Genomic DNA, 111,336 nt, shown 5'->3' with positions numbered 1-111,336 from the left:
GACCGGGTCCATGACGATCTACCCGGGCGGCGGTGCCTGACCTTGCGGACCTCCCTCCACACCCCCTACGCGGACGCGCGCGCCGACGCGCTCTCGTTCGCGCTCGGGCTGCCGCCCCTGGACGCCCTCGCCGTCCTGCCCGTCGAGCAGGCGGGCGTGACCGTGGAGTTCCGTCTGCTCGGCGCGTCCCACCAGGTCATCGCCGGGCCGCTCAGCGAAACGGTGGCGTGCCTGCCCGGCGACGCCGACCCGCTGCCGGGACGCGCGAGCACCAGCGTGCCCGGCTGGTCCTACGAGTTCGCCGCGACGACGGCCGCCCACAGCGACGACACGGCGTTCGGCCGTGCCGTCGAGGCGGTCTGCGCACGGCTTGCCGACCGCGGTGACGCGCTGACCGGTGCCTTCCCCGGCTCGCGGCACGCCGTCACCGCCCTCGCACTGGAAAACCACGCATTGGAGGACGGCGGGATCGGCTGGCGGACGTGGCATGCCTACCCGCAGACCCGGGAGATCGTGATGACACGGAGCCGGCTGGTGAGACCATCGTGAACAGTAGACACCGGATGATCGGCGGCGTCCTCGCCGCCGTGCTGATCGTCCCGGCGCTGGGGGGCTGCGGCACCTCGAACCGGGAGTGGATCGCCGACAAGTACACCAGGACCGGGTCGGACACCTACCGGTCCTCGAAGGCTCCGCAGGCGGTCGCCTCGGAGATCAGCCGCAAGTTCAAGCCGATCGACAGGGTCAGCGACCTGTCGACGAGGGGCTCGGCGGGCGGCATATTCCTGCAGTATCCGAAGCTGGTCGTCGGCGTCCTGCCCAGCGGGTCGGGCAGCCGGATCACCGTCGACAGTCCCCGCCGCGGCTACAGCCGCTACCACTCGCACGTCGGCGGCATCTGGCGGAGCCCGGGCAGCAACGGATGGACGAGCAGCGGCGTCGCGTCGTTCCGCGGCGGCGGACCAGGGTCGGGTAAATGAGGAGCGATAGATGAACGACGACATCCTGCAAGAGATCGGCGCCACCTTCGCCTACGGTGCCATCGGCATCGCGCTGATGGCGCTCGGCTACCTGGTGGTGGAGGTGACCACCCCCGGAAGGCTCGGCAGGCAGATCTGGACCGAGGCGAACAAAGGCGCCGCGCTGCTGCTGGCGGTCAAGCTGTTCAGCGTCGGCGTGATCGTCACCACCGCGATCGTCACCAGTGACAACGACCTGAGCGCCGGCCTGATCGACACCGCGGTCTTCGGCGGCATCGGCATCGTGCTGATGGTCGTCGCGTTCCTGCTGCTGGACGTGATGACGCCCGGCAAGCTCGGCGCGACGCTCGTGGACGCGGACGGCACCGGGAAGCAGATCCACCCGGCCGGCTGGGTCGTCGCCGCCGCCGACCTCGGCGTCGCCGCGATCGTGGCCGGAGCGGTCTCCTGACCACGGGACGCCGCAGCATGAAGGGACCGCTCACCTGGGCGGGGCTGCTCGCCTCGCTCGGCGTGATGATCTTGCTGATCGCGACGTTCGCGGGGAAGACCTCTCCCCGCGGCGACATCCCCGACGACTACCGGAAAGTGGCGGACGGCACGTACTCGTCGCCGAAGAAGCCGCTGGCGGTCGCCCAGGAGATCATCGAGAAGCACAAGACGGACGAACGCGTCTACACCCCCAACGGCATCTACCTGCGTTACCACAACGCCGTCGTCGGCATCCTGCCCGCCGCCGGCGGCTCCCGGATCACCCTCGACACCCCCGCACGCGGATACGCCCGCTACCACTCCGCCGTCGGCGGAACCTGGGGCGGGCCCGGCGGCAAGGCCGCGTCCTTCCGCGGCGGCGGTCCCGGAGGAGGAGGCAAATGACCCAGGGTGACGGCAAAGGAGGTCGGCCGCAGAGCCCCGCCGGGAGCGGCACGAGCCGGAAACCGGACCCCGCCGCCCAGCGTCAGGCGAAGATACAGGGGTGGGGCTGCGTCACCCTTTTCGGTCTCCTCATCGCCGGCGGAGTCCTGTGGGGCCTCTACGACGAGGGCGTCTTCGAGAAGAAGGCGGCGAAGGACGCGCCCGTCTTCGGCCCCGAGCAGGCGGGACGGCTCGTCGAGCAGCTCTCCGCGGCGGCCGACGCGCAGGGCGTCTGCTACGGCTGGGTGATCGACTCCGGTCGGAGCCGCGAGATCAAGCAGGTGACGCCGTCCTATTCCGGGACGTTCCGCCCCCACCCCCCGAAGCAGGCCCCCCAGCAGGCCCCCCGGCAGGTCCCGGGGCAGGCGACGCCGTCCCCGGCGGTGCAGGCCGGGGCGGGGAGCGGATCGGCCGCCTCCCCGGCGCCGCGTCCCACCGCGACCGGCACCCGCCCGCCCGCCTCCGCGCCCACCTCCGTGCCCACTCCCACGCCCACCCCCACGCGGGATGGGCATTTCTCCATGAGTGAGGAGATCGAGTACGACCTGGAGCAGCTGGACGAGTTCGGCGTCGAGTTCGGGTCCAACCTCGGCCTGGGCAAGGACCCGCGCCAGGTGCCCGGCCAATGCCCGAAGTGGGTGATCCTCGAAGCCCGCTTCAGCTACTCGGAGTCGTACAGCGAGTATTCGCTCGGCCGGTTCGAGATCAAGAACAGTTTCGACGAGCGCTTCCGGGAGACCACGTTCGAGCGCCGGCTCGGGCAGGTCGGTGAGGACGACATCGACGGCGAGAGCGGGACCGCCAGGCTCCGGGACGCCATCGGCGCGCTGCCGATGCTGGTCGCGTCGGAGGGGCTGGCCCCGCCCGTCCCCGCGGAGACTCGGCAGGCCGCGCAGGTCCCCCCGAACGACAAGCTGTCGGAGTCGTCGGTCACCGCGCGCACCGTCTGGTCGGTGATAGGGATCGGGCTGGTCGCCGTCGCGCTCGTGGTGATCGTGATCGGCGCCGTGCGCAGTCTCCGGAGAAGCGGTTCATGACGGAGGACACGGCCGTGAAGGCGGAGCCGGAGCACGCCACCGAGGCGACCCCGGCTCCGCTGAGCATCCCGGCGCGTATCGCGCGCGCCATGGTGCTGGCGGCCGTGTTCACCTGCGCCGCGTGCGGGCTGGTGTACGAGCTGGCGCTGGTGGCCCTCGGCAGCTACCTGATGGGCAACTCGGTCACCCAGGCGTCGATCGTGCTGTCGGTGATGGTCTTCGCGATGGGCGTCGGGTCGCTGCTCGCCAAGCCGCTGCGGCGCTGGCCGGTGGCGGCGTTCGCGATCGTGGAGGGCGCGCTGGCGCTGATCGGCGGGCTGTCGGTGCTGGCGCTGTACGCGGCGTTCGCGTGGCTCAGCCTGTACAACCCGGCGCTGATCGTGGTGGCGTTCCTGGTCGGGGCGCTGATCGGCGCGGAGCTGCCGCTGCTGATGACGCTGCTGCAGCGGATCCGGCGGCAGGAGGCGGGGGCCGCGGTCGCCGACCTGTTCGCCGCCGACTACGTGGGCGCGCTGATCGGCGGGCTCGCCTTCCCGTTCTTCCTGCTGCCGTTCTTCGGGCACATCAGGGGCGCGCTGCTGGTCGGCGCGGTCAACGTGGTGGCCGGGATGGCGGTGGTGCTGTGGCTGTTCCGCCGGGAGGTCGGCCGCGGCATGAAGGCCGCGCTGTGGACGGGCATGGCGGTCGTGCTGCTGGTGCTCGGCGGCACCTACGTCCTGGCCGACGAGTTCGAGATCTCCGCCCGCCAGGTCCTGTACCGGGACCCGATCGTGCTGACCGAGCGGACCCCGTACCAGGAGATCGTCATCACGAGGCAGGTCTCGCTGTCGGGCCATCCCGACGTGCGGCTGTTCCTGAACGGCGACCTCCAGTTCTCCTCCGTGGACGAGTACCGGTACCACGAGTCGCTCGTCCACCCGATCATGTCCGGCCCGCACGGCCGGGTCCTCATCCTCGGCGGCGGTGACGGTCTCGCGCTGCGCGAGGTGCTGCGCTACAAGAGCGTCCGGAGCGCGACCCTCGTCGAACTGGACCCGGCGGTGCTGCACCTGGCCCGCACCTACGCGCCCCTCGCGTCCCTCAACGAGCGCTCGTTCGAGGACCCGCGCGTCACGGCCGTCGAGGCCGACGCGTTCTCGTGGCTGCGCGGCCTGAAGGAGCAGTTCGACGCGATCATCGTCGACATGCCCGACCCGGACGACGTCGCCACCGCGAAGCTGTACTCCGTCGAGTTCTACGGCATGGTGAAGCGGATCCTCGCGCCGGGCGGCCGGATGGTCGTCCAGTCGGGTTCGCCGTACTTCGCGCCGAAGTCGTTCTGGAGCATCGAGAAGTCCATCGCCGCCGCCGGTCTCGCGACGGTCCCGTACCACGTGGACGTGCCGAGCTTCGGCGACTGGGGCTACGTCATGGCGTCCCCGACGCAGAAGCCGCCGGCGCTGGAGCTGGCACCGGACGTCCCGGACCTCCGCTTCCTCGACGAGGCGCTCCTCCAGGCGTCGACGGTCTTCCCCAAGGACCGCCGGAGCCGCGACGTGGAGGTCAACACGCTCGTCCACCCCCGCCTGGTCGAGTACCAGAAGCAGGAGTGGAAGGACGCCTGAGCGTTCAGTCTGGAACCGACTGCCGGATGGCCTTGTCGACCGCCCGCTGGAACGACGTGACCAGCGACTGGATCATGAGGGGTTTCAGTTTCCCGGTCATCTCCATCAGCCGCTCCCGCTCGTGGGGCGCACGGCCGCCTTCCCGGTACGGCCGGACGACGGTGTCCTGGAAGACCCGCTGAAGCTCGGCGGCCAGCGCGGTCGTGTGGCGGTCGACCGCCTCGTGCGAGGCGATCAGCGTGTCCAGCGGCATCGGCAGCGCGGCCAGTTCGGCGCTGATGCCGAGCAGCGCCGGGCTGACGACCCGCACGACGTCGTCGGAGACGAGTTCGACGACGCCCAGCGCCTCCAGCCGCTTCAGCACGTCGTCGTCGAGGTGCCGTCCGGCCCGCCGGTCCAGTTCGTGCCGGCCGAGGTCTTCGGGACGTTCCGGCGCCCACGGGGACAGCAGGGCGCGCTGCAGCGCGAGGTCCTCGGCCGGGGCGTCCAGCGGGATCTTCTGCAGGTGCTTCTCGATCGAGGCGAGCGTGAGCCCGAGCGACTGCAGCTCCCGGACGAGCTCCAGCCGCGCCAGATGGTCGGCGCCGTACAGGCCCGTCCTGCCGCGCAGCTTCGGGGGTGGGAGCAGGCCGCGCCCGGCGTAGAACCGCACGGTCCGGACGGTGACCCCGGCGCGTGAGGCCAGCTCGTCGACGGTGAGTTCCATCCCGCCCCCCTCTATGTGACAGTGCCAGTGTTACATTAATCCTGTATCAGTGGACACTTATCGAGGGAGACCGCCGGGATGGGACGGGATATCTACACCGACGAGCACGAGGCGTTCCGCGACATGGTGCGCTCCTTCATCGAGAAGGAGGCGGCCCCGCACCACGAGCAGTGGGAGAAGGACGGGATCGTCTCGCGCGAGGTGTGGCTGGCCGCCGGGCGGGCGGGCCTGCTCGGCATCGACATGCCCGAGGAGTACGGCGGCGGCGGCAACGCCGACTACCGCTACTACGTGATCTTCAACGAGGAACTGGCGAAGGCCGGCGTGCACGGCCCCGGCTTCGCCGTCCACAACGACATCAACGGCGGCTACCTGCGCCAGCTCTGCAACGACGAGCAGAAGGCCCGCTGGTTCCCCGGCTACTGCTCCGGCGAGATCATCACCGGCATCGCGATGACGGAGCCCGCCGCAGGCTCCGACCTGCAGGGCATCAAGACCACCGCGGTCAAGGACGGCGACCACTACGTCCTGAACGGCTCGAAGACCTTCATCTCCAACGGCATCCTCGCCGACCTCGTCATCGTCGTCGCCAAGACCGACCCGTCCGCCGGCGCCAGGGGAGTCAGCCTCCTCGCCGTCGAGCGCGGCATGGACGGCTTCGAACGGGGCCGCAACCTCGACAAGGTCGGCATGCACGCCCAGGACACCGCCGAGCTGTTCTTCGACAACGTCCGCGTCCCCAAGGAGAACCTCCTCGGCGAGGAGGGCATGGGCTTCATCTACCTGATGCAGAACCTCGCCCGCGAGCGCCTGTCCATCGGCGCCACCGCCCAGGCCGCCGCCGAGGCCGCGTTCGAGCAGACCCTCGAGTACTGCAAGACCCGCGAGGCGTTCGGCCGCCCGATCGGCAAGTTCCAGCACAACCGCTTCACCCTCGCCGAGATGAAGACGGAGCTGACCGTCACCCGCGCCTTCACCGACGACTGCATCGTCAAGGAGGGCGAGGGCGAGCTGTCCGCCGAAGAGGCGGCGATGCTGAAGTACTGGAACACCGAGCTGCTCAAGCGGGTCGTGGACCGCTGCGTCCAGCTCCACGGCGGCTACGGCTACATGACCGAGTACCCCATCGCCAAGGCCTACCAGGACGTCCGCATCCAGACCATCTTCGGCGGCACCACCGAGATCATGAAGGAGATCATCGGCCGCTCCCTCGGCGTCTGACGCGCCACGGCCGGCGGCTCGCCCGCCGCCCCGGCCAATGGTCCGCAAGCCCGGCCCGCGCCTGCCCGGCGGTCCGATCGTGGACGGTTCCGGGCATGGCCGCCGAGGTCGGCCGCGCTTTACGATCTTGGGATGGGACGGTCCTGGCCGTGAGGGTGAAGGGGGAGAGGACGCAGGAGGACGACCCCAGGAAGCTCGGGTTCACCGAGGCGTTCGCCCGCGTGGGCGCACTGGTCGTCCGCCTGGCCGGCGTGGACGGCACCGATCCCCGGCCGCTGCTCCCGGCGGCCCTCACCGAAGCCCGGACGGCCCTGAAACCCTGACCGCCGAGCCGGCCGCATGGGCGGCCTGGGCGGTCAGGGTCGACCGGCCGTCCGGATGAGCGGCTCGATTCGTTCGGCGATGGCCGGAACGTCATCGAGGACGTGCGTCGCGATGTCCAAGACGGTCGTGAACAGTTCGTCCTCGGCCGCCGGATCGAATCGCGCTCCATTGAGTTTGAGGAAGACATCGGTCGCGGCGAAGGCGACTCGCTTGTTCCCGTCGGTGAACGGATGGGACGTGGTGAGCGAATGCAGAAGCGCCGCGGCCTTCTCCAGCAGTGTCGGGTAAGGGTCCACGCCGAAGGCCGTGGTCGATGGTCGGGCGGCGGCGGACGCGACCAGCCCGAAGTCCCGCACGTTGAGGTTGTCGTCCACGATCCGGCGCCCGATGGAGATGATCTCTTCGGTTGTCAGGTAGCGCACGCTCAGGCGTCGCCCAGCCGGTCCAGGAGACTCCGGTGATCTTCGCCGGTCTCGTCGGCGAGTCTCAGAACGTGGGCGAGTTCGCGGCGCTGCCGGTACTCCTCCAACGCGGTGATCAGAATCGCGTTCTTGGACTGGTGTTCTGCCGAGGCCACCTCGTCGAGCCAAGCGTCCAGATCGGCGGGAAGACGTGCTGCGAAGGCCACCTGGATATTCCTCTACGGTGTGACGAGTGGTACCACCGATGATACCAGTCAAGAAATCGCCGATGTCCCTGGCGCAGGCAACGTCATCTGCACCTTTCCGCGGCGCGCGGGGGTTCAGGTGCGTTCGGCTAGGCGTTCGACCTTGTCGATGGGGCCGGCGACCAGGATGACGTCGCCGTACTGCAGGACGGTGTCGGGCGTGGCGTAGGTGAACTGCTCGCCGACCGCCTTCACGCACACGACCGTCACGCCGTGCTTGGCGCGCAGGCGTGTCTCGCCCAGGGGGATGCCGACGAGTTCCTTCGGCGGGTGGGCCTTGACCAGGGCGAAGTCCTTGTCCACCTCGATGTAGTCGAGCATGCGGCCGCTGACCATGTGGGCGACGCGTTCGCCCATGTCGTGCTCCGGGAGCACGATGTGGTGGGCGCCGATCCGCTCCAGGATGCGTTTGTGCTGGTGGGTGACGGCCTTGGCCCAGATGTCGTCGATCTCCAGCTCCGCGAGGAGCGAGGTCGTCAGGATGCTGGCCTCCAGGTCGCCGCCGATGGCGACCACGGCCCGGTAGAACTCGTCGACCCCGAGTTCGCGGAGCGCGTCGATGTCGGTGGCGTCGGCGGTGATGACGTGGGTCAGCCGCCCGGACAGCGCCTGGACGATCTTCGGGCGGTTGTCGATGGCGAGCACCTCGGTGCCGCGCCGGGCCAGTTCCAGGGCGAGCGCGGAGCCGAACCGGCCCATGCCGATCACCACGACGGGGAGCTTCTCAGCCAACGATGGGTCTCTCCTCGGGCAGTTCGTACCGGCGGGTGCGCTCGCGCAGCGCGAGCGCGGTGGCGAAGGTGAGGGGGCCGATGCGGCCGACGAACATCAGCGCGACCAGGAGCAGGTGCCCGGAGGACGGCAGCTCGGCGGTGATCCCCGTGGACAGGCCCACCGTACCGAACGCCGACACGACCTCGAACAGCACGCGGTCCAGCGTATGGGACGTCATCACGAGCAGGACGAACGTCCCGGCGGTGACCATGCCGATGCCCAGCAGCACGATCGAGATCGCCTGACGCTGGGTGCCGTCCGGCAGCCTGCGGTGGCCCACGTTCACGCGGGCCTCGCCGCGCATCTCGGCCCACAGCACGAAACCCAGCAGCCCGAACGTGGTGACCTTAATGCCCCCGGCGGTTCCGGCGCTGCCGCCGCCGATGAACATCAGCACGTCGGTGACCAGCCAGCTCTCGGGGTGCATCTGGGAGGTGTCGACGCTGCTGAGTCCGCCGCTGCGGGGCATGACCGCCATCATGAAGCCCCCCTGCATCCGGTCGGATCTGGGCAGCGCGCCCAGGGTGCCGGGATTGTTCCATTCGGCCGCCGACAGGACCAGCGTTCCGCCCGCCAGCAGCACCACCGTGGCGGCCAGCGTGACGCGCGTGAGGATCGACCAGCCCCGCGGGTGCCGCCACTGCCGGGCCAGCTCGAACACCACCGGGAAGCCGAGCCCGCCGACGATGACCGCCGCGCAGATCGTCAGGATGATCCACGGATCGGCCGCGAAACCGATCAGGCTGTCGGGCCACAGGGTGAAACCGGCGTTGTTGAACGCCGAGACCGAGTGGAACACGCCCAGGTAGGCGGCGCGGCCGGGCGACTCGTCGTAGCCGATCAGCAGCCGCCCGGTGAGCACCGCCGCCACCGCCGCCTCGCACGCCAGGCTGAACAGGACCACCCGCCGGACGACACGTCGCACATCGGCCATCCGCAGTGTCTTGGTCTCCACCTGGGCCGCCATCCGGGCCCTGAGCCCCAGCCGTCCCGACAGCAGGATCGCGAACAGGGTCGCCAGGGTCATCAGCCCCAGCCCGCCCACCTGGACCAGCCCCAGCATGACGAGTTCGCCGAACGTCGACCAGTGCGCACCGACGTCCTCGACGACCAGACCGGTCACGCACACCGCCGACGTGGCGGTGAACAGCGCCTCAGTGAAGGAGGCCGAACCGGGGTCCGTCGTGGCCACGGGCAGCAAGAGCAGCAGCGTTCCCGTGAGGATCGTGACGACGAACCCGGTGACCACGACCTGCGCCGGATGTTGGAAGCGCTCCAGAAGCGCCGTCCCCCACGGCTTCGACCACCGCCCCAGCTCCCGCCGAAACAGCGTGCACACCCCCGCCTCGATTAGCCACCTTGGGACATATCACCACACCCCAGCGATTCGTAATGCCCGAATGGGATGTTATGACGTCCGCGCAGTGTCCCGGCGACCTTTCAGGGGTGGCGCCGCCGATCGGTGGTCCAGCCGCCGTACGGGACGGTCAGGACCTCCATGGCGTGCCCGCCGGGATCGGTGAAGTAGACGCCGCGGCCGCCGTCCCGGGTGTTGATCTGCCCGGCGCCGGAGCCGTCCGGGTTGGCGTAGTAGTGGGCGCCGGACTCCTTGATCCTGGCGAAGATGCCGTCGAACTCCTCGTCCGGCACCAGGAAGGCGCAGTGGTGCGGGCGGAACGCCTCAGCGTCCATGAAGTCGAGCGTGACGCCGTTGCCGGTCGTCACCGGAATGAACGGACCGGTCGGAGCGCCCGCCTCAAGCCCGAGGACGCGCGCGAGGAACTCGGCGGAGGCCCGTCTGTCCTTCGCGGGGACGATGATGTGATCGAGCTGGATGGACATGCCCCCTCCTTCGGACCCGGCCGATCCAGGCCCCTCAACCCCAGCCTGCTCCCTCAACCGCGGTCGAGGTCAACCACGACGTGCGCCGGGAGCGACCGGTAATTTGGCCGGGAATGCACATGAGCACGGTCGGAGGCGCCGGTGATGAGGGTCGTGGTCGATGATCTCTCTGGTCCCCGGATCGCCGAGTTCCTGGACGAGCACGTCCGGCAGATGCGGGCCATCACGCCGCTGGAGAGCAAGCACGCCCTCGACCTCGACGGTCTCCGCAGGCCGGAGGTCACGTTCTGGTCGGTCATGGACGGCGAGGCCGTGGTGGGCTGCGGCGCGATCCAGCGGCTGGACGAGGCCCACGCCGAGCTGAAGTCCATGCGCACGGCGACCACGCGAAAGCGCAGCGGTATCGCGTCGCTCCTCCTGGAGCACATCCTGACGGAGGCGGCCCGCATGGGCTTCACCCGGCTGAGCCTGGAAACCGGGTCGGCGGAATTCTTCGCTCCGGCCAGGAAGCTCTACGAGAAGTTCGGATTCGAGTACTGCGAGCCGTTCGGCGACTACAAGCCCGACCCCCACAGCGTCTTCATGACGAGGGAACTCCCCGAGAATCGCCACGAAACGCCGATCATGATCGATAACGTTCCGGGATGAGTGAAGTGACCCCTCGCCATGTCCTGTGCGTCCTCGGCTCCGGTCTCCGCCTCGCGGACATGGAACGGATCGCCGCCGGCTTCGGCGGATTCGTCCTCGACCGCGAGTACTCCGAGGCCGCGCCGGACCCACGCATGTCGGGCGCGTTCGAGGCCTGCATGGCGGCGGCGTCGTTCGACGAGGCGGACTGGGAGGCGGTGGAGTCCCACGACACCGTCGGCTACCTGCTGTCCGCGCCGATGATGCGGGACCTCGCGGCCGACACGTCGCGGCGGCTGCTGGCGGCGACGGCCGCCCTGCTCCGGGCCGGCGCCGCCGCGGTGAAGAACGAGAGCAGCGGGATCACGCACGGCCGGGACCGCTGGCTGACCCTGAACGACCAGGCCTCCGACGCCAAGGACGAGGACCTCGCCGCCGCGCTCACGGCCGCCTGGGTTAAGCGTCCCATCTCCGATGGCGGGGTCCTCTACAGCTGCGGCATGCACCTGCTCGGCGCGCCCGAGGTGGAGATCGAGGTCGCCGAGGAGCAGCTGACGCGGGACGGCGTTTCCGAACTGGTCACGCACCTGGACGCACTGGCGATCTACCTGCTGACCGATCCCCGCGCCCAGGAGATCGAGGACGGCGCCGGCTTCCGCCTGACCGAGGACGCCCCCCGCCACATCCTCCGCACCGGCCCCTGCACCCGCTACGACGAAGACGACCTGTTCTTCAACCCCTACGGCTACATCCGCCTGACCCAACCGGATTTGGGCCCCGCCTAATCGATGACGACGCCATGGTCCCGCGCCAGGCCGGCCAGGCCGTCCGCGTAGCCCTGGCCCACGGATCGCAGCCGCCAGCCGCCTTGGCGACGGTAGAGCTCGGCGCAGACCATGACGGTCTCCGTGGTGGAATCCGCCGCGAGGGCATGCGCGGTGCCGTTCTCCTCTGTCACCGTGAGCCGGACAGCACCCGGTGATCCGCTCGTCACCAGCAGGACGCTCGACACGTCGGTGGCCAGCCGCGCCAGGTCCGCCCGGATCCGGTTGGTTGCGGAGTCCAGATCAACGGCGCCGCCCGGGGAGACCGGCTGGTTGTAGAAGACGAAGTCGGCGTCGGACCGGACCTTACGGTCGTCTCCGAGGAGCAGTGCGCACACATCGTGGTCGGTGGAGGGAAGCGCGAAGGCGCACACGAGCGCCGACGAGGAGAGCTTGACGTTCCCTCCCGCGGGAAGCGGGCTCGGCGGGGCTGCGGAGTCGGCCCCGCCGGGGGCCTGGTCGTGGGCCGGGTCGCGCCAGCCGTCCGGCGCCTCGATCCGGGCGTCCACCCCCGCATGCTCTTTGAGCAGGTACAGCAGGTTCGCGCCGTCGAGGAGTTCGATCGGCTTGTTCTTCGCGAAGTCGAAGGAAGCCTGCCCGTACCCGCTGGTCGTCACGAGGATGCCCTTGGACGCGCCCTCGTTCTGCAGCGTCCCGTAGAGGTCGCGGACGGCCGAGACCCCGACGGTGTTTCGGTAGCGCTTCGCCTGGATCACGACCTTGCCGCCCATGATCGGCCGCGGGTCGTAGGCGACGCAGTCGACGCCGCCGTCCCGGGACGGCCTCGTCTGCCGGGACTCCAGCCCCATCCGGGTGAACAGGTTCTGGATCAGTCCCTCGAACTCGGTCGGGCTCATGTCGAGCAGGTTCGGCCGGTCGTCGAGGTCGCCGAGGACGTCGGTCTCCTCGACGAACCGCGGATCGACCATGCTGAACTCCAGCACCGGGCGCACGGGCGCCAGTTCGGCGGTGTTCCGGGACACGCCCGCGCCGAGGTGCTTCAGGCAGGCGCCGGGGTCGACCTGGGCGAGGTCGAGCTCGGCGAACGTCTCCTTCGTCGTCCGCAACGTCAGCAGGCACGGGCGGACGGGACGGCCCGTCGCCGCATCGACGGTGCTGACCATGCCGTTGAAGACGACGGTCGAGACGTGGCCGGCGGCATCGGCCTCGAAGAGGTCCCGGACCACCCGCAGCGCCACCTGACTGACGACGGAGGTGTACTGGCCCTTGACCTGCGTCGCGGGACGTTTGGTCTCGGTCACGGAGTCGGAGGTCTTGACGTACCTGTGGGCCTTGACCGTCGGGACGACGTCGAAGGCCGGCATCTCGTACTCCACGACGAGCTGGGCGGACTCGGGGACGTACGCCATGCGCCACTGCGCCGGGAAGCCGTCCGGGTAGGAGACGGTGTTCAAGACCAGGTCGAGGTAGGCGACGACGGCGCCGGGCCGTCCCTCGGCGAGTTCCCGTTTGAACGTCTCCACCTCGGCGTGCTGTTGCCGGATCCGTTCCTCTGCCACGTTCGTCCGCTGCGCATGCTCGTGCTGGAGATGGGCCAACGCGGCTTGACGGGCCTGCTCCCGCTGGGCGTGCTCGGCGCAGGCGCGCTGATAGTTCACCTGCCCCTGGCGGACCTGCTCCTCGTGCCGCGCCCCGCTCACCAGCCGGGACAGGCCCGACGGCGGGGGAGGCGCGAACGCCTCAGGGCGCGGCGGCGGCTCCGGCCGGCCCGCCGGGCCGGGGTCGAAGGGCGGCACGTCCGGCCTCTCCTTGAGCCGGTTGAGGTTGAACCTGGTGTCGGTGCGTAGCCCCGAGACCAGGATCGAGTCCAGTTCCTCCAGCCGCTGGGCGAGGCTCTCGTTCATCGCGGCCACTTCGGCGACCCGGGATTCGGCGTAGAGGCGTTTGCGCTCCTTCTCGTCGGCGGCCCGCGCGCGCTGGTAAGCCGCCTGGGCCCGCGCCGCCTCCCGCTGCGCGGCCGCCGTCTCCCGCTGCCGCGCCGCCGCCGCGCGCTCGGCCTCCCGCTGCATCCGCGCGACCGTAGCCATGAACCCCTGACGCCTCGCCATGTGCCCACCCCGTAAATCGCGCCCCAGTTCCCGCCGCCAACGTTAAGCACGTACCGGTGTGGACGACGAAGCTTTGCCTGATCAGGCCACCGCTAACCCGGACCGGTATCGGCCACGGACGAGGAGCTCCCCAACGAGTTGCGCGGCACCCTGCCCCGCTTGCCCGAAGGAAGCGAGGACATTGCGGCCACCGTCAACGTGTCCGAGCTGATCTGCGGCGGCCTCGTCCAGGTCGAGGGCGGACGCCCGATCTCCACCACCGATCAGCTCGACACGGACTTCCTGCTCGGTTTCCTCGAGAGTGCGGCGCTCGCCGCCGCCGAAGAGCACATCCGGAAGACGAACGAGAACGCGCACATCAACCTGCCAGGGCAGGAACTCAACGTCGAGTCCTACGCGATCTGCCGCGCTTCCAACTTTTTCTGGCAGGCATTGCTCTTTGAGTCCTGAATAGGAGTTTTGGGCGCTTTGGGTTGTCTGTTTGGGTGACATTAATCTAACCCTCGCAGGGCTTATCGTGGTGGCTGCTCCGGGGGCGGTGCGATAGCATTCGAACATGTGTTTGACGGGGAGTCGGGTTGATCGGGCCTCCACCTCAGAATTGGTGGACGTCCTGTCGGAGGTCGCCGCCGAACTCGCCCGGCGTACGGCACCCGAGTCCCCGGCCGCGTGCCTGGATCTCGCCGAGACCCTGTCGGCCGCCGGTGACATGACCGAGGCCGCCTTGGCCGGATTCATCTCCGTCGTGGACGCCGGCCGTGAGGCGCAGCGGTGGGGTTTCCCCTCAACCCAGTCATGGCTGCGCAACCGGCTCGGCATGCGCGATGGCCGCGCCAAGGAGCGACTCACCCTGGCCCGGCAGCGGCACCGCCTCACCGACGTCACCGGACGGTGGAGCACCGGCGCCCTGTCCTTCGGGTATGCCGCCACCATCGCGGGCGCGGTCGCCAGGCTGGATGATGACGATTGCCGGGCGGCGGAAGAGATTCTGCTCGGCATGGTCGACCAGGACTTATCTGCCGGAAAAGTGGCCTCCTTCGGGAAGCGGATCCGCGACGTGATCATCGAACGCGACGGCACCGAGACTCCCGATGGCGACTCCCGGCGCGGCTACGAGCGGTCCTGGGTCGACTCGACGCGTTCTCTGGACGGCGGTCGGTACATCAAGGGATGGCTGAACGCAGAGGACGCCGCAGTCTGGGAGGGGACGCTCGGGCCGCTGGCCAAGCCCGCCGGGACCGGCGACCGCCGCGACCTGTCCGAGCGGACGGCGGCGGCACTGATGGGCGTCCTGGCCGATGGGCACCGGGCCACCAAGGTCACCGTCATCTGCGACCTGGACACCCTCACCGGCGGCACCACACCCGGTCGCCTCACCGACGGCACCCCCGTCCCCGCCGCACATGCCCGCCGCATCGCCCTCAACGCCGGTGTATCCCCGCTGCTGCTGGGACGCGGAAGCATCCCGCTCTACTTGGGAAGACGAGTCCGCTTCGCCACCGGCCCCCAGCGGCAGGTGCTGGAGACGCTCTATCCGACCTGTGCGGTCGAGGGCTGCGAAGTTCCGGGCACCTCGTGCGAGGTTGACCACGTCCGGGGCTGGGCGCTGGGCTCGTCCACGGACATCGACCAACTGGCCCTGGCCTGTCGCTGGCACAACCAGTTCAAGCACACCCACCCCGATCGGTTGGACATCGAAAAGGGGCGGGACGGACGCTACGTCTATCGCCTCCCTCCGTCCGGGACGAGAATGCCTGCAATGATCAGCCGACCGCCACCTTGGGCCCAGGCCGCGTGATCCTCGCGTCGCGGCTCCCGAAGTCACCAGCCAAGATCCAAATGGCTGCCGACACGGGGTTATCAGGCTAACGGCTTTGCGTCACGGCCGATTGAGTGTCGACGATCACGTTATTGAGCACGCGATCACGTAATTGAGCACGCGATCACGTAATTGAGCACGGTGTCGTGAGCCGCGGTCAGGGTTTTGAGCATGGCGTGGGGGCCGCGATCACGTTATTGAGCACGCTCACGACGTGCGCGTGTCGGGTGGACCTGGTCATCGGTGACCCAAGATCCTCTGGGGGTCTTTCAACGGGTGTCGGGGGAACCGTGGCGAGGAGAACCTTAGATGGTCGATATCGCGGAGATTTTGACGCACCGGTATGCGGACCGGTCGATCAAGGACGTTTCGGCCAGTTTGGGTGTGGCGCGTAACACGATCAGCAAGTACGTGACGCCGGCGGTTCGGGCGGGGGTTGGCGCCGGGCGGGCCGCCGATCAGCGAGGCCGAGTGGGCCGAGCGGATCCGGGAGTGGTTCCCGCAGTTGCGGGATGGGCGGCTTCGGCAGGTGATTTGGCCGGCTATCGAGGTGCACCGTGATTACATCGTCGACCAGCTCAAACGGAACGTGACGATGTCGACGATTCATCAGCGGCTGGCCGATGAGCAGGGGTTGGCGTGCTCGGTGGCCTCGCTGCGCCGGTGGGTGCGCGCCAACCTGCCCGAGGACCTGCGGCGGGAGCGGGTGGCGGTGCTGCGGCTGAGTCCGCCGGAGCCGGGTGAGGAGGCTCAGGTCGATTACGGCAAGCTGGGGCGGTGGGTCGATCCGGCGACCGGTAAGAAGCACACGGTGTGGGCGTTGGTGATCGTGTTGTGCGCGAGCCGGCACATGTTCGTCCGCCCGGTCATCACGATGGACCAGCAGGCCTGGACCGCCGCGCATGTGGAGGCGTTTGAGTTCTTCGGCGGCGTGCCGCGGCGGATCGTGCCGGACAATCTCAAGACCGGGGTGGACAAGCCGGATCTGTATGACCCGAAGATCAACCGGTCCTATGCCGAGCTCGGCGCGCACTACGGGGTGCTGATCGATCCGGCCCGCGCCGGGAAGCCCAAGGATAAGCCGCAGGTGGAGCGGCCGATGCCGTATATCCGCGACTCGTTTTGGCGGGGCCGGGAGGAGACGTTCACCAGCCTGGCGCAGATGCGGGCCGAGGCGGTGCGCTGGTGCCTGCAGGTCGCCGGGCAGCGTCACCGTCGGCCGCTGGATGGCGCGGCGCCGTTGTCGGTGTTCCGCAGCGTTGAGCAGCCGGCGCTGATGGGCCTGCCGGGTCAGCCGTTCGAGCTGGCCACTTGGTCGCGGGGTAAGGTCGGCCCGGACATCCACGTCAAGGTCGGCAAGACCCTGTACTCGGTGCCGTGGAAGTACATCGGCAAGACCGTCGACGCCCGCTCCACGCAGAATGCGGTGCAGTTGTTCGTCGAGGGTGAGTCGATCAAGACCCACGTGCGCAAGCCGAAAGGCAAGCAGACCGACCTGAACGACTACCCACCGGAGCGGATCGCGTTCTTCCAGCGCACCCCGGTCTGGTGCCGCATACGCGCCGCCGAGGTCGGCCCGGCCTGCGCCGCGGTGATCGAGGAACTGCTGGCCGGTAACGCGCTGCATCACCTGCGCAGCGCCCAGGGCGTCCTGGGTCTGGCCGACCGGCACGATACCGACCGGCTGGAGGCGGCCTGCGCCAAGGCGCTGGCCGCCGATGACCCGTCCTACCGGACGGTCAAAGGGATCCTGGCCGCCGCACCCGAGCAGGCAGCCCATACCGGCGAGCAGCAGGCGAGGACGCCGGTGACGGTGGAGCGGACGCGTTCCTGCGCGGCCCGCAAGGCCTGTTCGCCGACAACGTCGTCCCGCTGACGGCGGCACGGTCAGCCGAAGCGTCCTGACGCCTGCGGGCACCACGCCCGCAGCAAGAGAACACGGGTGCCCGGCGTGGGGGCCGGGCACCCGAAACAACATCAGACAACCGATAAGGATACGGACTCATGACCAGCCAGCTCGAGACCGGCGCGCTGGACAAGGCGCTGCGGAAGCTGAAGCTGTCGGGGATGCTGGAGACCCTGGACGCCCGCCTGAGCCAGGCCCGAGCCGGGGACCTGGGACACGTGGAGTTCCTGTTGGCGCTGTGTGAGGATGAGATCAGCCGCCGCGAAGCCACCGCCATACTCCGGCGCCAGCGGCGCGCCAGGTTCGACGAGCAAGTCACCCTGGAAGAGTTCGACTTCAAGGCCTCTAGCAAGATCCCCGCCGCGGTGATCCGGGACCTGGCCACCTTGCACTGGCTGTACGAGGGCAGCTCGATCATCCTCTACGGGCCCGTCGGAGTCGGAAAGACGCACGTCGCCCAGTCGCTGGGCCAGCTCGTCATCCGCGCTGGACACGACGTCCGGTTCATCAAGGCCTCCCGCGCCCTGGCGCACCTGTCCGGCGGCCACGCCGACGGGTCCTGGCCCAAACGGCCGGCCGAACTCGCCCGCCCCGCCGTGCTCATCCTCGACGACTGGGCGATGCGCGAGCTCAAGGCCACCCAGGCCGACGACCTGTATGAGCTGGTCAGCGAACGTGCCGTCGCCCGCAAGCCGCTGATTCTAACCTCCAACCGGGCCCCAAGGACTGGTATCCGCTGTTCCCGAACAAGGTCGTCGGCGAGTCCCTGCTGGACCGGCTGATCAACAACTCCTACCAGGTGTTCATGGACGGCCCCAGTTACCGGCCGAACAAACGCCCCGGACGCCCCACAACCTCCGCCGACACCGACAAAGCACCGAGGTAGTGCTGTGACACTCCCTAACCTCATGCGGCATAGGTGATGACCGGCGATCACGCCGAACGGGGCAAGGCGCCCTCGGATAATCCTTTGCACGCCGAACCGATGCCCGCCTAGGCTCGCCCGGGTGCAGCGCACCATCATCATCGGCGACATCCACGGCTGCTTCGACGAGTTGCTCGAACTACTCGACAGTGTCGACCTCCACCCGGACGACTTGCTGGTAAGCGTCGGCGATCTGGTCGACCGCGGTCCAGCGCCCGGTGAGGTGGTCAGGTTTTTCCGTGAGCGCCCGAACTCGGTCGTGGTCATGGGCAACCACGAGCGCAAGCACGTGCGCGGAATCTTCTCCTACGCGCAAGAGATCACGCGCTTGCAGCTGGGCGACCGCTATGCCGAAACGGTCGAGTGGATGCGGACACTGCCGTACTACTTCGAGAACGACCATGTCCGCGTTGTCCACGCCGCGATGCTGCCCGGAATGCCGCTGGCCGACCAGAAAGAAGAAATCCTCTGCGGCTCGACCAGCGGCGAACGAGAGCTCACCGCGCTGTTCCCCGACAGCCACTGGCACGACCACTACACCGACACCAAGCCGGTCGTGTTCGGCCATCACGTAACCGGGCATGAGCCGATGATCCGCGACCGCAGGATCTTCGGCCTGGACACCGGTGCCTGCCATGGCTGGAACCTGACCGCGCTGTGCGTGCCGGGATTCACGGTGCACTCCGTGGAGGCGCACGCGGATCATTGGGCGATCGCCAAGCGCCAATGGCAGTTGCCCGTCCTAAAGACCAAGCCCTGGCGTGACTTCACCTGGCGAGAGCTGGCTGAAGCGATCGCGAGGTTCTCCTCGGCACCCGACGCCGCCACGCGCAGTTGGCTAGAAAAGCTCGAAACTTGGGCAGCGGACCTGCAGTCGTCCTTTCCTGCCCTGATTGCCACCGCGCATCGCATCGCCGACGAGCTCACCACAGACGAACTGCGGCAGCATCCCGCCGCACGCTTCCTGTTCCAAGCCCGTAACGGCCGGCTCGACCAGACCGGCCTGGCCAGGCAGTGCTCAACACCCCACAAAACAATCGACCTGGCGACCGCGCTCGGCCTGGTCATGCGCGAACTGCCCGACTGACGCGCAGAAGCCGACAGCGACCAATCGGACTCCGTACTCCTGGTCACACCTGCCCAAAGGATCTACATCCCCAAGCCGAACCATCCCCACCCTGGCGACAGATCAAGACAAATGCGGCTATCCCCGACGCGCATGTCGTGAGCATGCTCAATAGCGTGATCGCGGCACCCCTCGCACCACTGCTCAATAACGTGATTGCCGACCGCGCTCAATTAGCTGATCACCTACAATTGAGAATGGACCCGGAGCGGCTGCCGGCCCAGGGGAGGGAACCGTTCGGCGTCCTGCGCATGATTGGGGGCACGCAGGCGCCGTGCGCGGCGGCCGCTCCGGGAGATCAGCGGTGTTTGCCGACGTAGCCGGAGTCGGCGAGGGCCATGCTGATGAAAAGGATCAGCATCCACACCGAGAAGACGGCCACGAGCGAGGCGCCGGTGATCGCCAGCACAAAGATCACAAGGTTTCCTCGATCTTGCGCTGGCCGGCGAGGGCCTCGCCGAGCAACTCGTAACTGTCCTCGACGATGGTCGCGCAGAGGCCGTAATAGATTTCCCGCTGCGTGAGCGGACGGCCGAGGCGCGTGGCTACGAGACATTCCATCGTCGGCGGCCGGCGAATGTGCCAGCTCGGGTACTGATCCTGCAGACGTTCGCGTTCTTGATCGTTCACGGGCGGGGTCCCTGCGAATCGGTTCGGCTTTTCGAGGACGAGCCTGGCAGGGGAGAGTTACTCTGAGCTACGAACCGCTCACCCCCCGACGAGCACCCGAACAAGACAGGTGACACCCCCGAACAAGCGGGCCGACACCCGGGAGACACCCGATGGCACCCTCGCGTGACAACAGCCCCTCCGCCTACCAGGAGATGTTCGTCAACGAACTGCGGGCGCGACGTGAGGCGTCCGGGCTGTCCCGGAACAAACTCGCGGCCGCGTTGGGCTGCACACCGCAGTGGATCGCCAAGGTCGAGACCTTTGAAAAGCCTCCGTCCGAGGGCCTCTCCGACGACCTGGACACCTACTTTCAGCTGGGCGGTGCGTTCCGTCGTATGTGGGAGAAACACATGGAGGCCCGAAAGCGCGGCTTGATCCCCAGCGGCTTCCGCCCGCTGGCCGAGGCACAGCCCGAAGCGTCGCAGTTCAGCATCTTCGCGCCGCTACTCATCCCCGGGCTCCTCCAGACGGAAGAACACGCACGCCTGGTCTTTGAGGCAGAGCAGCGAGCGGACAAAGCAGAAGAACTTCTCGCTCTGCGGATGGAGCGGCAAGCGCTTTTGGCAAAAACGGATCCGCCTCTGTTGTTCCTCCTCATCCGCGAGGCCGTTCTGAGGGATCTTCACGGCGAGATCAAGGAAGGCCAGTGCAAGCGGCTGCTCGACATGTTCGGGGAAGCCGAATTTCTTCATCCAGGTCATCCCCTCCCAGGCCCGCGTCTTCCAAGGCGGAGGGTTCCAAGTGCTCTCGTTCAACGAGGGCTCAGACGTGGTGTACGTGGATGGTGCGGGTGGCAACGGACAAATGATCACGCATCACGCGGGAGTGCGCAGACTCACCGTACTCTTCAATAAGATCAGGGCTGCCGCGTTGTCGGCGGAAGAGTCCGAAGGCCTGGTCCGTACGATCATGGAGAGCACGTGAGCACATTGGACCTGTCATACGCACGTTGGCGCAAGAGCTCTCGGAGTGACTCCTCTGGAGGAGACTGCGTCGAGGTGGCAGGGGTGTCCGCAGTCGTGGCCGTCCGGGACTCGAAGGACCCGGAGGGGCCGAAGTTGGCGTTCGGGCGGGCGGCGTTCGGTGCGCTGGCGCGTGACATTCGCGCCGGACGGTACGACCGTTAGCCAGAGCTGGCCGGCGTTCCGGCGGCCCGGCTTTGGGGCATGCTGAAGGTCGCTGGAGAGGAGCGGTGATGACCCTGGCGATGAGCGCGTCCGAGCGCGAGGCATTTCTGGCCGAGGCCCATGTGGGCATCCTGAGCGTCGCGGACGGCACGGACCGGGCCCCGCTGGCGCTACCGGTCTGGTACCTGTACGAGCCGGGCGGCGAGGTGGCGTTCATCACCGGCCGGGACAGCCGCAAGATGGCACTCGTCCGCCAGGCGGGCCGGGTGAGCCTGGTCGCGCAGGAATCGGCACCGCCCTACAGGTACGCCTCGGTCGAGGGCCCGGTCGTCTCGATCGAGGACCCGGCGAAGCAGGACGATCGCAGGACCATGGCCGAGCGATACTTGGGCGCCGAGGGCGGCGCCCAATACCTGGAGTCGACGAAGGCCGTCGCCGACACCATGGTCATGGTCCGCGTACGCCCCGAACGGTGGTACACCCGCGACTACCGCAAGCAGTGAGACCCGGAACCGTCCCGAGGCCGCCCGCTTGAGCGAGCGTCGGCGGGCAGGGCGGTTCGTGATGCCGCTCCCGCCCGCCGACATGATCAGCGTTGGACGGCGTGGACGATGATGTCGTCCCGGTGGCTCCCGCAGGTCCGATCGAAGGCACCGCCGCAGGTGACCAGCCGGAATTCCCGGGCCGGACGCCGGCCGGTAGACCGAGTCGGGGATCCCGCTCTTGCTGTGCCGGACCGTCCGCGTCACCGAGGACCGGGCCGAGTCGCCGTCCACCCGGACGATCTCCACCCGGCCACCGGAGCGCAGCTCGCGAAGCCGGTGGAGCACCGCCGGGCGCGGCGCGCGTCGACATGCCAGGCGATGACGGATGTGCCGCGCTCGCCGGGTTCGGGCCACGCCTTGTTCCGGCTCGCCACGGGGTACTCCTTCGGCGCGGCCAGCCTGCCCGCCGGGCGATCGGCAGCGCGATAATCGCGGCGGACACGCCGATCGAGGGGATGCGGACCCGCATTTCCGCCATCTGGAACGCGCCTTCTCGTTCGTCGCCCGGAGGGGCTCCGAGGAGGACGGCGCGGACAGGCGATGGCCCCTCTGCGGGACGGGTTGACGCTATGGAGCTCGGGTCAATTCGGCTGCGGTGGCCGGCCAGCCTTCCCGGGCGCTCGGGTAGCGGGGGGCCCAGCCGGTCGCGGTACGGAACCGGGCGTTGCTCACGCGCAGGGAACGCGTCAGGGAGGTGAGCCGGTGGCCGAAGGCGAGACCGGCCCGTCCTGGTAGGCGCACCCATGGAGTGGTCTGCGCGGCCTGGGCGAGCGCGTCGGCGTAGCCGCGTTTGGTGAGGGGCTCGTCATCGACGATGTTGTACGTTCCCGCCGGGGCCCGCAGGGCGGCCGCGACGGCGGTGGCGGCGTCGGCCACGTGGATCGAGGACAGGTAGTTCTGAGGAGGCCCCAGTACCAGGCCGACGTGTCGGCGTGCCTGGGCGAGCATCTGCTTGCTGTGCGCGGCGCCGGGGCCGTAGAACAGCCCGAAACGCAGCACGATGGCGGTGCCGCCGGCCGCGGCGAACCGCTGCGCGCTGGCCTCGGCCGCGTGGTTGCCGGTCGCGGCCGGGTAGCGGTCGACCGGGGCGTCCTCGTCGATCCAGTCGGCGCCGTTGTCGCGGTAGAGCATGGCCACCGACTCCTGGACCAGCCGGTCGACGCCCGCGTTCAGTGCGGCCTCGGCGACCGCGGCCGAGCCCTCGGTCCGTACCCGCTCGGTGGCGCGCCAGGCCCGCCGGACCATGAACAGGGCGGTCGACGGCATCGCGGTGGCCAGATTGACGACCGCGTCATGGCCGGAGAACGCTTCGGCCAGTGCTGAAGGGTCGAACAGCGACACGGTGACCGGGATCGCGCCTTGCGCGGCCAGAGTGGCCGCCTTATCCGGGGTGCGAGCCAGGGCCGACACAGAGTGCCCGGCCCCTACGAGTTCCGGGACGGTGTGGCCGCCGAGTGCTCCGGTCCCGCCGGTGACGAAAACCTTCATGTCGGTCCATGCAACCCACTCCAAGCCCCGCTCGGCAAGGGAGGCTGGGCTTCCGGAGTTCTCGCGATGGGCTGGTTCGGGTGTCGTCGGGGGCCGTTGTCTAGGTGAGGCGATCCAGCAGGGCGCCGTCCGGGCCGAAGAGTTCGGTGCGCCAGTGGGTGAGGATGCCGGTGGCATCGAAGTCGTCGGGGTGGAAGCCGGGGCGCTGGTAGGCGCGGATGCGGGCGCGGACCTTCTCGTTCAGGAACGGCGAGTGGCGCAGGGCGCGCAGGCTGGCGGCGAGGCGCCGCGGGTTGTAGGTGGCCGGGTCGTTGAGCATCGACACGATCGTGAAGAAGATCGTCACGCCGAGCAGGCCGACGGTCGCCTCGATCATGGTGCGGCGGCGCAGGCGCTCCGAGCCGCCGGCGGCACGGTAGACGTCGAAGGCGACCGACTTGTGCTCCGACTCCTCCAAGGCGTGCCACAGCAGGACGTTGCGGACCTCGGTGTCGCCCAGGAGCGCCTGGGCGCGCGGGTCGGTGAGCAGGCATTCGGCGAGCGTCGCGGTGTAGTGCTCCAGGGCGGCGGTGTGGCCGAGCGCGGCGCGCGGCGGCATGAGCCGAAGGCCGAGCCGGGTGCTGCGCTTGACGAAGGCGTCCACCCAATGGGTGGGGTAGCCCATTCTGCGCAGCTGCCCGTTGAGGGTGTCGTGCTCGCGGCCGTGCACCACCTCTTGGCCGATGAACGCCTTTACCTGCCGCTTCAGTTCGGGGTCGGTGATCTGTCCGGAGCAGGCGCGGACGGAGCGGATGAAGAAGTCCTCACCCCTCGGGAACGTCGCTGAGAGCACGGCCACGACGTGGCTCAAGATCAGATCGTCGTCGGCGTAGTGGCGGCGCATCACCCCTTTCGGGTAGGTGAACCGCAGACGGCGCACCTTCATGGTCCTGGCGGGCACGGGCCGCGCGGGGGCGGGGTGTTCAGGAGCGGTCATGCGGACCTCGCCTCGGGTCGGTGGCCGTCCACTGCCGTTGCTGGATGGTCAGTCCAATAATCACCCGGGCGCTCACCTCGCCGCAACCCGGCGCTGGCGCCGCCGAACGAGTCCGGGAAGCCGCCCGGGAGCAGGCCGAGGACTTCGGCTTCCGCCGTTTCACCGCGGCCGACGTCGCCCGCCGCTGCCGGACTGTCCCGCGTGACGATCTACCGCTACGCTCCGTAAAGGACGCGTTGCTGGACGACTTGTTCACCGCGGCAACGTTTTTCAAGATCTAATTGTGCTGGATCCCAAATCCAGGGCTTTTCGACCCGGCTATAGGGGGCTGGGAAAAGGGCCGGAATAGGGCCCGTTGTTTTGGGTCGTCACATTGGGTCCGGGGGCCCTCGTGTCGCGGTGGGGGTGCGGCCACGCTTCCCTCATGCTGCAGCGCACCAGGGGTTTCCGCCGCGTCGCCGATCGTGGGGCGAGCGCCGCGGAGTACGGTGCCGTGCTGTTGGTGGCGGCCGTGGTCGTCGGGGTTCTGGCCAGTTCGCCGGTCATGGGCACGGTGGCGAGCGAAACGAGTGACGCTCTCTGCAGGCTGTTCGGTGGAGAGTGCGAGTCCGGCACGCCTTCCGGGCCTCCGGCGCTGAGCGCCTGCACCGTCCACCAGGGCATCGACCAGTCGACCACGGGCCGGAAGGTCATCCTCTTCGGCGACCAGGAATCACATTCCGCGCAGGTGGACAACAACGCGGACGGGTCGATCGTGGTCACCACCAGCGACTCCTCGGGCTCGGGCATCGACATCGAGGCCGGGCTGGGCGGCCGGATCGGCGGGACCGGCTGGGGGGTCAGCGTCGGCGGGGGCGTGCTGTGGACGGGAGAGAACCAGCGGCAGGTCACCGTCCAGAACGAGGACCAGCTTGAGGAGTACCAGGGACGGCTCCGCAGCAGGGCGACCGATCTGATCGACGAGCACGGCGGGCTCTGGGAGATGCTGGACGACGAGGAGGCCATGGCCGAATTCGAGGACATGCCGCTCCAGATCGCCGAGGAGATGGACCTCCCCGCGATGATCATCAATGCGGACGGCACCAACGCGTTCGTCGAGGTCGACGGGTCGGTGGGCAGCGAAGCCGCCGACACGGGACTGAGCGGCTCGCTCCGGCACGAGGAGAGCCGGCTGCTCGGCACCTCGGAGGCGATCGAACCCGGCGGGGAGCGCGTCCACGGCGAGTACTACGCGGCCACCAACACCGACACCGCGCGGCTCGGCGTGGAGGTGAGGCCCAGTCCCGTGTTGGGCGCGGGCCGGGAGGTCTCCTACGAACGGGTCGGCGGCAACGTGATCCATGTCGAGTACGACGACAACGGCGACCCGATGAAGGTCACCGCGGTCAACACCAGCGAGTGGCGCATCGGGGCGGGCGGATCGCTGGAGCTGGGGTTCGAGTCGGACCGCGGAAGCGGCGGAGGGGGCGGCGGCGTGCTGGTCGAGAACGGCGACGTCACCGTCAACACCACGACCATCGAGATCCCGCCGGATCAGCGCGGCGAGGTCGCCGATGATCTGCGCGCCATCTTCGACGGCGGTTTGGACGACCGCCTGCAGGGACGCCTCACCATCGCCGAACTCGCGGACGGCCCGAACGCCACGACCACGCGGCAGCACTACAACGCGACGGGGCAGACCGCGGAGGGCGGCGCGGAACTGGACCTGCTGATCGAATGGTTCGACTTCGGCTCCACCCACAGCGAGCGGAACATGAGCCTGGACGAGGCGCACTACCGTGACCCGGCCACCGGTGAGTGGCGGCGATGGTACTCATGCGAGCAGAGCGGAGACTGAGGCTCATGCCGCGACTGATCACGGCTGTGGCCGCCGTCCTGCTGGTCGTCGTCGCCGCCGGCTGCGGTGGGGAAGGCGAGGCTCCTCCGGTCGATCCCGGCCTGACCGTCTTCACCGGCAAGGGCTTCACCGTCGGGTATCCGAAGGGCTGGAAGCAGGACCCGGGCAACCGGATCTTCCCCGGTGCCGACTTCGAGGTCCTGCGGCCCGAGCCGCTGCAGCGTCCGCCGCAGGCCTCGTGGTCGGTCTTCACCGAGGAACGGAACCGTTCGCTGGGCCGCATGGTGGACGCGTTCGTCGCGCAGAGCAAGACCGCGCACGACTTCCGCCTTCTGGAGCGCCGGAGGCTCAAGGTGCAGGACGCCCCCGCGCAGGTGGTCCGCAAGTCCTACTCCGCCCCGGGCGGCAAGACCGGCTGGACGACGCTTCAGCAGGTGGATCTGTTCGTCGACCTCGGCACCGGGAAGGTGGCCGACGTCCGGATGATCGTCATCGATCCCGGCGCCGACGAGGCCGCGCGGCTGATCGACGGCGCCGCCGGCTCGTTCAGGATCACCGCATGAAGGGCGGCCTGGCCGCCGCGGTCGTCCTGCTTCTCGCGGTGCTGCTGATGACCACGCCCACCGGCAGAACCGGCTTCGGCGCGCTCTCGGACGCGGCCGGGGGACCGTCGGCCTGGACGGCCTCGCTCCTGGCGGGCGCATGGCTGGCGGCAGCGGCGTTCGGTACCTGGTTCGGGACGGTCCCGACCAGCCGCGGTGAGGGCGCCGAACTCTCGGCGAGCGTCTCGGCGGTGCTGGTCGCGCTCGCGGTCGTGATGGCGGGCCTGCTGGTCTTCTTCGTGACGGCGGGGGACTGGCCGGCGGGCAGCGCCCTCCTCGCGATGGCCGCCATCGCGGGTGCGGCGCTCGCCGGGGCCGGCATCGGCCGGGCGGCGGTGCCGCGGCCGTCCCTCACACCGGTCGTGCTGTCGGCGACCGCGGGGTCGCTGCTCGCTCTCGCCGCCCGGTTCGCGCTGGCCCGGACGCTCGCTCCGGACCTGCTGATCGGCCCCTCCGGCGAGGTGACCGCCGACGCGATGGACGCGCTCGGCCACCTTGACCGCTGGTCGCTCGTGGCGGCCGGCTGCTCGGCGGGGGTGGCGGGCGTGCTCGGGGCGCGCCTGATGCCGCGCGGCCCCGGTTCGCCGGCCGGTCTGCTTCTGGTGGCGGTGTCCCCGCTGCTGCTGAGGGCCGCCGGCGCCGCCCTGGGGACGATCTGGGCGGGCACGGCGGTCTGGTCGGCCGTCCCCGACCGGGAGTGGATCTACCTGTGCGTCGGCGGCGCCGCCGGCACCCTGGTCGCCGCCGTCGTCCCCGGCCGCCCGCGGATGTCCGGACGCGCCTCCGGGCAGTGGTGATCAGTCCGGCGGGGCCAGGGGGCGGGCGGCCTGTTCCAGGGCGGCCGTCACGGCGGCCACGCGGGGGTCGCGGGCGCTGCCGGTGCGGACGGCGACCGAGACGGTGCGGGTCAGTTCCAGACCGCTGACCTGGGACAGCCGGACGTGTGAGGCCAGCGGTTCGGTGACCAGGCGGGGCAGGAGGGAGACACCGATCCCGGCCTCCACCAGCGACATGATCACCGTGTAGTCGTCGCTGGTGTAGTCGACCCGCGGTTCGAAGCCCGCCGCCTGGCAGGCCCGTTCCAGGACGGTGCGCAGGGCGATGTCGCTGCGCGGGGCGATCCAGGGCCGGCCGCTCAGGTCGGCGAGTTCGGTCCGGCCGTCCGGCGCGTCCGGCGGGAGTGCCGCCAGGACGGGTTCGCGGAGGAGCGGGGTCAGCTCCACGCCCTCGTCCTGGATTCTCGGGAGCAGGTTGTACTCGTAGACCAGTGCCACGTCGCAGGCGTGGTGGCGGAGCGCGGTCACCGACTCGTCCGGTTCGGACTCGTCCAGGAGGACGCGGAGGTCGGGGTGCGCCGCCCGGCACGCGGCGACGGCGGGGGCGGCGAGGGCGACGGCGGCGCTGGGGAACGCGCTGAGCCGGACGGTGCCGCGTATCTCCCCGGTCAGGCCGGCGATCTCGGCCCGCGCCCGTTCGAGTTCGGCCAGGACGCGTTCGGTGTGCGCGACGAGGACCCGGGCCGCCTCGGTCAGGACCAGGCGGCGGCCGTCCCGGAGCAGGAGCGGCGTCCCGACCTCGCGTTCCAGCAGGCCGAGCTGCTGGGAGACGGCCGAGGGCGTGAGATGGCACGCGTGGGCGGTCGCGGCGATGGTGCCGTGCGCGGCGAGATCACGCAGCAGCCGCAGCCGCCGCACCTCGTAGACCATGTAGCAACGCTAACGCCGGACATCGGAAAAGATCGCTGGTGGTGGGCCGGACGCGCGCCGCACACTGGCGCCATGACAGCCGAACCGTCCATCGCCGCGGAGCCTGCTGAGCCCGCGGAACCCGCGCAGCCCGTGGTAGCGCCGCCGCTCGCCGTGCCCGAGCAGGAGTACCGGGTGCGCGCCGCGCGGCTGCGGCGGGCCATGCGACGGCGGGGCCTGTCCGCCGTGGCGCTGACCAGCCCGGAGAACCTGTACTACCTGCTGGGCCTGGATCACCTGGGGTACTTCGCGTTCACCATGGTCGTCGTGACGCCGCACGGGCCGCCGGTGCTCGTCGCGCGGCGCATGGAGCGGCACACGCTGTCGGCGCAGGTCCCCGGCGCGCGGCAGGCGCTGTACGGGGAGGGGCAGGACCCGGCGCGGACGGCGGCCCGGGTGCTGGCGGACGTGACGCCGCCCGGCTCCGTGATCGGGGTCGAGGAGGGTTCGATGACGCTGCCGCCGGCGGTGCTGTCGCGCGTCCGGGCGTCGCTCCCGGACCGCACGTGGTCGGACTGCACGGCGCTTCCCGCCCGGCTGCGGACGGTGAAGTCGCCGTCCGAGGCCGCCCTGGTGCGGCGGGCGGCCGTCGTCTCGGGGGCGGCGATGCGCGCGGCGGTGGAAGCGGCCGGGACGGGCGTCAGCGAGCGCACCGTCGCGGCGCGGGCGCAGTGGGCGATGACGGACGCGGGCGGGCACCAGCCGGGTTTCGTGCCGCTGGTCCGCTCGACCGATCGGCTCGCGCAGGAGCACGTCACCTGGAGCGAGCACCGCCTGGGACGCGGCGAGGGCCTGTTCGTGGAGCTGTCGGGCTGCGTGCACCGCTACCACGCGCCGATGAGCCGCACCGTGTACTGCGGTGAGGCCCCGCCGGACGCGGCGCTCGCCGCCGAGGCCGCACTCGCCGGTTTGCGGGCCGCCCGCGCGGCGCTCGTGCCCGGCGCCGTCACCGGCGCGGTCTACGCGGCGTGGGCCGGGGCGGTGGCCGCCATCACCGGGCGGCGGCCGCGCCGGCACCACTGCGGCTACCTCACCGGCATCGGTTTCCCGCCGAGCTGGGTCGGCGGCGGGTCGGTGCCCGGCATCCGCGCGGGCGGGCGGACGCGGGTGCGGGCCGGCATGGTCGTCCACCTGATGTCGTGGGTCGACCGCCCGGCCGGGCACGTGATCTCCGATACGGCGCTGGTGCTGCCCGACGGCGCCGAGCTTCTCACCGACGCGCCCCGGAACCTCATCGTCCAGCCCTGAACCTCATCGTCCAGCCCTGAACGGAGCAGGCCATGCGCATCACCGCGATCCGCGCCACCCCGGTGGCCGTCCCCTACCGCACCGACGAGGTGTGGGCGTTCGGCCGGCGCTCCGGTCTCGTGTCCGTCCTCGTCGAGGTCGACACCGACGAGGGGCTGACCGGTCTCGGCGAGGCCGCCGCGTACCCGTCCGCCGACATCGTGCTGGGCGCGCTGCGCAGCGTGGAGCCGCTCGTCGTCGGCTCGGATCCGCTGCGCATCGAGCAGCTGATCCAGCGCGTCGACGTCGTCGGCACCTGGCATCACATCGGCGCGAGCAGCCCGGCCGTCGCGGCGGTGGAGACGGCGTGCTGGGACCTGCTCGGCAAGTCCTGCGGCCGTCCGGTGGTGGACTTCTTCGGCGGGCGCTTCCGCGACGAGGTCGAGTTCTTCCACTACGTGGCGGCGGGCGACGCGGCGGACGTGCGGGACGAGGGGCGGCGCGCGGCGAAGGCCGGCGCCCGGGTGTGCTACCTGAAGGTCGGCGCCGACTCCCTCGAATCCGACGTCGAACGCGTCGCCGCGCTCCGGGACGGCGCCGGCCCGGCCATGGGCATCCGGGTGGACGCGAACGAGGCGTGGTCGCCGGGCGCGGCGATCCGGGCGGTGCGGGCGCTGGAAGAGTACGGCCTGGAGATGGTCGAGCAGCCGGTGTCCGGGCGGAACCTGCCCGAGATGGCCTATGTCCGCGGCCGCCTCGATACCCCGCTGCTCGCCAACGAGTCGTCGTGGACGCGTTCGGACCAGCTCGCCGTCCTCCGGCACGGCGCCGCCGACGCGCTCTCGGTGGACCAGCAGATGGACGGCGGCCTGCTCAACCTCAAGCGCTCGGCGGGCATCTGCGCCGCCGCCGGCCTCCCCGTGGTGAAGCACAGCCTCGGCGAACTCGGCGTCGCGGTCGCCGCCGCCGTCCACGTCATCGCGGCGACGCCCAATTTCCGCTACGCCAACCAGGGCTACGGGGCCCTGCTGACCGACGACGTGGTGCGCGGCGCGTTCGGCGGCCCGCTGGAGAACTACCGCGACGGGCGCCTTCCCGTGCCGGACGGCCCCGGCCTCGGCGTCGAACTCGATCCGGAGAAGGTCGCCCGCTACGCCGACCTCTACCGCACCTCCGCGGCGGACTTCACCTTCCACGACCCGAGCGCGCTCCTCGCCGCCCCCGCCCTCCCGAAGCGATAGGCGGCCTGGTCGGGGGACCGGCGGGGCCGGATGTGGTCATTGCCATTCAACAAACCGACCGGACGGTATGTAATGCGTTTGATCTTCTAGAGGAGCATCATGCGCATCCGAGCCCTCATCGCACTCGCCGCCACCGTCCTCGCCCTGGTCGTCCCGCTGGGCGCGGCGGGGACGGCCCATGCCGACCGGACGCCGGGCGACCAGCCGCTTCCCGGGTACACGATCGAGAATCCGCCGCTCCCGCCCGCCCAGGTGGACGGGGAGCCGACGCGGGTGTCGCAGGGCGTGCACCGCCATTCCGCCTACATCATCGAGGTGCCGCCGGACTGGAACGGCAAGCTGGTGCTCTACGCGCACGGGTACGCCGGCCAGGGGTTCGTGCTGCGGGTCGGGCCGCCGCCGTTCGGGCTGCGGCAGCGGCTCCTCGACCAGGGGTACGCGTGGGCGGCGTCGTCCTACTACCGCAACGGGTACGACGTCCGGGCGGGCGTGCTGAGCACGCGGGACGTCGCGGAGCTGTTCGCCGACAAGGTGGGACGGCCCGAGCAGCGCCTCATCGTCGGCGTCTCGATGGGCGGCCACGTCATCGGGCGCTCGATCGAGCAGTTCCCCCGCTACTACGACGGCGCGCTGCCCATGTGCGGGGTGCTCGGCGACCACGAACTGTTCGACTTCTTCCTCGACTACAACCTCGTCGCCCAGGACCTGGCGGGCGTCCGCGAATACCCGGTGACCGACCAGTACGCGACGGTGACCGTCCCGAAGATCATGGAGAACCTCGGGCTCACCGGGCTGACGCCCGGCGGTCCGGACACCACGAACGAGCGCGGGAAGCAGTTCCGTGCGATAGCCATCAACCGGACGGGCGGGCCGCGGCCCGGCGACGCGCAGGCGTTCGCGGTCTGGAAGGACTTCCCGTTCTCGCTGGCGTCCCCGCCCGTCCCGGACGCCACGCTGGCCGAGAACCCCGACCAGCTCTCGACCAACCTCTTCACCCGGTACGAGCCGAACGAGCCGTTCGACGTCAACGCGAGCGTGCAAAGGGTGCGGCCGGAGAACCTGCCGGCGCGGCTGTCGAACCGGCTCTCCCAGATCCCGCGCATCAACGGGCGACCGCAGATTCCGGTGCTGAGCCTGCACGGTCTGGGGGACATGTTCGTCCCGTTCTCCATGGAGCAGATCTACGCCTCCGAGGTGGCGCGGCATCACCGGTCGCGGCTGCTCGTGCAGCGCGCCATCCGCACGATCCAGCACTGCGAGTTCTCCGCCACCGAGGCGGGGACGGCGTGGGACGACCTGGTCCGCTGGGTCGACGCCGGCAGGCGCCCGGCCGGTGACGTGACCACGAAGCCGCAGGTGGTCGCCGATCCCGAATACGGGTGCGGGTTCAGCGACCGCGCCGCCTACGACGCCGGCGCGGGCACCCGGCGGCTGTTCCCCGCCTGCCCCTGACGTCCGTTCACACGGGTTCCGGTCCCCGGCCGGAACCCGTGCCGGACCTGCGGATGAGGAACGTCCCGGCGATCACGATCAGGCCGGACAGGGCCAGCACGAGCCGCGCCGGGGCGACGCCGAGCGGAGTCGGGTCCCACTGTTCGAGCAGGTCGGCCGCGGCGCCCGACAGCAGCGCGGCCAGGGCCAGCCCGAACCGCAGGACGGCGTGGAACGCGGTGAGGGCCAGGTTCCGGCGGTAGCCGTCCAGGCTCTCCTGAAGGTAGGTGATGGCCCCGACGAGCGCGGCGGTGGCGGCGCCGCCGAACAGCACGGCGCCGAGGAACGACCAGGTCGTCGAGGCGAGCACGCCCATCGCGGCGATCACCGCGCCCTGCAGCGCGGTCGCCGTCCGGATCTGGGTCATCAGGTTCCACGTCCCGCGCCGGACGATCACCAGGCCCATGATCGCGCCGACGCCGAACAGCGCCACCAGCACACCGAACCCGACCGCGCTCGCGTCCAGGACGTTCCGGACGAAGACCACGCCGAGCGAGAACAGCGCGCCCAGCCCGAGCGCGACCACCGCGACGCCGGGCAGGACCCCGCGCACCACGGGGAGCCGCAGCGCGTCGATGAACCGGCCCTGCTTCACCTCCCGCTCCTCGGCCCGCCGCTCCCCGGCGGCGGGGCCGAGGTCCGGGATGGACCGGATCACGAAGTAGGACACCAGGTAGCTCAGCGCGTTCAGCCAGAACACCAGGACATAGCGCCAGTGGCCCTCCCAGCCAGCGTTGTTCGACAGCCACAGCAGCAGCCCGAACAGCCCCGCGCCCACCGGGATCATGCCGTAGGACGTGGCCATCGTGATGCCGTTGGCGACCTCCAGCGTGCCGGTGTCGTGCTCCTCGCGGTCGCCGCGCCGCCCCTCGCTGCGGTCGCGGATGAGGTAGGGGATGGCGGCGTCCCGGGCGGGGAGGAACACCAGGCCGACGACCTCGATGGCGAACGCCCAGAAGTACACCCACCACAGCCACGGCAGGACGGGCAGCGCCAGCGCCATCCCGATGCGCACCAGGTCCGAGTTCATCATGACGCTGCGCCGCCGCCACCGGGTGACGATCCGCGCCGCCACCGGCGCGCCCACCGCCGAGGGCAGCAGGCGCAGCACCAGCACGCCGCCGACCGCCGTCGTGGACCCGCTCAGCTCCAGCACGAAGTACATCAGGGCGAGCGTGCCCATCCAGTCTCCTAACGAGGAGACCGTCTGGCCCACCATGAGGCGCCGGAAGTCGCGGCGGTTCAGCTGCTCCTTGAGTCCCATGCGGGGCTCACCCTCCGTGCCGCGTCCCGAAGCCCCGTTCCCGGCCGGGCCGCCGGCCCGGTGGGTCCCGCCGTTCCGGCGGGTTCGGCGGGGGCGCCGCGGAGGAGGTCGGCGAGCCGGGCCGCCGCGCGGTCCCAGCTCCAGTCGTCGCACACCCACCGGCGGCCCGCCTCGCCCATGCGGCGGGCGCCGCGCGGGTCGTCCAGCAGGCCGTTCAGGGTGCGCGCGAGTTCGCGGGGGGACGCCGCGTCGATCACGGTCCCGGTCCGCCCGTCGAGGACGGACTCGGGGCTGCCGCCGGACCGGCCCACCACGACCGGCAGCCCGGCCGCCGACGCCTCCAGGACCGACAGGCCGAGGCCCTCGACCTGCAGCCCGCGGCGGTCGTCCCGGCACGGCAGGACGAAGGCGTCGGCGGCAGCGTAGTAGCGCGGCAGGTCGGCGGCGGAGACGGGCCCGGTCACCGTGACGGTGCCGGGGGCCAGCCGCGCCGCCTGCTCGGTGAGCCGCCGCCGCATCGGCCCCTCGCCGACGATGACGAGCCGGGCGTCCGGGTGCCGCCGGACGACCTCGGGCCAGGCGTCCAGCAGCCGGTCGTGGCCCTTGCGGCGGACGAGGCGGGACACGCTGACGATCACGGGCCCGTCCCCGAGCCCGTGGCGCCGGCGCACCGTCGCACCGTCCAGCCCTGGGCGGAACCGGGTCGCGTCGACGGCGCCGGCGAGCTGGACGAGCCGCGTCCGGTCGCCGAGGACCTCCGCCATCTCGTCGCGGCTCACGGCGGTGAGGAAGGTGAGCGCGTCGAAGGCGCGGGAGACGGCGCGGAACGCGCCGCGGGTGGGCGCGGCCCGGAACCAGCCGAGCTCCTGGCCGTGCGTGGAGCCGATCAGCCGTGTCACCCCGGCCGCCTTCACCAGCGGCGCGTACATGGCGAACGGCGCGGCGGCGGGAATCCAGCCCACGTCCGTCCCGTGCTCGGCGACGAGCCGGCGCAGGCCCCGGAACAGCAGGTAGGCGTGCCGCCGGACGACGGGGAAGTCCAGTCCGGCGTCGAACTCGGCTGCCCCGGGCCAGGCGGGCGCGACCACGAGCAGCCGGTCGGCGGGGAGCCTGCGCACCAGTTCCCAGGTGAAGGTCTGCACCCCGCCCGGCTCCGGTGGGAAGTGCCCGGTGAGCACCAGAGTCCGGGGAATGTCCATGGGGACCCGTTTCCCCGGCAGGAGCAGGCCATTCACCGGACGTCCGGCCACACGCGCCCGTGGCCGGACCGTCGTCAACGGCGCGTCAAAGGAACGGTCACAGATCGGTCGTGATGATCTTTTCGATGTTCCGCTCGGCGAGGGCGGTGATGGTGACGAACGGGTTCACGGTGGTGTTGCCGGGGATGAGCGAGCCGTCGATGGCGTACAGGCCGGAGTAGCCGTGCAGGCGGCCGTAGTTGTCGGTGGCCTTGTTGAGGACCGCTCCACCGAGCGGGTGGTAGGTGAGGTGGTCGCCCCAGATCTTGTAGACGCCGAACAGGTCGGTCCGGTAGATCGTCCACTCCTTCTGGTTGATCTTGTCGAAGATCGACTTTGCCATGTCGATGCCCGGCTGCTTCCACGCGGTCTGCCAGTTCAGGTCGACCTTGCCCGCCCCGGCGTTCCAGGAGAAGGCGGCCCGGTTCGGGTTCTTGGTGATCGACAGGTAGAACGAGGCGTAGGTCTCGATGCCGGTCGGCAGCGGCGCGACCTCGGCGAACGCACCGCCGGCGTCCCAGTTGTCGATGCCGCCCGTGGGGATGGACGACTGGAGGCTGCCGGTCGCGTCCCACATGTGGTTGGCGCGGCCGCACATGACGTTGCCGTTGTCGCCCCAGCCCTTGCCGACCTCGTTGTTCAGACCGGGCAGCGCGCCCGTGGCCTTCAGCTTGGTCAGAAGTTTGCTGGTGCCGACGCTGCCGGCCGCGAAGAACACCTTGTCCGCGGTCACGGTCTTGGTGCCGGTGACGTCGCCGCTGGTGTTGAGCAGCTCCATGGCGACCGTGTAGCCGCCGCCGGACGCCGGGGACACCGAGGTCACCCTGTGCAGCGGTGAGATGGCGACCCTGCCGGTGGCCTTGGCCTGGGCGAGGTAGGTCTGCTGCAGGGACTTCTTGCCGTGGTTGTTGCCGTAGAGGATCTCGGCGTCCAGCGCCGATCTGGGAACGTTCCCGGCCGCCTCCTGCTCCATGTAGTTGAAGTCGTAGACGTTGGGCACGTAGACGAAGTCGAAGCCCGAGCGCTCGGCGTGCTTACGTCCGACCCGGGCGTACTGGTAGCAGTCGGTGGTGTCGAACCAGGCCCGGTCGATCTGGTTGACGCCGAGCCCGGCGTTGGCGCGCGGGTAGTAGACGTTGTACATCTCGTTGGCGTCCACCGACGGGAGGACGTAGCCGAACCGGCTGCGCTCCGGGGTGACGGCCATCCCGCCGTTGACCAGCGAACCGCCGCCGACGCCGCGGCCCTGGTAGACGGTGATGCCGCTGAAGTCCTCGGCGTCCAGGATGCCGGTGTAGCGGGGGACGTTCTTGTCGAGCGGGAAGCCCAGGAAGTTGCTGAGGGGCTGCTTCGTCCTGGTCCGGAGCCAGTACGACCGGTAGTCGGGCGTCCTGGTGTTGGCGAAGATCTTTCCGTCCGAGCCGGGGGTGTCCCACGCCATCCCCATCTCGATCATGTGGACCTGGACGCCCGCCTGGGCGAGCCGCAGGGCGGCGACGGAGCCGCCGTAGCCGGTGCCGACGATCAGCGCCGGGACGTGCGCCCCGTTGCCGATCGGACCGGCGGCGGCGGTGGTCGCGGCACGGGCGTGACCGGTTCGGCCCAGCATGCCCAGTCCGACGATAGAACCAGTTCCAGCTAGCAGGGCACGGCGCGAGATGGCGGTGGATTGACCGGCTGGCATGGTGGAGTCAGCCATGTGACCTCCCTCACTCTGGACGAGATTGAAACAGGTTCTACCTCTCGAAATGAGGGAAGTCACTAGATACCTGAAAGTAACTTTTGTTCGATCACGCACGCGTAGCAACAGGTTACGGGCTGTCGACCAAATGCTTGCTTGGCAAGGCGGCGGGGGCTTGTTAGCCTCTGGCCATGATCTCCGCCGTCGTATGGGGCACGGGCAATGTCGGCAGGCTGTCCATCCGCGCGGTGGAGGCCCACCCCGCGCTGAAACTCACGGGCGTGATCGTCCACGACCCCGGCAAGGACGGACGGGACGCCGGCGAACTCGGCGGCCTCGGCCGCGACCTCGGCGTCGCGGCGACCACCGACGTCGACGCCGTCCTGGCCACCGGCCCGCAGGCCGTCGTGTACGCGGCGTCCGGCGACATCCGCCCGGACGACGCCCTCGCCGACATCGTCCGCGCGATCCGCGGCGGGGCCGTCGTCGTCACCCCCGCCCTGTACGCGCTCTACGACCAGCGCAACGCCCCGCCCGAAATGCGGCAGGCCGTCCTGGACGCCGTCGCCGAGGGCGGCGGCTCGCTGTTCGTCTCCGGCGTCGACCCCGGCTGGGGCAACGACGTCCTGCCGCTGATGATCAGCGGGCTCGGCGGCACCATCGACGTGATCCGCTGCCAGGAGATCTTCGACTACTCCACCTACGACCAGCCCGACTCCGTCCGGTACCTCGTCGGCATGGGCCAGCCGATGGACTACGAGCCGCCCATGCTCATGGCGACCGTCCCGACCATGGTGTGGGGCGGGCAGGTCCGGCTCATGGCCCACGCCCTCGGCGTCGACCTCGACGAGATCCGTGAGACCGTGGACCGCCTTCCCCTCGACGCCACCGTCACCACGACGTCCATGGGCGACTTCGAGAAGGGCACCCAGGGCGCCGTGCGCTTCGAGGTGCAGGGCATCGTCGAAGGCGAACCCCGCATCGTCATCGAGCACGTCACCCGCATCCACCCGTCCTGCGCCCCCGACTGGCCGGCGCCGCCGGACGGCGACGGGGCGCACCGGGTCGTCATCGAGGGCGACCCGCGCATCGAGGTCACCGTCGAGGCCACCGACGGGGAGGGGAACCGCGCCGCCGGCGGCAACGCCACCGCGGTCGGACGACTGGTCGGCGCCGTCGACTGGCTCGTGAATGCCGAACCCGGCCTCTATGACGCGCTCGACGTCCCCATCCGTCCCGCGGTCGGCAAGCTCGGAGGCACCCGCCCATGAACCTCGACATCCCCGACGGCAAGGACCCGATCCAGTACGCGTGGGGCGAGATGGTCCCCGGCATCGGCCCCGCCGCCGCGAACCTCTCCCTGGCCGTCTACGAGCACACCACCCTCGGCCTCCGCGAGTTCGAGGCCGCGCGGCTGCGCATCGCCCAGATCAACGGGTGCGTGTTCTGCCTCGACTGGCGCACCGAACGCGACGGCCAGAAGGTCGAGGACGAGTTCGCCGACGCCGTCACCGAATGGCGCACCACGACCGCGTTCGACGACCGCACCCGCCTCGCCGCCGAGTACGCCGAACGGTACGCACTCGACCATCACAGCCTCGACGACGAGTTCTGGGACCGCATGACCGCGCACTACACCCAGCGCGAGATCGTGGAGCTGAGCATGTCCATCGGCTCCTGGCTGGCGTTCGGCCGCCTCAACCACGTCCTCGGCCTCGACACCATGTGCATGCTGCCGAGACCCTGACTCACTCGTCCTCGATCCGGGAGAGCTTGTCCGGGTTGGCGACGGCGTAGACGCCCTGGATGCGGTCGCCCTCCGGCGCGAGGTCGAGGACCATGACGCCGAACGGCGCGTCCGCGTCGAACAGCACCGCCGACGGGTCGCCGTTGACCGTCCGGTAGCGGACGTGGAGGTTCTCGGGCCGGTGGCGGGTCGCCGTCCCCACGATGACGCGCGCCACCTTGTCGCGGCCGTGGACGGGCCGCAGCATCGTCCCGGCCCGGCCGCCGGCGTCCCGCCACAGGGTCACGTCCGGCGCCAGCATCTCCAGCAGCGACTCCAGGTCGCCGCCGAGCGCCGCCTGGAGGAACCGCTCGGTCACCTGCCGCTGCACCTTCGGGTCGGCCTGAAAGCGGGGGCGCCGGGCGTGGACGTGCTCCCGCGCCCGGTGCGCGAGCTGCCGGACCGCCGACGGGCTCCGGTCCAGGATCGGGGCGATCTCGGTGTGCGGATAGCCGAACACCTCGTGCAGGACGAACACCGCCCGCTCCAGCGGCGTCAGCGTCTCCAGGACGACGAGCAGCGCCATCGACACCGCCTCCGTCCGCTCGGCGGCGTCACCGGCGTCGGCGTGGCTCACGAGCGGCTCGGGCAGCCACGGCCCCACGTACGTCTCCCGGCGCCGGTTGATCAGCGACTGCCGGGCGAGTGCGGTGTTGACCGCGATCCGCACCAGGTAGGCGCGCGGATTCTGGATCTCCTCCGCGTCCTCGGCGCCGTTCCTGGACGCCCATGACAGCCACGTGTCCTGAAGGACGTCCTCGGTGTCGGCGACGCTTCCGAGCAGGTTGTAGACGACCGAGAACAGCAGCTCCCGGTGATCGGCGAACACCCGCGTCGCGGCGTCCTCGGCGGTGCCTTCGAGCATGTCCCGACCTCCTGTGCGCTCCCCCCTGAGAGACGTGCCGCCACCGCGAGTGTGACATCCCCGCCCGAAATGTGATGTGGGCCTCATCCCGGCCGTCCGCTGTCACACTCCCCGCCCCGCCTCCGCTCATGGGTCGCGAAAACTCGCAGAAGGGGGTCACCATGACCGATTCACCACCGTCCTTCCTCGCGACCGGACGCGGCAAGCTCACCTTGACGCTGCTGTGCGCGATCGCGTTCCTGGACTTCATCGACGCCTCGATCGTCAACGTGGCGCTGCCCGCCATCCGCGACGACCTGGACTTCTCCGTCCAGGACCTCACCTGGGTGCCGTCCGGCTACCTGCTCACCTACGGCGGGTTCATGCTGCTCGGCGGCCGTCTCGCCGACCTGCTGGGCCGCCGCCGCGTCGTCGTCGCCGGGACGGTGCTGTTCTCGCTGTCCTCGGTCGTCGGCGGCCTCGCGACCGACTCCGGAACCCTGATCGGCGCCCGGCTCGCCCAGGGCGTCGGCGCCGCGCTCATGCTGCCCGGCACCCTGTCGATCCTGACGACGATGTTCAAGGAGGGCGGCGACCGGGCCAAGGCGCTCGGCGTCTGGGGCGGCGTCGCCGGAGGCGCCTCCGCCGCCGGGGTGCTGCTCGGCGGGCTGCTGACCGAGGGACCGGGCTGGCGCTGGGTGATGCTGGTCAACGTCCCGGTCTGCGTGCTCGTGATCGCCGGCCTGTTCCTCCTCGTCGAGGGCGACCGGCGCAGCGCCCGCCTCGCGAACTTCGACGTCCTCGGCACCGTCCTGGTCACCGGCGGGATGATGCTGCTCGTCTACACCCTGGTCAAGGCACCGGATGTCGGCTGGGACACGACACGCACCATCGGCGGTCTGGCCGGTTCCCTGGCCCTCCTCCTCGCCTTCCTCCTCAACGAACAGCGCGGCCGCAACCCGCTGCTGCCCCTGTCGATCTTCCGGATCAAGGGCCTCGCGGCCGCGGACGTCACCCAGCTCGTCGCCGTCGCGGGTTTCCTGTCGATGTTCTTCTTCCTCAGCCTCTACATGGTGAACGTCCTCGGCTACTCGCCGCTGGAGACCGGCTCGGCCTACCTGCCGCTCTGCTTCGGCGTCGGCATCGCCGCCGGCATCTCGACCAAGCTGATCCCCCGAGCCGGGACCCGGCCGCTGATGATCATGGGCTTGCTGCTCGCCGCGACCGGCCTCTACCTCCTGTCGCGCATCCCCGTGGACGGCCACTACCTCACCGACCTGCTGCCCGGCCTGATGCTCGCCTCGTTCGGGCTCGGCTTCACGTTCGTGTCCGTCACCGCCGCCGCCAACGCCAACGTCCCACCGGACAAGGCCGGTCTCGCCGCCGCCCTGCTCAACGCATCGCAACAACTCGGCGGCGCACTCGGCCTCGCGATCTTCTCCGCGGTCGCGGCGTCCCGCACCGACGGCCTGCTCGCCGACCGGACCCCGATGCCCGAGGCGCTGACGTCGGGCTTCTCCCGGGCCCTCCTGGCCGGCAGCCTCTTCCTGCTCGGCGCGGCAATCGTCGCCCTCCGCGCCGCCAACACCCACGGCGAAGCCCACGAGGTCTCCCTGGACGCCGCCCCCGAGCCCGTCCCCACGCGCTGACGGCGAGAGTCCTGTTCGTGACCACCGCGAGGGCCCGCCTGGTGGGCGTCAGGACATCGTCAATGCGCCTGGACGCTCCACCGCCGGTGGAGCTCGGCGGCGACCTCGTCGGCGTGACGGTTACGCGTCTCGGGGACCCAGATGGCGACGAACACCACGCCGGCGGCGCAGACCCCGGCGAAGAGCCAGAACGTCGACGCCTGGCCGATGGCGTCGATGAGAGGCAGGAACACAAGGCTCACCAGGAAGTTGGAGAGCCAGTTCACGGTCGCGCCCGCACTGGAACCCTCGGCGCGCAGGGAGGTGGGGAAGATCTCGCCGAGCAGGACCCAGAAGACCGGGCCCATGCCGATTCCGAACGCCACGATGTACAGCAGCATGAACAGGAGGGTGATCACCGGGCTCAGTTCCGCGGCGAACGCCACCCCCAGCAGCGCGATGGAGATCCCCATCCCGACGAGGGAGACGAGCAGCAGCGGGCGGCGGCCGATCCGGTCGATTTGGCTGACGGAGACCATGGTGATGATGACGTTGATGACGCCGATGAACACCGAGTAGTAGATCGCGTTGGAGGCGGACAGACCGGTGGTCTCCATGATCGTCGGCGCGTAGTAGAGGATCGTGTTGATCCCGCAGAACTGCTGAAGCGCGGCAAGGATCACGGCGACCAGCAGCGCGGGGCGGACCGTTCTCGTCAGCAGCGCCCGCGCGCGGCCGGACTCCCCTCCGGTCCCGTCCCGGTCCCCGCGGTCGGGCTCTTCGTAGCGTGCGATGACCCTGTCCGGGATGCCCGGCCTGGTGACCCTTTCGAGAGTCTTTCGGGCTTCGGCCGTTCTGCCGCGGTCGATCAGCCAGACCGGGGACTCGGGCAGCCACACGCACGCGATGACGAGGAGCGCGGCGGGGACGGCGCCGACCAAGAACATCGCGCGCCATTGCTCAGAGTCGGCGAAAGCCCAGTTCACGATGTACGAGGCGAGCAGACCGACGGTGATGAGCAGCTGGTTGAGGGTGAGGATGCGGCCCCGGATCTGGGGCGGCGCCATCTCCCCGAGGTAGGTCGGCACCGTGGCCGACACGCCGCCGACCGCGAGGCCCATGACGAACCGGCCGAGCATCAGCAGCCAGTAGCCCCCGGCGATGGCGGCGGCCACGATCCCGAAGAAGAACACCGCGCCGAGGGCGGCGAGGAGTGGCCGCCGTCCGTAGCGGTCGGCGATGCGCCCGCTGACGAGTGCGCCGGCGACCGCGCCGAGCAGCAGGACGCTCACCACCGAGCTCTGCTCGAAGGAGGTGAGGCCCAGGTCTTCGCGGATGAACAGCAGTGCGCCGGAGATGATTCCGGTGTCGAAGCCGAACAGGAAGCTACCGATGGTGATGGAGATCGCCCATCTGCGGACGGTCCGGAGCCCTTGCGGCGTGAGCTCTTCGAATCGGCTCTCCGCTGCGGGGCGCACGTTCATCGGTTCGCAGGTCATGTCGGCCAGTCCCCCCATGTCTGCGGGCCGGCACTGCCGGCCCGGTAGTGGTCGAGGGGGACGCGGCCGGAGTGCCATGCGTCCAGCACCGGCTCGACGATGCGCCACGACTCGACCGACATGTCGCCGCGCACCGACAGGGGCTTCTCGTCCTGGAGGACGCCGCGGAGCACCTCGCCGTACTCCAGGAGGTCGCCGGGGCCGAATCCGGCGTCGAGCGTCACCGGTTCGATGGTGAACGGGTCGCCGGGGCCGTTGATGTTGAGGTCCAGTTGGAGGCGCCGGGGGCCGATGCCGATGCGGAGCCGGTTGTCGATGGCCGTTCCGGTGAGGCCGGGTGGGACGTGCGGGGGGCTTTTGAACGTGAAGGCGACTTCCTGCCGGGGCGACCCGATCGCCTTCCCCGAGCGGACGCGGAAGGGCACCCCGGCCCACCGCCAGGTGTCGACCGCGAAGACGACCTCGGTCAGCGTCTCGGTCTGGCGGGACGGGTCGATGCCCGGCTCGTCGAGGTACGAGGGGAGTCGGCGGCCGTCGACCTCGCCGGCGGTGTAGCGGGCGCGGCGGCTGAACTGCTCGGGGCGCCGGTCCCAGACGTGGGTGGCCCGCAGCACCTGCGCCTTGGCGTCCCGCACGTCGAGCGGTTCCAGCGTGCTCGGCGCGACCATCGCCACCAGCGACAGCACCTGCAGCAGGTGGCTTTGGATCATGTCGCGCAGGGCGCCCGTCGCGTCGTAGAAACCGGCGCGGCCTTCGAGCCCCAGCGTCTCGTCGAAGACGATGTCGACCGCGTCGACGTGCTCGGCGGTCAGCAGCGGTTCGATCACCCGGTTGGCGAACCGGACGCCCAGGATGTTGAGCACCGTCGACATGCCGAGGAAGTGGTCGACGCGGTGGACGTGGTCCTCCGGCACGAAACCGCGGAGCACCTGGTTCAGCGCGGCGGCGTCGGCCGCGTCGGTGCCGAAGGGCTTCTCCAGCACCACGCGGGTACCGTCGGGCACACCGATCCGGGCCAGCGCCCGGCAGGCCTGGGCGATCACCGCCGGGGGCAGCGCGAAGTACAGCGTGAGGCGGCCGCGGCGGCAGTCCATCAGGCGACGCAGATCGCCCTCGTCGGTGGCGTCCGCGGCCACATAGCGGGCGTTGCGGATCACGGTGTCGACGGCCGGTCCGCGCGCGCCGCCCGCCGCGAACGCGTGCGCGACGACCGATCGCCACCCGTCGTCGGTCCACTCTCCCCGGTTGCTGCCGACCAGGAACAACTCCTCCAGCCCGGACGCGGCGACCAGGCCCCCCAGCCCCGGAAGCAGCAGCCGCGCGGTCAGGTCACCGCGTGCCCCGAGAATGACCAGCGTCTGCGTCCGCCCGCTTGGCGGGCCGCCTGCGCCGCTCATCCGGCGAACTCCCGTACTGGGACGCCCCGCACGCCAGGTGTGCAGGCGAACAACGCGCCCGCCTCCGGTTCGGCACCGGGATCCAGGTGCTCGCGGGACGTGGTGATGAACAGCCGGTCGAGCCCGCGCCCGCCGAAGGTGCACGCCGTCACTTTGGTGACGGGCAGCTCCACGACCTCGTCGAGGGTGCCGTCCGGTGCGTACCGGCGCACGGAGCCGCCGCCGTACAAGGCGACCCACACACCTCCCTCCTCGTCGACCGTCAACCCGTCCGGGCCGCCCGGCGCGGCGGCGAACGCGCGACGCCCGGTCAGCCCGTGCTCCCGGTCGTAGTCGAAGACGTCGACCCGCTCGGTCGCGGTGTCGACGTAGTAGGCGCGGCCGCCGTCGGGGCTCCATTCCAGGCCGTTGGAGATCGTCACGCCGTCGAGCACGACCGTCGCCGAGCCGCCGGGGTCCAGGCGGTGCACCGCGCCCGCCCCTTCCCGTTGGTCGTAGGCCATGGACCCGCAGTAGAACCGCCCATCGGGATCACATCCGCCCTCGTTCATCCGGACACCGCGGTCGCTCCACAGGGGATCCAAGGTGGTCACCGCCCCGTCCGCGTCCTCCAAGGTGAAGCCGCGTTCGACGCCGATGACCGCGCCGCCCTGCCGTCTGGGCCGGATCGCGGCGACCACGGTGCCGACGTTGCGCCGCGCGACCGTGCCGTCCGGGGCGAGCGACAGCACGTCCCCCGCCAGCATGTCCAGCCACCGAAGACCGCCCCACGCGTCGGACCAGACCGGCCCCTCACCGTGGTAGGCCACCGGCTCGGTGATCTGCTGGACCTTCACCGCCGGCCACCCTTCCGGCATCGGCCGAGGCAGTCGAACGGCGCCGTGTGGGCATGATGAAGCAGGTGAGAGCGCCGATGCCCCATACCGCCCGCGCGGTCATGCATCGTGCGGCGGCGAGTCTCGCGGCGGCCGGTCATCGAGCCGCCGCGGACTGGTGGGTCCTCCTGCAGGCGACCGCCGGCGCCGGCGCGGCCTGGGGGATCGCCCGGTACCTGTTCGACCATCCCGCACCGTTCTTCGCCCCGATCGCGGCGATCATCGTGCTGATCGCGACCCTCGGCGAACGCGGCCTGAACGCGGTCCGGCTCATGCAGGGCGTGATCCTCGGTCTCGTGATCGGCGATCTCGTGCTCATCACCATGGGGACCGGTCTCGGCGTGATGACGTTCGCCATCTTCAGCTCCCTGGCCATCGCGCGCGCCGTCGCGGACCCGCCGCTCGTCGCCGTCCAAGCCGCGTTCAGCGCCATCCTCGTGGTGGCGGTCGGGGATGTGGCGAACGGTCTCGAGCGCCTGGTGGACGCCGTGACCGGTGCCGGCATCGCGCTCGTCATCACGCAGCTCCTCTTCCCACCGGAACCACTGGCATTGCTGCGCCGCGCCGAGAAGGCGGCGCTCACCGCGATCGCCGGCGGTCTCGCGACGACCGCCCGAGCCATCGCCCGGGACGACGACGAACTCGCCCACCAGGCCGTCGAGGAGCTCCGCGACGTGCGCGACCGCCTGGCCGAGCTGCGCCGGGCCGGGCGGGCGAGCACAAGCGTCACCCGCCGTGCGCTGGGATGGCGGGCGCACGCGGCGGTCATCGTGCGCGAGAACGAGAACGCGGAGCACCTCGACCTGCTCAATGCCAGCTGCGCCAAACTCGCGCGCCTTGTCGCGTCGGCCGCCGGCACCCGTCGCCGGTTCGAACAGCCGGTGCGCGACCTGGCGGAAATCATCGCCTCGCTGGCCCGTGAGCTCAGCGACCGAGAGACACGCCAGCACGCCGCAGACCGCTCGCTGGAACTCGCGACTCATATCGCCTCGCAGGACCTGCCGACCGGCTCGGAGCAGGCGCCCCTGGCGGACAGCCTTCGCATCGTCGCGACCGATGTCATCACGTTCGCCGGCGTCGACCTCGCCGATGCGATCGAGGCGGTCCGTCAAGGCGTGCTCGAGCAGCGCGTGCACCAACCGGTGACCGCGCCCGGCCGGTTCTTCGGCTGGATCAGACGGCACCAGGGCGGAACCCGCTAGCGGTCCCCGGATCGGACGGCCGGCCCATGCCCCCTCGATGGCGGTGAGCAAGGCAACCCCCGGGGCCGACGTAGGTCATCTGGAGGCGGCGCAGGGCCGCCACCAGTGCGAGTACCCGGTTTCAGGCGATGCTCACCTCGTGAAGTCACCGTCGGTCATCTGACGATGACGGTCAGGTGTTGACGCCGTGGTCGCGCAGGATGTCGTTGAGGGACGCCTTGTCGTGCCGCTGCCCCTCTTCGAGGCGCTTCAGGATGAGCACCGCCGGGAGCCCGAACGTCCCGCCCTTGAACTCCTTGGTGCGGGTGCCGCCGACGGCGACGCACCAGTCCGGGATGCGGCCGCGGCTGATCTCCTCGCCCGTCTCCACGTCGATGACCGGCATGGACGCCGACAGGTTCGTGCCGGAGCCGACGACGGCGCCCTTCCCGACCCGCGCGCCCTCGACGATCATCGAGCGGCTGCCGATCATCGCCTCGTCCTCGATGATCACCGGCTTGGCGTTCGGCGGCTCCAGGACGCCGCCGATGCCGACGCCGCCGGACAGGTGGACGTTCTTGCCGACCTGGGCGCAGGAGCCCACGGTCGCCCACGTGTCGACCATCGTGCCGGAGTCGACGTAGGCGCCGATGTTGGTGAACGACGGCATCAGCACCACGCCGGGCGCCAGGTAGGAGCCCCAGCGGGCGATCGCGCCGGGGACGACGCGGACGCCGTCCAGGCGGCTCTTCAGCGGGATGCGGTCGTGGTACCGGAAGTCGCCGACCTGGGAGCGCGCCATGGCGAGGACCTTGAAGCTCAGCAGGATCGCCCGCTTGGCCCGCTCGTCGACGATCACTTCGTCGGACGCGGGGTCGATGTGGGCGACGCGGGCCTCCCCGGCGTCGATCTGGTCGACGGCGGCCACGATGGCGGCCCGCGCGTCGGCGTCCTCAGGGGTGAGGTCGGCGCGCCGCTCCCACAGCTCGTCGATGCCGCCGGAGATCGGGCTGGTGAACGATTCGGTCATGCCTCCTGAGCTTACTGGTGGCCATCTCCCGGTACCTTCGTCGCGTGGCTGTTTGGGCAAGGTTGAGGACACGCCCCGATGGGGGCGCGGACGACGGCGGCGGGCGCCGCCGCCGCGGCGGCCTGGGCTGGGCCGCGGGCCTGTCGGTCATCGTGGTGCTGCTGACCGTGGGCGGCTATGTGCTGTTCCAGCGCGCCCGCCCCTACCTGCACGGGTCCGGCTGCGAGGTGACGTCGAGCGCCGGCAAGATGCCGCTCGACCTGGAGCAGGGCGCGAACGCCGCCACGATCGCCGCCGTCGCGTTCCGCAAACGGCTGCCGGAGCGGGCCGTGGTGATCGCCTACGCGACCGCGATCCAGGAGTCGCACATGCGCAACCTCCCCGGCGGCGACCGCGACTCGGTGGGCATGTTCCAGCAGCGCCCGTCGCAGGGCTGGGGCACCCCCGACAAGCTCCGCGACCCCGTCCAGTCCACCAGCAAGTTCTTCGACGCCCTGGTCAAGGTGAAGGACTACCTGGACAGCGACCTGCACGTCGCGGCGCAGGAGGTGCAGCGCAGCGCCGACGGCCGCGCCTACGCCCAGCACGAGGACGAGGGCGAGGTCCTCGCGCTGGCTTTCACGGGACGCGAGCCGGGCACCGCGCGCTGCTGGTACCCGCCCGACAAGCGGACCGAGTCCCGCCGCCCGGAGGCGATCCGGGAGATGCGCCGCGCGTTCGGCAGCCGCCTCCAGGTGGGCGGCCCGAGCCCCCTCACGGCGGGCGCGCCGTCACGTCCGGAGTCCTGGAACGCGGTGAAGGTGACCAGCGCGCGGTTCGGCTGGGCCGTCGCCGCGTGGGCGGTGACGCACGCGCAGGTGTACGGGCTCACCGAGGTCCGCTACGCCGGCAAGCACTGGCAGGCCGAGGCGGGCCACGACGGCTGGACGCCGGACGGGTCGGCCCCCGACGACGGCGTCATCGTCAAGTGACTTCGGTGATCTTGAGGGGGCGGCCGGTGAGGACGGCGGCCGCGGCGGCGTAGCCGGGGCCGGGGTCGAGGTCGGCCAGGCGGACGGGGGAGACCGCCGCCTCGCCGTCCCACGCCAGGACCTCGGCGGGCTCGTCGGGTGCGGTGACGCGGATGGCCGTCATCGGGGCGGCCAGGCCGTGGCCCGTGGCCTTCAGCAGCGCCTCCTTGCGGCTCCAGTAGGAGTGGAAGCCGCGCCTGCGGTCCGGCATGGCCGCGAGTGCCTCCCGCTCCGGGGCGGTGAGGACCATCTCGGCGAGCCGGTCGATGTCGCGGTCGCTCTCGCGCTCCACGTCCACGCCGACCTCGGCGCCCTCGGCGAGGACGAGCACGACCCGGTCACCGGAGTGGGAGAGCGAGAAGTCCACGCCGGCGCCAGGGAGCCTGGGCTTGCCGTGGGCGCCGCCGCAGTGGCGGCAGCCGGTGGTGAACCGGATGCCGCGCGGGTCGCGGCCCGTGACCTCGGCCAGCGTCGTCCGCGCGAGGAACCGGCCGGTGACGAAGCGGGCCCGGTCCTCGGCGCGGCGGAAACGCTCGTAGCGGTCGCGTTCCGCGTCGTCGAGGAGGGCGCGCATCCCGGGCTCGTCGGCCGGGACCGCCCAGTGGACGGCGCACTCCAGCACATTCATGTCCACGACGCGATGATAAGACTTGAGCATGGGCCTGGATCTCTTCTCCGACGTCGCGGACCTGACGGCGGCGATCGTCGACATCGAGTCGGTGAGCGGCGCCGAGGAGCCCCTCGCCGACGCCGTCGAGGCGGCGCTGCGGACACTGCCGCATCTGGCGGTGGAACGCGACGGCAACAACGTCGTCGCCCGCACCGGCCTCGGACGCGCCGAACGCGTCGTCCTGGCCGGGCATCTCGACACCGTGCCGCTGAACGGCAACCTGCCGTCCCGCGTGGTGGGCGACCGGCTCTACGGCTGCGGCACGACGGACATGAAGAGCGGCGTCGCCGTCGCCCTCCGCCTCGCCGCGACCGTCACCGCGCCGACGCGCGACATCACCTACGTCTTCTACGACTGCGAGGAGATCGAAGCCGAGCGCAACGGGCTGCGGCGGCTCGCGGAGACGCGCCCCGACCTGCTCGCCGGCGACTTCGCGGTGCTGATGGAGCCGACCGGCGCCCAGATCGAGGGCGGCTGCCAGGGCACGTTGCGCGCCGAGGTCACGGCGAAAGGGGAGCGGGCCCACAGCGCGCGGGCGTGGATGGGCTCCAACGCGATCCACGCCGCGGGAGCGATCCTGGACGTGCTCCGCGCGTACGAGCCGACCCGTCCGGTCGTGGACGGCCTGGAGTACCGCGAGGGCCTGAACGCCGTGTTCATCGGCGGCGGCGTCGCGGGCAACGTCATCCCCGACGCATGCGTCGTCACGGTGAACTACCGGTTCGCGCCCGACAAGTCCGCCGCCGACGCCGAGGCGTACGTCCGGGAAATCTTCGGCGGCTTCGAGGTGAAGGTCACCGACAGCGCCGCGGCCGCGCGTCCCGGGCTGACGCATCCTGCGGCCGCCGCGTTCGTCGCGTCCAGCGGCGCCGAAGTCCGCGCCAAACTCGGCTGGACGGACGTCGCCCGCTTCGCCGAACTCGGCGTCCCGGCCGTGAACTACGGGCCCGGCGAGCCCACCCTCGCCCACACCAAGGACGAGTACGTCGAGATTCCTCTGATAGCGGAGTGCGAGCGACGTATGCGCACGTGGCTGGAGGGGCCTACTAACGTGGCCCCATGCCTTTGAATCCTGATTCCCCCATGCGACGGTCGGGGCCCGCCATGCTGCGGGGCAGAGCCGTCCCGAAGACCACCACCGACCAGCGGCTGCTGGAGGCGCGCGGCCCGGTCGACTGGGTGCACGCCGACCCGTGGCGCGTGCTGCGGATCCAGGCGGAGTTCGTCGAGGGCTTCGGCCTCCTGGCGGAGCTGCCGAAGGCGGTCAGCGTGTTCGGCAGCGCCCGCACCAAGCCGGACTCCGACGAGTACAAGCTCGGCGTGGAGATCGGCGCCCTGCTGCACGAGGCGGGCTACGCCGTGGTCACCGGCGGCGGCCCGGGGATCATGGAGGCGGCCAACAAGGGCTGCGACGAGAACGGCGGCCTGTCGGTCGGCCTCGGCATCGAGCTGCCCTTCGAGCAGAAGCTGAACGACCACATCGACATCGGGCTGGAGTTCCGCTACTTCTTCGTCCGCAAGACCATGTTCGTGAAGTACTCGCAGGCGTTCGTGGTGCTGCCCGGCGGCTTCGGGACGCTGGACGAGCTGTTCGAGGCGATCACCCTCGTCCAGACCAGGAAGATCACCCGGTTCCCGATCGTCCTCGTCGGCACCGAGTTCTGGGGCGGCCTGATCGAGTGGATCCGCTCGACCATGCTCCCCTCCGCCAAGATCTCCCCTCACGACCTCGACCTGATCCACCTCACCGACGACCCGGAGGAGGCCGTCCGCATCATCGTGGAAGGCCACACCCGCGCCGAGCAGGAGATCATCGAGGCCCGCGCGCAGGCCGAGGCGGGGGAGACCGGGGCCGAGTGACTCACCGGCGGCGCAGGCGGCGGGACGAGGGCTCGGGGGCCAGCCGCCCGCCGACGACGACGCCGTACAGCAGATGGTCCAGGGCGACCACGGTCCGCCACGCGAAACCGTGCTCGTGCACATGCCTGACGCCGAGCGCCGGGGCGATGCCGACCTCGAAGCCGAGCCAGATCGCCAGCCCGTAGACGGGCCCGCTGACGGGGTTGCCCCGGACCCGGCGGGGCAGCAGCCCGTACACGGCGCCGCCGGCCGTGCCGTACGTCCAGTGGAAGAGTTCGGTGAGGGCCTCCCGATGCCGTTCGGGCAGCTTCCGGAGGAACGGCAGATGCTTCTCCACGATCGCCTCGGGCGGTGTCTGCTCGTGCGGCCCGACGGCCGCGGTCACGGTCCGCACGCCGGTCATCGCCATCGCGGCGACGAGCCCGCGCGCTCCCGCGCGGACGATCGTGCCCGCGTCCCTCTCCGGCATCCGTGTCCCCATGACGACCTCCCCGTGGGGTCGTCTGCCCTCTCCTCCGGCGCCCATGCGCCGAGCGGCCGGGTGGGCGTAGGGATCGCGTGAAGATCGGGGACGTCGGCGTAGGGAAAGCGTCAAGACGGGCGAGAATCGCCTGAACCGGGTGTTTTCTTCGGGCATGGCAGATTTTGCGCTTCTCGCGCTGACGCTCGCGGTGTTCGCGGTGCTCGGCCTCGTCGTCAAGGGGGCGGGACGGCTGTGAGCCCCGAGAACGCCGTCGGGCTGGTGCTCGCGTCCGGGCTGATCGTCTTCCTCGTCGTGGCGCTTCTCCTTCCGGAGAGGTTCTGATGGGGCCGGCGACGGCCGGGATCCTCTTCATCGGATCACTCGCCCTCGTCCTGGCGGCCGTGCACGTGCCGCTGGGCGACCACATGTACCGGGTGTTCACGTCCCGCCGGCACTGGAAGGTGGAGCGGGCCGTCTACAGGGCCGTCGGAGTCGACGCCGAGGCGGAGCAGAGCTGGGGCGGCTACGCCCGGAGCGTGCTCGCGTTCTCGCTCGTCTCCGTGCTGGCCCTCTACGGACTGCAGCGGCTGCAGGGCCATCTGCCGGCCGGCCTCGGCTTCGGCGGCGTCGACCCCGACATCGCGTGGAACACCGCGATCAGTTTCGTCACCAACACGAACTGGCAGGCCTACTCCGGCGAGAGCACCATGGGGTACCTGGTGCAGATGGCCGGGCTCGCGGTCCAGAACTTCGTGTCCGCCGCGGTCGGAATCGCCGTCGCGATGGCGTTCGTGCGGGGCCTCGCCCGCCGCAGGACCGGGAACCTCGGCAATTTCTGGGTGGATCTCACCCGGGCCGTGCTGCGGGTCCTGCTGCCCATCGCGGCGGCCGCCGCGATCGTGCTGATCGCGGGCGGCGCGATCCAGAACTTCGCCGACCCGCACACCGTCTCCACGCTCACCGGCGGACGGCAGACGATCACCGGTGGGCCGGTCGCGTCCCAGGAGGCCATCAAGGAGCTCGGCACCAACGGCGGGGGCTTCTACAACGCCAACTCCGCGCATCCGTTCGAGAACCCGACGAGCTGGACGAACTGGGTCGAGATCCTGCTGATCCTGCTGATCCCGTTCACGCTGCCCCGCACGTTCGGGCGGATGGTCGGCGACCGGCGCCAGGGCGGCGCGATCGTCGCGGTGATGGCCACGCTGGCGCTCCTCAGCGTCGTGGCGCTGAACGCCGCGCAACTCGCGCACCACGGGACGGTCCCGGAGTCGGTGACCGCGGCGTCGGAGGGCACCGAGTCCCGGTTCGGGGTCGCGAACTCCGCGACGTTCGCCGCGGCGACGACGCTGACCTCGACCGGCGCCGTCGACTCGTCCCACGACTCCTACACGAGCCTCGGCGGCGCGGTGGCCATGCTGAACATGATGGTCGGTGAGGTCGCCCCCGGCGGCGTCGGATCGGGCCTGTACGGGATGCTCATCCTGGCGATCATCACCGTGTTCGCGGCGGGGCTGATGGTCGGCCGCGCGCCCGCCTACCTCGGCAAGCGGATCGGTACCCGCGAGATCAAGCTCGCCTCGCTGTACTTCCTGGTCACCCCGGTGATCGTCTTGGTGGGCACCGGCATCGCGATGGCGTTCGAGACGCCGCGCGAGAGCATGCTGAACGTGGGGCCGCACGGCCTGTCCGAGGTGCTGTACGCGTTCACGTCGGCGGGCAACAACAACGGCTCGGCGTTCGCGGGCCTCACCGCCGCCACCCCGTTCTACGACATCGCGCTGGGCCTGGCCATGGCGTTCGGCCGGTTCCTGCCGATGGTGATCGCGCTGGCGCTGGCCGGGTCGCTGGCGAGGCAGACGCCGGTGCCGGAGTCGGCGGGCACGCTGCCGACGCACCGTCCGCAGTTCGTCGGCCTGGTCGCCGGCGTCACCCTCGTTCTCGTCGCCCTGACGTTCCTTCCCGCGCTGGCGCTCGGGCCGCTCGCGGAGGGGATCCGCTGATGTTCACGAACATGCTGCTCGCCTCGCTGCCCGCCGCGCTGCGCAAGCTCGATCCGCGGGTCATGTGGCGCAACCCGGTGATGCTGGTCGTCGAGATCGGCGCGGTGTGGACGACGGTCATGGCCGTCCTCGACCCCGCCGTGTTCCCGGTGCTGATCGCGGTCTGGCTGTGGCTGACCGTGCTGTTCGCCAACCTCGCCGAGGCCGTGGCCGAGGGACGCGGCAGGGCGCAGGCCGACACGCTCCGCAGGACGCGGAAGGACACGGCGGCCCGGCGGCTGACCGGGTGGGAGCCCGGCGGGACCGGACGGGAGGAGACCGTCCCGGCGGCCGGGCTGCGCCGCGGCGACATCGTGGTCGTCGAGGCCGGGGAGATCATCCCGGGCGACGGGGACGTCGTCGAGGGCATCGCCAGCGTGGACGAGTCCGCGATCACCGGGGAGTCCGCGCCGGTCATCCGGGAGTCCGGGGGCGACCGCAGCGCGGTGACCGGGGGGACGCGGGTGCTCTCGGACCGGATCGTCGTGCGGATCACGCAGCGGCCGGGCGAGTCGTTCGTCGACCGGATGATCGCCCTGGTGGAGGGGGCGTCCCGGCAGAAGACCCCGAACGAGATCGCGCTGAACATCCTGCTGGCGGCGCTGACGATCATCTTCCTCGTGGCGGTCGCGAGCATGCAGCCGCTCGCGGTCTTCTCCGTGGCGAACGATCCGGGCGCCGCCGGCGGTACCGCGATCGACGCCCACGGCGTGACCGGGGTCGTGCTGGTCTCGCTGGTGGTGTGCCTCATCCCGACGACGATCGGCGCTCTGCTGTCGGCGATCGGCATCGCGGGCATGGACCGCCTCGTCCGGCGCAACGTGCTGGCGATGTCGGGACGCGCCGTCGAGGCCGCCGGAGACGTCGACACGCTGCTGCTCGACAAGACCGGCACGATCACGCTCGGCGACCGGCAGGCGTCGGAGTTCGTCCCCGTCGGCGGCATGTCGCCGGAGGAGCTGGCCGACGCGGCGCAGCTGTCCTCGCTGGCCGACGAGACCCCCGAGGGACGCTCCGTCGTGGTGCACGCCAAGGAGGTCTACGGGCTGCGCGAACGGCTCCCGGGTGAGCTGTCCCACGCGGAATGGGTCCCGTTCACGGCGCAGAGCCGCATGTCCGGCGTGGACGTGGACGGCCACCGGCTCCGCAAGGGCGCGTCCGGCGCCGTCACCGACTGGGTCCGCGGCCAGGGCGGCGTGGTCCCTCCCGAGCTCGCCGGCATCGTGGACGGCATAGCGGCGTCCGGCGGCACCCCACTGGTCGTCGGCGAGGCCCGGGACGGCGCGGCGGGGCCGGTGTCGCGCGTGCTCGGCGTCGTCCATCTGAAGGACGTGGTCAAGCCGGGGACGCGCGAGCGGTTCGCCCGGATGCGCGCCATGGGCATCAGAACGATCATGGTCACCGGCGACAACCGGCTGACCGCGAAGGCCATCGCCGACGAGGCCGGGGTGGACGACTTCCTCGCCGAGGCCAGGCCCGAGGACAAGATGGCCTTCATCAGGGCCGAGCAGGAGGGCGGCCGGCTCGTCGCGATGACCGGGGACGGCACCAACGACGCGCCCGCGCTCGCGCAGGCCGACGTCGGCGTCGCCATGAACACCGGCACGAGCGCCGCCAAGGAGGCCGGGAACATGGTCGACCTGGACTCCGACCCGACCAAGCTCATCGAGATCGTCGAGATCGGCAAGCAGCTGCTCATCACGCGCGGCGCGCTGACGACGTTCTCGATCGCCAACGACGTCGCCAAGTACTTCGCCATCATCCCGGCGCTGTTCGTGGGGCTGTTCCCGGGGCTGGACGCGCTGAACGTGATGCGGCTGTCCGGCCCGCAGTCGGCGATCCTGTCGGCCGTCGTCTTCAACGCGCTGGTCATCGTCGCGCTGATCCCGCTGGCGCTGCGGGGCGTGCGCTACCGGCCGGGCCCGGCGTCCCGGCTGCTGAACCGCAACCTGCTGGTCTACGGGCTCGGCGGCGTCGCCGCCCCGTTCGCCGGCATCAAGATCATCGACCTTGCCGTCCAGTTCGTCCCGGGGGTCCACTGATGAACGCGCTGCCCGCCCGGCTTCGCGGGCACCTCGCCGCCCTGCGCGCGGTGCTCGTCTTCACCGCCCTCTGCGGCATCGTCTACCCCCTCTTCGTCACCGCCGTCGCCCAGCTGCCCGGCCTGAAGGACCACGCGAACGGCTCCTACGTCCGCGTGGACGGCCGGCGGGCCGGCAGCGAACTCATCGGCCAGCCGTTCACCGGCGCCGACGGCGCGCCGCTCAGGCAGTACTTCCAGAGCCGTCCCTCGGCCGCGGGCGACGGCCACGACCCGACCGCGACGTCCGCGAGCAACCTCGGCCCCGAGGACATCGTCGACACGAACGACCGGGAGAGCCTGCTCACCGCCGTCTGCGCGCGCAGCAAGGCGGTCGGGGAGCTGGAGGGCGTGGACGGGTCCCGCCCGTACTGCACCGACGGCGGCGCCGGTGCGGTCCTGTCCGTCCTCGGCCCCCGGGACGCCGCCGGCGTCGTCGCTCACCCGACCAGGGTGATCAGCGTCAACGAGCCCTGCCCGGCCGTCCCGTTCCTCGCCGGGTACAAGGGGGTCAGGGTGGAATGCGGCGCGCCGGGCCAGGACCCCCGCGCCGGGCGGATCGTGCCGGTCCGGGGGGACGCCCCGGCGGAGCCCGCGGTCTCGGCCGACGCGGTCACCGCCAGCGGCTCCGGTCTCGACCCCCACATCTCCACCGCCTACGCCGAGCTCCAGGCGAAGCGCGTCGCGGCCGAGCGGGGCGTCCCGGTCGGCACGGTCCGGAAGCTGATCGACGACGCGACCACCGGCCGCGCCCTCGGCTTCATGGGCGAGCCGGCCGTGAACGTCCTGAACCTGAACATCGCCCTCGACCGGGTCGCCCCGTTCCGGGGCTGAGAGGATGACGCCATGGCCAGGGGGCAGCTCCGCATCTACCTGGGCGCCGCCCCAGGGGTCGGAAAGACCTACGCCATGCTGGCGGAGGGGCGGCGCCGGTCGGAACGCGGCACCGACGTGGTCGTCGGCTACGTCGAGACGCACGGCCGGCCGCGCACCGCCGCCCTCCTGGACGGCCTGGAGGTCCTCCCGCGCGCGACGACGACCCACCGGGGCGCCGAGTTCACCGAACTCGACGTCGACGCGGTGCTGCGCCGCGCCCCCGACGTCGTGCTCGTGGACGAGCTGGCGCACACCAACGTGCCGGGCGTCCGGCACGACAAACGCTGGCGGGACGTCGAAAAGATCCTCGACGCGGGCATCGACGTCATCTCCACCGTGAACGTCCAGCATCTGGAGTCGGTCAACGACGTCGTCGAGAACATCACCGGCGTGCCGCAGCGGGAGACCGTCCCGGACGAGGTGGTCCGCAGCGCCCAGCAGGTCGAACTGGTCGACATGGCACCCGAGGCGCTGCGCCGCCGGATGGCGCACGGCAACATCTACCGGCCCGAGAAGGTGGACGCCGCGCTGTCCAACTACTTCCGGGTCGGGAACCTCACCGCGCTGCGCGAGCTGGCGCTGCTGTGGCTCGCGGGCAAGGTCGACGAGCAGCTCGACCGGTACCGCGCCGACCACGGGATCGGCGGCACCTGGGAGGCGCGCGAACGGATCGTCGTGGCGCTCACCGGCGGGCCGGAGGGCGAGACGCTGCTGCGCCGCGCGACCCGGATCGCCGCCAGGTCCAAGGGCGCCGATCTGCTCGCCGTCCACGTGACGCACGGCGACGCGCTGAGCGGGACGCGGCCCCGCGACCTGGCGCGGCAGCGGGAGATCGTGGAGGGGCTCGGCGGCACCTTCCACCAGGTCGTCGGCGACGACGTCGCCCGCGCCCTCCTGGACTTCGCGCGCGCCGTCAACGCGACCCAGCTCGTCCTCGGCGTGTCCCGCCGGGGAAGGTTCGCCCAGCTGCTGCGGCCGGGGATCGGGGTGACGACGACCGCGCTGTCCGGCACGATCGACGTCCACATGGTCACCCACGACCAGGCCAGGCGCGGCGTGGGGCGGCCGGCGCGCGACCGGGGGCTGGCGCCCGGCCGCCGCATCGCCGGGTTCCTGCTCGCCGGCTGCGGTCTGCCGCTGCTGACGTTCGGGCTGGCGCAGGCGCGTCCCACGCTGTCGCTGCCGTCCGACATCCTGTTCTTCCTCGCGGCCGTCGTCGCGATCGCGCTGGTCGGCGGGATGCGGCCGGCGCTGTTCACCGCGGTCGCCGGGTTCCTGCTGCTCAACTGGTTCTTCACCCCGCCCCTGCACCGGTTCACCGTCGCCGAGCAGGAGAACCTCATCGCGCTCGCGGTGTTCGTGCTGGTCGCCGTCGGCGTCAGCCTGGTGGTGGACCATGCCGCGCGGCGGTCGCGGGAGGCGGCGAGGCTCGGCGGCGAGGCCGGGCTGCTGTCGGCCCTGGCCGGGAACGTCCTGCGCGGCGAGCGCGCGCTGGACACGCTGCTCGGGCGGATGCGCGAGACGTTCGGGCTGACGTCGGTGACGCTGCTGGAACGCCCCGTCCCCGCCACGCCCGACAGCCACGGCGACCCCGCCGACTGGCGGATCGTCGCGACGGTCGGCGGCCGTCCCTGCACCTCGCCCGGCGAGGGCGACACCGAGATCCCCGCCGGCGACGGCCTCACCCTGGCGATCCGCGGCCGTCCGCTCCCGGCGGGCGACCGGCGCGTGCTGGAGGCCTTCGCCGTCCAGGCCGCGGCGGCGCTGCGCGGGCAGCGGCTGGAGGCGGAGGCGGAGCGGGCCCGGCCGCTGGAGGCGGCCGACCGGATGCGCACCGCGCTCCTCAACGCCGTCAGCCACGACCTCCGCACGCCGCTGGCCTCGGCGAAGGCCGCCGTCGACAGCCTCGCCACCACCTCGATCGACTGGACGCCGCAGGAGCGCGCCGAACTGCTCGACACGGCGGTGCAGTCCCTCGACCGCCTCGACCGGCTGGTCGCCAACCTGCTCGACATGAGCCGCCTCCAGGCCGGTGTGCTCGGCATCGCCGCGCAGCCGATCGCCCTGGACGAGATCGTCCCGCGGGCCCTGGACGACCTCGGCGACGACGCCGCGGGCAGGGTCACCGTCCAGCTCGGTGACGACCTGCCGGAGGTGACCGCCGACCCGGCGCTGCTGGAACGCGTCCTGGTCAACCTGATCGCCAACGCCCTGCGCTACGCCCCACCCGGCGAACCGTCCTCCAGCCCCCACCCGCCACCATCCAATCGACGAGCTTCGCTCGGCGAACCCGTGCTCGTCACCGCGGGGGTCATCAGAGACCGCGTCGAGTTGCGGATCGCCGACCGCGGTCCCGGCGTCCCGCAGGGGGAGCGCGAACGGATCTTCCTGCCGTTCCAGCGGCTCGGCGACCGCGACGCCCACACCGGGGTCGGGCTCGGTCTCGCGCTGGCCCGCGGGCTCACCGAGGCCATGGGCGGCGAACTCGTCCCCGAGGACACGCCCGGCGGCGGCCTCACGATGATCGTCGCGCTGCCCGTCCACCGCACGGAGGGATCGTCATGACGCGGGTCCTCGTCGTCGACGACGAACCGCAGCTCCTGCGCGCCCTGCGGATCAACCTGCGCGCCCGTGACTACGACGTGGAGGTCGCCGCCGACGGCACCACCGCGCTCCGCCGGGCCGGGGCGTCACCGCCCGACCTGGTCGTCCTCGACCTCGGCCTGCCCGACATCCCGGGCATCGACGTCATCCACGGCCTGCGCGGCTGGACGCGGGTGCCGATCATCGTCCTGTCCGGCCGGGCCGGCAGCCAGGACAAGGTGGAGGCGCTGGAGGCGGGTGCCGACGACTACGTCACCAAGCCGTTCGACATCGCCGAACTCGTCGCCCGCATCCGCGCGGTGACCCGCCGCGTCTCCGTGACCGGCGCGGGCCGGCGGGTGGACGTCGGCGAGCACACCGTCGACCTCGCCGACAAGACGGTGACCGGCGGCGTCCACCTCACCCCGACCGAGTGGCACCTGCTGGACGTCCTGCTCCGCAACCCCGGAAAGCTGATCAGCCAGCGGCAGCTTCTCACCGCCGTCTGGGGCCCCTCCTACCAGCGCGAGACCCACTACCTGCGCCAGTACATGGCCCAGCTCCGCCGCAAGCTCGAAACCGACCCCGCGCACCCCCGGCACCTGCTGACCGAACCCGGGATGGGCTACCGCTTCCAGCCTTGATCACGAGTCGGGCGGCGGCCCGATGCCTGATCTCCGGGAGACGGGAAAGGGACTGTCCGGAGGTGGAGTGTGAACAGGAACGCGAAGACAAAGGGGTGTGCGGCGGCGCTGGGGCTGCTGCTGGTCGCCGGATGCAGCGGCGGCGAGGACGCGGAGCGGGTGGGGGCCGGGACGCGGACTCCGGTGCCGGCGACCGGGGCGGCGGTGCAGCTCCAGCAGCAGTACGAGCAGGTCGTCGATGCCGTGCTGCCCTCGGTGGTGAAGATCCAGACGGACCAGGGCGAGGGATCGGGGGTCGTCTTCGACGATCAGGGGCATGTCGTGACCAACGCTCACGTGGTCGCCGGAGCGCGCCAGATCCGGGTCACCGCGTCCAGCGGCGGCTCACCGCATGAGGCGGACCTCGTGGGCGCCTTCGCGCCCGACGACCTGGCCGTGGTCAAGGTGGACGGCGTGTCGCTGAAACCGGCGCAGTGGGGTGACTCCAGCAAAGCGGAGGTCGGGCAGATCGTCCTGGCCATGGGCAACCCGCTGGGCCTGGCCGGGAGCGTGACCAACGGCATCGTGTCCGCGCTGCACCGGACGGTGTCGACTCAGGGTGAGGGCGACTTCCCCGGCTCGACGATCGCCGAGGCGATCCAGACGAGCGCGGCGATCAACCCGGGCAACAGCGGAGGCGCCCTGGTCACGCTGAACGGGAACGTGATCGGCGTCCCGACCGCCGCGGCCTCGGACCCGTCGATCGGCGGCGCGGCGGCCGGCATCGGGTTCGCGACGCCGAGCAACACGGTCAAGCGGATCGTCCCGCAGCTGATCCGGACCGGGGAGGTGTCCGACTCCGGGCGGGCGGCGCTCGGCGTGGTGGTGCGCACGCTCGTCGACCCGCAGAGCGGGCAGGGGTCCGCGGTCGCCGTCGTGGAGGTCACGGAGAACGGCGGGGCCGCCAAGGCGGGCATCGAGGCGGGCGACCTGATCCTGTCGGTGAACGGCACCGCGACGCCCTCGCAGACGGCGCTGTCGTCGGTGCTCGCGAACATGAGTCCCGGCGATGTCGTGACCGTCGAGATCCAGAAGCGGGACGGCTCGAAGAAGAAGGTGAAGGTGACGCTCGGCGAGCTCCCCGGAAACGCCTGACCCCTCCTGGACGCCCCCGCCTGTACGGAGGTACAGTGTACGGACGTACAGGCTACTGAACATGCGTACAGGCGGTGGGGGATGTGTCGGGACGTGAGCGGCCCGAGGACCTGACCGGCCGCGCCCGGATCAGGGACGCGGCGCTGCTGCAGTTCGCGGAGCTGGGCCTGAGGGGCGCGACGATCCGCGGCATCGCGAAGGCCGCCGGCGTCTCGCCCGCCCTGGTCCAGCACCACTACGGGACCAAGGAGGCGCTGCGCCGGGCGTGCGACGAGCACGTGATCGAGGTCATCCGCGAGGTCAAGCAGGAGGCGCTCAGCGGGGGAATGGCCAACCCCGGGTTCATGGCGATCGCCGTGCGGACGGCCCTGCCCATCCAGCGGTACGTGGCCCGCGCCCTGACCGACGACTCCGAGGCCGCTCGCGCCCTGTTCGACGACGCCGTGGAGTTCAGCGAGGAGGTCCTGAGCCGCGGATCGCCGGGCATGTCCGAACCGCAGACCGACGATTTGCACGCCTACGCGACCGTCCTGACGGCGATGAACTTCGGGCTGATCGTCCTGCACGAACACCTCTCGCGAACCTTGGGCGGCGACGTCCTGAAGGGCGACGGCTATCCCCGGATGGCCCTCGCGATGATGGACGTCTACGACGACAGACTGCTGACACCGGAACTGTCCGAGCAGGCGCGCACCGCCCTGAAGTCCATGCTCGCCAAGGGCGGAACGCCCCCTCATGAGGAGAACCGGTGACCATGAAAACGCCCCCCGTCGAGGTGTCCGGCCTCGTCAAGAACTTCGGCCGGACCCGCGCCCTGGACGGTCTCGACCTGACCGTCGAGCCCGGAGAGGTGCACGGCTTCCTCGGCCCGAACGGCTCGGGGAAGTCGACCACCATCAGGATCCTGCTCGGCCTGCTGCGCGCGGACGCGGGCACGGCCCGGCTGCTCGGCGGCGACCCCTGGCACGACGCCACCGAACTGCACCGGCGCATCGCCTACGTCCCCGGTGACGTGACGCTGTGGCCCAACCTGTCCGGCGGCGAGGTGATCGACCTGCTCGGGCGGATGCGCGGCGGGACGAACGCGGTCCGCAAGGCCGAGCTGCTGGACCGGTTCGAGCTGGACCCGCGCAAGAAGGGCCGCGCCTACTCCAAGGGCAACCGGCAGAAGGTCGGCCTCGTCGCCGCGCTCGCCTCCGACGCCGAGCTGCTGCTGCTGGACGAACCCACGTCCGGCCTGGACCCCCTCATGGAGGAGGTGTTCCAGGAGTGCGTCCGCGAGGCGCGCGGCGAGGGACGGACCGTCCTGCTGTCCAGCCACATCCTGTCCGAGGTCGAGGCGCTGTGCGACCGGGTGACGATCATCCGCAAGGGCGCCGCGGTCGAGTCCGGCACCCTGGACGAGCTGCGGCACCTGACCCGCACCTCGATCCACGCCGAGCTCGCGTCCCCGCCGGACGGCCTTCCGCTGCCCGGCGCCCATGACGTCCGCATCGACGGCACGACCATCACGTTCGAGGTGGACACCCCGCGGCTCGACGACGCGCTGCGGCAGCTCACCGAGATCGGCGTCCGCAGCCTGACCAGCCGGCCGCCGACGCTGGAGGAGCTGTTCCTGCGGCACTACAAGGACGAACTGGCCGAAGAGGTCGCGCGATGAAGGGGCTCGCCGGAACCGGCGGGCTGATCCGGCTGATCCTGCGGCGTGACCGGTTCCTCCTCCCGGCCTGGACACTGGTGGCCGCCCTCATCCCGATCAACTTCGCGGCGGCCACCGAGGAGCTTCTCCCGACGGCCGCCGACCGCATGCAGTACGCGGGCACCACCGGGACGAACCCGACGTTCCTGGCGCTGTACGGGCCGCTGTACAGCAACGACCTCGGCGGCATCATCGCCCAGCGCGCCGGGTTCCTCCCCGTGGTCGTCGGGTTGATCAGCGTGCTCACGGTCATCCGGCACACCCGCACCGAGGAGGAGGCGGGACGCCGCGAGCTGCTCGGCGCCACGGTGACCGGCCGCGGCGCGGGCCTCGCCGCGGCCCTCATCGTCACGATGGCGGCCAGCCTCGTGATCGCCGTGCTGCTCGCCGCCGGGATGGCGGCGCAGGGCCTGCCGCTCGCCGGGTCGCTGGCCTTCGGCCTGCAGCTCGCCGCCGGCGGGTGCGTGTTCGCCGCGGTCGCGGGCGTCGCCGCGCAGCTCAGCGAGGGCGCCGGCGCGGCCAGGGGAGTGGCCGTCGGCGTGCTCGGCGGCGCGTTCGTGGTCCGGATGGCCGCCGACGTCGGCGGCGCGGGCAACGGGCTGTCGTGGCTCGGCTGGCTGTCCCCGTTCGGCTGGGCGCAGCGGATGCGTCCCTACGGCGGGGAGCGCTGGTGGACGCTCGCGCTGATCGCCGCCCTCGTCGCCGCCCTGGTGGCGGCGGCAGCCGCGCTGTCGGCCCGCAGGGACGTGGGTGCGGGGATCATGCCGCCGAAGCTCGGGCCCGCCGGCGCCCCGCCCCGCCTGTCGGGTCCGTTCGGGCTCGGCTGGCGGCTGCAGAGCCGTCCCCTGTACGGCTGGGTCGCGGGGTTCGCCGCGCTCGGCGTCGTGTACGGCGGCGTCGCGGGCGGCGTGAAGGACATGGTGGCGGACAACCCCGAACTGGAGGAGATCTTCACGGCCCTCGGCGGGCAGTCCGGTATCACCGACGCCTTCTTCGCCTCGGCGATGAGCATCCTCGGCCTGATCGCGGCGGCGTACGCGGTGTCGGCGACGCTGCGGCTGCGGACCGAGGAGGCGGGGCAGCGCGCCGAGCCGCTGCTCGCCACGGCGACCGCGCGGCTGCGGTGGGCGGCGAGCCACCTGGCGTTCTCGCTGCTGGGGCCTGCCGCCGCGCTGGCCGTCGCCGGCGCCGCCGCGGGGCTGGCGCACGGCCTGAACGTCGGCGACGTCGGCCGCGAACTGCCCCGCGTCCTCGGTGCGGCGCTGGCGCAGCTGCCGGCGGTCTGGCTCGTCGCGGCGATCGCGCTCGCCCTGTTCGGCCTGGCGCCCCGGTTCGCCGGCGCCGCCTGGGCGGCCGTCGCGGCCTTCGTGGTGATCTCCATGTTCGGGGCGGCGCTCGACCTGAACCAGTGGATCATGAACCTGTCGCCGTTCACCCACATCCCGAAGCTCCCCGGCCACGCGCTCACCGCCGCGCCCTTCGGCTGGCTCGTGGCGCTGACCGCGGTGCTGTCGGTCGCCGGGCTCGCCGGTTTCCGGCGCAGGGACGTGTCCGCCCACTGACCGGTCACCGGTTAGATTGGCCCGGTGGAATCCGCGAAGCCGCTTGCCATCTGTGTGTTCTGCTCGTCCAGCGGGAGGATCGACCGCCGCTACGTCGACCTCGCCGCGCAGGTCGGCACCGAGCTCGCCGGGCGGGGGCACAGCCTGGTCAGCGGCGGCGCCCAGGTGTCGTGCATGGGAGCCGTCGCCCGCGCGGCGCGGGCCGGCGGCGCCCGCACCGTCGGGGTGATCCCCGAGGGGCTGGTCAGCGTCGAGATCTCCGACGAGGACAACGACGAGCTGATCGTCACCGGCGACATGCGGGCCCGCAAGGGCGAGATGGACCGCCGCAGCGACGCGTTCCTCATCCTGCCGGGCGGCATCGGCACGCTGGAGGAGCTGTTCGAGGTGTGGACGGCCCGGGTCCTCGGGATGCACGAGAAGCCGGTCGTCATCCTCGACCCGACCGGCGTGTACGACCCGCTCCGCGAGCTGATGGAGGGCCTCACCGAGCAGGGCTTCGCCCGCCACCGGATCTGGGACGCGATCGGCTGGACGGCCACGGTCCCCGAGGCGTTCGACCTTCTGGAGCGTTCGCAGCCCCGCATCGAGTTCTCCCCCGGGGACTACGCGGAGACCCAGCTCTGACCGCGCCGCCGCGGGGCGGCCGCCGGCGAGCGCACCGGTTCAGTGCTTGCGGCCCGGCATGTTCTCGTACATCTCGGTGAGCTTCTGCCGGAAGCCGCGCGCGGCGATGCCGATCTTCTGCGGGTCCCGGACGCCGGCCTTGACCGCCTTCTTCGCCTGGTCCTTCATGATGTGCGGCGGGATCGGGGCGATCTCGTTGTCGACGACGAACTCCAGCACCACGGGACGGTCACTGGCCAGGGCCTCCTCCCAGGCCTCGGTGACCTTCTCGGGCTTGTCGCAGTAGATGCCCTTGAGCCCGCACATCTCGGCGTACTTGGCGTAGGGGAAGTCCGGGATGGACTGCGAGCCCTCGTACTTGGGGTCGCCGCCCATCGCGCGCTGCTCCCAGGTGACCTGGTTGAGGTCCTGGTTGTTGAAGACGCAGAAGACCAGCGGCGGGGAGCCCGCCATGCGGTCGGCGTACCGCTTGACCGTGAGCATCTCGTTCATGCCGTTCATCTGGAACGCGCCGTCGCCGACGAAGCAGATCACCGGGCGGTCCGGGAAGGCGAACCGGGCGGCGATCGCGTACGGGACGCCGGGTCCCATCGTGGCGAGGGTCCCCGACAGCGACGCCTTCATGCCGTCGCGGAGCTTGATGTGGCGCGCCCACCAGTTGGTGGCCGAGCCGGAGTCGGCGGTGAGGACCGTCCCGTCCTGGAGCAGCGGGGACAGCTCGTGCGCCACGGCCTGGGGGTTGATCTTGCCTTCGAAGCTCTGCCCGGCCCGCTTCGCCATGACGGTGTTCCAGCTGCGGACGTTCTCCTCGATCTCCTCGCGCCAGGACCGGTCCTCCTTGCGCCGCAGGAGCGGGATCAGCTCCCTGAGCGTCTCCTTGGCGTCGCCGACGACATGGGCGTCCATCGGGTAGCGGATGCCGATCATCCGGCCGTCGATGTCGATCTCGACGCCGCGGCAACTGCCCTCGTCCGGCAGCCACTCGGCGTAGGGGAAGCTGCTGCCGATCATGAACAGGGTGTCGCAGTTCATGATCATCTCATCGCTGGCCTTGGAGCCGAGCAGGCCGATCGGGCCGGTCACGAACGGCAGGTCGTCCGGGACGACCTCGCGTCCGAGCAGCGCCTTGGCGATGCCCGCGCCGAGCAGCTCGGCCGCCTGCACGACCTCGTCCCGCGCGTTCGCGGCGCCCTGGCCGATCAGCATGGCGACCCTCTCGCCCTCGTTGAGGATGTCGGCGGCCTTGCGCAGCTCCTCGGCGTCGGGCAGGACGCGCGGCCGGCTCCACCCCACGCTGGAGTACACCGACCCGTGCTCCTTCGGCGGCGAGGGCATCGCCTCCGACTCCTGGACGTCCTCGGGAATGATCACGGTCGCGACGCCGCGGGTGGTCAGCGCCGTCTTGAACGCGCGGTCGATGACATGCCGGACCTGCCCGGGATGCATGCAGATCTGGCAGTACTCCGACACGTCGGCGAACAGGGTCTCCAGCGCCACTTCCTGCTGGTAGTGGGTTCCCTGGGCGAGGCGCTTCTGCTGCCCGACGATCGCGACGACGGGCTGGTGGTCCAGCTTCGCGTCGTACAGGCCGTTCAGCAGGTGGATCGCGCCCGGCCCGGACGTCGCCACGCAGCACCCGACCTCGCCGGTGAACTTGGCGTGCCCGCAGGCCATGAACGCCGCCATCTCCTCGTGGCGCGTCTGGATGAACTCCGGTCTCCCCTCGGCCCGGTCGAAGGCGCCGAGCATGCCGTTGATGCCGTCACCCGGATATCCGAAGACCCGCTCGACGTCCCATTCGGTCAGCCGCTGGAGGACGTAGTCGGCGACTTGCTGAGCCATTGATCTCTCCTCGTCGGTGATGTCGTCATGCCCGCCTTCCGCCGCGCCCCGTCAGCGCCGCAGCAGCTTCGCCGCGCCGGCCGCGGCGCCCGCGGCGGCTCCGGCCGTCGCGGCGCCCACCAGGTACTTGTGCCGCCCCGCCCACATCTGCGGGCTCCTGGCGTGCGACCGCTCGTCGAACCGGCCGTGGCTTCCGCGGTCGTGGCCGGGCGCGTCGTCGGCGGGCTCCCACAGGTTCGCCGGCTGGTCCGGGCGGGTGGGCTCGTCCGTCTGCTGCGACGCGAACGCCGTCCGCGCCAGATAGCGGTCCAGCAGCCCGGCCGCGAACTTGTTCGCGACGATCGTGCCGACCGTGCTGCCGCCGACCCAGTACTCGCGGCGCCGCGGATGCTCGGCGGCGTAGACGAGCGCGTCCGCCGCGATCTCCGGCTGGTAGATCGGCGGCACCGGCTGCGGGCGCCGCGGCAGCCGCGCCCGCACCCAGTCGAACTGGGGGGTGTTCACCCCCGGCATCTGCACCATCGTCACCTTCACCCCGCTGCCCTCGTGCATCAGTTCCGCGCGCAGCGAGTCGTGGAGCCCCTGGACGGCGTGCTTGGCGCCGCAGTAGGCGCTCTGCAGCGGGATCCCGCGGTAGGCCAGCGCCGAACCGCACTGGACGACGACGCCGCGATCGCGCGGCATCATCCGCTTCAGCGCCGCCCTGGTGCCGTTGGCGTAGCCGAGGTAGGTGACCTCGGTGGTGCGCTTGAACTCGTCCGGCTCGATCTCCCAGAACGGCGCGAAGACGGAGGAGAAGGCCACGTTCACCCAGACGCCGATGGGCCCCAACTCTTCCTCGACCGTCTGCGCCGCCCGCTCGACCTGGCCCATGTCGGCCACGTCGGTGCTGATCGGGAGTGCGTGCCCGCCGGCGGCCTCGACGTCGGCGGCGGCGCCCGCCAGCCCCTCCTCGCCTCGCGAGAGAAGGGCGACCCGGGCTCCCCGCCGGCCGAACGCCGCTGCGGCGGCCCGGCCGATCCCGCCACTGGCGCCCGTGACCACGACGACGGTGGCTTCATCGATCTCGTGTCTCATCTCGTCCCCATGGCGGCGGCTGGATCCGGCACAGAGAGCCACTGCCCGAGCCGAGCCCTCTGTAACGCGCCCGCCCGCGCCGCCGTCACCGGGGCGTCCGTGCCGCCGGACGGGGCGTCAGGTCGCGATGACTTCAAGTCAGAACGTCAAGATGTAAGAACAAAGTATTGACTGACGTTCGCCGCGGGGCTAGAAATGCACCCAAGCCTCGGAGATGACGAGCGAGTGAACGACCGGTGTCCGCCGCCGGTCGGCCAGGTTAATGACAAGTGAACTCGCCATCCCGATCGGAAGGCCATGGAGGCACAGCATGCGGGTCGGACTGTTGGGCGCGGGGAGGATCGGGGCGTGGCACGCCCGGTTCCTGGGCGGGCACCCCCTGGTGGGCGACCTGCTGATCGGCGACGCCGACCGGCGCCGCGCCGAGGCGCTCGCCGGCCCGCTCGGAGCGCGCGCCGACGTCCCGGACGCCGTGTTCGGCGCCGGCCTGGACGCGGTGGTGATCGCCACCCCCACCTCCACCCACGCCGAACTGCTCGTCCGCGCCTGCGACGCGGGCGTCCCCGCGTTCTGCGAGAAGCCCGTCGCGCCCGACCTGCGGACGACGCTGGAGGTCCGCGACCGCGCCGCCAAGACGGGCGTCCCCGTGCACATCGGCTTCCAGCGCCGGTTCGACGCCGGCTACGCGGCGGCCCGGCGCGCCGTGCAGGACGGACGGCTCGGCAGCCTGCACCGCGTCCACCTCGTCACCGCCGACCCCGCCCCGCCGGGCGCCGACTACGTCCGCTCGTCCGGCGGGATCTTCCGCGACTGCCACATCCACGACTTCGACATCCTGCGCTGGGTCACCGGGCGGGAGGTCGAGTCGGTGACCGCCGTCGGCGCCAACCGCGGGGACGCCTACTTCGCGGCGGCGGGCGACGTGGACACCAGCGCCGCCGTCATGGTCCTGGACGACGGGACGATCGTGACGCTGCAGGGCTCGCGGTACAACGGCGCCGGCTACGACGTCCGGATGGAACTGTCGGGCACCGCCGGAACATGGGTCGTCGGCCTGGACGAGCGCGCCGCGATCCGGTCGGCCGAACCCGGCGTCGACTGGCCGTCCGGCGACGCGTGGACGGACTTCTGGGAGCGTTTCGAACCCGCCTACGCGAGCGAGATTGGAACGTTCCTAGAAATGGCCAAGGGAACCGTGGCCAGCCCGTGCACGGTCGACGAGGCGCTGGAGGCGTTCTTCATCGCCGAGGCGGCCACGCTGTCGCTGCGCGAGGGCCGCCGCGTCGCACTCGCGGAGCTGCGATGACCTGGGCGATCGCGTTCGCCGCTGTGGCGCTGGCGTTCGTGTGGGTCACCGGGGTCAACGACGGCGCGGCGCTGCTCGGCCTCAGCGGGCGCTTCCCCCGCTCGCCGATGCTGCCGCTGGCCGCGCTGCTGCTCGTGCCGCTCGTCGTCGTCCCGCAGTTCACCGTCACGGTCGCCCGGACGTTCACCGAGGGCCTCACCGACCTCGGCGACCGGCGCGGCGCGCTCGCCTTCCTCCTCGGCGTCACCGTCGCGCTCGCCGTCGTCGGCGGCCTGTCCAGACGGGGGCTGCCGACGAGCCTGACGCTCGCGATCGTCGGCGGCATCGGCGGCGCCGGGCTCGGCATGGGCCTGGACGTCTCCTGGCGCGGGATCGCCCTCGTCCTGCTCATCGGGGCGGCGGCGCCGCTGGTCGGCCTGTGCGCCGGGTACGCGCTCGGCCGCGCCTCGCGGCGCGTGCCGTCCTTCACCCGGATGTCCGGCGCGCTGCGAGCCGTCCACGTCCTCGCCTACAGCGCCCAGTGCGCCGCCTACGCCGCCAACGACGGGCAGAAGATGCTCGCCGTCGTCAGCGTCGCGCGGCACGTCGTGTCCACCCGCAAACTCGGCGCGGTCGGGCCGGTCCAGCCGACCCCGCTGGTGCTCGCCGCGATCGCGGTCGTGTTCTGCGCCGGGGCGCTGAGCGCCGTCCACCGGGTGGGGGACCGGCTGGGACGCGGGCTGGTGCTCGCCCGCCCGCTGCACGTGGTGTCCACCGAGGCGGCCGCCGCCGCATCGGTCGCGGCCAGCTCTATCGCCGGCGCCCCCGTCAGCATGACGCAGTCCATCACCGCCGGGGTCGTGGGCGTCGCCGCCAGCGAGGGCACGTCCCGGGTGCGCTGGCAGAACGTCCTCGGCATCGGCGCGGCGTGGGTGTTCACGCTGCCGCTCGCGTTCGCCGCCGGCGCGCTCGGCGGCCTGGCGATGAGGACGCTGTGAGCGCGGCGATCCGGCCCGTCCGGCGGATGAGGCTCGTCTGGGACGATCTGCGCGGCCGGACGGGTGACCGGGTGATCGGGCAGGTCGCGCTGCAGGTCAGCGCGGCCCGCGACGGCGCCGAACTGGCCCGCGAGATGGCCGCCGGGCGCACCCCGTCCGGCCGGGCCCGCGCCCGGATGGCCGACATCGAGCACGCCGGCGACGCCGAGCGGGCCGCGCTCGCCGCGATGCTGCGCGGCGTCCTCGCCACCCCCATCGACAGGGAGGACCTCTACCGGCTCTCCCGCTCCGTCGACGACGTCCTGGACAACCTCCGCGACTTCGTCCGCGAGGCCGACATGTTCGGGCCGCCCGGACTCGGCTTCGCCGTACCCCCGCTGGACGCGGTGCTGGAAGGGCTGACCGCCCTCGACACCGCCGTCCGGAAGGTCCTCGCCGAGCCCGCCGCGGTCACCATCGCGGCGCTGGGCGCGCGCAAGGCCGGCAACCGTGTCCGGGAGACCCGGCAGGCGGCCCTCACCGAGTTGTTCGGCGGGCCGCTCGACATCGACGTCCTGCGCAAGCGGGAACTGCTCGACCGGCTCGACGCGGTCGGTCGGCGCCTCGGTGAGGCCGCCGACGCGCTCTCGGACGCAATGCTCAAACGCAGTCACTAGCCGTACCCATGAAGCCGCAGGTCCGGGGGCCCACGGCGATCCGCAAGGAGAGAACCCACCATGATCCGCAGCAATCCGAGAGGCCACCGGGCACGGGCCGGCGTAGCCGTGCTGGCCGCGCTCGCCACCGCGGCGCTGGGCGCCTGCGCGCCGTCGAGCAGCGGCGAGGCCGGGGCCGGCGAGCCCCTGCCGTCCGTCACCGTCGAGGACGCCGCGTCCTTCGACCTGCAAGCGCTCATCGCCGCCGCGAAGAAGGAGGGCAGCGTTCTGGTCTACGACGGCAGCGGCGACGTCAAGGACATGGCCAAGGAGTTCGAGAAGAAGTACGGGATCAAGGCGGAGGGCGTGAAGTCCAAGGCCGCCGCGACCGCGGAGAAGATGACGCGGGAGGCGCAGGCCAAGAACGTCACGATCGACGTCAGCCTGTTCGAGGACGGCCCGATGCTCGTCTCGCAGCTCCTCCCGCAGAAGATCGTCAAGACCTGGATCCCGCCGGACCTGGCCGCGAACATCGAGGAGAAGGACCGCAACCCGCTGGTGATGATCTCCAAGGGCTACGTGTTCCTCTACAACCCGAAGCTCAGTCCCGACGGCTGCCCGGTGAAGAACATGTGGGAGCTCACCGACCCCAAGTGGAAGGGCAAGGTGATGATGCAGGACCCCCTCGGCAAGGGGATCTTCATCCAGTGGTTCACCCAGATGTCGGAGAAGGGCGGGGACAAGCTGGCCGCCGCCTACGGCAAGCTCGGCAAGGGCGAGCTCAAGACCGACGAGAAGGACGCCGTCCACGAGTGGGTGAAGCGGCTCGCGAAGAACGACCCGATCCTGACCGGTGAGGACGAGGACGTCGCGGCCGGGATCTCGGCCCCCAACCAGACCCAGGTGAAGATCGGCCTGCTGTCGACCGCGAAGTTCCGCGACATCGAGCAGAAGAAGTACGACATGCGGGTCTGCGAGGGCCTCACGCCGTGGTCCGGCTTCATGTACCCCAAGTACGCCACGATCGCGACCGGCTCCAAGCACCCGAACGCCGCCAAGCTCTTCGTCCACTTCGCGATGACGAAGGAGGGCTTCAGCCTGGAGGCCGGTAGCGGCGGAGTGTCGGGCAACAAGTCGGTCGGGCAGAGCCCGAACACCCCTCCGGGGCTGACCGACTGGCCGACCGAGCTGTACACGTTCTCGCCGGAGTCGCTGCCCGCGGACTTCCGCGCCCGCCAGGGGATGCAGGACTTCTGGCGCGTCAACCACTCCTGATCTCTCGTCCCGGCGGGTCGCGTTCGTGACCCGCCGGGCCCCACCCCGGAGGAATCGTCCATGGCGGTCGCCGCCCCCGCACGGCCGTCACGCGGCCGGCGCGTGCTCTACAAGCTGCGCGTGCTTCTGCGTGACCCCACCGTGCTGCTCGGCCTCGTGCTGAGCGTCGCGCTGCTCTACCTCGTCATCGCCCCCCTCGTCTCGGTCATCTCGGACGCGGGACGCGTCCAGTACGGCGACGACACCCGCACCGGCCAGGAGTCCGGCTCGTGGACGAGCTACTACCTGTGGCGGGTGTTCCGCTCGCCCGTCAGCCGGCTGCTGTTCTGGGAACCGCTGGTGCACACCCTCACGATCGGGGTCGGCGTCATCGTGTTCGCCCTCGTCGTCGGCGGGTCGATGGCGTGGCTCGTCACCCGCACCAACGTGCCCGGCCGCAAGTTCCTGGCCGGGGCGCTGGTCGTCCCCTACATGCTGCCGTCCTGGACGTTCGCGCTGGCGTGGCTGTCGCTGTTCAAGAACGAGCGCTCCGGCGGGCAGGTCGGCTACCTGCAGGGCGCCGGGATCCACACACCGGACTGGCTCGCCTACGGGCCGGTGCCCATCATCATCACGCTCGGCCTGCACTACTACCCGTTCGTCCTGCTGCTGTTCGGCAACGCGCTGCGCCGCATCGACTCGCAGCTCGAAGACTCGGCGCGCATCCTCGGCGCCGGCGGCCGGACGGTGCTGCGCCGTATCACGCTGCCGCTCATGCTGCCCGCCCTGTCATCGGCGGTGCTGCTCGTCCTCGGCCGCGTCCTCGGCACGTTCGGCACCCCGTACATCCTCGGCCTGCCCAGCGACTACAAGGTCCTGTCCACGAGCCTCTACCACGCCATCAGGGACCGCAGCACCGGCGTCGCCTCGACCCTGGCGGGCGTGATCGTGCTCGTCGGCGTGCTCGTCGTGATCATCGACACCCGGCTCGTGCGGGAGCAGCGCCGGTTCGTCACGGTCGGCGGCAAGGGCGCGATGGACCGCCGCAGCGACCTGCGCCGCTGGCGCTGGCCCGCGTTCGCCCTCGCGGCGGGGGTGTTCGCCGTGAGCGTCGTCATCCCCGTGCTGACGCTGTTCTTCTCGACCATCACCAAGACCCCCGGCGTCTTCAGCGCCGACAACTTCACCCTCGACTACTGGTTCGGCGCCAAGATCGAGGGCGCCGTCGGGTTCCCGCACGGCGTGCTGCGCGGCAACCAGATGTGGGACGCGGCCTGGAACAGCCTGCGGATCGTCGGCCTCGCCGCCCTCATCTGCGGCTTCTTCGGGCTGCTGATCGGGTACGTGGTGGTGCGCGGCGCCGGAAGCCGGGTCTCCGCGTTCCTGCGGCAGGTGTCGTTCCTGCCCTACCTGGTTCCCGGCATCGCGTTCGCCGCGGCCTGCCTGTCGCTGTTCGCCGTCCAGCGCGGCCCCATCCCGGCCCTCTACGGGACGATCACACTGCTCGTCCTGGTGATGGTCGTGACGCACCTGCCGTACTCGTCCAGGTCGGGGATCTCGGCGATGATGCAGCTCGGCCGGGAACCGGAGGAGGCCGCGCAGATCAGCGGTGCGCGCTGGCCGACCCGGATGATCCGGATCATCATCCCGATCCAGAAGGGCGCGCTCGTCACCGGCGTGGTGCTGCCGTTCATCTCCGGGCTGAAGGAACTCAGCATCGTCATCATGCTGACGACGTCCGGCACGCAGTTGCTGACCACGCTGTCCATCGGCCTCGTCGAGTACGGCTACACCCAGCTCGCCAACGGGGTCGTGCTCATCATCGCCCTGCTCTCGTTCACCATGACCTACCTGGCCCAGCGGCTCACCAAGAGCAGCCTGGCCTCGGGCATCGGAGGTTGATCAATGCCGGACATCACGCTCAGCGGGGTGGTCAAGCACTACGGCGGCGGCGGCCGCGCGGCGGTGCAGGATCTCGACCTCACCATCCCCGACGGGTCGTTCACCTGCCTGCTCGGACCGTCCGGCTGCGGCAAGACGACCACCCTGCGCATGATCGCCGGGCTGGAGCAGCCGACCCGGGGTGAGATCACCGTCGGGGACCGGGTCCTGGACTCGGTGGAACGCGGGATCTACGTGCCGCCGGAGAAGCGGGACATGGGCCTCGTGTTCCAGAACTACGCGCTCTGGCCGCACCTCACCGTCCTCGGCAACACCGAGTTCGGGCTGCGGATGCGCAAGGTGCCGGCCGAGCGCCGCAAGGCCCGCGCCAAGGAGGCGCTGGAGAAGGTGCACGTCGCCGAGTGCATGGACCGCTACCCGTCCCAGCTGTCCGGCGGGCAGCAGCAGCGTGTCGCGCTGGCCCGCATGCTCGCCGTCGACCCGGACGTCCTCCTGCTGGACGAGCCGCTGTCCAACCTGGACGCGCGGCTCCGCCTGGAGATGCGGACGGAGCTGAAACGCATCCACGAGGAGACGCGCGCGACCGTCGTGTTCGTCACGCATGATCAGATGGAGGCCATGACGATGGCCACGCACATCGCGGTCATGTCCGAGGGGGAACTGCAGCAGGTGGCGCCGCCGATGGAAATGTACGAACGTCCCGTCAACCGGTTCGTCGCCGAGTTCGTGGGGAGCCCGCCGATGAACATCGTCGGCATCGGCGAAGGCGAGCCGGACGGCGTTGCCGGCTCCCTCCTGCGGTACGTGGCGGAACACGCCGGCGTGGGGAGGCCGGGGTGCGCGGGCATCAGGCCCGAGGCGCTCAAGCTGGCGCGGTCGCGGGACGACGTGCCCGAGGGGGCCTGGTCGGACGAGGCCGTCATCGAGACCGTCCTGCCGACCGGGTCGAGCTGGACCGTCCAGCTGCGCGTCCTGGACACCGAGATGTTCGCCGTCACACACGAGAGCCCCGAAGCCGAGCCGGGCGACCGGCTCCACTGCTGGGCGCGGCCCGCCCGCCTCCACCTGTTCGGCCGGGACGGCTCCCGGATGGACGCGTGGGACGACGCGGCCGCCCCCGTCCAGAAGGCGGCGTCGTGACCCCTTCCCTTCCCCGGCCGCGGGCGCTGCTGCTGGACTTCGGCGGCGTGCTGGTCGAGACGTCCCGGCGCCCGGGATGGTCGGCGGCGCTGGCCAAGGAGGTGCACGCGGCCCTCACCCGGGCCGGATGCCATGACCTCGACGCCGCAGCCGTCGAGGCCGACATCAAGGCGGGCTCCGCGGCGGACAAGTACTGGAAGGACGCGATGTCCCGCCCGTACGCGCCGCCGGAGATGACCCACACCGCGTTCTGGGGCGACTACGTCGCCGCCGACTGGCCCGCGCCCGCCCGCCAGTTCGTCGTCGCGCAGGCGACGCCGCTGTGCAAGCGGATGGGCGAACTGCGTCAGGACCGCCGCACCCGCCCCGGCATCCCCGAACTGCTGGACACCGCCGCCGGCCTCGGCATCGCCTGCGCGGTGGTCAGCAACTCGCTGTCGGGCGCCGTTCACCGCGACTACACGGCGGCGACGGGTCTGGCGGGCAAACTGGCCCTGGAGGTCTACAGCGACGAGGCCGGCGTCCGCAAACCCAACCCGGAGATGATCTGGATCGCGACCCGTGCCCTCGGCGTCGACCCCGGGGACGCCTGGTACGTCGGCGACAACTTCGACCGGGACGTGGTATGCGGGCGGCGCGCCGGTGTCGGCGGCAACGTGCTGATGGTCGCCAAGGGCACCTACGACGTTCCGTACGAGGTCAGGTACCGTCCAGACGCCGTCGTCGACGACGGGCACGAGCTGCTCGAACTGCTCACCAACGCGATCGAAGGAGACGAATGAACGTCGATGTGCCCGCTTCGCGGGAGCTCGCCGGAATCGCCGAGCTCGCCGCTCGCGCCACGGGGGACCGGCTGCGGGCGGCGTTCCGCTCGCGTCCCGAGGTCGACACCAAGCGCGACATGCACGACCCGGTCACCGAGCACGACCGCGCGGCGGAGGAAACGATCCGGGAGGTGCTCGGCAAGGAGACCCCGGGCAGCGTCGTCGTGGGCGAGGAGGGCGGCGCGCAGGGGGCCGACGGCGACATCCGCTGGTACGTCGACCCCATCGACGGCACCGCCAACTTCGCCGTCGGCCTGCCGTTCTTCTGCGTGTCCATCGGCGCCGTCGCCGGCGGCGAGGTCGTCGCGGGCGCGGTGTACGACCCGGTGCGGGACGAGATGTTCAGCGCGTCCCTCGGCGGCGCGACCTGCGACGGCGAGCGCATCGAGAGCAGGGGCGCCGCCCGCGACGCGACCGCCGTCGTCGCCACGTCCTATCCGAGCGCCCGCGAACTGGCCGGCGACCGCGACGACGCCCTGCGCCGCTTCGGCATGATGGTGGACGCGTTCGCGACGCTGCGCCGCCCCGGCAGCGCCGCGCTCACCCTCGCGCACGTCGCCGCCGGCTGGACCGATGTCGCGTTCGACCCGTCCATCAACGCGTGGGACGTCACCGCGGCGCTGCTGCTGGTCCGGCAGGCGGGCGGGACGTACCTGCCGCTCGGCGGCGCGCCCGGCGCGCCCGACCACGAGGCCCCCGGCTACCTGGCGTGCGTCGGCGGGTTCGACCTCGACGGCTCCGTCATGCTCGAAGTGACCGGCGCATGAGCACCACCGGCGTCCGCACCGTCGACTGGATCGTCACCGACCTGGACGGGACCCTCGTCGGCCGCGACCTGAAGATCGTCGAGGCGAGCCTGGCCGCGCTGCGCCGCTTCGCCGCGGCGGGCGGGACGGTCGTCATCGCCACCGGGCGCGGCGAGGAGGCCGCGCTCCCGTACTACCGCACGCTCGGCCTCACCACCCCGGCGATCCTCTACAACGGCGCGCGGGTGGTCGACCTGAGCACCGGCGCCGTCCTGCACCGGCGCTGCCTGAGCGTGGTGGTGTGGGCGAAGCTGACGTCGCTGTTCGGCGAGCTGCCCGAGGGGGTCTGGCCGGTCGCGTTCAGCGGCGGCCGCGCCCACGTCCGGGCCACCTCGCCGACGCTGGCGGAGTACGCCCGGCGCGACGGGATCGGGCTCACCGAGATCGGCTCATGGGGCGAGCTGCCGTTCGACGACATCATCAAGGTCATGCTGATCTGCGACCGCCCCGAGCTGATGGACCCGGCCGAACGGACCGTGTCCGAGGCGATCCCGGGCGCCACCCTCGTCCGCTCCGAGGACACCTACCTGGAGGTGCTGCCCACCGGCGCCACCAAGGGCACGGCGCTGCGCGAACTGGCCGCCGCGCGGGGCGTGGCGCTGGCCGAGATCGCGGCGATCGGCGACAACCCGAACGACCTCGACATGATCCAGGCCGCCGGGCTCGGCGCGGCGGTCGGCGACGGCGCCGAGTCCGTCCGCGCCGCCGCCGATCTCGTGGTAGGCGCGTGCGCGGACGGCGCCGTCGCCGACCTCGTGGCACGCGTCCTGCCGTGATCCTGACCGTCGTCGGCTGCGCGGGAACGGTCCCGGGGCCGGAGGCCGCCTGCTCCTGCTACCTGCTGGAGCGCGACGGCTTCCGGCTCCTGCTGGACGCCGGGACGGGGTCGCTCGGCCCGCTGCAGCGCTTCGCCGACCCGTGCGCGATCGACGCCGTGGTCGTCAGCCATGCGCATCGCGACCACTGCTCGGACCTGATCCCGCTCGCCTACGTCCGGGACCGCCGCGGGCCGTCGGCGCCGCTGCCCGTCCTGGCTCCGGCGGGGACGTGCGCGAAGGTGGCCGGCCCGTCGCCGCCCGCCTACGCGGACGGCCTGCGGTGGGTGGACGCGGCCCCCGGCCCGTCCGTGTTCGGGCCGTTCACCGTCGAGACGGCGCCGGTGCGGCATTCGGTGCCCGCCCTGGCCGTCCGGGTCACGGCGGGCGGCGCGTCCCTCACCTATTCGGGCGACTCCGGGGAATGCGACGAGCTGCTGAAGCTCGCGCAGGGCACCGACGTCCTCCTGTGCGAGGCCGCCGCGTCCGTGGCGACGCCCGGCTCCGACCGGGCGCATCTGACTCCGGCGCAGGCGGCCGGCCTGGCGAAGGAGGCCGGCGCCGGGCATCTCGTCCTCACGCATCTGCGCCCGTGGGCGGACCCGGCCGAGGCTCTGCGCGCGGCGCGGGACGTCTACGCGGGCCCGATCTCGCTGGCGGCCCCGGGTCTGCGCGTCATCGCCTGACCGGGCCGGTGGTGCCGCGCTCGGTCAGCAGCGGCGGGACGGTTAGGCGCCGCGCCTTCGCCGGGGCGCCGTCGCGGATCCGGTCCAGGAGGGCGGCCATCGCCAGGCGCCCCAGCTCGCGGGGCGGCGGGGCGATCGTGGTGACCGGCGCCGAACGGGCGCCCGGGGGATCGCCGTGGACGATCAGGGACACGTCCCCGGGGACGTTCCGCCCGGCGCGCAGCAGGGCGGTGAGGGCGGCGGCGCCGGTCGCGTCGCCGAGCGCGAGCACGGCGGTCGGCGGCTCCGGTGCGCGCCACGGCTCGTCCGGATCGGTCAGGACGGCGGTGCGGCCGAGCACGGCCGCGCAGGTGCGGCGCAGCGGGGACGGGCGGGAGCCGAGGTCGAGGCAGGCGATGCGGCTGTGCCCGAGCGACGTCAGGTGCGCGATCGCCCGGTCCACGGCCGCGGCGTCGTCGCCGGTGACGCAGTCGACGCCGGCCGACCGGAGCGCGCGTCCGACGACGGTGACCGGCGAGCCGGCCGCGGCCCGGCCGATCTCGGCGGCGGTGATGCGGGGGTAGGCGAGGACGACGCCGTCCAGGCGCAGGTCGAGAAGGTCCTCCAGGGCGGTGCGCTCCAGTGCGGGACGGCCGCGTCCCGTGGTCAGCAGCAGCCGGACGTCGCGCCGGGCGGCCTCCTCGGCCAGGCCGTCGTGGATCGCGGCGCTCACCGGCTCGTGGAGGTCGGCCAGCAGCACCCCGACGATGCCCGTCCGGCCCGCCGCGAGACCGCGCGCCATGGCGTTGGGCCGGTAACCGAGTTCGCGGGCCGCTTCGAGCACGGCCTCGCGGCGTTCCCGGCCGACCTTGGGGGAGCCGCGCATCACCAGGGACACCAGCGCGCGGGACACCCCGGCGCGGGCCGCGACGTCCTCCAGGGTCGGGTGGGCCATGCGGTGCTCTCCAAGGGTCGGCGGTGAGCCGCCGCCATGGGGGGCTCCATGACGGCGGCTCACCGGGTCGGGTGCGGCTCAGATTCTCGGGTCGCTCAGTCTCCCGGGTCGCTCAGTCTCTCGGGTCCCAGTCGCCGGGCGTGACGTCCAGGTCGAGCGGCTGGGCCACATCCTCCCAGGCCACGAACTTGAAGTTGGTCTTCTCGCGGACCTCGCCGTCCCCGTCGACCTCGTCGGGGGTGTCGACGCCGTCGTGGACGACGAGGAGGCCGTCGGAGAAGCCCCCGATCGGGGCGCTGGTCACCATCGCGCCGTCGCACACCTCGGAGCCGTCCACGGTGGCGCCCGGAGCGATGCGGAAGCGGCCGATGTAGTCCTCCGGGTCCTCGCGGTCGAAGACGGCGAAGGTGTTGTCGCCCTGGCTGGAGGCGATCAGGTAGCCCTCGCCGTCGTCCTGCCGGTAGACGCTGAGCCCTTCGGCGTCGGCCGTCAGGTGCTCGCCGCCCACGCCCGGGTCGGGCCCGCTCACCTCGCACTCGTCGGTCACCGGGTTGTAGGTGGCCGGGACGCCGTACTGCTTGACCTTGTGCAGGAGCACCGGCGCGCCGCCGGACATCGGGATGCGCCAGATGCCGACGTCCTCCTGCGCGGCGAACAGGGCGCCGTTCTCGGTGTCGGCGACCATCCCCTCGACCTGCGGGCCCTCGCCGGGATCGCCGCACGGCGTCCAGGTGCCGCCGCCCGGCAGCGAGAACGACGTGGGCAGGTCGACGTTGCCGAGGTGCCGGTAGGTGACCGTGCCGGTGCGGGTCGCCTCCAGGCGGACGAGGCCGAGCCGCGAGGTGTCGGCGCGGCTGACCGCCGCGTAGGACCTGCCGTGCGAGTCCGTCCAGGACGCGAGCCCGTAGGCGGTGCGCTCCTCGTTGACCTCGTCCTGGGAGGCCGAGAAGACGGGTGTGACACCGGGGTCGGTGACGTCGGTGAGCGGCGCCTGGCCCTGTTCGGCCAGGTCGGGGTCGATCGCGTACGTCCGGACGGTGTCCCGGCCGCGGTCGGACACGACGGCGAGGTCGGTCCTCTCGCCGCCGAGCCGGAAGCCGTAGACCAGGTCGACGTTGTTGAACCGGCCGACCGTGTCGCCGGGTCGGGGCGCCGCCGGTGCGGCGAGGCGCTGGATCTCGTTGCCGGCGGCGTCGTACACCGCGAGCCCGCCCTCCTTGAGGGTGGCGATGACCAGGTCGCCGTCCCGGTCGTCGGGGTGGCTCCAGATGGCGGGGTCGTCGGCGTTGGCGTTGCCGCCCGCGTCGTCGTCGAAGACCGGAGGGGTCTCCAGGCGGGCCTGGACCAGGGCGAGCTCGTCGCCCTGGGCCGCCGCGGGGACGGCGGGCAGGACGGCGGCGGCGAGCGCCACGGTGGTGGCGGCCGCCGCCAGGCGGGGTGCGCGGCGGATGCCTCGGGGGGTGGGTTTCAGGTGCATCGGGTTCCTCCTGATGCGAGGTGCGGACGCCTGAACCGTAAGCGTTAGAGCGCTCTAATTCAATAGAGCGCTCTAATCGATCAACCGGATTTCACCGGAGGTTCGCCCGCGGCCGCGCCGCGGGGTCAGCGTTCGACGAGGGTGAGGGCGAAGGAGTAGCGGTCCGCCCGGTAGACGTGGCAGCCGTACTCGACCGCCGCGCCCTTGTCGTCGAAGGCGGTGCGGTTCATGGTCAGCAGGGGGACGCCGCGCCGCTCGTCCAGCAGCCGGGCCTCGGCCGCCGTCGCGCCGCGGGCGCCGATGGTCTGGTTCGCGATGCGCAGGTTGATGCCGGTGCCGCGGAGCAGCTCGTACAGGCCGTGCTCGGTGAGGTCGGCCTCGGTCACCTTGATCAGGTCGAGGGGCAGGTAGTTGGTGAGCAGGGCGAGCGGCTCCTCGCCGGTGTAGCGCATCCGGCGCATCCGGGTGACCTCGGCGCCGGGCGGGACGCCCAGCTCCTTGGCGACCTTGTCATCGGCCGGGACCGGGCCGAGTTCGAGGACCTCCGTGCGCGGGTCCCGGCCGGCCGCCGCCAGGTCGTCGTGCAGGCTGCTGAGCTCGACGGGGCGGCGGATCTCCGACTGCACCACCTGGGTGCCGACGCCGCGCTTGCGCACCAGCAGGCCACGGTCCACCAGGTGCTGGATGGCCTGGCGGACGGTCGGTCGCGACAGCCCGCAGCGGTCGGCGAGCTCCACCTCGTTCTCCAGCCGGGTGCCCGGGGCGGGCTCACCGGCCCGGATCGCCGCCTCGAGCTGCTGGGCGAGCTGGTAGTACAGCGGGACGGGGCTGGCCCGGTCCACGGTCACGCGCGGTCGGTACACGCATCGCCTCCTCTCCTCGGAACGATCGTACCCGCGTTTGTGTGTTTAACTTATTACCTCATAATGTCCTAACAAACTATTGACATGCCTTCAGCATGTTCAGCAGACTCGGCGGGGCCGGTTCCGGCTCCGGGGCCGGGCGCCTCGCTGGGGAGATGGTAAGCCGATGATCAACGACCGCGTCGCGGGAGCCCCGATCTCGTGGGGGGTCTGCGAGGTCCCGGGCTGGGGGCATCAGATGGCGCCCGGACGGGTGCTCGCGGAGATGCGCGACCTCGGGCTCGCCGCCACGGAGTTCGGCCCGGACGGCTTCCTGCCGCCCGGCGCGGCCGAACGCGCCGCACTGCTGGCCGAGCACGGGCTGCGTCCCGCCGGCGGCTTCGCGCCCGTCGTGCTCCACGATCCCGGACGCGACCCGCTGCCCGAGATACGGCGGATTCTGTCCGGTTTCGGTATGGAACGCTCCAAACCGGGCCTGACGCTGGTCCTGGCCGCCGTCCACGGCCTCGACGGCTACGACAGGCGTCCCCCGCTCGACGCGGCGGGCTGGACGGCCCTGCTCGCCAACCTCGACCGGATCGACTCCCTCGCCGCCGAGGCGGGCGTCCGCGCGGTGCTGCACCCGCACGTCGGGACGATGGTGGAGGGGTCGGGCGAGGTCCGGCGCGTCCTCGACGGCTCAGGCGTCCCGCTGTGCCTGGACACCGGCCACCTGCTGATCGGCGGCACCGACCCGGCCGAGCTGGCCGCCCGCGTCCCCGGACGCGTCGCCCACGTCCACCTCAAGGACGTCGACGCCGCGCTCGCCGACGCCGTCCGCCGCGGCGCGACGCCCTACACCGACGCCGTCCGCGCCGGCGTCTACCGGCCGCTCGGCGCGGGCGACATCGACATCGGCGGCATCATCGGCTCCCTCGAAGGCGCCGGCTACGACGGCTGGTACGTCCTGGAGCAGGACACCGTCATCGACCACGAGCCCGACCCGGGCGCCGGTCCGCTGGAAGACGTGCGCGCATGCGTCGGCTTCCTCGCCGGGATCACCTCATGACGGACGGAACGGCGTCCTTCGACGTCATCACGATGGGCCGCGTCGGCATCGACCTGTATCCGCTGCGGTCCGGCGTCGGCCTGGACGAGGTCGACACGTTCGCCAGGTTCCTCGGCGGAAGCGCCACCAACGTCGCGGTCGCCGCCGCCCGGCACGGCCGCCGCACCGCCGTGATCACCCGCACCGGCGCCGACCCGTTCGGACGCTTCGTGCGCCGCGCCCTCGCCGAGTACGGCGTCGACGACGGGTTCGTCGCGGAGGTCGCGGAGCTGCCGACCCCGGTGACCTTCTGCGAGCTCTTCCCGCCCGACGACTTCCCGCTGTACTTCTACCGCCACCCCAAGGCACCCGACCTGGAGATACGGGCCGAAGAACTCGACCTGCCCGCGATCGAGGCGGCCGGGGTGCTGTGGGCGACGATGACGGGCCTGTGCGCCGAACCGTCCAGGACGGCGACGCTCACCGCACTGGCCGCCCGCCGCCGCGCGGACCTCACCGTCCTCGACCTCGACCACCGGCCCACGTTCTGGGAGTCCCCGCAGGAGGCGCGGCGCTGGGCGGACGAGGCGCTCCGGCACGCCACCGTCGCGGTCGGGAACGTCGCCGAATGCGAGGTCGCCGTCGGCGAGAACGACCCGGAGCGCGCCGCCCGCGCGCTGCTCGACCGGGGCGTCCGGCTCGCCGTCGTCAAACGCGGACCGGACGGCGTCCTCGCGGTCGCCGCCGGCGGCGAGACCGCCGAGTCGCCGCCGCTGCCCGTCGAGGTCGTCAACGGCCTGGGCGCGGGCGACGCGTTCGGCGGTGCGCTCTGCCACGGGCTGCTGTCCGGCTGGGACCTGCCGCGCGTCGTCGGCTTCGCCAACGCCGCCGGCGCGATCGTCGCCTCCCGGCTGGCCTGCGCGGCCGCGATGCCGGACGGCGACGAGGTTACGGCGCTGCTGAGGGGGACCGCCGCGTGAGCGTCGAGATGCGGGACACCGGTGACGCCCGCGCGGGATCGCGGGCTGGACGGATCGCGGCGCTGGCCGACCGGCGCGCGTTCCGCCCCGAGTCCATCGCCGAGGCCGCCGCCGAGCGCGGCAGGCGCCCGGCGCTGCTCGGCGAGACCGGGCGGCTGATGCTCGTTGCCGCCGACCACCCGGCCCGCGGCGCCCTCGCCGCCGGCGGCGACCCGCTCGCCATGGCCGACCGCGGCGAACTGCTGGACCGGCTGTGCACGGCGCTGGAACGGCCGGGCGTCGACGGCGTCCTCGCCACCCCCGACGTGGTCGAGGACCTGCTCCTGCTCGGCGTCCTCGAAGGCAAGACCGTGATCGGCTCGATGAACAGGGGCGGCCTGACCGGGGCGTCCTTCGAGATCGACGACCGCTTCACCGCCTACAGCGCCGACGCGATCGCCGCGTCGCGGCTCGACGGCGGCAAGGTGCTCCTGCGCGTCGACGACGACGATCCGGCGACCGCCCGCACCCTGGAGAGCTGCGCGCGGGCGGTGTCCGCGCTCGCCGGGCACGGCCTGATGGCGATGGTCGAGCCGTTCATCGCGCGGCGGTCGGGCGGCCGGGTCCGCAACGACCTGTCTCCCGAGGCGATGATCAGGGCGATCTCGATCGCGTCCGGGCTCGGCGCCACGTCGGCGCACACCTGGCTGAAGGTGCCCGTCGTCCAGGACATGGCGCGGGTGATGGCCGCCTCGACGCTCCCGGCGCTGCTCCTCGGCGGCGAGGTCGCCGACGACCAGCGCGCCGCGCTGGACGGCTGGCGGCGGGCCATGCGGCTGCCGACCGTCCGCGGCCTGGTCGTCGGCCGCTCCCTGCTGTACCCCGCGAACGGCGACGTCGCGGGAGCCGTCGACGCGGCGGTGGAGATCCTGTGAACCACCTGGCGGAGGGACGGTCATGAGGCTGACGGTGGGTCAGGCGCTGGTGCGTTTCCTGGCGGCGCAGTACAGCGAGCGGGACGGGGAGCGGCGGCGGTTCTTCGCGGGCTGTTTCGGCATCTTCGGGCACGGCAATGTCGCCGGTGTCGGGCAGGCACTGCTGGAGTACGCCGAGGATCTGCCGTACTACATGGCGCGTAATGAGCAGGCGATGGTGCACGCCGCCGCCGGGTATGCCCGGATGAGCGATCGGCTGGCCGCGTTCGCGTGTACGACGTCGATCGGGCCTGGGGCGACCAACATGGTGACCGGGGCGGCGCTGGCCACCGTCAACCGGTTGCCGGTGCTGCTCTTGCCGGGTGATGTGTTCGCTACGCGTCCAGCCAATCCGGTGTTGCAGGAGCTGGAGGACGCCCGGTCATACGACGTGTCGGTGAACGATTGTTTCAAGCCGGTGTCGAGGTACTGGGATCGGATCAATCGTGCTGAGCAGTTGCCCAGTGCGTTGCTGGCGGCGATGCGGGTGCTGACCGATCCGGCCGAGACGGGCGCGGTGACGTTGGCGCTGCCGCAGGATGTGCAGGCCGAGGCGTATGACTGGCCGGATGAGTTGTTCGCGCCGCGGGTGTGGCGCATCGCGCGGCCGGTGCCCGAACTCGCCGCGCTGGAGGAGACGTCGGCCGTCCTGCGGGGCGCTGAGCGTCCGCTGATCGTGGCGGGCGGCGGGGTCATCTACTCCCGCGCCACCGACGATCTGCGGGCTTTCGCCGAGCGGACCGGTATCCCGGTGGCCGAGACCCAGGCGGGCAAGGGCGCTCTGCCGTGGGATCACGCGTGTGCGGTGGGCGCCATCGGCGCGACGGGCACGACGGCCGCGAATGCCCTGGCGCGTGAGGCCGATGTCGTCATCGGCGTCGGCACCCGTTACAGCGACTTCACCACCGCGTCCCATAGCTTGTTCGCCGACCCGGGCGTGCGGTTCGTCAACGTCAACGTCGCGGGGTTCGACGCCGCCAAACTCGCGGGCGTCTCTGTTGTCGCCGACGCGCGGGAGGGCATCCGGGGCCTGAACGCGGCAGTGGACGGCTACAGCGTCCCGGCCGCCTACCGGGACCGGACCCGGGCCCTGATGACCGACTGGAACGCCCAAGTCGACCTGGCGTATGCGCCCCGGAACGCGGAAACACCGGCGCAGCCGGAGGTCATCGGGATCGTCAATGCCGAGGCCGGGCCCCGGGACGTCGTGGTGTGCGCCGCCGGTTCCATGCCGGGCGACCTGCACAAGCTGTGGCGGGCCGGCGACCCCAAGGGCTACCACGTCGAGTACGGCTACTCCTGCATGGGCTATGAGATCGCCGGCGGTCTCGGCGTGAAGATGGCCGCCCCGGACCGGGAGGTGTTCGTCCTGGTCGGGGACGGGTCGTACCTGATGATGGCCCAGGAGCTGACCACGGCGGTCGCCGAGGGGGTCAAGCTGATCGTCGTCCTGGTCCAGAACCACGGCTACGCCTCCATCGGGAACCTGTCGGAATCGGTCGGCGCACAAAGGTTCGGCACCCGCCACCGCACCCGGACCGACACCGGACTCGACGGCGAGACGCTCCCGGTCGACCTGGCCGCCAACGCCGCCAGCCTCGGCGCCGACGTGATCCGCGCGGACGGCGCCGACGGATTCCGCGCCGCGCTGCGCAAGGCGATCGCCTCGCCGCGGACGACGGTCGTCCATGTGGAGACCGACCCGCTCGTCCAGGCGCCGGACAGCGGCGCCTGGTGGGACGTCCCGGTCGCCGAGGCGTCGGCGCTGGAGCACACCCGGCGGGCCCGCGCCCGCTATGACGACGGCAAGAAGACCCGACGCCGCTACCTGTGAGGGGAACCCCATGACTTCAATCCAGCACCGGATCGGCGGTGTCCCGGTCGGCGGGAGCATCGCGGCGCCGGTTCACGACCCGGCGACCGGACGGCGGCGGGGGGAGGTGGTCCTCGGACGCGAAGCCGAGGTGGACCTGGCCGTGGGCGCCGCCGCGCGGGCCTTCGAGTCCTGGCGGGAGGTGTCGCTGACCCGCCGGACACGGGTCATGTTCGCGCTGCGCGACCTGCTGGAGCGGCACGAGGACGAGCTGGCCCGCCTCGTCACCGCCGAGCACGGCAAGGTGCTCGACGACGCGCGCGGCGAGGTCGTCCGGGGGCGGGAGGTCGTCGAGTTCGCGTGCGGGATCCCGCAGGCGCTCAAGGGCGAGTACTCCGACCAGGTGTCGTCCGGCGTCGACGCGTTCTCGTTCCGGCAGCCGCTCGGGGTGTGCGCCGGGATCGTCCCGTTCAACTTCCCCGTGATGGTGCCGCTGTGGATGCACCCGATCGCGATCGCCTGCGGGAACGCGTTCGTGCTCAAGCCGAGCGAGCGCGTCCCGTCCGCGTCCAACCTGATCGCCGAGCTGTACGCGGAGGCCGGGCTGCCCGACGGGGTGTTCAACGTCCTGCACGGCGACGGCGAGACCGCGGACGCGCTGATCAGGCACCCGGACGTGGCGGCGGTGTCGTTCGTCGGGTCCACGCCCGTCGCCCGGCGCGTCCACGGGACGGCGAGCGCCGAAGGCAAGCGGGTCCAGGCCCTCGGCGGCGCCAAGAACCACGCGGTCGTCCTCCCCGACGCGGATCTCGACGTGGCCGCCGACCAGATCACCGCGGCGGCGTACGGGTCGGCGGGGCAGCGCTGCATGGCGATCTCGGTGGCGGTCGCCGTCGGGGACGCGGCGGACCCGCTGATCGACCGGCTCGCCGGCCGGGCCCGCGCGATCAGGGTCGGGCCGGGCACCGACCCGGCCACCGGGATGGGGCCGCTGATCAGCGCGGCGGCGCGGGACCGCGTCGCCGGGCACGTCCTGGCGGCCGAGGAGGCGGGCGCGAAGATCGTCGTGGACGGACGCGACCTGCCCGGCCCCGGCTTCTTCGTCGGCCCCTGCCTCCTCGACGGCGTCACCACCGGCATGCCCGCCTACGAGGAGGAGATCTTCGGGCCCGTCCTGATCGTCCTGCGCGCCGGGACGCTCGGCGAGGCGATCGCGCTGGTGAACGCCAACCCCTACGGCAACGGGACGGCGATCTTCACCTCGTCCGGGGAGGCGGCGCGGCGGTTCCAGCGGGCCGTCCACGTCGGGATGATCGGGGTGAACGTCCCGGTCCCGGTGCCGATGGCGTTCTACTCCTTCGGCGGCTGGAAGGCGTCGCTGTTCGGCGACACCCACGTCCACGGGCCGGAGGGCGTGCGGTTCTACACGCGCGCCAAGGCGGTCACGAGCCGGTGGCCGGAGCCGTCCCGGCCGTCCGAGGCGCCCGGCATGGCCTTCCCGACGGCCCGCTGAATCAAGATTGTCCTGGGGGTTCGCCGCCCGGCCGGTGATCGTTCATCGGTGGTTCAGGGGCGGCGACCAGGCTCCCGCGTGATCCCCTCACGTGAAGGAGTGCCCATGTCCGTGACTCGCCGTGGAGTCGTCAAGGGCGGCGCGGCCGGCGCGCTGTCCATCGCCCTCGCCGGAAGCCTGGACGGAATCTTCCAGACGTCCGCAGGTGCCGACACCGGGGAGGCGTACGGCTACGGTCCGCTCGTCCCCGACCCCGAGGGCGTCCTGGACCTGCCCAAGGGTTTCTCGTACAAGACGCTGTCGACGGAGGGCGACCCCATCTCCGACGGCGTCGTCGTCCCCGGCCACCACGACGGGATGGCCACGTTCTCCGCGCGCGGCCACGGCCGCGGCGACCAGGGCCGCGGCCGGGGCGGCCATGGACGCCCCGGCAACACCCTGCTGGTCCTCAACCACGAGCAGGGCACCAACGGCACCCGTGCCGTCGGGACCCCGGCGCTGACCTACGACCCGGTCGCCAACGGCGGCACGAGCACCCTTGAGGTCGACCGCCACGGAAACCTCCTGTCGCAGTACGTCAGCCTCGCCGGGACGGCGGTGAACTGCGCCGGCGGCCGCACCCCCTGGGGGACCTGGCTGACGTGCGAGGAGACCGAGGGGATCGGCGGAGAGAGCAAGAGCCACGGCTGGGTCTTCGAGGTCGACCCGTACGGCCGGCGGACCGAGCCCGTCCCGCTGACGGGGCTCGGCCGCTTCGCGCACGAGGCCGTCGCCGTCGACCCGCACACGCTCACCGCCTACCTCACCGAGGACGCGTCCAGGCCGTTCGGCCTGTTCTTCCGGTTCCGTCCCCGCGCCCACCGCGGCGGCTACCACGCCTACCTGGCGGGCGGGAAGCTGGAGGCGCTGAACGTCCCCGGCGTCCCGGACCTGTCGCTCGTCACCGAGCCCGGGACCCGGCTGCGCGCCCGGTGGGTGGACGTCCCCGACCCGCTCGCGAAGCAGACGTCCATCCGCAAGCAGTTCGAGGACGGCGACGTCACGCGGAGCCAGAAGCTCGAAGGCGCCTGGTGGGGGCACGGCAAGGCGTACTTCGTCGCCAGCTTCTCCAGCAAGGAGGACGGCGCCGCCGGCGACCACGCGGGCCAGGTCTGGACCTACGACCCGCGCCGCAACGAGGTCGAGCTCCAGCTCATCTTCAAGCCGGGCGGCCGCTTCGACGGCCCGGACAACATCACGGTCTCCCCGTACGGCGGCGGCGTGATCCTGGCCGAGGACGGCGACGGCGAGCAGTACCTCGTCGGCACCACACGTAAGGACGAGCCGTTCGCGATGGCCCGCAACGCCCTCAACGGCAGCGAGTTCACCGGCGTCACGTTCTCCCCGGACGGGCGCACGCTGTTCTTCAACCGCCAGTCCGGCCCCGGCGCGACGTTCGCCGTCACCGGCCCCTGGCACCGCCTGCGCGGCTGACCCCTCGCCGACTTGCGGCGTGTTGTCGTCATCGGAGCGCCGGTGGCGACGGCACCCCGCGGTCGGCGTTCTCGCGTGCCGCGACAAACCGCTGTGTCAGGCGGCCCACGCCTTCCAGTTCGCTGACCAGAACCTCACCCGGACGGATGAACCGCTTGGGCGTGCGGGCGTTGCCGACGCCGGACGGAGTCCCGGTGAAGACGAGGTCGCCGGGGAACAGCCGGCAGACCCGGGAGAGCCGGACGAGCAGCTCGGGAACGTCGTAGATCATCGCCGAGGTGCGCGCGTTCTGCATGGTCTCGCCGGAGAGGCTGCACGAGACGGACGCGGACGGTGTCGCGGGCGACCGCGACCACCATCTCCACCTCCCAGTCCACGGTGCCGGACGGCAGTTCGACGTCGCAGACGGGTCCGGCGAGGCAGCTGGGGAACTTGGTGAAGGTCACGGGCGCGGACTCGGGCGGGTACCCCGCCTCGTGCGCGTGCTCGGCGTAGTTGATGCCGATCGCGAACACCTGGGCCGGGCGGGGAGCGGCGGTCCGAGGTCCTCCACCGCGAACGGCTCGCCGCGCGCCGCGTCCAGGGCCGCCGCCCAGTCTCTGAACGCGTCCCATTCGGCGAGGACGGCCTGCGGGTCGGCGGGGAACCGGCCCCCGCTCGCCCCGGCGACGTCGACGGCCGCGTCCCCGGCGATGACGGCGGCCCGGCCGTTCAGGTTCGCGAACCTCACCAGCCGACCCGTTCCGGCGCCGGCTCGCCGTAGGCGTCCCGCCAGGAGACGACGGGGTTGCGCAGCAGGCCGACTCCCTCGATCTCGGCCTCCACGACGTCCCCGGGACGCAGGTAGAAGCCGAACGGGTCAGGCTGGACGGCGGCGACGCCCGACACGGTCCCGGTGGTGAGGATGTCTCCGGCGCTGTAAACCTGGGGGGAGTGGTAGGCGACCAGATGCGGGATCGACACCCGCATCTGCTTGGTGTGCCCGGTCTGCCGCGTCTCGCCGTTCACCCGCAGTTCCATCGCGAGGTTCTGCATGTCGCCGATCTCGTCGGCGGTGACGATCCACGGGCCGATCGGGCAGAACGTGTCGATGGCCTTGCTGAAGGAGAAGACCCCGGACTCCATCTCGCGGCGCTGGATGTCGCGTGCCGTGATGTCGTTGAAGACGGTGAACCCGGCGATGTGCTCCAGCGCCTGCTCGGGTCCGAAGAACTTGCCGGGCTTGCCGATGATGACGGCCAGCTCCAGTTCGTAGTCCAGCTCCTTCGTGAGGTGCTCGGGGTAGACGACCGGGTCGTCCGGGCCGATGATCGCATCGACGTTCTGGAAGAAGACGATGCCCTTGTGCACCGGGTGGGACCAGTTGACGGCCTGGAGTTCCTCGTGGTGGTCGGCGAAGTTGCCGGCGGTGTGGAAGAACTTCTTCGGCCGGATCGGCGCCCGCAGCCGGACGTCGCGCAGCTTCAGCCGCTCCCCGGTTTCGCCGACGCGTCCCTCGCGTTCGAAGTACGCGCGCGTGGAGGGGACGTCGAGTTCGATGACGTCCTCGCCGTCCAGGCGGCCGACCCGGCCGTCGTCAAAAGTGATCAGTTTCATCGTTGTCGGTTCCCCGAATCGTGAGGTGAAGGACCGTGAGGTGAAGGAAGGTGTGCGGTCAGGAACGCCCGCGTGACGCACGCCGCTCGGCCGCCGACAGCGCGGCGTTGACGGCGAGCGCCCCCGCACAGACGACGATCACCATGGCGTCCAGCGCGGCGGCCCGCTGGTTGGTGATCTGCAGGGCGATGAACGTGCCGACGCCGTCGACCGAGATCATCAGCTCGGCCAGCAGCACGCCCAGCAGCGACAGCGCCGCGCCGATCTTGAGTGCGCCGACGATGTCGGGCAGGCAGGCCGGGACGATGAGGTGCAGCGCCCGGCGCAGCCGGCCGGCGCCCATGGCCCGGCCGGAGTCCAGGACGGACGGCTCGACCGCCGCGGCGGCCGTCATCGTCATCAGGATCACCGGCATGATCCCGTGGATGGCGCCGAACGCGATCTCCGAGCCGTCGCCGAGCCCCAGCCACAGCACGAACAGCGGGTAGAAGGGCGCCATCGGCAGCGCGTACAGGATGGACACCACGTCCCGGCCGCCGAGGTAGACGTGCTTGTTCAGGCGGCCGAGCAGCAGGCCCACCGCGGTGCCCGCGACGGCGGTGATCAGGAAGGCGATCAGGAACCGGTAGGTCGTGTACCCCACGAGCGTCAGCGACTCGCGGGTCAGCACGTCCGGCAGCCCGTCGGCGACGATGAGGCTGGGCGAGGTGAGGTAGTCGCCGCCTCCCGAAGCGAAGCGGGTCAGCGCCTCCCAGGCGCCGATCAGCCCGAGCACGGTCGCCCAGCGGACGAGCTGGGCGCCGGCGGCCTCGCCGCGCCCGGCGCGCGACGGCTCGCGCGCCGTCGCGGACCGGGTGACGGTGGTCATGGCCTGCTCATTTCGCCGTGATGATCTGGGTGCTGAGGTAGGACTCCTCGGCGGGCGACGAGGTCGCGATGCCGAGCTTGGGCAGGGCCTTGGCGTAGTCCGCGAGCCCCGCCGTGCTCAGCGCGCCGTCCGGTGTGAAGTCGCCGATCAGCGCGTCGTAGGTCTGTCCCGCGAGCGGCGCCGGCATGCCGACCTCGGCCACCGCGAGGTCGATGGCCGGCTGCCGGTTGGCCTTCATCCACTCGATCGACCGGGTGTAGGCCTTCGCGAGCTTGCGCAGGTTCGCCTCGTTCTCGCCGATGTAGGACTTCTTGGCCATCAGCAGCGCGAACTGGGACTCGGGGCCGAGCACCTCCGACGCCCGCTGCGCGATCTTGCCCTCGTTCTTGGACGCCAGCAGGAAGCCGAAGTTGACGGGCAGGACGAACGCGTCGATGTCGCCGCGCTTCATCGCCGCCATCGTCGCGGACGGGGCGCCGAGCGGAACCTTCTTGATCTCCTCGGCGGTGACCCCGGAGGCGTCCGCCGTCGCGCGGATCATGTAGTCGGTCAGCGACCCCACCTTGGAGATCCCGACCTTCTTGCCCGCGAGGCCGGAGAAGCCCGTGATGCCGGAGTCCCGCGGGACGATCAGCGCCATCGGGCTCTTCGCCATGACGCCGAAGAACGCCTGCGTCTCCAGGTTCTTCGCCGCGCCCGACACCGCGTCCAGCCCGGTCGCGGCGCCGACGTCGATGGAGCCGCCGGTCATCGCCTTGGTGAGGTCGGAGCCGGAGGTGAAGTCCACGACGCTCACCTCAAGGCCCTCCTCCTTGAAGAATCCCTGCTTCACGGCCACCCGGGCGGGCATGGCGTGCACGAAGTCCTGCGCCTGGACGAGCCCGATCTTGATCGAGGTGGACGGGCCGGACGCGTCGTCGCCGCCGCACGCGGTGAGCGCGGAGGCGCACAGCGCCGCGACCGCGGCGATCTTGAGGGTGAGGTTCATCGGGTGACGCCTTTCTGGAGGACGAGGGTGGTGACCGAGAACAGGAGGTTGACGGCGACCGTGACCAGGCAGGCGATCACGATCCAGGCGAAGAGCCCGGGGCTGTCCAGTCCCTGGCTGGTGGTGCCGAGCTGGTAGCCGATGCCGGCGGCGCCGGCGATGAACTCCGCCGCGATGACCGTGACGAGGGCGAGCCCGAGCGACACCCGCATGGCGGCGAGGACCGGGCCGAGGACGGCGGGCAGGACGACGCCGCGCAGCCACTGCGCGCGGGTCGCGCCCATCATGCGGGCGGCGGTGATCAGGCGGCCGTCCACGTTCGCCGTCGCGCGGGCCGTCGCGATGGCGACGGGGAAGAAGGCGTACAGCAGCCCCAGCATGATCTTCGACTGGGAGCCCACCCCGAGCGTCGCCGCGAGCACCGGGTACAGGATCACGAGCGGCAGCACGCTCATGCTGGTGAGGATCGGCTCGTAGGCGCGCCGCAGCAGCCGCGAGGAGCCGGTCAGCAGGCCGACGGGCAGCGCGAGCAGCACCGCGATCCCGAACGCGGTCGCCGTCTCCCGCAGAGTGGTGCCGATCGGCTCGACGAGCTTCGACGGCTCGCCGGCCAGGTCGGCCAGCACCTGCACGACGCTGCCGATCGTCGGCAGCAGCAGCGGCGCGACCGCCCCGGTGGCCGACAGCAGCCACCAGGCGGCCAGGACCGCCGCGACGGTCCCCGCGTAGACGAGCGCGCGGCGCGGGGCGATCACCGCGGGTCCCCTGGGACGTCGTCCTCCAGCAGGAGCGCCGACAGCCGGTCGGTGAGCGCGTGGAATCCGGGGGTGCGCAGCACCCGCGGCTCGCGGGGACGCGCCAGCGGAACCTCGATGATCTCCTTGATCGTCGCCGGGCGCGGGGTCATCACGATGACGCGGTCGGACAGGTACACCGCCTCCGACAGGCTGTGCGTCACGAACAGCACCGTCTTGCCGTGCTCTTCCAGCAGCGTGGCGAGCTGCTCGCCGATCTTCGTCCGGGACAGCTCGTCCAGTGCGGCGAACGGCTCGTCCAGCAGCAGGAGCGAGGCGTCCGACACCAGCGCCCGTGCGATCGCGACACGCTGCCGCATCCCGCCGGAGAGCTGGTCCGGGAAGCGGTGCGGGACGTCGCCGAGCCCGACCGCGTGCAGGGCCTCCATGGCCCGGGTCCGGCGCTCGGCGCGGCCGACACCGGCGAACTGCAGCGCGATCTCCACATTGCGCACGGCGCTCCGCCACGGGTACAGGGCCAGGTCCTGGAAGACGAAGGAGACGTCGCGCGGGCGCGGGCCCGCGACGGGCGTCCCGTCCACGAGCAGCTCCCCGGCGGCGGGTTCGAGGAGGCCCCCGACGGCGCGCAGGGCGGAGCTCTTGCCGCATCCGGAGGGGCCGATGAAGCTGACGAACTCGCCGGGCCGGACGTCGAAGGTCAGGCCGGTCGCCGCCGTGGTCTCCCCGTAGGCGAGGGCGAGGTCGCGCGCGACCACCCGGGGCGGCGCCGTGTCGTCCGGGACGGTGCTGGTCATGGTGGGTTCCTCGCACTGCCGGGCCATGACCGTCAGGCCCCGACCATGTTGAATCCGCCGTCGGCGAGCATGTAGGCGCCCGTGATGTGCGAGGCGTCCTCGGTGGCCAGGAACAGCGCCGTGCCCGCCACCACCTCGGGCGGCGGGATGGTGCCCATCGGCGTCTGCGCGATGAGCTTCTCCCGGCGTCCCGACTTCCAGTCCTCGCGCTCCAGCGTTGCCCCGGTCTCCATGAAGCCGGGCGCGAACGTGTTGACGCGGACGGCCGGCGCGAAGGCGGCGGCGTAGGACTTGGTGATGCCGAGCAGCCCGTACTTCGCGGCGGCGTACTGGGGTGCCCGCGCGCTGCCCCGCACCACGACGGTCGACCCGATGTTGACGATGGCGCCGTGGCCCTGCTCCAGCATCCGCGACCCGAATTCGTGCGTCATCAGCAACGTGCCCTTGACGTCGACGTCGATGACGCGGTCCAGGGACTCCTGCGTGAGGTCACGCCAGGACATCTGTTCTGTGGCGACGTCCCCGACGTTGTTGACCAGGACGTCGAGCGTCCCCGTCCGCTCGAACGCCTTGTCGGCGAGCAGGCGGATCGATCCCCAGGACGAGATGTCGGCCTGCACGGTGAACGCCTCGCCGCCGATCGCGCGGATGCGCTCGGCCGTCCGCTCGGCTCCCCGCTTGGAACTGTTGTAGTGCACCCCGACCCGGGCGCCCTCCTGCGCCGCCCGGAAGGCGATCTCGGCGCCGAATCCGGTGCCCGCCCCCGTCACCAGCACCGTCTTCCCCGCGAACCGCGGAAAGATCTTCTGACCCGTGTTCTGGCTCATATGGCCGCTCCAAACTGGTTTAGACGAGCGTGCGTCCGCCGTCGACGTACATGACGTGGCCCGTCATGAACGCGGCGTGCGGTGAGGAGAGGAAGAGGATCGGGCCGACGACCTCGCCGGCCGTGCCCAGCCGCCCGGCGGGCACCAGCCGCACCAGGTCCTCGCGGACGCCGGGCTGGGCGAGGTATCCGGCGGTCAGCGGCGTCTCGACGTAGCCCGGTGCGACGGCGTTCACGGTGACCTTGTGGCAGGCCCACTCGGCGGCCATGACGCGCATCATCTGGTTCAGGCCGCCTTTGGACGCGGCGTAGGGGGCGTGCTTCCGGTGCGCCAGGTGCCCGGAGACCGAGGACAGGAAGATGATGCGTCCGCCGCCGGCCCCCACCATGTGACGGCCGGCCTCCTGCGCCGTCCCGAACGCGGTGGTCAGGTTGGTGCGGAGCATCCGGTCCCAGTCCGCCTCGGTGAACTCCAGCACCGGCCGGCGGTCGTTGACCCCGACGCAGTGCAGCAGGACGTCGAGGCCGCCCATCTCCTCCACGGCGCGCTTGACGACGGCGGCTGCGGCGCCGGACTCGGTGAGGTCGGCCGCGATCGTGTGCGGCAGGGTTCCATCAGGTCCTTTGGGCAGGGCGGCCAGGCGGCCGGCGTCGCGGTCCACCGCCGTGACGACCGCTCCCGCGTCCAGGTATCCGCGGACGCACTCCGCGCCGATGCCGCCCACGCCCAGGACGAGCACCCGCGCGTCCCGCAGGCCCAGCCAGCCCGTCGCCGTGTCCGGCGATGCCTGCGTCCCGTCAGCCACTTGCGGTCCCTCGCCTTCTGTTCTAATTTCATTGTGTGAAAGTGACTTTCACTAGGGAAGAGTATGGTGTGACCTCGACGATGGCGTCAAGCAACCGAACCCCCGCCCCCGGAAGGTGCGACCCATGAGCGCCGAAGACACCGCCGCCGGTGACCGTTCGCGCTACCACATCGCGGCCCTCGCCAAAGGACTGCAGGTCCTGAGCCTCTTCGACGGCACGACGCTGTCGCTGCGCACCAGCGACATCGCGGCGCTCACCGGCATCCCGATGCCGACCGCGTTCCGCATCGTGTCCACGCTGGAGGACCTCGGATACCTGGAACGGCGGCACGACGGATCCGTCCAGCCCGGCGTCAAGGTGCTGACCCTCGGCTCCGCCGCCATGCGGGGATCGAGCCTCGTGCAGCTCAGCGACCGCCCCCTGCGGCTGCTGGCCGAGGCGACCGGCGAGACGGTCAACCTCGGCGTCCTCGTCGAGGACCGCGTCCTCTACCTCGCCCGGCTGCGGAACGCCGACCTGGTCACCGCCAACGTGCACGTCGGGTCCACCCTGCCCGCGCCTTACACGTCCATGGGCAAGCTCCTGCTCGCCCACCTGCCCGCCGGGGAACTGGAACGCCGCATCACCGCGGCGTCGTTCACTCCCGGTGCCGGACCCAACGCCGTCTCCGACATCGACGCTTTGCGCGCCCAACTGGACGAGATCCGCCAGAACGGCTACGCCGTCCAGGATCAGGAACTCGCGCAGGGCCTGCGTTCCGTGTCGGTCCCGGTGTTCGGGACCGGCGACGCTCCCGCCGCGGCGGTCAACGTCGCCGTTTCGGCCGCGCGGCACCCGGTCGGCGACCTGCACGGCGTCATCCTCGAACAGCTGCGCGAAACCGCCGCCGACATCAGTTCGAGGCTGAGCACCCGATGACACGGCGGCACGCGTTCACCCCCGAAGAACTCGACGGCGACCGGCTCGCCGTCTACCGGTCGATCACCGAAGGGCCGCGGGCCACCGGACCCCGCCTGTTCGACCTGGTCTCGGACTCGGGCGTCCTCCTCGGCCCCTTCAACGAGTTCCTGCTGCACCCGCCCCTCGGCGACGCGCTCCAAAGGCTCGGCACGGCGATCCGCTACCAGGGCTCCCTCAGCGGCAGGGCCCGCGAGACGGCGATCCTGGTCGTCGCCGCGGCCTGGGACAGCGCGTTCGAACGGACGGCCCACGAGGCCGTCGGCAGGGCGGCCGGCCTCACCGAGAACGAGCTCACAGCCATCGCCGAACAGGCGCCCCTGGAGTTCGGCGACCCCCACGAGGACGCCGTCCTGCGCCTCACCCGGGCTCTCGTCACCGGTGACGTCGACGACGAGACCTGGGCGGCGTGCGTCCCCCCGCTGGACCGCGAGACCGTCTTCGAGCTGACCACCCTCGTCGGCTACTACTCCACGCTCGCGCTCCAGATGCGCGCGTTCCGCGTCTGAGCCGGGCTAGGCGAGGCCGCGGCGGGCGAGCGCCGGGGGACGGGTGCCCTGGATGGACGCCACCATGTCCAGCACCTGGTGCAGCGCGTCCGCCTGCGAATCGGGCACGCGGAAAACCGCCACGCCCAGCCACGCGTAGACGGACGCGGCGGCGAGCAGCCCGGGATCGGGCTCCCGCGCGTCCGTCTCCAGCGTGACGAGCACCACGGCGTCACCGGCCGTGAGCCGCTCGACACGGCTCACCGGCGGCGCCGTGCCCGCGTCCACGGCCCCGCGCGGAACCGGCGCGTCCGGTGAAAGGACCTTCCGCTCTTGCATACCCATGCCGCCAAGCGTGGCACGATCGTGGACTGGGGAACGTCTCTCCAGATGGGTGTGAGCAGAACGGAGCTTGATCGTGGTCGTGGTCTTCGTCCTGGCCGGCATGGCCGTGCTGGGCGCCGTCGTCGTCCTCGCCATGGGCAGGGGCGGCGAGCTGGCCGAGACCCATCCCGACTATCCGCCGCTCCCGTTCGGCGCCGGCGGCCGTCCCGTCACCGCACCGGACGTCGCCTACCTGCGGCTGCCCCGGACCTTCTGGGGCTACCAGCCGCACGTGACGGACGAGGCCCTGCACCGCCTCGCCGACGCGCTGGCCGAGCGAGACGCCCGCGTCGCGGCGCTCGAAGAGCAGCTTCACGGCCTCCACCGCCGCACGGACGACACCGCCGCGGGCCCGGTCGGCGCTCTGCACGGCCTGGAGGAGCCGCCCGTGAACGGCACGCCGCCGCTGCTGCGCAAGGACACCGCGGTCGATGAGCCGGTCGACGGCGGCTTCGCGAAGGAGGACCGTCCGTGAGCCGGGTCGCCGTCCACGCGGAGGCCGTCTCGGACGCCCCCGCCGAACGCGTCTTCGAGGTCCTGACCGACTGGCCGAGGCACGCCGAGTGGATGCCGTTCACCAGCGCGGAAGGCGGCGACAAGGCCGGCGACGAACTCCGGGCGCGGACGGGCATCGGGCCGGTCGGGTTCCTCGACACCATGGTCATCACCGAATGGCGGGACGGCCGCCGCGTCGCGGTCCGGCACACCGGGCGCGTGGTGCGCGGCGAAGCGTGGTTCGAGGTCGTCCCCGAGGGGCATGGCAGCCGCATCGTGTGGGCCGAGCGCGTCGACCTGCCGCTGGGCCCGCTCGGACGCGCCGGATGGCTCGTCGCGGGCCCGGTCGTGAAGGCGTTCATGGGCCTCGGGCTCCGGCGTCTCGCCGTTCTGTCGCAGGCGTGAGGTAGGACTGGGCGGGTGAGCACCGCGATTCGGGGCGAGGACGGGCTGGCCCGCTGCCCGTGGGGGCTGTCGGCGCCCGACTACGTCGCCTACCACGACGAGGAGTGGGGCCGTCCGGTCCGCGACGACCAGGGCCTTTACGAGCGGCTCTGCCTGGAGGCGTTCCAGTCCGGGCTGTCGTGGCTGACGATCCTGCGCAAACGCGAGGGCTTCCGCGCCGCGTTCTGCGGATTCGACCTGGAGAAGGTCGCCGCGTTCGGGCAGGGCGACGTCGAGCGGCTGATGGGCGACGCCTCGATCGTCCGCAACCGGGCGAAGATCGAGGCGGCCGTGGCGAACGCGCGCGCGGCCCTCGACCTGCCCGGCGGCCTCGCCGCGACCGCCTGGCGCCACGCCGACCCCGACGCCCCGGCGTACGCGGACACGGCGGACGTGCCCGCGTACACCGACGGCTCGAAGGCCCTGGCCAAGGAGCTGAAGAAGCACGGCTTCCGCTTCGTCGGCCCCACCACCGCCTACGCCCTCATGCAGGCCTGCGGCCTCGTCGACGACCACCTGACGGGGTGTCACCGCCGCGGCGCCTACCGCTGACGTCCCGGCTCACCCGGCCCTGGCGGCTTCGAGGACGGGAACGTCCGCGGCACGGCGGGCCGGGAGGGCGGACGTCGCCAGGGTGACGGCGGCGGCGCCGGCGATGACCGCGACGAACAGCCACCACGGCGGGTCCAGGCTGAGGAACGTGCTTCCCGTGGCCACGTGCATGAGGAACACGGTGCCGAGCGCGGTGCCGATGCCGAGGAGGCCGCCGAGCAGCACGACCGTGGCGGCCTCCCACCGGACGATCGACCGGATCTGCGCCGCCGTCGCGCCGACCGCGCCGAGCAGCCCGAACTCGCGGGTCCGCTCGCCGACGCTCATCGACACGGTCGTCGCCATCCCGAACAGCGCGAGGACGAGCGACATCCCGATGAACCCGTAGATGACGGTCATCCCCTTGGTCATCGCGCTCGACGCCGTGTCGATGTACCCGGACCTGTCGAGCACCTCGACGCCCGGGACGCCCGCGACCGCGCGGGTGAGGCCGTCCTCGGTGCCGCCGCGGACGAGGATCGCCTGCGTCGCCGCGTCCGGGTCGAGCCGGTCCATGGTGGCGGACGACACGAGCGCCTGGTCGGCGAACAGGTGGGACGGGTCGTGGTACGCGCCCGCCACGGTCAGCGCGACCTTCCCCGCGCCGCCCCGGACGATGATCCGCTGCCCCTTCCGGAGCTTCTGCGCCTTCATGACCGTGGACGTGAGCCCGATCTCGCCGGTGCGGAGCGGCCGCAGACCGCCGCCGAGATCGAGGACGGACGGCAGCGCCTCCTGGTCGACGCCGGACACCATCAGGTACAGGGGCGCGGGGTCGTCGTCGCCGTAGGGACTTTTCGGGGCGGGGGAGACGAGCTTGGCGTCGGTGACCGTGAGCGCCACGGCGTGCGACACCCCGGGCGCGGCGGCGGCCGCGTCCGCGAGGTCGCGGGGCAGCGGCGCCGGACCGGCCGAGGTCATGCCCGTCGCGGCGATCGCGTGCTCGGCCCGCATCACCTCCTTGCCGGCCGCGTCGAACCGGGCCCCCACCGACAGGACCATCAGCGCGGTCGTGCTCACCAGCGCAACGCCGAGCATCAGGGACGACGCGGCCGACGACACCCGGCGGGGGCTGCGGGTGATCGTGGCGCGGGCCAGCCGGCCGGCCTCGCCGCTCACTGCCGTCCCGACGCGTCCGACCAGGCCGCCGAGCGGGCCGACGAAGAACGGGGCGAGGACGGCGAGCGCGGCGACGGTCGTCATGGAGCCCATCAGGATCAACATGGCGGTGCCGATGGTGCGCTCGGGGCCGGGCGGCTCCTCGTACCGGAGGGCGAAGACGCTGCCGAAGAAGATCCACGCGCAGGCGAAGACCGCCAGCGCCCCGAGCAGGCGCGGCCAGCGCCGTCCCGCCGTGTCCGAGCTCGCGGCCCGCAGCGCCTGCATCGGCGAGATCCGCGCGGCCTTGCGCGCCGCCCGCCACGCCGCGATCTGGGTGACGAGGATCCCGGCGCCGGCCGGCACGGCCAGCGCGATCCAGCCGAACTGCGCGTCGGCGGCGGTGATGTCGAAGCCGTCCCGCGCGAACAGCCGGGTCAGCAGCGCCGACACCGGGTAGCCGACCAGCACGCCGCCGATCGACGCGACGACCCCGAGCGCCAGCGCCTCGAACTTGATCAGCCGTTTGATCTGGCGGGGCGTCGCGCCGATCGCGCTGAGCAGCGCCAGCCGCCGGGTCCGCTGCCGGACGAGCGTGCCGAACGTGTTGGCCACGACGAACAGGCCGACGAACACCGACACCGACGCGAGCATGCCGATGGCGCCGCCGATCGAGACGCCCTCCGCCTGGAGCGTGGCCGACTGGGCGTCGCGGACGCCGTCCGCCGCCCGCACGGTGACGTCCTTGCCGCGCAGATCGCGGGCCAGGTCGTTGCTGAGCCGCGCCGCGTCCACACCGGGCGCCGCCTTCACCCAGACCCCCTGCCACGTCCCTTCGGGCAGGCCCGCGGCCTTGCGGACCGTCTCCGGCGGCGCCAGCACCAGGTCGCCGCGCGCCACGGCGCTGCGGCCCTCCACCGTGACGATCCCGACGATCTTCATTTCGCGGCTCTGCCTCGGCAGCATCACCCGCAGCGGGTCGCCGGTGCCCAGTTCCCCCGCCCGCGCCACGTGCCGGGTGACGGCGACCTCGCCGTCCGCGGCGGGCGCGCGTCCCGACTCCAGGTGGTACGGGTTGAGCCCGGGCTCCGGCGTCCACGGGCGCAGCGTCGTCCCGGCGCCGGCGGGCGGGACGATCGTCTCGCCGTCCCGTCCGCTCGCGGTCACCGGGACCAGCGCGTCCCCGGCCGCCGCCGCCACGCCCGGCCGCCCGGCGACGTCCTTCAGCGCCACATGCCCGTCCGGGGCGGCGTACACGTCGTCCGGGTCGGTCGTCCCGCCCGTGACGAGCACGTCGGTGCGGGCGTACTCGCTGGCGTCGCTGCCCGACACCGCTTCCTGCGCCCGCATCGTGAACTGCAGCGATCCCGCGATGAGCCCGATGGAGAACACCGCCGCCAGCAGCGTGGCGACCAGCCGTACCCAGCCTTCGGCGAACGAGCGCCGTGCGATGAGCCACATGCCGCTCAGCCCTCCATCCGGCGCATGGCGGCGTGCACGCCGTCGATCGTCGGCGACGCCAGCTCGTGGACGATCGCCCCGTCGGCCAGGAACAGCACCCGGTCGGCGTGCGCGGCGGCCACCGGATCGTGCGTCACCATGATCACCGTCTGCCGGTAGGCGTCCACCGCGCGGCGCAGGAACGCCAGCACCTCCGCGCCCGACGCCGAGTCGAGGTTGCCGGTCGGCTCGTCCGCGAACAGCACCTCGGGCCGCGTCAGCAGCGCCCGCGCCACCGCGACCCGCTGCTGCTGCCCGCCCGACAGCTCGCTCGGACGATGCGCCAGCCGTTCCCGCAGGCCCAGCGCGTCCACGATCGTGTCGAACCACCGCCGGTCGGCGCGCCGGTTCCCGAGCCGGCCGGTGAGCCTGATGTTCTCCTCCGCCGTCAGCATCGGCAGCAGGTTGAACGACTGGAACACGAAACCGAGCCGGTCGCGGCGCAGCTTCGTCAGCCGGGTCCGCGACAGCCTGGTGATCTCCACGTCGCCGATCAGCACCGAACCGGACGTCACCGTGTCGAGCCCGGCCATGCAGTGCAGGAACGTCGACTTCCCGGAGCCGGACGGCCCCATGATCGCGGTGAACTGGCCCCGGGCGAACGTCGCCGAGACGCCGCGCAGCGCGGTCACCGCGCCGTCGCCCCTCCCGTACGACTTGACCACGTCGCGGGCGACGGCGACTTGGTCGTGGAGCTGGAGGGTTGGGGGTTCGGCGGTCTTTTGCGTCATGCGTCAAGCAAACCGGCGCGGAACCCCCGGCCACACTGACGCACGCTCCCCAACGGCCGGTGGGGACAGCCCCACCGGCCGGGTGCGGGCTACCGGCCTTCGAACTCCGGCTGCTGCTTCTTCAGGAACGCATCGGTCGCGTTGTGGTGGTCGCTGGTCTTCTCGCACTCGTCCTGGAGCTCCGCCTCCCGCTCCAGCGCCGACGCCAGGTCGTGCGTCGCCGCGTGGTCGAGCGCCGCCTTGACGGCGCCGTAGGAGATCGTCGGGCCGGCGGCGAGGCGGCGGGCCAGCTCCACCGACGCCGGGGCCAGCTCGTCCGCCGGGACGACCCGGTTCACCAGCCCCAGCTCCAGCGCCTCCTGCGCCTTGACCGGCTCGCCCAGCAGCAGCAGCTCGGTGGCCTTGGCGCGGCCGACGAGACGTTGCAGCGTCCACGACATGCCGCTGTCCGGGGCGAGGCCGATCCCGGTGAACGCGGTCGCGAAACGGGCCTTGTCGGACGCGACGATCAGGTCGCACGCGAACGCCAGCGACGCGCCCGCGCCCGCGGCCACGCCGTTCACCGCCGCCACCACCGGTTTGCGCATCCCCGCGATCGCCAGCACGATCGGGTTGTAGTGCTTGCGGACGGTGTCGTCCAGCCCCTTGCCCGCGGCGAGGTTGTCGCCGTGTTCACGCAGGTCCTGGCCGGCGCAGAACGCCCGTCCCGCACCGGTGAGGATCACCGCGCGGGCGGCCGGGTCGGCGGCGGCGCGCACCACGGTCGCGCGCAGCAGCTCCTTCATCCCGGTGGTCAGGGAGTTCATCCCGTCCGGCCGGTTGAGTGTGATTGTTCCCACACCATCGGTCACGTCGTACAGCACGGTCTCAGACATCGTCGTCCTCCCGGGGTCCTCAGCAGATCTTCTCAGGCCACTTTCGACGAACCGGAAAGCGGGGGGCGGGAAGCGTCCCGCCCCGGCGCCGAAGGGCCCCGCGGCGCGGTCCCGTCGTTTCGGTCTTCCGATCTGGAGGCTGATCGTTACCACTTCGCGCCCGGAAGACGAGATAATGGACCACTACTGATGACGCGGATGCGACACGCGGCCACGCGGCCAAGGGTGTGCGAGGCCGCGGCCCTACGCAGGAAGGGGATTCACGCATGGCGGCGATGAAGCCGCGGACGGGAGACGGTCCGCTCGAAGTGACCAAGGAGGGGCGCGGAATCGTCATGCGGGTCCCTCTCGAAGGCGGCGGCCGTCTCGTGGTCGAGCTCTCCGCCGACGAAGCCAAGGAACTCGGCGAGGCCCTGAAGGAAGTCGTGGGCTGACGGCTCCACCGATCCCGGCTTGCTGGTGACGGTCCCGGCGGCATCGCCGGGGCCCTTGCCATTCCGTACAGCAGCACGACTCCCAGGGGGGAATCGCCACCATGCCCATCGAGACCCGCATTCACGGCGCCGGAGGCACCGTGTCGCAGACCGCGGTCGACCTCGGGGCCGAGGTGGTGGCGGTACCCGTCATGAGGGGGCCGGTCGTAGAGGCAGGTTCGGGCGGTGGAATGCGTACAGCCGAGGTGGCCGCGTCGCTGCCGTTCACGCTGGAGGAACTGCTGGACCTGCACAAGGCCAAGGGCGAGGCGGGTGAGATCACGTCCGCCCAGGTCCGCGTCGGCGACCGGGTGCGGGAACTGCTGCTGTACGGGGTGGGCGACGCGGCCCCGGCCGACCTGCGCAAGGCCGGCGCCGCACTGGCCCGCCGGGGCAAGGGCCGGACGGCGCTGGTCGCGGGCGTGCCCGCCGGCGACCTCGCCGCGTTCGCCGAGGGGGCGCTGCTCGCCTCCTACCAATTCAAGATCGGCGCGTCGCCGGCGAAGAAGGCGCTCGGCACGCTGGCCGTGCTGACCGAGGCCGGGCCCGAGGCGGACGCCCCCGCGATCGAGCTGGGCACCGCCCGCGCCCGGGCCACCGCGCTGGCCCGCGACCTCGCCAACACCCCGGCGAGCGAGAAGGACCCGTCGTGGCTCGCGGCGCAGGCCGGGCAGGTCGCCGCGGACGCCGGCCTCACCGTCCGCGTACGCGGTGAGAAGGAGCTGGTGGACGAGGGTTTCGGGGGCCTGCTCGCCGTCGGCGGCGGATCGTCGCGCCCGCCGCGGCTGATCGAACTCGAATACCTTCCGGAAGGCACTCCCGAGCGGCACGTCGTCCTCGTCGGCAAGGGCATCACGTTCGACAGCGGCGGCCTGTCGCTGAAGCCCAACGAGGGCATGAAGACGATGAAGACCGACATGGCCGGCGGCGCGACGGTCATCGCGGTGATGAGCGCGCTGCGCGGCCTCGGCGTCCGCGCCCGCGTCACGGGGCTGGTCGCCGCCGCGGAGAACATGCCGTCCGGGTCGTCCATGCGCCCCGGCGACGTGATCGCCCACTACGGCGGGAAGACGTCGGAGGTGCTGAACACCGACGCCGAGGGACGTCTCGTCCTGGCCGACGCCCTCGCCTACGCCGACGCCGAGCTCGACCCCGACGCGGTCGTGGACGTGGCGACGCTGACCGGCGCGGCCAAGGTCGCGCTGGGCCTGCGCTACGGCGCGCTGTTCTCCAACGACGACGACCTCGCCGCGGCCCTCACCAGCGCCGGGACGGCCGCGGGCGACCCGGTGTGGCGGCTGCCGCTGGTCGACGAATACCGCGCGGCGATCGACTCCGACGTCGCCGACATCAACAACATCGGCCGCGGCGGCTACGGCGGCGGCTCCATCACGGCCGCGCTGTTCCTGCGCGAGTTCGCCGGCGACCGCACCTGGGCGCACCTCGACATCGCCGGGCCGGGCAGGGCCACGTCCGACGACGCCGAGATCACCCGCGGCGCGACCGGCTTCGGTACCCGCCTGCTGCTCGGCTGGCTGGCCGCCTGACGCGGCCGGCCGGGGCGCCGGCCCGCGCGGTCATCTGGTCCGGCGGTCGATCACCGGGACGCGGCGGCGGCGCCTGGCCTCCTTGACGACCTGCGGGAGCGTCGCGTCCCAGCCCGGCTCCACCGCGAAGCACCACCGGACGGCCTCCGCCGTGGACGGCACGTCCCGCATCGTCAGCGTCACGAGCTTCGGCCGCTCCGACGTGCGGGCCAGTTCGGCCAGCTCCGCCGTCGGCAGGAAGACGACGTAGTCCTGCTCGCCCCTGCGGGTGCCGCCGACGCCGCGCCGCAGCGCCGTGATCGCCGCCACGTCCGCCCAGGGCAGCGTCCGGCCGGCCCGGCGCGGCAGCGGCCAGCGCGCCGGCCGCCGCACCCCGTCCCCGTCGAGTTCCAGGACGGGACGGCGTGCCAGCATCCCCCCGGCCGACATGAACAGGCCCGTCCCGAACAGCGCGAGCCCGGCGAAGCCGAGGACCGTGAACATGACGCCGCCCACGCTGGCGCCGCCCATCACGCCGCCCGCGACGAACCCCGCCGACGCCAGGAAGAGGATCAGGGTCGCGACCAACTGCCAGATCCCGCGCCGCGTCACCCGGACGCGCACCGCGAACACCTCACCCACCCCCGCAGCACCGGCTTCGCCGTCCGCAGCGGCGCCACTTTCATCGCCGACCTCGGCGCCGCCAGCATCGACGTCGGTGTCGCTCTTAGCGCCTACCTCGGTGTCGCTCTCAGGACCGACCTCGGTGTCGCCCTCAGCGCCTACCTTGCCGTCGCTCTCAGCGACGGCCCCGGCCCCGGGGCCGCTCTCGGTGTGTTCCGCTTCAGGCATCGGTCACTCGCACTTGACCGCGCACAGCAGGCCGTCGCCCACCGGGACCAGCAGCGGGACGAGCCGCTCGTCGTCGCGGACCATCCTGAGCACCTCGCGGATCGCCTCGGTGTCGGGGTCGCGGCGGTCGGGGTCGGCGACCCGGTCGTGCCACAGCGCGTTGTCGAACGCGACCACGCCGCCGGGCCGCAGCAGCCGCAGCGCGTCCGTCAGGTACTCGGGGTACTCGCGTTTCTGCGCGTCGCAGAACACCAGGTCGTAGGCGCCGTCGGTGAGCCGCGGCAGCACCTCCAGCGCCGGCCCGCTGATCATCCGGGTCCGGAAGGAGCCGAGGCCCGCCTCCACGTACGCCTGCTTCGCCATGCGCTGGTGCTCGGGGTCGATGTCCACGCTCGTCAGCACCGCGTCCTTGGGCATGCCGCGCATCAGCCAGATCCCGGACACGCCGCAGCCGGAGCCGACCTCCACGACGGTCCGCGCGCCGATCAGCGTCGCGAGGAAGCGCAGCGCCGCCCCGCCGGCGGCCCCGATCGGAGACGCGCCGATCTCCTCACCGCGGCGCCTGGCGTTCAGGAGCGGCTCGTCTTCGGGGAGGTAGTCCTCCACATAGGCCCGGGTGGCCTGAACGGCGTCGATGGCTGCCTCCTCGCGGGACCCCCGCCTGGCTCATGCTGGAAAGACCATATCGCTGACAGGGAACCAACTGGAGTTTCAGCGCGTTGTAACCACGGAAGGAATCCGCTCACGAGCGGGTGAATCCCACGAGAACCGAAGTCGGTCCAGAACCGCCCCAGCCCAGGCGAGACCGTGCCGTTCCAAGGCGAGACCTTGGCTCACGAGAGAGGAACAGCCCGGCACCATGGGAGTCGCAGCACTGAGTTTCAGAAGCGCTGTAGGGGTGGGCCCCAGGCAGGGAGTGGGCAGTGGCACGCGCACTCGCGAGAACGCCCCCGAGGCCGAATGGGCGCCGCCGTCCTGGGACGAGGTCGTCCGCGAGCATTCCGCCCGCGTCTACCGGCTCGCCTACAGGCTGACCGGCAACCAGCACGACGCGGAGGACCTCACGCAGGAGGTCTTCGTCCGCGTGTTCCGTTCACTGTCGAACTACACGCCGGGCACGTTCGAGGGCTGGCTTCACCGGATCACCACGAACCTGTTCCTCGACATGGCGCGGCGCCGTCAGCGCATCCGCTTCGAGGGGCTCGCCGACGACGCCGCCGAACGCCTCCAGGGCCGCGAGCCGACCCCGGCGCAGGCGTTCGACGACAGCAACTTCGACGCCGACGTGCAGGACGCGCTCGACGCGCTCGCGCCCGAGTACCGCGCGGCCGTGGTCCTGTGCGACATCGAGGGACTGTCCTACGAGGAGATCTCCGCGACGCTCGGCGTCAAGCTGGGGACCGTGCGCAGCCGCATCCACCGGGGGCGGGCGCAGTTGCGCTCCGCGCTGGAGCACCGCGCGCCCACCCGCCGCCGGCCGGGGACCAGGAACGAGTACCAGGCCCTCCACGCCATGGACGCCGTGGAGGACGAGGCCAGGGGACTGCACGCGGCGGGCGGTGTCCAACCGCAGCCGGAGGGCGTGTGATCAACCTGGTCCACGTGCAAATGTAATGATGTGCTTACCGCGCGCGGGACGGGACCGCGCGCCGGATCGAACGGAACGACGGAGGCGGCGTGAGTTGTCTGGGGGAGCGTCTGACCGCTCTGGTCGACGGTGAGCTGGGGCATGAGGAGCGCGACCGCGCTCTCGCCCATCTCGCGGGCTGCGCCCAGTGCAGGAACGAGGTCGCCTCGCTGCGCCTGATCAAGGGCCGGCTTCGCGGCCTGTCGGACACCCCGGCCGTGGACGCCGCGGACGACCTCCCGTCCGACGACTTCCTGACCCGGCTGCGCTCCCTGCCCGCATCCGCCGGTCCTCCGCCCGGCGGCGTCCCGCCGGGGCCCCCGCCCGGCCCGCCCGCCGGAACCCCGGGACGGCACCCCCGCCGGCCCCTGCGATCATCGACCCGCGCCGCCAGGACGCCCTCGGCCGTGCGCCCGCGCGACAACCGTCCCGCCGGGCACGCCGGCGCCCTGCAGATCCAGCCGCGGCGCCGCTACCTGGTCGTGGGCGCCGCAACCCTGTTCATCGGCCTTGGCACCGCGTCCTACGCCGCGGGCGGGCGCCAGGAGGCGCCGGACGTCACGCCCGCCTTCGACCGCTTCGCCGTCGAGCACGCGCTGACCGCCGGCGACGCGCCGATGACCGACCCGCTCACCGACCCGCTCAACCGGGTCACGGTCTCCCCGGGGCCGTGACCGCGCGGACCTTGATCGGCCGGGGACGGCGCCGCTCCGTCCTCGCCTGCGGGCTCGCGGGCGCCCTCGCCCTGGCCGCCGCGCTCGCCGGCGACCCCGCGCAGGTCCGGCGCGTCCGCAGCGACCCGGGCGCGGTGGCCCTGCTGCGCGCCGCCGCCTACGCCGCCGGCCGCGTCCCGTACCAGGGCCGGCGGTTCCTCACGACGGCGAGTCGCAACCGCTCCACCACGTCCCGCGTGACGGTCGTCCACATTCCCGGCGACGGCATCCGCTACCGGTCGGGGACGGCCGGGAAGGGCTACCGGCCCGAGTCCGCCGCCGGGGACACCACCGGCTTCACCTCCGCGACGCTGTCCCTGCTGACCAGCAACTATTCGGTGGTCCGCGCCGCGGACTCGTCGGTGTGCGGCAGGCACGCCCGCGTCGTGGAGGCCCGCCGGGCCGACGGGAGCGCCGCCGGACGCTTCTGGATCGACTCCGAGACCGGCCTGATGCTGCACCGCGAGCTGATCGACGCCACCGGCCACCGGGTGGTCGTCACCGGCTTCAGCGAGATCAGCTTCACCGCGCCGCCCGCGGAGCCGGTGACGCTCGGCGGCGCCCGCGGCGGGCTCGCCCGCTTCCCCGGCACCGCCTCCGGCGAGCCCGTCGACGGCGCCGGCGGCAGCGGCGGCACCGCCCGCTGGGGCGACGAACTGGACCGTGCCGACCTCGAAGGGCTGCGCGACCGCGGCTGGCCCGTCCCGCGGGACCTGCCGGGGCGGCTCACCCTCCACGACGCCCGCCGTGAGCCGGGCGGCGGCGCCGTCCACCTCAGCTACTCCGACGGCCTCGCCGCCGTCTCGGTGTTCGTGCAGCGCGGCACGCTGGACGAACACGCCCTGGACGGCTGGCAGAAGACCGTCAAGCACGGCCGGACGGTGTTCCGCCGCGAGTCCCTGCGGCGCTGGGCCGTGTCCGAAGGGGAGGGCTACGTCTTCACGGTGCTGACCGACGCCCCGCAGAGCACGGCCGTGTCGGTGGCGGCGCACCTGCCGAGGGACGCCGACCCCTTCTGGTCGCGCGTGGCGCGCGGCGCGCGGCGCCTGGCCTCGACCGCGAACCCGTTCGATTGATCGCTTTTCTCCGGTCCTATCGCCGGAGCCGCCACCGAATGCGAGCACTGAGAATGGAGAATGTTCGGCATCGATGATGATCGTCCGGGATGAGCGTGTCGACGGAAGGTCTTATGCTCGCCACATGCCTTTCGGGGCACGATGAGCACGGATGACGAGAACCATGCTCGGCAGGAGAGATGGGGATGACGGAAGACAACCGCGGGCCGGTCAGGGCACCGTCGGAGGACGACGACGTCGTCTCCGGCCGGGAGCCCGGACGGCAGGAGGCGGCGGCTCCTCCCGAGACGGTGACCGATCAGGAGATTCCGCTGGAGCAGCCGGTGGACGACCCCGAGCCCGGCTCACGGTCCGAAGGGGAGGCCCCGTCCGAGGCCGACGACCCCGAGCCCGAGCCGGATTCGGCGGGCGGCGACAGGCTCGTGGCGGGGGGATTCGCGCCGCCGGACTCATCGTTCGCGGGGCCGCCGGACACCAGCGAGGACGTGCTGTCCCGGTCCCCGCAGGCCGACATGGGGCCGCAGGAGGTGCCGCTGCAGGACGCGTCCCCGAACGACATGCCGCAGCCCCCGCCGCCGGTGCCGCTCGACAAGCCCCTCGCGGAGGTCCCCGAGGACCGTCATCGTCCCGGGTTCGTCCCGCACAACCATGACCCGCGTGCCGCGCACGGCCGGCCTTACGGCGGCTGGGCTCAGCACCCCAACCAGGGCCCGCCGCCCGTTGGCGGTCCGCCGCCGATGGGTCCGCCGCCCGCCCCGATGGGCCCGCCGCCCGGTGGGCCCCGGCCGATGGCCGGGTTCGGCATGCCGCCCGGGGGCGGCCCCAACTGGGCGCCGGTTCCAGCGCCGCCGTCGTCCGGACGCGGCGGCCCGGGGCTCGGGCTCCTCGCCGTCATCACGGTGATCGTCGCGCTGGTCGCCGGCGCGGTCGGCGCCGGGGTCGGCGTCGTCGCGACCGACGGCGGCGACAACGGCTCGGTCAGCCTCGGCGGCAGCGACAGCAGCGGCACCGAGGTGCAGGCCCGCCCGCCGGACTCGGTCGCGGGCGTGGCGCAGCGCGTCCTGCCGAGCGTCGTGATGATCCGCGTGCAGTCCGCGCAGGGCGAGGTCGGCGGCACCGGCTTCATCGTCAACGGCGGCTACGTCATCACCAACAACCACGTCGTCGCCGGCGGCGACGGCGGCGCCATCCAGATCGTCTTCAACGACAAGAAGACGCTGCCCGCCACCGTCAAGGGCTCCGACCCGAGCTCGGACGTCGCCGTCCTGAAGCCCGAAGGCCAGCACTCGCTGCCCGCCCTCACCCTCGGCGACTCCAGCAAGATCGCCGTCGGCGACCCGGTGATCGCGATCGGCTCGCCGCTCGGCCTGCAGGGCTCGGTCACCACCGGCATCGTCAGCTCGATGAACCGCGCGGTGCCCACACGGGGCGAAGGCGGCGACGCGTCCTACCTCAACGCGATCCAGACCGACGCGGCGATCAACCCGGGCAACTCGGGCGGTCCGCTGGTGGACGCCAAGGGCCGCGTCATCGGCATCAACACCGCGATCGCGACGCTCGGCGGCCAGGGCCTCGGCAGCGAGCCCGGCGGCAGCATCGGCCTCGGCTTCGCGATCCCGATCAACCAGGCCAACCGGGTCGCCGAGGAGATCATCCGGACCGGCAGCGTCCGGCAGGCCAAGCTGGGCGTGCTGCCCGACCCCCGCTACCAGGAGGGCGGCGCGCGGATCATGCCGCAGCCGGTCAACGGGCAGGACCCGGTGACCAAGGGCGGCCCGGCGGACAAGGCCGGCCTGAAGCCCGGCGACGTGATCACCCGCGTCGACGACAAGCCGATCGAGGACGCGACCGACCTGATCGCGCAGATCCGCAGCCGCGCCCCCGGCGACCGGATCACGATCACCTACCAGCGCGACGGCCGCGAGAGCACCGTCGAGGTGACGCTCGGCTCAGACTGACGTCCCCCTTGGAGGGACGGCGCAGAATGCTCTGGTCCGGTTCATCCGGGCTCGGGATACGCTGGGGGGACCGGTCCGCCGCAGGACCGGTCCCTGCCGCATGTGGAGGACAGGTTGTTCGACGTCGGACTCGGTGAGATGGCGGTGCTCGTCGTCCTCGCCCTGGTCATTTTCGGAGACAAGCTGCCCCAGGTCGCCGGGCAGGCGGGCCGGATGCTGCGGCAGTTCCGCCAGATGGCCAACTCCGCCCGGGCGGACCTGCAAGAGGGCCTCGGCCCCGAGTTCAAAGACTTCGACATCAACGACCTCAACCCGAAGACGTTCGTCCGCAAGCACCTCTTCGAGGACGACGACACCCCCCTGAACAAGGGCGGCGTCTTCGACGACGAGCCGTCATACGCGACGGCGTCCGGGAACGGCCAACTCGGCTACGACGAGCGCCCCCCCTTCGACAACGAGGCGACATAGTCCAGGGGGGCGACCCCCTGGAACCCCCGTTGCGAGCCGGTCGATCCTCACGCCACGGTTCCGGTCGGTTGTGACCGTCTCGGTCTGCTTCGTGTCGCTGCGGTCGCCCGGCTCGGCGGGTCGTGCGGCCTCCGGCGCCTGGGGCGCCTCCGGCCGCAC

Annotated in this window: 110 protein-coding genes and 4 pseudogenes (1 of these 114 only partly in view); 73 read left to right on the top strand and 41 right to left on the bottom strand. The window is 71.7% G+C overall.

Annotated features, from left to right (window positions below):
- The 7 genes in view from AB0C35_RS22165 to AB0C35_RS22135 are tightly spaced (at most 17 nt apart) and all read left to right on the top strand, a layout consistent with a single transcriptional unit that may run on beyond the window.
- Positions 1–40: the end of a DUF4178 domain-containing protein gene (locus AB0C35_RS22165; RefSeq protein WP_358458721.1), read on the top strand. Its footprint begins 575 nt before the window's first position; 40 of the gene's 615 nt are visible here — the last part of the coding sequence; its start codon lies beyond the left edge, outside the window; it ends in the stop codon at positions 38–40.
- Positions 41–42: 2 nt separating this feature from the next.
- The gene (locus tag AB0C35_RS22160; protein WP_358458719.1) at positions 43–549 is read left to right on the top strand and encodes a DUF2617 family protein; all 507 of its coding nucleotides are present in this window, start codon (positions 43–45) and stop codon (positions 547–549) included.
- The gene (locus AB0C35_RS22155) at positions 546–980 is read left to right on the top strand and encodes a DUF4247 domain-containing protein (protein ID WP_358458717.1); all 435 of its coding nucleotides are present in this window, start codon (positions 546–548) and stop codon (positions 978–980) included. The genes AB0C35_RS22160 and AB0C35_RS22155 overlap by 4 nt, the downstream gene beginning before the upstream one ends.
- 10 nt (positions 981–990) lie before the next feature.
- The gene (locus AB0C35_RS22150) at positions 991–1,431 is read left to right on the top strand and encodes a DUF350 domain-containing protein (RefSeq protein WP_358458715.1); all 441 of its coding nucleotides are present in this window, start codon (positions 991–993) and stop codon (positions 1,429–1,431) included.
- Between the two features lie 17 nt (positions 1,432–1,448).
- Entirely contained in the window at positions 1,449–1,856 is a 408-nt protein-coding gene (locus AB0C35_RS22145) for a DUF4247 domain-containing protein (RefSeq protein WP_358458713.1), read from the top strand.
- Positions 1,853–2,932: a hypothetical protein gene (locus tag AB0C35_RS22140; protein ID WP_358458711.1), complete on the top strand. Its 1,080-nt coding sequence runs from the start codon at positions 1,853–1,855 to the stop codon at positions 2,930–2,932. The genes AB0C35_RS22145 and AB0C35_RS22140 overlap by 4 nt, the downstream gene beginning before the upstream one ends.
- Positions 2,929–4,536 carry a polyamine aminopropyltransferase gene (locus tag AB0C35_RS22135; protein ID WP_358458709.1) on the top strand — a complete coding sequence of 536 codons (1,608 nt, stop codon included), beginning with the start codon at positions 2,929–2,931 and terminating at the stop codon, positions 4,534–4,536. The genes AB0C35_RS22140 and AB0C35_RS22135 overlap by 4 nt, the downstream gene beginning before the upstream one ends.
- A 4-nt stretch (positions 4,537–4,540) precedes the next feature.
- Here AB0C35_RS22135 and AB0C35_RS22130 read toward each other — a convergent pair whose 3' ends face one another.
- Positions 4,541–5,242, bottom strand: coding sequence for a MerR family transcriptional regulator (locus tag AB0C35_RS22130; protein WP_358458707.1), 702 nt, complete (start codon positions 5,240–5,242; stop codon positions 4,541–4,543).
- Positions 5,243–5,320: 78 nt separating this feature from the next.
- Between AB0C35_RS22130 and AB0C35_RS22125 the strand changes: the two genes are divergently transcribed.
- Together AB0C35_RS22125 and AB0C35_RS22120 are read left to right on the top strand one after the other, a co-directional pair.
- Entirely contained in the window at positions 5,321–6,463 is a 1,143-nt protein-coding gene (locus AB0C35_RS22125; protein ID WP_358458706.1) for an acyl-CoA dehydrogenase family protein, read from the top strand.
- A 149-nt stretch (positions 6,464–6,612) separates the two neighbouring features.
- A complete protein-coding gene (locus AB0C35_RS22120; protein ID WP_358458704.1) occupies positions 6,613–6,786 on the top strand; it encodes a hypothetical protein in 174 nt (57 codons plus the stop codon).
- A gap of 33 nt (positions 6,787–6,819) precedes the next feature.
- Here the strand turns inward: AB0C35_RS22120 and AB0C35_RS22115 are convergent, their stop codons facing one another.
- From AB0C35_RS22115 to AB0C35_RS22095, 5 genes are all read right to left on the bottom strand, one after another.
- Positions 6,820–7,209: a type II toxin-antitoxin system death-on-curing family toxin gene (locus tag AB0C35_RS22115; protein ID WP_358458702.1), complete on the bottom strand. Its 390-nt coding sequence runs from the start codon at positions 7,207–7,209 to the stop codon at positions 6,820–6,822.
- 2 nt (positions 7,210–7,211) lie between these two features.
- Positions 7,212–7,415, bottom strand: coding sequence for a hypothetical protein (locus tag AB0C35_RS22110; RefSeq protein ID WP_132159120.1), 204 nt, complete (start codon positions 7,413–7,415; stop codon positions 7,212–7,214).
- Positions 7,416–7,529: 114 nt separating this feature from the next.
- Complete coding sequence (locus tag AB0C35_RS22105; RefSeq protein WP_358458700.1) at positions 7,530–8,186, bottom strand: TrkA family potassium uptake protein; 657 nt, start codon at positions 8,184–8,186, stop codon at positions 7,530–7,532.
- The gene (locus AB0C35_RS22100) at positions 8,179–9,567 is read right to left on the bottom strand and encodes a potassium transporter TrkG (protein WP_358458698.1); all 1,389 of its coding nucleotides are present in this window, start codon (positions 9,565–9,567) and stop codon (positions 8,179–8,181) included. Before AB0C35_RS22100 ends, AB0C35_RS22105 begins: the two co-directional genes overlap by 8 nt.
- Before the next feature lie 101 nt (positions 9,568–9,668).
- On the bottom strand, positions 9,669–10,070 hold the full coding sequence (locus AB0C35_RS22095; RefSeq protein WP_358458696.1) for a VOC family protein: 402 nt from the start codon (positions 10,068–10,070) through the stop codon (positions 9,669–9,671).
- Between the two features lie 144 nt (positions 10,071–10,214).
- On the opposite strand from AB0C35_RS22095, the gene AB0C35_RS22090 reads away from it, so the two are divergent.
- Both AB0C35_RS22090 and AB0C35_RS22085 read left to right on the top strand, forming a co-directional pair.
- The gene (locus AB0C35_RS22090; RefSeq protein ID WP_358458694.1) at positions 10,215–10,718 is read left to right on the top strand and encodes a GNAT family N-acetyltransferase; all 504 of its coding nucleotides are present in this window, start codon (positions 10,215–10,217) and stop codon (positions 10,716–10,718) included.
- Entirely contained in the window at positions 10,715–11,482 is a 768-nt protein-coding gene (locus AB0C35_RS22085) for a hypothetical protein (protein ID WP_358458692.1), read from the top strand. Before AB0C35_RS22090 ends, AB0C35_RS22085 begins: the two co-directional genes overlap by 4 nt.
- Here the strand turns inward: AB0C35_RS22085 and AB0C35_RS22080 are convergent.
- Complete coding sequence (locus AB0C35_RS22080) at positions 11,479–13,590, bottom strand: restriction endonuclease (RefSeq protein ID WP_358458690.1); 2,112 nt, start codon at positions 13,588–13,590, stop codon at positions 11,479–11,481. The genes AB0C35_RS22085 and AB0C35_RS22080 overlap by 4 nt on opposite strands.
- 138 nt (positions 13,591–13,728) lie before the next feature.
- On the opposite strand from AB0C35_RS22080, the gene AB0C35_RS22075 reads away from it, so the two are divergent.
- From AB0C35_RS22075 to AB0C35_RS22055, 5 genes and pseudogenes are all read left to right on the top strand, one after another.
- Entirely contained in the window at positions 13,729–14,040 is a 312-nt protein-coding gene (locus AB0C35_RS22075; protein WP_358458688.1) for a hypothetical protein, read from the top strand.
- 154 nt (positions 14,041–14,194) lie between these two features.
- A complete protein-coding gene (locus tag AB0C35_RS22070; RefSeq protein WP_358458686.1) occupies positions 14,195–15,388 on the top strand; it encodes a DUF222 domain-containing protein in 1,194 nt (397 codons plus the stop codon).
- A 330-nt stretch (positions 15,389–15,718) separates the two neighbouring features.
- Positions 15,719–17,314 (top strand): annotated as a pseudogene (istA, locus tag AB0C35_RS22065) (IS21 family transposase).
- Between the two features lie 99 nt (positions 17,315–17,413).
- Entirely contained in the window at positions 17,414–18,097 is a 684-nt protein-coding gene (locus AB0C35_RS22060; RefSeq protein ID WP_358458685.1) for an ATP-binding protein, read from the top strand.
- A gap of 225 nt (positions 18,098–18,322) precedes the next feature.
- Entirely contained in the window at positions 18,323–19,327 is a 1,005-nt protein-coding gene (locus tag AB0C35_RS22055) for a metallophosphoesterase family protein (protein WP_358458683.1), read from the top strand.
- A 453-nt stretch (positions 19,328–19,780) separates the two neighbouring features.
- Here AB0C35_RS22055 and AB0C35_RS22050 read toward each other — a convergent pair whose 3' ends face one another.
- Positions 19,781–19,996, bottom strand: coding sequence for a hypothetical protein (locus AB0C35_RS22050; RefSeq protein ID WP_358458681.1), 216 nt, complete (start codon positions 19,994–19,996; stop codon positions 19,781–19,783).
- A 152-nt stretch (positions 19,997–20,148) separates the two neighbouring features.
- Between AB0C35_RS22050 and AB0C35_RS22045 the strand changes: the two are divergent.
- The 4 genes and pseudogenes from AB0C35_RS22045 to AB0C35_RS22030 all read left to right on the top strand — a co-directional run.
- A pseudogene (locus AB0C35_RS22045) lies at positions 20,149–20,652 on the top strand (Scr1 family TA system antitoxin-like transcriptional regulator); the annotation flags it as partial.
- Between the two features lie 4 nt (positions 20,653–20,656).
- On the top strand, positions 20,657–20,962 hold the full coding sequence (locus AB0C35_RS22040; protein WP_358458838.1) for a Scr1 family TA system antitoxin-like transcriptional regulator: 306 nt from the start codon (positions 20,657–20,659) through the stop codon (positions 20,960–20,962).
- Positions 20,959–21,165, top strand: coding sequence for a DUF397 domain-containing protein (locus AB0C35_RS22035; protein ID WP_358458679.1), 207 nt, complete (start codon positions 20,959–20,961; stop codon positions 21,163–21,165). The genes AB0C35_RS22040 and AB0C35_RS22035 overlap by 4 nt, the downstream gene beginning before the upstream one ends.
- Before the next feature lie 68 nt (positions 21,166–21,233).
- On the top strand, positions 21,234–21,668 hold the full coding sequence (locus AB0C35_RS22030) for a pyridoxamine 5'-phosphate oxidase family protein (RefSeq protein WP_358458677.1): 435 nt from the start codon (positions 21,234–21,236) through the stop codon (positions 21,666–21,668).
- A gap of 609 nt (positions 21,669–22,277) precedes the next feature.
- Here AB0C35_RS22030 and AB0C35_RS22025 read toward each other — a convergent pair.
- Both AB0C35_RS22025 and AB0C35_RS22020 read right to left on the bottom strand, forming a co-directional pair.
- Entirely contained in the window at positions 22,278–23,198 is a 921-nt protein-coding gene (locus tag AB0C35_RS22025) for an NAD-dependent epimerase/dehydratase family protein (protein WP_358458675.1), read from the bottom strand.
- A gap of 100 nt (positions 23,199–23,298) precedes the next feature.
- On the bottom strand, positions 23,299–24,174 hold the full coding sequence (locus AB0C35_RS22020; protein WP_358458673.1) for a metal-dependent hydrolase: 876 nt from the start codon (positions 24,172–24,174) through the stop codon (positions 23,299–23,301).
- A gap of 20 nt (positions 24,175–24,194) precedes the next feature.
- On the opposite strand from AB0C35_RS22020, the gene AB0C35_RS22015 reads away from it, so the two are divergent.
- The 4 genes from AB0C35_RS22015 to AB0C35_RS22000 all read left to right on the top strand — a co-directional run bounded on the left by AB0C35_RS22015 (position 24,195) and on the right by AB0C35_RS22000 (position 27,410).
- Positions 24,195–24,455 carry a hypothetical protein gene (locus AB0C35_RS22015; protein ID WP_358458671.1) on the top strand — a complete coding sequence of 87 codons (261 nt, stop codon included), beginning with the start codon at positions 24,195–24,197 and terminating at the stop codon, positions 24,453–24,455.
- Positions 24,456–24,598: 143 nt separating this feature from the next.
- Positions 24,599–26,011, top strand: coding sequence for a hypothetical protein (locus tag AB0C35_RS22010; RefSeq protein WP_358458669.1), 1,413 nt, complete (start codon positions 24,599–24,601; stop codon positions 26,009–26,011).
- Positions 26,012–26,016: 5 nt separating this feature from the next.
- The gene (locus tag AB0C35_RS22005; RefSeq protein ID WP_358458667.1) at positions 26,017–26,574 is read left to right on the top strand and encodes a hypothetical protein; all 558 of its coding nucleotides are present in this window, start codon (positions 26,017–26,019) and stop codon (positions 26,572–26,574) included.
- Entirely contained in the window at positions 26,571–27,410 is an 840-nt protein-coding gene (locus tag AB0C35_RS22000) for a hypothetical protein (protein ID WP_358458665.1), read from the top strand. Before AB0C35_RS22005 ends, AB0C35_RS22000 begins: the two co-directional genes overlap by 4 nt.
- Here AB0C35_RS22000 and AB0C35_RS21995 read toward each other — a convergent pair whose 3' ends face one another.
- Complete coding sequence (locus AB0C35_RS21995) at positions 27,411–28,319, bottom strand: LysR family transcriptional regulator (protein ID WP_358458664.1); 909 nt, start codon at positions 28,317–28,319, stop codon at positions 27,411–27,413. It abuts the gene before it with no gap.
- Positions 28,320–28,391: 72 nt separating this feature from the next.
- On the opposite strand from AB0C35_RS21995, the gene AB0C35_RS21990 reads away from it, so the two are divergent.
- The 3 genes from AB0C35_RS21990 (at position 28,392) to AB0C35_RS21980 (ending at position 32,278) form a co-directional block, all read left to right on the top strand.
- Complete coding sequence (locus AB0C35_RS21990; RefSeq protein ID WP_358458638.1) at positions 28,392–29,606, top strand: Xaa-Pro peptidase family protein; 1,215 nt, start codon at positions 28,392–28,394, stop codon at positions 29,604–29,606.
- Between the two features lie 32 nt (positions 29,607–29,638).
- Positions 29,639–30,826 carry a mandelate racemase/muconate lactonizing enzyme family protein gene (locus AB0C35_RS21985; protein WP_358458615.1) on the top strand — a complete coding sequence of 396 codons (1,188 nt, stop codon included), beginning with the start codon at positions 29,639–29,641 and terminating at the stop codon, positions 30,824–30,826.
- 99 nt (positions 30,827–30,925) lie between these two features.
- A complete protein-coding gene (locus AB0C35_RS21980) occupies positions 30,926–32,278 on the top strand; it encodes a hypothetical protein (RefSeq protein WP_358458613.1) in 1,353 nt (450 codons plus the stop codon).
- A gap of 7 nt (positions 32,279–32,285) precedes the next feature.
- On the opposite strand, the gene AB0C35_RS21975 is transcribed toward AB0C35_RS21980, so the two are convergent.
- The 3 genes from AB0C35_RS21975 to AB0C35_RS21965 form a co-directional block, all read right to left on the bottom strand.
- Positions 32,286–33,581 (bottom strand): MFS transporter, encoded by a 1,296-nt coding sequence (locus AB0C35_RS21975; protein ID WP_358458611.1) that lies wholly within the window; start codon positions 33,579–33,581, stop codon positions 32,286–32,288.
- Positions 33,560–34,780, bottom strand: coding sequence for a glycosyltransferase family 4 protein (locus tag AB0C35_RS21970; protein ID WP_358458609.1), 1,221 nt, complete (start codon positions 34,778–34,780; stop codon positions 33,560–33,562). Before AB0C35_RS21970 ends, AB0C35_RS21975 begins: the two co-directional genes overlap by 22 nt.
- A 97-nt stretch (positions 34,781–34,877) precedes the next feature.
- Positions 34,878–36,428 carry a GMC oxidoreductase gene (locus AB0C35_RS21965; RefSeq protein ID WP_358458607.1) on the bottom strand — a complete coding sequence of 517 codons (1,551 nt, stop codon included), beginning with the start codon at positions 36,426–36,428 and terminating at the stop codon, positions 34,878–34,880.
- 263 nt (positions 36,429–36,691) lie between these two features.
- Here AB0C35_RS21965 and AB0C35_RS21960 point away from each other — a divergent pair, with 263 nt between their 5' ends.
- Complete coding sequence (locus AB0C35_RS21960; protein WP_358458605.1) at positions 36,692–37,771, top strand: dihydrodipicolinate reductase; 1,080 nt, start codon at positions 36,692–36,694, stop codon at positions 37,769–37,771.
- The gene (locus AB0C35_RS21955; protein ID WP_358458603.1) at positions 37,768–38,247 is read left to right on the top strand and encodes a carboxymuconolactone decarboxylase family protein; all 480 of its coding nucleotides are present in this window, start codon (positions 37,768–37,770) and stop codon (positions 38,245–38,247) included. Before AB0C35_RS21960 ends, AB0C35_RS21955 begins: the two co-directional genes overlap by 4 nt.
- 1 nt (position 38,248) lies before the next feature.
- Here AB0C35_RS21955 and sigJ read toward each other — a convergent pair whose 3' ends face one another.
- A complete protein-coding gene (sigJ, locus tag AB0C35_RS21950) occupies positions 38,249–39,151 on the bottom strand; it encodes an RNA polymerase sigma factor SigJ (protein ID WP_358458601.1) in 903 nt (300 codons plus the stop codon).
- Positions 39,152–39,312: 161 nt separating this feature from the next.
- On the opposite strand from sigJ, the gene AB0C35_RS21945 reads away from it, so the two are divergent.
- The gene (locus AB0C35_RS21945; RefSeq protein ID WP_358458599.1) at positions 39,313–40,779 is read left to right on the top strand and encodes an MFS transporter; all 1,467 of its coding nucleotides are present in this window, start codon (positions 39,313–39,315) and stop codon (positions 40,777–40,779) included.
- A gap of 59 nt (positions 40,780–40,838) precedes the next feature.
- Here the strand turns inward: AB0C35_RS21945 and AB0C35_RS21940 are convergent, their stop codons facing one another.
- Genes AB0C35_RS21940 through AB0C35_RS21930 form a run of 3 tightly spaced genes read right to left on the bottom strand, consistent with a single transcriptional unit; the run spans position 40,839 to position 44,490 of the window.
- Positions 40,839–42,257 (bottom strand): sugar porter family MFS transporter, encoded by a 1,419-nt coding sequence (locus AB0C35_RS21940; RefSeq protein ID WP_358458597.1) that lies wholly within the window; start codon positions 42,255–42,257, stop codon positions 40,839–40,841.
- The gene (locus tag AB0C35_RS21935) at positions 42,254–43,654 is read right to left on the bottom strand and encodes a glucose-6-phosphate dehydrogenase (protein ID WP_358458595.1); all 1,401 of its coding nucleotides are present in this window, start codon (positions 43,652–43,654) and stop codon (positions 42,254–42,256) included. The genes AB0C35_RS21940 and AB0C35_RS21935 overlap by 4 nt, the downstream gene beginning before the upstream one ends.
- Positions 43,651–44,490, bottom strand: coding sequence for an SMP-30/gluconolactonase/LRE family protein (locus tag AB0C35_RS21930; RefSeq protein WP_358458593.1), 840 nt, complete (start codon positions 44,488–44,490; stop codon positions 43,651–43,653). The genes AB0C35_RS21935 and AB0C35_RS21930 overlap by 4 nt, the downstream gene beginning before the upstream one ends.
- 53 nt (positions 44,491–44,543) lie before the next feature.
- Between AB0C35_RS21930 and AB0C35_RS21925 the strand changes: the two genes are divergently transcribed.
- A complete protein-coding gene (locus AB0C35_RS21925; protein ID WP_358458591.1) occupies positions 44,544–45,731 on the top strand; it encodes an FUSC family protein in 1,188 nt (395 codons plus the stop codon).
- Between the two features lie 172 nt (positions 45,732–45,903).
- Here AB0C35_RS21925 and AB0C35_RS21920 read toward each other — a convergent pair whose 3' ends face one another.
- On the bottom strand, positions 45,904–46,740 hold the full coding sequence (locus AB0C35_RS21920) for a 2,3,4,5-tetrahydropyridine-2,6-dicarboxylate N-succinyltransferase (protein ID WP_358458589.1): 837 nt from the start codon (positions 46,738–46,740) through the stop codon (positions 45,904–45,906).
- A 44-nt stretch (positions 46,741–46,784) separates the two neighbouring features.
- Between AB0C35_RS21920 and AB0C35_RS21915 the strand changes: the two genes are divergently transcribed.
- Positions 46,785–47,711: a hypothetical protein gene (locus AB0C35_RS21915; RefSeq protein WP_358458587.1), complete on the top strand. Its 927-nt coding sequence runs from the start codon at positions 46,785–46,787 to the stop codon at positions 47,709–47,711.
- On the opposite strand, the gene AB0C35_RS21910 is transcribed toward AB0C35_RS21915, so the two are convergent.
- A complete protein-coding gene (locus AB0C35_RS21910; protein WP_358458836.1) occupies positions 47,704–48,378 on the bottom strand; it encodes a 4'-phosphopantetheinyl transferase superfamily protein in 675 nt (224 codons plus the stop codon). The two genes, AB0C35_RS21915 and AB0C35_RS21910, sit on opposite strands and share 8 nt — an antisense overlap.
- A 28-nt stretch (positions 48,379–48,406) precedes the next feature.
- Here AB0C35_RS21910 and dapE point away from each other — a divergent pair, with 28 nt between their 5' ends.
- Entirely contained in the window at positions 48,407–49,489 is a 1,083-nt protein-coding gene (dapE, locus tag AB0C35_RS21905; protein ID WP_358458585.1) for a succinyl-diaminopimelate desuccinylase, read from the top strand.
- Between the two features lie 14 nt (positions 49,490–49,503).
- Positions 49,504–50,280 (top strand): TIGR00730 family Rossman fold protein, encoded by a 777-nt coding sequence (locus AB0C35_RS21900; RefSeq protein ID WP_358458583.1) that lies wholly within the window; start codon positions 49,504–49,506, stop codon positions 50,278–50,280.
- 1 nt (position 50,281) lies between these two features.
- Here the strand turns inward: AB0C35_RS21900 and AB0C35_RS21895 are convergent, their stop codons facing one another.
- On the bottom strand, positions 50,282–50,761 hold the full coding sequence (locus tag AB0C35_RS21895) for a hypothetical protein (RefSeq protein ID WP_358458581.1): 480 nt from the start codon (positions 50,759–50,761) through the stop codon (positions 50,282–50,284).
- Positions 50,762–50,995: 234 nt separating this feature from the next.
- Between AB0C35_RS21895 and kdpF the strand changes: the two genes are divergently transcribed.
- From kdpF to AB0C35_RS21840, 11 genes are all read left to right on the top strand, one after another.
- Positions 50,996–51,085, top strand: coding sequence for a K(+)-transporting ATPase subunit F (gene kdpF, locus AB0C35_RS21890; RefSeq protein WP_358458579.1), 90 nt, complete (start codon positions 50,996–50,998; stop codon positions 51,083–51,085).
- Complete coding sequence (gene kdpA, locus AB0C35_RS21885; protein WP_358458577.1) at positions 51,085–52,746, top strand: potassium-transporting ATPase subunit KdpA; 1,662 nt, start codon at positions 51,085–51,087, stop codon at positions 52,744–52,746. Before kdpF ends, kdpA begins: the two co-directional genes overlap by 1 nt.
- The gene (gene kdpB / locus AB0C35_RS21880) at positions 52,746–54,827 is read left to right on the top strand and encodes a potassium-transporting ATPase subunit KdpB (protein WP_358458575.1); all 2,082 of its coding nucleotides are present in this window, start codon (positions 52,746–52,748) and stop codon (positions 54,825–54,827) included. The genes kdpA and kdpB overlap by 1 nt, the downstream gene beginning before the upstream one ends.
- Positions 54,827–55,699 (top strand): potassium-transporting ATPase subunit C, encoded by an 873-nt coding sequence (locus tag AB0C35_RS21875; protein WP_358458573.1) that lies wholly within the window; start codon positions 54,827–54,829, stop codon positions 55,697–55,699. Before kdpB ends, AB0C35_RS21875 begins: the two co-directional genes overlap by 1 nt.
- A gap of 12 nt (positions 55,700–55,711) precedes the next feature.
- On the top strand, positions 55,712–58,306 hold the full coding sequence (locus AB0C35_RS21870; protein WP_358458571.1) for a sensor histidine kinase KdpD: 2,595 nt from the start codon (positions 55,712–55,714) through the stop codon (positions 58,304–58,306).
- On the top strand, positions 58,303–58,968 hold the full coding sequence (locus AB0C35_RS21865) for a response regulator (RefSeq protein WP_358458569.1): 666 nt from the start codon (positions 58,303–58,305) through the stop codon (positions 58,966–58,968). The genes AB0C35_RS21870 and AB0C35_RS21865 overlap by 4 nt, the downstream gene beginning before the upstream one ends.
- A 69-nt stretch (positions 58,969–59,037) precedes the next feature.
- On the top strand, positions 59,038–60,102 hold the full coding sequence (locus AB0C35_RS21860; RefSeq protein WP_358458567.1) for a trypsin-like peptidase domain-containing protein: 1,065 nt from the start codon (positions 59,038–59,040) through the stop codon (positions 60,100–60,102).
- An 83-nt stretch (positions 60,103–60,185) separates the two neighbouring features.
- Positions 60,186–60,854, top strand: coding sequence for a TetR family transcriptional regulator (locus AB0C35_RS21855; protein WP_358458565.1), 669 nt, complete (start codon positions 60,186–60,188; stop codon positions 60,852–60,854).
- A gap of 2 nt (positions 60,855–60,856) precedes the next feature.
- Positions 60,857–61,762, top strand: a complete 906-nt coding sequence (locus tag AB0C35_RS21850; RefSeq protein WP_358458563.1) for an ABC transporter ATP-binding protein — start codon at positions 60,857–60,859, stop codon at positions 61,760–61,762.
- Positions 61,759–63,363 (top strand): ABC transporter permease, encoded by a 1,605-nt coding sequence (locus AB0C35_RS21845; protein WP_358458561.1) that lies wholly within the window; start codon positions 61,759–61,761, stop codon positions 63,361–63,363. Before AB0C35_RS21850 ends, AB0C35_RS21845 begins: the two co-directional genes overlap by 4 nt.
- 24 nt (positions 63,364–63,387) lie before the next feature.
- On the top strand, positions 63,388–63,990 hold the full coding sequence (locus AB0C35_RS21840; protein WP_358458559.1) for a TIGR00730 family Rossman fold protein: 603 nt from the start codon (positions 63,388–63,390) through the stop codon (positions 63,988–63,990).
- A gap of 39 nt (positions 63,991–64,029) precedes the next feature.
- Here the strand turns inward: AB0C35_RS21840 and AB0C35_RS21835 are convergent, their stop codons facing one another.
- Together AB0C35_RS21835 and AB0C35_RS21830 are read right to left on the bottom strand one after the other, a co-directional pair.
- Positions 64,030–65,832, bottom strand: a complete 1,803-nt coding sequence (locus tag AB0C35_RS21835; RefSeq protein ID WP_358458557.1) for a thiamine pyrophosphate-requiring protein — start codon at positions 65,830–65,832, stop codon at positions 64,030–64,032.
- Between the two features lie 51 nt (positions 65,833–65,883).
- Positions 65,884–66,909 (bottom strand): SDR family oxidoreductase, encoded by a 1,026-nt coding sequence (locus AB0C35_RS21830; protein WP_358458555.1) that lies wholly within the window; start codon positions 66,907–66,909, stop codon positions 65,884–65,886.
- A gap of 310 nt (positions 66,910–67,219) precedes the next feature.
- Here AB0C35_RS21830 and AB0C35_RS21825 point away from each other — a divergent pair, with 310 nt between their 5' ends.
- Genes AB0C35_RS21825 through AB0C35_RS21780 form a run of 10 tightly spaced genes read left to right on the top strand, consistent with a single transcriptional unit; the run spans position 67,220 to position 77,254 of the window.
- Positions 67,220–68,215 (top strand): Gfo/Idh/MocA family oxidoreductase, encoded by a 996-nt coding sequence (locus tag AB0C35_RS21825; protein ID WP_358458553.1) that lies wholly within the window; start codon positions 67,220–67,222, stop codon positions 68,213–68,215.
- Complete coding sequence (locus AB0C35_RS21820) at positions 68,212–69,192, top strand: inorganic phosphate transporter (RefSeq protein ID WP_358458551.1); 981 nt, start codon at positions 68,212–68,214, stop codon at positions 69,190–69,192. Before AB0C35_RS21825 ends, AB0C35_RS21820 begins: the two co-directional genes overlap by 4 nt.
- Positions 69,189–69,848 (top strand): DUF47 family protein, encoded by a 660-nt coding sequence (locus tag AB0C35_RS21815; RefSeq protein WP_358458549.1) that lies wholly within the window; start codon positions 69,189–69,191, stop codon positions 69,846–69,848. The genes AB0C35_RS21820 and AB0C35_RS21815 overlap by 4 nt, the downstream gene beginning before the upstream one ends.
- Before the next feature lie 60 nt (positions 69,849–69,908).
- Positions 69,909–71,102 carry an ABC transporter substrate-binding protein gene (locus AB0C35_RS21810; protein ID WP_358458547.1) on the top strand — a complete coding sequence of 398 codons (1,194 nt, stop codon included), beginning with the start codon at positions 69,909–69,911 and terminating at the stop codon, positions 71,100–71,102.
- Positions 71,103–71,162: 60 nt separating this feature from the next.
- Complete coding sequence (locus AB0C35_RS21805; protein ID WP_358458545.1) at positions 71,163–72,983, top strand: iron ABC transporter permease; 1,821 nt, start codon at positions 71,163–71,165, stop codon at positions 72,981–72,983.
- 3 nt (positions 72,984–72,986) lie between these two features.
- Positions 72,987–74,123: an ABC transporter ATP-binding protein gene (locus AB0C35_RS21800; protein WP_358458543.1), complete on the top strand. Its 1,137-nt coding sequence runs from the start codon at positions 72,987–72,989 to the stop codon at positions 74,121–74,123.
- A complete protein-coding gene (locus AB0C35_RS21795; protein ID WP_358458541.1) occupies positions 74,120–74,905 on the top strand; it encodes an HAD family hydrolase in 786 nt (261 codons plus the stop codon). The genes AB0C35_RS21800 and AB0C35_RS21795 overlap by 4 nt, the downstream gene beginning before the upstream one ends.
- The gene (locus AB0C35_RS21790) at positions 74,902–75,714 is read left to right on the top strand and encodes an inositol monophosphatase family protein (RefSeq protein ID WP_358458539.1); all 813 of its coding nucleotides are present in this window, start codon (positions 74,902–74,904) and stop codon (positions 75,712–75,714) included. The genes AB0C35_RS21795 and AB0C35_RS21790 overlap by 4 nt, the downstream gene beginning before the upstream one ends.
- Positions 75,711–76,529: a Cof-type HAD-IIB family hydrolase gene (locus tag AB0C35_RS21785; RefSeq protein WP_358458537.1), complete on the top strand. Its 819-nt coding sequence runs from the start codon at positions 75,711–75,713 to the stop codon at positions 76,527–76,529. Before AB0C35_RS21790 ends, AB0C35_RS21785 begins: the two co-directional genes overlap by 4 nt.
- The gene (locus tag AB0C35_RS21780) at positions 76,526–77,254 is read left to right on the top strand and encodes an MBL fold metallo-hydrolase (RefSeq protein WP_358458535.1); all 729 of its coding nucleotides are present in this window, start codon (positions 76,526–76,528) and stop codon (positions 77,252–77,254) included. The genes AB0C35_RS21785 and AB0C35_RS21780 overlap by 4 nt, the downstream gene beginning before the upstream one ends.
- On the opposite strand, the gene AB0C35_RS21775 is transcribed toward AB0C35_RS21780, so the two are convergent.
- The 3 genes from AB0C35_RS21775 to AB0C35_RS21765 all read right to left on the bottom strand — a co-directional run bounded on the left by AB0C35_RS21775 (position 77,244) and on the right by AB0C35_RS21765 (position 80,528).
- Positions 77,244–78,188 carry a LacI family DNA-binding transcriptional regulator gene (locus tag AB0C35_RS21775; RefSeq protein ID WP_358458533.1) on the bottom strand — a complete coding sequence of 315 codons (945 nt, stop codon included), beginning with the start codon at positions 78,186–78,188 and terminating at the stop codon, positions 77,244–77,246. The two genes, AB0C35_RS21780 and AB0C35_RS21775, sit on opposite strands and share 11 nt — an antisense overlap.
- Positions 78,189–78,300: 112 nt before the next feature.
- Complete coding sequence (locus AB0C35_RS21770; protein ID WP_358458531.1) at positions 78,301–79,665, bottom strand: phytase; 1,365 nt, start codon at positions 79,663–79,665, stop codon at positions 78,301–78,303.
- A gap of 125 nt (positions 79,666–79,790) precedes the next feature.
- On the bottom strand, positions 79,791–80,528 hold the full coding sequence (locus AB0C35_RS21765; protein ID WP_358458529.1) for a GntR family transcriptional regulator: 738 nt from the start codon (positions 80,526–80,528) through the stop codon (positions 79,791–79,793).
- A 166-nt stretch (positions 80,529–80,694) separates the two neighbouring features.
- Here AB0C35_RS21765 and AB0C35_RS21760 point away from each other — a divergent pair, with 166 nt between their 5' ends.
- The 6 genes from AB0C35_RS21760 (at position 80,695) to AB0C35_RS21735 (ending at position 88,287) form a co-directional block, all read left to right on the top strand.
- Positions 80,695–81,576, top strand: a complete 882-nt coding sequence (locus AB0C35_RS21760; RefSeq protein WP_358458527.1) for a TIM barrel protein — start codon at positions 80,695–80,697, stop codon at positions 81,574–81,576.
- Positions 81,573–82,535: a 5-dehydro-2-deoxygluconokinase gene (iolC, locus tag AB0C35_RS21755; protein ID WP_358458525.1), complete on the top strand. Its 963-nt coding sequence runs from the start codon at positions 81,573–81,575 to the stop codon at positions 82,533–82,535. The genes AB0C35_RS21760 and iolC overlap by 4 nt, the downstream gene beginning before the upstream one ends.
- On the top strand, positions 82,532–83,449 hold the full coding sequence (locus AB0C35_RS21750; RefSeq protein WP_358458523.1) for a hypothetical protein: 918 nt from the start codon (positions 82,532–82,534) through the stop codon (positions 83,447–83,449). Before iolC ends, AB0C35_RS21750 begins: the two co-directional genes overlap by 4 nt.
- Positions 83,450–83,471: 22 nt before the next feature.
- A complete protein-coding gene (iolD, locus tag AB0C35_RS21745) occupies positions 83,472–85,322 on the top strand; it encodes a 3D-(3,5/4)-trihydroxycyclohexane-1,2-dione acylhydrolase (decyclizing) (protein WP_358458521.1) in 1,851 nt (616 codons plus the stop codon).
- 10 nt (positions 85,323–85,332) lie between these two features.
- Complete coding sequence (locus AB0C35_RS21740) at positions 85,333–86,814, top strand: CoA-acylating methylmalonate-semialdehyde dehydrogenase (RefSeq protein ID WP_358458519.1); 1,482 nt, start codon at positions 85,333–85,335, stop codon at positions 86,812–86,814.
- Between the two features lie 105 nt (positions 86,815–86,919).
- A complete protein-coding gene (locus AB0C35_RS21735; protein WP_358458517.1) occupies positions 86,920–88,287 on the top strand; it encodes an alkaline phosphatase PhoX in 1,368 nt (455 codons plus the stop codon).
- 28 nt (positions 88,288–88,315) lie between these two features.
- On the opposite strand, the pseudogene AB0C35_RS21730 reads toward AB0C35_RS21735, so the two are convergent.
- From AB0C35_RS21730 to AB0C35_RS21690, 9 genes and pseudogenes are all read right to left on the bottom strand, one after another.
- A pseudogene (locus AB0C35_RS21730) lies at positions 88,316–88,621 on the bottom strand (fumarylacetoacetate hydrolase family protein); the annotation flags it as partial.
- A gap of 72 nt (positions 88,622–88,693) precedes the next feature.
- Positions 88,694–88,901: pseudogene (locus tag AB0C35_RS21725) on the bottom strand (hypothetical protein); the annotation flags it as partial.
- Between the two features lie 112 nt (positions 88,902–89,013).
- Entirely contained in the window at positions 89,014–89,883 is an 870-nt protein-coding gene (locus tag AB0C35_RS21720) for a fumarylacetoacetate hydrolase family protein (protein WP_358458515.1), read from the bottom strand.
- Between the two features lie 58 nt (positions 89,884–89,941).
- Positions 89,942–90,751, bottom strand: coding sequence for an ABC transporter permease subunit (locus AB0C35_RS21715; RefSeq protein ID WP_358458513.1), 810 nt, complete (start codon positions 90,749–90,751; stop codon positions 89,942–89,944).
- A gap of 7 nt (positions 90,752–90,758) precedes the next feature.
- A complete protein-coding gene (locus AB0C35_RS21710) occupies positions 90,759–91,739 on the bottom strand; it encodes an ABC transporter substrate-binding protein (RefSeq protein ID WP_358458511.1) in 981 nt (326 codons plus the stop codon).
- Positions 91,736–92,494, bottom strand: coding sequence for an ABC transporter permease subunit (locus AB0C35_RS21705; RefSeq protein ID WP_358458509.1), 759 nt, complete (start codon positions 92,492–92,494; stop codon positions 91,736–91,738). The genes AB0C35_RS21710 and AB0C35_RS21705 overlap by 4 nt, the downstream gene beginning before the upstream one ends.
- Positions 92,491–93,288, bottom strand: a complete 798-nt coding sequence (locus AB0C35_RS21700) for an ABC transporter ATP-binding protein (RefSeq protein ID WP_358458507.1) — start codon at positions 93,286–93,288, stop codon at positions 92,491–92,493. Before AB0C35_RS21700 ends, AB0C35_RS21705 begins: the two co-directional genes overlap by 4 nt.
- 32 nt (positions 93,289–93,320) lie before the next feature.
- On the bottom strand, positions 93,321–94,115 hold the full coding sequence (locus AB0C35_RS21695) for an SDR family oxidoreductase (protein ID WP_358458505.1): 795 nt from the start codon (positions 94,113–94,115) through the stop codon (positions 93,321–93,323).
- Between the two features lie 19 nt (positions 94,116–94,134).
- Complete coding sequence (locus AB0C35_RS21690; RefSeq protein ID WP_358458503.1) at positions 94,135–94,920, bottom strand: SDR family oxidoreductase; 786 nt, start codon at positions 94,918–94,920, stop codon at positions 94,135–94,137.
- Between the two features lie 124 nt (positions 94,921–95,044).
- Between AB0C35_RS21690 and AB0C35_RS21685 the strand changes: the two genes are divergently transcribed.
- Both AB0C35_RS21685 and AB0C35_RS21680 read left to right on the top strand, forming a co-directional pair.
- The gene (locus AB0C35_RS21685; protein WP_358458501.1) at positions 95,045–95,839 is read left to right on the top strand and encodes an IclR family transcriptional regulator; all 795 of its coding nucleotides are present in this window, start codon (positions 95,045–95,047) and stop codon (positions 95,837–95,839) included.
- Positions 95,836–96,387 (top strand): carboxymuconolactone decarboxylase family protein, encoded by a 552-nt coding sequence (locus AB0C35_RS21680; protein WP_358458499.1) that lies wholly within the window; start codon positions 95,836–95,838, stop codon positions 96,385–96,387. The genes AB0C35_RS21685 and AB0C35_RS21680 overlap by 4 nt, the downstream gene beginning before the upstream one ends.
- 6 nt (positions 96,388–96,393) lie before the next feature.
- Here the strand turns inward: AB0C35_RS21680 and AB0C35_RS21675 are convergent, their stop codons facing one another.
- Complete coding sequence (locus tag AB0C35_RS21675) at positions 96,394–96,711, bottom strand: hypothetical protein (RefSeq protein WP_358458497.1); 318 nt, start codon at positions 96,709–96,711, stop codon at positions 96,394–96,396.
- Positions 96,712–96,778: 67 nt separating this feature from the next.
- Here AB0C35_RS21675 and AB0C35_RS21670 point away from each other — a divergent pair, with 67 nt between their 5' ends.
- From AB0C35_RS21670 to AB0C35_RS21660, 3 genes are read left to right on the top strand one after another with little or no spacing between them, the layout of a single operon-like run.
- Positions 96,779–97,225, top strand: coding sequence for a hypothetical protein (locus AB0C35_RS21670; protein ID WP_358458495.1), 447 nt, complete (start codon positions 96,779–96,781; stop codon positions 97,223–97,225).
- The gene (locus AB0C35_RS21665) at positions 97,222–97,650 is read left to right on the top strand and encodes an SRPBCC family protein (RefSeq protein WP_358458493.1); all 429 of its coding nucleotides are present in this window, start codon (positions 97,222–97,224) and stop codon (positions 97,648–97,650) included. The genes AB0C35_RS21670 and AB0C35_RS21665 overlap by 4 nt, the downstream gene beginning before the upstream one ends.
- A 15-nt stretch (positions 97,651–97,665) precedes the next feature.
- Positions 97,666–98,241: a DNA-3-methyladenine glycosylase I gene (locus AB0C35_RS21660; RefSeq protein WP_358458491.1), complete on the top strand. Its 576-nt coding sequence runs from the start codon at positions 97,666–97,668 to the stop codon at positions 98,239–98,241.
- Between the two features lie 9 nt (positions 98,242–98,250).
- On the opposite strand, the gene AB0C35_RS21655 is transcribed toward AB0C35_RS21660, so the two are convergent.
- The 3 genes from AB0C35_RS21655 to AB0C35_RS21645 form a co-directional block, all read right to left on the bottom strand.
- Positions 98,251–100,839 (bottom strand): ABC transporter permease, encoded by a 2,589-nt coding sequence (locus AB0C35_RS21655; protein ID WP_358458489.1) that lies wholly within the window; start codon positions 100,837–100,839, stop codon positions 98,251–98,253.
- A gap of 5 nt (positions 100,840–100,844) precedes the next feature.
- Positions 100,845–101,609 carry an ABC transporter ATP-binding protein gene (locus tag AB0C35_RS21650; protein ID WP_358458487.1) on the bottom strand — a complete coding sequence of 255 codons (765 nt, stop codon included), beginning with the start codon at positions 101,607–101,609 and terminating at the stop codon, positions 100,845–100,847.
- Positions 101,610–101,698: 89 nt separating this feature from the next.
- Positions 101,699–102,484 (bottom strand): enoyl-CoA hydratase-related protein, encoded by a 786-nt coding sequence (locus AB0C35_RS21645; RefSeq protein WP_358458485.1) that lies wholly within the window; start codon positions 102,482–102,484, stop codon positions 101,699–101,701.
- Positions 102,485–102,750: 266 nt separating this feature from the next.
- Between AB0C35_RS21645 and AB0C35_RS21640 the strand changes: the two genes are divergently transcribed.
- Both AB0C35_RS21640 and AB0C35_RS21635 read left to right on the top strand, forming a co-directional pair.
- Positions 102,751–102,918: a DUF3117 domain-containing protein gene (locus AB0C35_RS21640; protein WP_075022250.1), complete on the top strand. Its 168-nt coding sequence runs from the start codon at positions 102,751–102,753 to the stop codon at positions 102,916–102,918.
- Positions 102,919–103,019: 101 nt separating this feature from the next.
- Positions 103,020–104,504, top strand: a complete 1,485-nt coding sequence (locus tag AB0C35_RS21635) for a leucyl aminopeptidase (RefSeq protein WP_358458482.1) — start codon at positions 103,020–103,022, stop codon at positions 104,502–104,504.
- A gap of 30 nt (positions 104,505–104,534) precedes the next feature.
- Here the strand turns inward: AB0C35_RS21635 and AB0C35_RS21630 are convergent, their stop codons facing one another.
- Together AB0C35_RS21630 and AB0C35_RS21625 are read right to left on the bottom strand one after the other, a co-directional pair.
- The gene (locus tag AB0C35_RS21630) at positions 104,535–105,335 is read right to left on the bottom strand and encodes a hypothetical protein (RefSeq protein WP_358458481.1); all 801 of its coding nucleotides are present in this window, start codon (positions 105,333–105,335) and stop codon (positions 104,535–104,537) included.
- Between the two features lie 3 nt (positions 105,336–105,338).
- Positions 105,339–105,941 carry an O-methyltransferase gene (locus tag AB0C35_RS21625; protein WP_358458479.1) on the bottom strand — a complete coding sequence of 201 codons (603 nt, stop codon included), beginning with the start codon at positions 105,939–105,941 and terminating at the stop codon, positions 105,339–105,341.
- A 253-nt stretch (positions 105,942–106,194) separates the two neighbouring features.
- Here AB0C35_RS21625 and sigE point away from each other — a divergent pair, with 253 nt between their 5' ends.
- The 5 genes from sigE (at position 106,195) to AB0C35_RS21600 (ending at position 111,177) form a co-directional block, all read left to right on the top strand.
- Positions 106,195–106,923 (top strand): RNA polymerase sigma factor SigE, encoded by a 729-nt coding sequence (gene sigE / locus AB0C35_RS21620; RefSeq protein WP_358458477.1) that lies wholly within the window; start codon positions 106,195–106,197, stop codon positions 106,921–106,923.
- Positions 106,924–107,012: 89 nt separating this feature from the next.
- Positions 107,013–107,636 (top strand): zf-HC2 domain-containing protein, encoded by a 624-nt coding sequence (locus tag AB0C35_RS21615; RefSeq protein WP_358458475.1) that lies wholly within the window; start codon positions 107,013–107,015, stop codon positions 107,634–107,636.
- Positions 107,633–108,751: a sigma-E factor regulatory protein RseB domain-containing protein gene (locus AB0C35_RS21610; protein ID WP_358458473.1), complete on the top strand. Its 1,119-nt coding sequence runs from the start codon at positions 107,633–107,635 to the stop codon at positions 108,749–108,751. The genes AB0C35_RS21615 and AB0C35_RS21610 overlap by 4 nt, the downstream gene beginning before the upstream one ends.
- A gap of 185 nt (positions 108,752–108,936) precedes the next feature.
- A complete protein-coding gene (locus tag AB0C35_RS21605; protein WP_358458471.1) occupies positions 108,937–110,709 on the top strand; it encodes a trypsin-like peptidase domain-containing protein in 1,773 nt (590 codons plus the stop codon).
- A 114-nt stretch (positions 110,710–110,823) separates the two neighbouring features.
- A complete protein-coding gene (locus AB0C35_RS21600) occupies positions 110,824–111,177 on the top strand; it encodes a sec-independent translocase (RefSeq protein ID WP_358458469.1) in 354 nt (117 codons plus the stop codon).
- The last annotated feature ends 159 nt before the right edge of the window (positions 111,178–111,336 follow it).

The organism is Spirillospora sp. NPDC048819 (assembly GCF_040650055.1).
Lineage (GTDB): Bacteria > Actinomycetota > Actinomycetes > Streptosporangiales > Streptosporangiaceae > Spirillospora.
The sequence above is the reverse complement of the archived record's forward strand: the minus strand, read 5'-3'. Positions and strand labels throughout refer to the sequence as shown.

What these genes read in the sequence shown, in the direction of transcription:
- AB0C35_RS22150 (WP_358458715.1), top strand. Translation starts at nt 991, where the DNA reads ATGAACGACGACATCCTGCAAGAGATCGGCGCCACCTTCGCCTACGGT.
- AB0C35_RS22145 (WP_358458713.1), top strand. Translation starts at nt 1,449, where the DNA reads ATGAAGGGACCGCTCACCTGGGCGGGGCTGCTCGCCTCGCTCGGCGTG.
- AB0C35_RS22140 (WP_358458711.1), top strand. Translation starts at nt 1,853, where the DNA reads ATGACCCAGGGTGACGGCAAAGGAGGTCGGCCGCAGAGCCCCGCCGGG.
- AB0C35_RS22135 (WP_358458709.1), top strand. Translation starts at nt 2,929, where the DNA reads ATGACGGAGGACACGGCCGTGAAGGCGGAGCCGGAGCACGCCACCGAG.
- AB0C35_RS22130 (WP_358458707.1), bottom strand. Translation starts at nt 5,242, where the DNA reads ATGGAACTCACCGTCGACGAGCTGGCCTCACGCGCCGGGGTCACCGTC.
- AB0C35_RS22125 (WP_358458706.1), top strand. Translation starts at nt 5,321, where the DNA reads ATGGGACGGGATATCTACACCGACGAGCACGAGGCGTTCCGCGACATG.
- AB0C35_RS22095 (WP_358458696.1), bottom strand. Translation starts at nt 10,070, where the DNA reads ATGTCCATCCAGCTCGATCACATCATCGTCCCCGCGAAGGACAGACGG.
- AB0C35_RS22090 (WP_358458694.1), top strand. Translation starts at nt 10,215, where the DNA reads ATGAGGGTCGTGGTCGATGATCTCTCTGGTCCCCGGATCGCCGAGTTC.
- AB0C35_RS22085 (WP_358458692.1), top strand. Translation starts at nt 10,715, where the DNA reads ATGAGTGAAGTGACCCCTCGCCATGTCCTGTGCGTCCTCGGCTCCGGT.
- AB0C35_RS22080 (WP_358458690.1), bottom strand. Translation starts at nt 13,590, where the DNA reads ATGGCGAGGCGTCAGGGGTTCATGGCTACGGTCGCGCGGATGCAGCGG.
- AB0C35_RS22060 (WP_358458685.1), top strand. Translation starts at nt 17,414, where the DNA reads ATGACCAGCCAGCTCGAGACCGGCGCGCTGGACAAGGCGCTGCGGAAG.
- AB0C35_RS22030 (WP_358458677.1), top strand. Translation starts at nt 21,234, where the DNA reads ATGACCCTGGCGATGAGCGCGTCCGAGCGCGAGGCATTTCTGGCCGAG.
- AB0C35_RS22025 (WP_358458675.1), bottom strand. Translation starts at nt 23,198, where the DNA reads ATGAAGGTTTTCGTCACCGGCGGGACCGGAGCACTCGGCGGCCACACC.
- AB0C35_RS22020 (WP_358458673.1), bottom strand. Translation starts at nt 24,174, where the DNA reads ATGACCGCTCCTGAACACCCCGCCCCCGCGCGGCCCGTGCCCGCCAGG.
- AB0C35_RS22010 (WP_358458669.1), top strand. Translation starts at nt 24,599, where the DNA reads ATGCTGCAGCGCACCAGGGGTTTCCGCCGCGTCGCCGATCGTGGGGCG.
- AB0C35_RS22005 (WP_358458667.1), top strand. Translation starts at nt 26,017, where the DNA reads ATGCCGCGACTGATCACGGCTGTGGCCGCCGTCCTGCTGGTCGTCGTC.
- AB0C35_RS22000 (WP_358458665.1), top strand. Translation starts at nt 26,571, where the DNA reads ATGAAGGGCGGCCTGGCCGCCGCGGTCGTCCTGCTTCTCGCGGTGCTG.
- AB0C35_RS21995 (WP_358458664.1), bottom strand. Translation starts at nt 28,319, where the DNA reads ATGGTCTACGAGGTGCGGCGGCTGCGGCTGCTGCGTGATCTCGCCGCG.
- AB0C35_RS21990 (WP_358458638.1), top strand. Translation starts at nt 28,392, where the DNA reads ATGACAGCCGAACCGTCCATCGCCGCGGAGCCTGCTGAGCCCGCGGAA.
- AB0C35_RS21985 (WP_358458615.1), top strand. Translation starts at nt 29,639, where the DNA reads ATGCGCATCACCGCGATCCGCGCCACCCCGGTGGCCGTCCCCTACCGC.
- AB0C35_RS21980 (WP_358458613.1), top strand. Translation starts at nt 30,926, where the DNA reads ATGCGCATCCGAGCCCTCATCGCACTCGCCGCCACCGTCCTCGCCCTG.
- AB0C35_RS21975 (WP_358458611.1), bottom strand. Translation starts at nt 33,581, where the DNA reads ATGGGACTCAAGGAGCAGCTGAACCGCCGCGACTTCCGGCGCCTCATG.
- AB0C35_RS21970 (WP_358458609.1), bottom strand. Translation starts at nt 34,780, where the DNA reads ATGGACATTCCCCGGACTCTGGTGCTCACCGGGCACTTCCCACCGGAG.
- AB0C35_RS21965 (WP_358458607.1), bottom strand. Translation starts at nt 36,428, where the DNA reads ATGCTGGGCCGAACCGGTCACGCCCGTGCCGCGACCACCGCCGCCGCC.
- AB0C35_RS21960 (WP_358458605.1), top strand. Translation starts at nt 36,692, where the DNA reads ATGATCTCCGCCGTCGTATGGGGCACGGGCAATGTCGGCAGGCTGTCC.
- AB0C35_RS21955 (WP_358458603.1), top strand. Translation starts at nt 37,768, where the DNA reads ATGAACCTCGACATCCCCGACGGCAAGGACCCGATCCAGTACGCGTGG.
- sigJ (WP_358458601.1), bottom strand. Translation starts at nt 39,151, where the DNA reads ATGCTCGAAGGCACCGCCGAGGACGCCGCGACGCGGGTGTTCGCCGAT.
- AB0C35_RS21945 (WP_358458599.1), top strand. Translation starts at nt 39,313, where the DNA reads ATGACCGATTCACCACCGTCCTTCCTCGCGACCGGACGCGGCAAGCTC.
- AB0C35_RS21940 (WP_358458597.1), bottom strand. Translation starts at nt 42,257, where the DNA reads ATGACCTGCGAACCGATGAACGTGCGCCCCGCAGCGGAGAGCCGATTC.
- AB0C35_RS21935 (WP_358458595.1), bottom strand. Translation starts at nt 43,654, where the DNA reads ATGAGCGGCGCAGGCGGCCCGCCAAGCGGGCGGACGCAGACGCTGGTC.
- AB0C35_RS21925 (WP_358458591.1), top strand. Translation starts at nt 44,544, where the DNA reads ATGATGAAGCAGGTGAGAGCGCCGATGCCCCATACCGCCCGCGCGGTC.
- AB0C35_RS21920 (WP_358458589.1), bottom strand. Translation starts at nt 46,740, where the DNA reads ATGACCGAATCGTTCACCAGCCCGATCTCCGGCGGCATCGACGAGCTG.
- AB0C35_RS21910 (WP_358458836.1), bottom strand. Translation starts at nt 48,378, where the DNA reads ATGAATGTGCTGGAGTGCGCCGTCCACTGGGCGGTCCCGGCCGACGAG.
- dapE (WP_358458585.1), top strand. Translation starts at nt 48,407, where the DNA reads ATGGGCCTGGATCTCTTCTCCGACGTCGCGGACCTGACGGCGGCGATC.
- AB0C35_RS21900 (WP_358458583.1), top strand. Translation starts at nt 49,504, where the DNA reads ATGCGACGGTCGGGGCCCGCCATGCTGCGGGGCAGAGCCGTCCCGAAG.
- AB0C35_RS21895 (WP_358458581.1), bottom strand. Translation starts at nt 50,761, where the DNA reads ATGGGGACACGGATGCCGGAGAGGGACGCGGGCACGATCGTCCGCGCG.
- kdpA (WP_358458577.1), top strand. Translation starts at nt 51,085, where the DNA reads ATGGGGCCGGCGACGGCCGGGATCCTCTTCATCGGATCACTCGCCCTC.
- kdpB (WP_358458575.1), top strand. Translation starts at nt 52,746, where the DNA reads ATGTTCACGAACATGCTGCTCGCCTCGCTGCCCGCCGCGCTGCGCAAG.
- AB0C35_RS21875 (WP_358458573.1), top strand. Translation starts at nt 54,827, where the DNA reads ATGAACGCGCTGCCCGCCCGGCTTCGCGGGCACCTCGCCGCCCTGCGC.
- AB0C35_RS21870 (WP_358458571.1), top strand. Translation starts at nt 55,712, where the DNA reads ATGGCCAGGGGGCAGCTCCGCATCTACCTGGGCGCCGCCCCAGGGGTC.
- AB0C35_RS21865 (WP_358458569.1), top strand. Translation starts at nt 58,303, where the DNA reads ATGACGCGGGTCCTCGTCGTCGACGACGAACCGCAGCTCCTGCGCGCC.
- AB0C35_RS21850 (WP_358458563.1), top strand. Translation starts at nt 60,857, where the DNA reads ATGAAAACGCCCCCCGTCGAGGTGTCCGGCCTCGTCAAGAACTTCGGC.
- AB0C35_RS21845 (WP_358458561.1), top strand. Translation starts at nt 61,759, where the DNA reads ATGAAGGGGCTCGCCGGAACCGGCGGGCTGATCCGGCTGATCCTGCGG.
- AB0C35_RS21835 (WP_358458557.1), bottom strand. Translation starts at nt 65,832, where the DNA reads ATGGCTCAGCAAGTCGCCGACTACGTCCTCCAGCGGCTGACCGAATGG.
- AB0C35_RS21830 (WP_358458555.1), bottom strand. Translation starts at nt 66,909, where the DNA reads ATGAGACACGAGATCGATGAAGCCACCGTCGTCGTGGTCACGGGCGCC.
- AB0C35_RS21825 (WP_358458553.1), top strand. Translation starts at nt 67,220, where the DNA reads ATGCGGGTCGGACTGTTGGGCGCGGGGAGGATCGGGGCGTGGCACGCC.
- AB0C35_RS21820 (WP_358458551.1), top strand. Translation starts at nt 68,212, where the DNA reads ATGACCTGGGCGATCGCGTTCGCCGCTGTGGCGCTGGCGTTCGTGTGG.
- AB0C35_RS21810 (WP_358458547.1), top strand. Translation starts at nt 69,909, where the DNA reads ATGATCCGCAGCAATCCGAGAGGCCACCGGGCACGGGCCGGCGTAGCC.
- AB0C35_RS21805 (WP_358458545.1), top strand. Translation starts at nt 71,163, where the DNA reads ATGGCGGTCGCCGCCCCCGCACGGCCGTCACGCGGCCGGCGCGTGCTC.
- AB0C35_RS21800 (WP_358458543.1), top strand. Translation starts at nt 72,987, where the DNA reads ATGCCGGACATCACGCTCAGCGGGGTGGTCAAGCACTACGGCGGCGGC.
- AB0C35_RS21790 (WP_358458539.1), top strand. Translation starts at nt 74,902, where the DNA reads ATGAACGTCGATGTGCCCGCTTCGCGGGAGCTCGCCGGAATCGCCGAG.
- AB0C35_RS21785 (WP_358458537.1), top strand. Translation starts at nt 75,711, where the DNA reads ATGAGCACCACCGGCGTCCGCACCGTCGACTGGATCGTCACCGACCTG.
- AB0C35_RS21775 (WP_358458533.1), bottom strand. Translation starts at nt 78,188, where the DNA reads ATGGCCCACCCGACCCTGGAGGACGTCGCGGCCCGCGCCGGGGTGTCC.
- AB0C35_RS21770 (WP_358458531.1), bottom strand. Translation starts at nt 79,665, where the DNA reads ATGCACCTGAAACCCACCCCCCGAGGCATCCGCCGCGCACCCCGCCTG.
- AB0C35_RS21760 (WP_358458527.1), top strand. Translation starts at nt 80,695, where the DNA reads ATGATCAACGACCGCGTCGCGGGAGCCCCGATCTCGTGGGGGGTCTGC.
- iolC (WP_358458525.1), top strand. Translation starts at nt 81,573, where the DNA reads ATGACGGACGGAACGGCGTCCTTCGACGTCATCACGATGGGCCGCGTC.
- iolD (WP_358458521.1), top strand. Translation starts at nt 83,472, where the DNA reads ATGAGGCTGACGGTGGGTCAGGCGCTGGTGCGTTTCCTGGCGGCGCAG.
- AB0C35_RS21740 (WP_358458519.1), top strand. Translation starts at nt 85,333, where the DNA reads ATGACTTCAATCCAGCACCGGATCGGCGGTGTCCCGGTCGGCGGGAGC.
- AB0C35_RS21735 (WP_358458517.1), top strand. Translation starts at nt 86,920, where the DNA reads ATGTCCGTGACTCGCCGTGGAGTCGTCAAGGGCGGCGCGGCCGGCGCG.
- AB0C35_RS21720 (WP_358458515.1), bottom strand. Translation starts at nt 89,883, where the DNA reads ATGAAACTGATCACTTTTGACGACGGCCGGGTCGGCCGCCTGGACGGC.
- AB0C35_RS21715 (WP_358458513.1), bottom strand. Translation starts at nt 90,751, where the DNA reads ATGACCACCGTCACCCGGTCCGCGACGGCGCGCGAGCCGTCGCGCGCC.
- AB0C35_RS21710 (WP_358458511.1), bottom strand. Translation starts at nt 91,739, where the DNA reads ATGAACCTCACCCTCAAGATCGCCGCGGTCGCGGCGCTGTGCGCCTCC.
- AB0C35_RS21700 (WP_358458507.1), bottom strand. Translation starts at nt 93,288, where the DNA reads ATGACCAGCACCGTCCCGGACGACACGGCGCCGCCCCGGGTGGTCGCG.
- AB0C35_RS21695 (WP_358458505.1), bottom strand. Translation starts at nt 94,115, where the DNA reads ATGAGCCAGAACACGGGTCAGAAGATCTTTCCGCGGTTCGCGGGGAAG.
- AB0C35_RS21685 (WP_358458501.1), top strand. Translation starts at nt 95,045, where the DNA reads ATGAGCGCCGAAGACACCGCCGCCGGTGACCGTTCGCGCTACCACATC.
- AB0C35_RS21680 (WP_358458499.1), top strand. Translation starts at nt 95,836, where the DNA reads ATGACACGGCGGCACGCGTTCACCCCCGAAGAACTCGACGGCGACCGG.
- AB0C35_RS21675 (WP_358458497.1), bottom strand. Translation starts at nt 96,711, where the DNA reads ATGGGTATGCAAGAGCGGAAGGTCCTTTCACCGGACGCGCCGGTTCCG.
- AB0C35_RS21655 (WP_358458489.1), bottom strand. Translation starts at nt 100,839, where the DNA reads ATGTGGCTCATCGCACGGCGCTCGTTCGCCGAAGGCTGGGTACGGCTG.
- AB0C35_RS21650 (WP_358458487.1), bottom strand. Translation starts at nt 101,609, where the DNA reads ATGACGCAAAAGACCGCCGAACCCCCAACCCTCCAGCTCCACGACCAA.
- AB0C35_RS21645 (WP_358458485.1), bottom strand. Translation starts at nt 102,484, where the DNA reads ATGTCTGAGACCGTGCTGTACGACGTGACCGATGGTGTGGGAACAATC.
- AB0C35_RS21640 (WP_075022250.1), top strand. Translation starts at nt 102,751, where the DNA reads ATGGCGGCGATGAAGCCGCGGACGGGAGACGGTCCGCTCGAAGTGACC.
- AB0C35_RS21635 (WP_358458482.1), top strand. Translation starts at nt 103,020, where the DNA reads ATGCCCATCGAGACCCGCATTCACGGCGCCGGAGGCACCGTGTCGCAG.
- AB0C35_RS21630 (WP_358458481.1), bottom strand. Translation starts at nt 105,335, where the DNA reads ATGCCTGAAGCGGAACACACCGAGAGCGGCCCCGGGGCCGGGGCCGTC.
- sigE (WP_358458477.1), top strand. Translation starts at nt 106,195, where the DNA reads ATGGGAGTCGCAGCACTGAGTTTCAGAAGCGCTGTAGGGGTGGGCCCC.
- AB0C35_RS21605 (WP_358458471.1), top strand. Translation starts at nt 108,937, where the DNA reads ATGACGGAAGACAACCGCGGGCCGGTCAGGGCACCGTCGGAGGACGAC.